Origin of the sequence: Streptacidiphilus sp. MAP12-33 (genome assembly GCF_041261265.1) — a bacterium.
In the GTDB taxonomy this organism is placed as follows: domain Bacteria; phylum Actinomycetota; class Actinomycetes; order Streptomycetales; family Streptomycetaceae; genus Streptacidiphilus.
This window is the reverse complement of record NZ_JBGCCA010000018.1, coordinates 56,691-159,283: the sequence shown is the minus strand read 5'-3', so window position 1 is coordinate 159,283 and position 102,593 is coordinate 56,691. Positions and strand designations below refer to the sequence as shown.

At 70.5% G+C, this 102,593-nt stretch carries 104 protein-coding genes, 4 tRNA genes and 1 pseudogene (1 of these 109 only partly in view); 19 read left to right on the top strand and 90 right to left on the bottom strand.

The features are described 5' to 3' along the window. Positions 1 to 177 precede the first annotated feature (177 nt). The 5 genes from glmS to ABH931_RS19530 form a co-directional block, all read right to left on the bottom strand. Positions 178 to 2,046, bottom strand: a complete 1,869-nt coding sequence (gene glmS, locus ABH931_RS19550) for a glutamine--fructose-6-phosphate transaminase (isomerizing) (protein WP_370114917.1) — start codon at positions 2,044 to 2,046, stop codon at positions 178 to 180. Positions 2,047 to 2,272: 226 nt separating this feature from the next. Continuing rightward, entirely contained in the window at positions 2,273 to 2,911 is a 639-nt protein-coding gene (locus ABH931_RS19545; protein WP_370114916.1) for a response regulator, read from the bottom strand. Positions 2,912 to 2,915: 4 nt separating this feature from the next. Continuing rightward, complete coding sequence (locus ABH931_RS19540; RefSeq protein ID WP_370114914.1) at positions 2,916 to 4,148, bottom strand: sensor histidine kinase; 1,233 nt, start codon at positions 4,146 to 4,148, stop codon at positions 2,916 to 2,918. 34 nt (positions 4,149 to 4,182) lie between these two features. Continuing rightward, positions 4,183 to 4,944 (bottom strand): ABC transporter permease, encoded by a 762-nt coding sequence (locus ABH931_RS19535; protein ID WP_370114912.1) that lies wholly within the window; start codon positions 4,942 to 4,944, stop codon positions 4,183 to 4,185. Between the two features lie 25 nt (positions 4,945 to 4,969). Beyond that, positions 4,970 to 5,878 (bottom strand): ABC transporter ATP-binding protein, encoded by a 909-nt coding sequence (locus ABH931_RS19530; RefSeq protein WP_370114910.1) that lies wholly within the window; start codon positions 5,876 to 5,878, stop codon positions 4,970 to 4,972. Positions 5,879 to 6,034: 156 nt separating this feature from the next. On the opposite strand from ABH931_RS19530, the pseudogene ABH931_RS19525 reads away from it, so the two are divergent. After that, positions 6,035 to 6,685: pseudogene (locus ABH931_RS19525) on the top strand (BTAD domain-containing putative transcriptional regulator); the annotation flags it as partial. 3,054 nt (positions 6,686 to 9,739) lie between these two features. Here the strand turns inward: ABH931_RS19525 and ABH931_RS19520 are convergent. Beyond that, positions 9,740 to 10,291 carry a TetR/AcrR family transcriptional regulator gene (locus tag ABH931_RS19520; RefSeq protein WP_370114923.1) on the bottom strand — a complete coding sequence of 184 codons (552 nt, stop codon included), beginning with the start codon at positions 10,289 to 10,291 and terminating at the stop codon, positions 9,740 to 9,742. A gap of 75 nt (positions 10,292 to 10,366) precedes the next feature. On the opposite strand from ABH931_RS19520, the gene ABH931_RS19515 reads away from it, so the two are divergent. Both ABH931_RS19515 and coaA read left to right on the top strand, forming a co-directional pair. Beyond that, a complete protein-coding gene (locus ABH931_RS19515; protein ID WP_370114908.1) occupies positions 10,367 to 10,867 on the top strand; it encodes an FBP domain-containing protein in 501 nt (166 codons plus the stop codon). Between the two features lie 81 nt (positions 10,868 to 10,948). Beyond that, positions 10,949 to 11,929 (top strand): type I pantothenate kinase, encoded by a 981-nt coding sequence (coaA, locus tag ABH931_RS19510; protein ID WP_370114906.1) that lies wholly within the window; start codon positions 10,949 to 10,951, stop codon positions 11,927 to 11,929. 17 nt (positions 11,930 to 11,946) lie between these two features. On the opposite strand, the gene ABH931_RS19505 is transcribed toward coaA, so the two are convergent. From ABH931_RS19505 to ABH931_RS19480, 6 genes are all read right to left on the bottom strand, one after another. Next, positions 11,947 to 12,384 (bottom strand): hypothetical protein, encoded by a 438-nt coding sequence (locus ABH931_RS19505; RefSeq protein WP_370114904.1) that lies wholly within the window; start codon positions 12,382 to 12,384, stop codon positions 11,947 to 11,949. A 73-nt stretch (positions 12,385 to 12,457) separates the two neighbouring features. After that, a complete protein-coding gene (locus tag ABH931_RS19500; RefSeq protein WP_370114902.1) occupies positions 12,458 to 13,690 on the bottom strand; it encodes an aminotransferase class I/II-fold pyridoxal phosphate-dependent enzyme in 1,233 nt (410 codons plus the stop codon). A 201-nt stretch (positions 13,691 to 13,891) separates the two neighbouring features. Then, the gene (glmM, locus tag ABH931_RS19495; RefSeq protein ID WP_370114900.1) at positions 13,892 to 15,250 is read right to left on the bottom strand and encodes a phosphoglucosamine mutase; all 1,359 of its coding nucleotides are present in this window, start codon (positions 15,248 to 15,250) and stop codon (positions 13,892 to 13,894) included. Positions 15,251 to 15,376: 126 nt separating this feature from the next. Then, positions 15,377 to 15,868 carry a 30S ribosomal protein S9 gene (rpsI, locus tag ABH931_RS19490; protein WP_370114898.1) on the bottom strand — a complete coding sequence of 164 codons (492 nt, stop codon included), beginning with the start codon at positions 15,866 to 15,868 and terminating at the stop codon, positions 15,377 to 15,379. A gap of 44 nt (positions 15,869 to 15,912) precedes the next feature. Then, a complete protein-coding gene (gene rplM, locus ABH931_RS19485) occupies positions 15,913 to 16,356 on the bottom strand; it encodes a 50S ribosomal protein L13 (protein ID WP_042451789.1) in 444 nt (147 codons plus the stop codon). Between the two features lie 269 nt (positions 16,357 to 16,625). Next, on the bottom strand, positions 16,626 to 18,290 hold the full coding sequence (locus ABH931_RS19480) for an ABC-F family ATP-binding cassette domain-containing protein (protein WP_370114895.1): 1,665 nt from the start codon (positions 18,288 to 18,290) through the stop codon (positions 16,626 to 16,628). An 83-nt stretch (positions 18,291 to 18,373) separates the two neighbouring features. On the opposite strand from ABH931_RS19480, the gene ABH931_RS19475 reads away from it, so the two are divergent. Then, positions 18,374 to 19,438 (top strand): hypothetical protein, encoded by a 1,065-nt coding sequence (locus ABH931_RS19475; protein WP_370114893.1) that lies wholly within the window; start codon positions 18,374 to 18,376, stop codon positions 19,436 to 19,438. On the opposite strand, the gene truA is transcribed toward ABH931_RS19475, so the two are convergent. From truA to secY, 10 genes are all read right to left on the bottom strand, one after another. After that, on the bottom strand, positions 19,432 to 20,355 hold the full coding sequence (truA, locus tag ABH931_RS19470) for a tRNA pseudouridine(38-40) synthase TruA (protein WP_370114892.1): 924 nt from the start codon (positions 20,353 to 20,355) through the stop codon (positions 19,432 to 19,434). The genes ABH931_RS19475 and truA overlap by 7 nt on opposite strands. 74 nt (positions 20,356 to 20,429) lie before the next feature. Next, the gene (gene rplQ, locus ABH931_RS19465; protein ID WP_370114890.1) at positions 20,430 to 20,867 is read right to left on the bottom strand and encodes a 50S ribosomal protein L17; all 438 of its coding nucleotides are present in this window, start codon (positions 20,865 to 20,867) and stop codon (positions 20,430 to 20,432) included. 150 nt (positions 20,868 to 21,017) lie between these two features. Then, positions 21,018 to 22,037, bottom strand: coding sequence for a DNA-directed RNA polymerase subunit alpha (locus ABH931_RS19460; protein ID WP_042367633.1), 1,020 nt, complete (start codon positions 22,035 to 22,037; stop codon positions 21,018 to 21,020). A 116-nt stretch (positions 22,038 to 22,153) separates the two neighbouring features. Further along, positions 22,154 to 22,561 carry a 30S ribosomal protein S11 gene (gene rpsK / locus ABH931_RS19455; protein WP_042367634.1) on the bottom strand — a complete coding sequence of 136 codons (408 nt, stop codon included), beginning with the start codon at positions 22,559 to 22,561 and terminating at the stop codon, positions 22,154 to 22,156. Between the two features lie 77 nt (positions 22,562 to 22,638). Continuing rightward, on the bottom strand, positions 22,639 to 23,019 hold the full coding sequence (gene rpsM / locus ABH931_RS19450; protein ID WP_042451778.1) for a 30S ribosomal protein S13: 381 nt from the start codon (positions 23,017 to 23,019) through the stop codon (positions 22,639 to 22,641). 191 nt (positions 23,020 to 23,210) lie between these two features. Further along, positions 23,211 to 23,324 carry a 50S ribosomal protein L36 gene (gene rpmJ, locus ABH931_RS19445; protein WP_009740505.1) on the bottom strand — a complete coding sequence of 38 codons (114 nt, stop codon included), beginning with the start codon at positions 23,322 to 23,324 and terminating at the stop codon, positions 23,211 to 23,213. Between the two features lie 33 nt (positions 23,325 to 23,357). Further along, positions 23,358 to 23,579 carry a translation initiation factor IF-1 gene (gene infA, locus ABH931_RS19440; protein WP_003956442.1) on the bottom strand — a complete coding sequence of 74 codons (222 nt, stop codon included), beginning with the start codon at positions 23,577 to 23,579 and terminating at the stop codon, positions 23,358 to 23,360. 194 nt (positions 23,580 to 23,773) lie between these two features. Continuing rightward, positions 23,774 to 24,607, bottom strand: a complete 834-nt coding sequence (gene map / locus ABH931_RS19435; protein WP_370114888.1) for a type I methionyl aminopeptidase — start codon at positions 24,605 to 24,607, stop codon at positions 23,774 to 23,776. 113 nt (positions 24,608 to 24,720) lie between these two features. Further along, entirely contained in the window at positions 24,721 to 25,380 is a 660-nt protein-coding gene (locus ABH931_RS19430) for an adenylate kinase (protein ID WP_370114886.1), read from the bottom strand. Then, the gene (gene secY / locus ABH931_RS19425; protein ID WP_370114884.1) at positions 25,380 to 26,693 is read right to left on the bottom strand and encodes a preprotein translocase subunit SecY; all 1,314 of its coding nucleotides are present in this window, start codon (positions 26,691 to 26,693) and stop codon (positions 25,380 to 25,382) included. The genes ABH931_RS19430 and secY overlap by 1 nt, the downstream gene beginning before the upstream one ends. 384 nt (positions 26,694 to 27,077) lie before the next feature. Between secY and ABH931_RS19420 the strand changes: the two genes are divergently transcribed. Beyond that, positions 27,078 to 28,508: a glycosyltransferase family 39 protein gene (locus ABH931_RS19420; protein WP_370114882.1), complete on the top strand. Its 1,431-nt coding sequence runs from the start codon at positions 27,078 to 27,080 to the stop codon at positions 28,506 to 28,508. A 157-nt stretch (positions 28,509 to 28,665) separates the two neighbouring features. Here the strand turns inward: ABH931_RS19420 and rplO are convergent, their stop codons facing one another. The 27 genes from rplO to ABH931_RS19285 all read right to left on the bottom strand — a co-directional run bounded on the left by rplO (position 28,666) and on the right by ABH931_RS19285 (position 45,480). Beyond that, positions 28,666 to 29,121 carry a 50S ribosomal protein L15 gene (gene rplO / locus ABH931_RS19415; protein WP_370114880.1) on the bottom strand — a complete coding sequence of 152 codons (456 nt, stop codon included), beginning with the start codon at positions 29,119 to 29,121 and terminating at the stop codon, positions 28,666 to 28,668. Position 29,122: 1 nt separating this feature from the next. Further along, complete coding sequence (gene rpmD / locus ABH931_RS19410; RefSeq protein ID WP_037605696.1) at positions 29,123 to 29,305, bottom strand: 50S ribosomal protein L30; 183 nt, start codon at positions 29,303 to 29,305, stop codon at positions 29,123 to 29,125. After that, positions 29,305 to 29,931 (bottom strand): 30S ribosomal protein S5, encoded by a 627-nt coding sequence (gene rpsE / locus ABH931_RS19405; protein ID WP_037605698.1) that lies wholly within the window; start codon positions 29,929 to 29,931, stop codon positions 29,305 to 29,307. Before rpsE ends, rpmD begins: the two co-directional genes overlap by 1 nt. A gap of 46 nt (positions 29,932 to 29,977) precedes the next feature. Next, on the bottom strand, positions 29,978 to 30,361 hold the full coding sequence (gene rplR / locus ABH931_RS19400) for a 50S ribosomal protein L18 (RefSeq protein ID WP_037605700.1): 384 nt from the start codon (positions 30,359 to 30,361) through the stop codon (positions 29,978 to 29,980). 3 nt (positions 30,362 to 30,364) lie between these two features. Beyond that, positions 30,365 to 30,904, bottom strand: coding sequence for a 50S ribosomal protein L6 (rplF, locus tag ABH931_RS19395; protein ID WP_370114877.1), 540 nt, complete (start codon positions 30,902 to 30,904; stop codon positions 30,365 to 30,367). Positions 30,905 to 30,927: 23 nt separating this feature from the next. Then, positions 30,928 to 31,335 carry a 30S ribosomal protein S8 gene (rpsH, locus tag ABH931_RS19390; RefSeq protein ID WP_042387004.1) on the bottom strand — a complete coding sequence of 136 codons (408 nt, stop codon included), beginning with the start codon at positions 31,333 to 31,335 and terminating at the stop codon, positions 30,928 to 30,930. Positions 31,336 to 31,507: 172 nt separating this feature from the next. Next, positions 31,508 to 31,693 (bottom strand): type Z 30S ribosomal protein S14, encoded by a 186-nt coding sequence (locus ABH931_RS19385; protein WP_037575347.1) that lies wholly within the window; start codon positions 31,691 to 31,693, stop codon positions 31,508 to 31,510. A gap of 3 nt (positions 31,694 to 31,696) precedes the next feature. Next, positions 31,697 to 32,266 (bottom strand): 50S ribosomal protein L5, encoded by a 570-nt coding sequence (gene rplE, locus ABH931_RS19380; RefSeq protein ID WP_370114874.1) that lies wholly within the window; start codon positions 32,264 to 32,266, stop codon positions 31,697 to 31,699. Further along, entirely contained in the window at positions 32,266 to 32,589 is a 324-nt protein-coding gene (gene rplX, locus ABH931_RS19375; protein WP_196193609.1) for a 50S ribosomal protein L24, read from the bottom strand. Before rplX ends, rplE begins: the two co-directional genes overlap by 1 nt. A 15-nt stretch (positions 32,590 to 32,604) precedes the next feature. Beyond that, the gene (rplN, locus tag ABH931_RS19370) at positions 32,605 to 32,976 is read right to left on the bottom strand and encodes a 50S ribosomal protein L14 (RefSeq protein WP_042451761.1); all 372 of its coding nucleotides are present in this window, start codon (positions 32,974 to 32,976) and stop codon (positions 32,605 to 32,607) included. Between the two features lie 118 nt (positions 32,977 to 33,094). Next, the gene (rpsQ, locus tag ABH931_RS19365) at positions 33,095 to 33,367 is read right to left on the bottom strand and encodes a 30S ribosomal protein S17 (protein WP_042451758.1); all 273 of its coding nucleotides are present in this window, start codon (positions 33,365 to 33,367) and stop codon (positions 33,095 to 33,097) included. Then, the gene (gene rpmC / locus ABH931_RS19360) at positions 33,367 to 33,591 is read right to left on the bottom strand and encodes a 50S ribosomal protein L29 (RefSeq protein ID WP_042367671.1); all 225 of its coding nucleotides are present in this window, start codon (positions 33,589 to 33,591) and stop codon (positions 33,367 to 33,369) included. Before rpmC ends, rpsQ begins: the two co-directional genes overlap by 1 nt. Then, positions 33,588 to 34,007: a 50S ribosomal protein L16 gene (rplP, locus tag ABH931_RS19355; RefSeq protein ID WP_042367673.1), complete on the bottom strand. Its 420-nt coding sequence runs from the start codon at positions 34,005 to 34,007 to the stop codon at positions 33,588 to 33,590. Before rplP ends, rpmC begins: the two co-directional genes overlap by 4 nt. 2 nt (positions 34,008 to 34,009) lie before the next feature. Next, a complete protein-coding gene (gene rpsC, locus ABH931_RS19350) occupies positions 34,010 to 34,834 on the bottom strand; it encodes a 30S ribosomal protein S3 (RefSeq protein ID WP_370114871.1) in 825 nt (274 codons plus the stop codon). Further along, positions 34,834 to 35,181, bottom strand: a complete 348-nt coding sequence (rplV, locus tag ABH931_RS19345; protein ID WP_042451909.1) for a 50S ribosomal protein L22 — start codon at positions 35,179 to 35,181, stop codon at positions 34,834 to 34,836. Before rplV ends, rpsC begins: the two co-directional genes overlap by 1 nt. A gap of 46 nt (positions 35,182 to 35,227) precedes the next feature. After that, positions 35,228 to 35,509 (bottom strand): 30S ribosomal protein S19, encoded by a 282-nt coding sequence (gene rpsS, locus ABH931_RS19340; protein WP_042367679.1) that lies wholly within the window; start codon positions 35,507 to 35,509, stop codon positions 35,228 to 35,230. A gap of 11 nt (positions 35,510 to 35,520) precedes the next feature. Then, on the bottom strand, positions 35,521 to 36,357 hold the full coding sequence (gene rplB / locus ABH931_RS19335) for a 50S ribosomal protein L2 (protein WP_370114869.1): 837 nt from the start codon (positions 36,355 to 36,357) through the stop codon (positions 35,521 to 35,523). 42 nt (positions 36,358 to 36,399) lie between these two features. Continuing rightward, a complete protein-coding gene (rplW, locus tag ABH931_RS19330) occupies positions 36,400 to 36,717 on the bottom strand; it encodes a 50S ribosomal protein L23 (RefSeq protein ID WP_042451749.1) in 318 nt (105 codons plus the stop codon). Continuing rightward, a complete protein-coding gene (gene rplD, locus ABH931_RS19325) occupies positions 36,717 to 37,394 on the bottom strand; it encodes a 50S ribosomal protein L4 (RefSeq protein WP_370114867.1) in 678 nt (225 codons plus the stop codon). Before rplD ends, rplW begins: the two co-directional genes overlap by 1 nt. Positions 37,395 to 37,398: 4 nt before the next feature. Further along, entirely contained in the window at positions 37,399 to 38,043 is a 645-nt protein-coding gene (gene rplC, locus ABH931_RS19320) for a 50S ribosomal protein L3 (protein ID WP_370114865.1), read from the bottom strand. 16 nt (positions 38,044 to 38,059) lie between these two features. Further along, a complete protein-coding gene (rpsJ, locus tag ABH931_RS19315) occupies positions 38,060 to 38,368 on the bottom strand; it encodes a 30S ribosomal protein S10 (protein ID WP_020549238.1) in 309 nt (102 codons plus the stop codon). Between the two features lie 461 nt (positions 38,369 to 38,829). Next, positions 38,830 to 40,023: an elongation factor Tu gene (tuf, locus tag ABH931_RS19310; RefSeq protein ID WP_370114863.1), complete on the bottom strand. Its 1,194-nt coding sequence runs from the start codon at positions 40,021 to 40,023 to the stop codon at positions 38,830 to 38,832. Positions 40,024 to 40,190: 167 nt separating this feature from the next. After that, entirely contained in the window at positions 40,191 to 42,296 is a 2,106-nt protein-coding gene (gene fusA / locus ABH931_RS19305; protein WP_370114861.1) for an elongation factor G, read from the bottom strand. 42 nt (positions 42,297 to 42,338) lie between these two features. After that, complete coding sequence (rpsG, locus tag ABH931_RS19300) at positions 42,339 to 42,809, bottom strand: 30S ribosomal protein S7 (RefSeq protein ID WP_042451736.1); 471 nt, start codon at positions 42,807 to 42,809, stop codon at positions 42,339 to 42,341. A gap of 3 nt (positions 42,810 to 42,812) precedes the next feature. Further along, positions 42,813 to 43,184: a 30S ribosomal protein S12 gene (gene rpsL / locus ABH931_RS19295; protein WP_014144289.1), complete on the bottom strand. Its 372-nt coding sequence runs from the start codon at positions 43,182 to 43,184 to the stop codon at positions 42,813 to 42,815. Positions 43,185 to 43,502: 318 nt separating this feature from the next. Next, entirely contained in the window at positions 43,503 to 44,075 is a 573-nt protein-coding gene (locus ABH931_RS19290; protein ID WP_370114920.1) for a DUF1707 and DUF4190 domain-containing protein, read from the bottom strand. A 67-nt stretch (positions 44,076 to 44,142) separates the two neighbouring features. Continuing rightward, positions 44,143 to 45,480 carry a DUF2637 domain-containing protein gene (locus tag ABH931_RS19285; protein ID WP_370114859.1) on the bottom strand — a complete coding sequence of 446 codons (1,338 nt, stop codon included), beginning with the start codon at positions 45,478 to 45,480 and terminating at the stop codon, positions 44,143 to 44,145. Positions 45,481 to 45,651: 171 nt separating this feature from the next. Here ABH931_RS19285 and ABH931_RS19280 point away from each other — a divergent pair, with 171 nt between their 5' ends. Further along, positions 45,652 to 46,878: a DUF2786 domain-containing protein gene (locus ABH931_RS19280; protein WP_370114858.1), complete on the top strand. Its 1,227-nt coding sequence runs from the start codon at positions 45,652 to 45,654 to the stop codon at positions 46,876 to 46,878. Positions 46,879 to 46,982: 104 nt separating this feature from the next. Here ABH931_RS19280 and ABH931_RS19275 read toward each other — a convergent pair whose 3' ends face one another. From ABH931_RS19275 to ABH931_RS19215, 13 genes are all read right to left on the bottom strand, one after another. After that, a complete protein-coding gene (locus ABH931_RS19275) occupies positions 46,983 to 50,882 on the bottom strand; it encodes a DNA-directed RNA polymerase subunit beta' (protein WP_370114856.1) in 3,900 nt (1,299 codons plus the stop codon). Positions 50,883 to 51,000: 118 nt separating this feature from the next. Then, positions 51,001 to 54,474, bottom strand: a complete 3,474-nt coding sequence (gene rpoB, locus ABH931_RS19270; RefSeq protein ID WP_370114854.1) for a DNA-directed RNA polymerase subunit beta — start codon at positions 54,472 to 54,474, stop codon at positions 51,001 to 51,003. 635 nt (positions 54,475 to 55,109) lie between these two features. Further along, positions 55,110 to 55,493 carry a 50S ribosomal protein L7/L12 gene (rplL, locus tag ABH931_RS19265; RefSeq protein ID WP_370114852.1) on the bottom strand — a complete coding sequence of 128 codons (384 nt, stop codon included), beginning with the start codon at positions 55,491 to 55,493 and terminating at the stop codon, positions 55,110 to 55,112. A 78-nt stretch (positions 55,494 to 55,571) separates the two neighbouring features. Next, positions 55,572 to 56,144: a 50S ribosomal protein L10 gene (gene rplJ / locus ABH931_RS19260; RefSeq protein WP_042451724.1), complete on the bottom strand. Its 573-nt coding sequence runs from the start codon at positions 56,142 to 56,144 to the stop codon at positions 55,572 to 55,574. A 321-nt stretch (positions 56,145 to 56,465) separates the two neighbouring features. Continuing rightward, positions 56,466 to 57,401, bottom strand: coding sequence for a hypothetical protein (locus tag ABH931_RS19255; protein WP_370114850.1), 936 nt, complete (start codon positions 57,399 to 57,401; stop codon positions 56,466 to 56,468). An 89-nt stretch (positions 57,402 to 57,490) separates the two neighbouring features. Then, positions 57,491 to 58,390 (bottom strand): hypothetical protein, encoded by a 900-nt coding sequence (locus ABH931_RS19250; protein ID WP_370114848.1) that lies wholly within the window; start codon positions 58,388 to 58,390, stop codon positions 57,491 to 57,493. A gap of 178 nt (positions 58,391 to 58,568) precedes the next feature. Further along, entirely contained in the window at positions 58,569 to 59,435 is an 867-nt protein-coding gene (locus ABH931_RS19245; RefSeq protein ID WP_370114846.1) for a hypothetical protein, read from the bottom strand. Positions 59,436 to 59,596: 161 nt separating this feature from the next. After that, a complete protein-coding gene (rplA, locus tag ABH931_RS19240) occupies positions 59,597 to 60,319 on the bottom strand; it encodes a 50S ribosomal protein L1 (protein ID WP_042451721.1) in 723 nt (240 codons plus the stop codon). 91 nt (positions 60,320 to 60,410) lie between these two features. Then, positions 60,411 to 60,845 (bottom strand): 50S ribosomal protein L11, encoded by a 435-nt coding sequence (rplK, locus tag ABH931_RS19235; RefSeq protein ID WP_370114844.1) that lies wholly within the window; start codon positions 60,843 to 60,845, stop codon positions 60,411 to 60,413. A 152-nt stretch (positions 60,846 to 60,997) separates the two neighbouring features. After that, on the bottom strand, positions 60,998 to 62,266 hold the full coding sequence (locus tag ABH931_RS19230; protein ID WP_370114842.1) for a hypothetical protein: 1,269 nt from the start codon (positions 62,264 to 62,266) through the stop codon (positions 60,998 to 61,000). Between the two features lie 106 nt (positions 62,267 to 62,372). After that, positions 62,373 to 63,230, bottom strand: a complete 858-nt coding sequence (nusG, locus tag ABH931_RS19225) for a transcription termination/antitermination protein NusG (RefSeq protein ID WP_370114840.1) — start codon at positions 63,228 to 63,230, stop codon at positions 62,373 to 62,375. A gap of 154 nt (positions 63,231 to 63,384) precedes the next feature. Beyond that, positions 63,385 to 63,717, bottom strand: coding sequence for a preprotein translocase subunit SecE (gene secE, locus ABH931_RS19220; protein WP_370114838.1), 333 nt, complete (start codon positions 63,715 to 63,717; stop codon positions 63,385 to 63,387). Positions 63,718 to 63,826: 109 nt separating this feature from the next. Further along, positions 63,827 to 63,899: transfer RNA gene (locus tag ABH931_RS19215), tRNA-Trp, on the bottom strand. A gap of 215 nt (positions 63,900 to 64,114) precedes the next feature. On the opposite strand from ABH931_RS19215, the gene ABH931_RS19210 reads away from it, so the two are divergent. The 4 genes from ABH931_RS19210 to ABH931_RS19195 all read left to right on the top strand — a co-directional run bounded on the left by ABH931_RS19210 (position 64,115) and on the right by ABH931_RS19195 (position 69,005). Then, positions 64,115 to 65,359, top strand: coding sequence for a pyridoxal phosphate-dependent aminotransferase (locus ABH931_RS19210; RefSeq protein WP_370114836.1), 1,245 nt, complete (start codon positions 64,115 to 64,117; stop codon positions 65,357 to 65,359). 87 nt (positions 65,360 to 65,446) lie between these two features. Beyond that, on the top strand, positions 65,447 to 66,511 hold the full coding sequence (locus ABH931_RS19205; protein WP_370114834.1) for an adenosine deaminase: 1,065 nt from the start codon (positions 65,447 to 65,449) through the stop codon (positions 66,509 to 66,511). Between the two features lie 125 nt (positions 66,512 to 66,636). Beyond that, entirely contained in the window at positions 66,637 to 68,088 is a 1,452-nt protein-coding gene (locus tag ABH931_RS19200; protein WP_370114832.1) for an ATP-binding cassette domain-containing protein, read from the top strand. Then, positions 68,085 to 69,005 (top strand): ABC transporter permease, encoded by a 921-nt coding sequence (locus ABH931_RS19195; protein WP_370114830.1) that lies wholly within the window; start codon positions 68,085 to 68,087, stop codon positions 69,003 to 69,005. The genes ABH931_RS19200 and ABH931_RS19195 overlap by 4 nt, the downstream gene beginning before the upstream one ends. 33 nt (positions 69,006 to 69,038) lie before the next feature. On the opposite strand, the gene ABH931_RS19190 is transcribed toward ABH931_RS19195, so the two are convergent. From ABH931_RS19190 to ABH931_RS19155, 8 genes are all read right to left on the bottom strand, one after another. Further along, positions 69,039 to 70,097 carry a UDP-N-acetylmuramate dehydrogenase gene (locus ABH931_RS19190; protein ID WP_370114828.1) on the bottom strand — a complete coding sequence of 353 codons (1,059 nt, stop codon included), beginning with the start codon at positions 70,095 to 70,097 and terminating at the stop codon, positions 69,039 to 69,041. Between the two features lie 56 nt (positions 70,098 to 70,153). Continuing rightward, positions 70,154 to 71,617, bottom strand: a complete 1,464-nt coding sequence (locus ABH931_RS19185; protein WP_370114826.1) for a DHA2 family efflux MFS transporter permease subunit — start codon at positions 71,615 to 71,617, stop codon at positions 70,154 to 70,156. A gap of 72 nt (positions 71,618 to 71,689) precedes the next feature. Beyond that, entirely contained in the window at positions 71,690 to 72,262 is a 573-nt protein-coding gene (locus ABH931_RS19180) for a TetR/AcrR family transcriptional regulator (protein WP_370114824.1), read from the bottom strand. Positions 72,263 to 72,317: 55 nt separating this feature from the next. Then, positions 72,318 to 72,746 carry a MaoC family dehydratase gene (locus ABH931_RS19175; protein ID WP_370114822.1) on the bottom strand — a complete coding sequence of 143 codons (429 nt, stop codon included), beginning with the start codon at positions 72,744 to 72,746 and terminating at the stop codon, positions 72,318 to 72,320. 7 nt (positions 72,747 to 72,753) lie between these two features. Beyond that, entirely contained in the window at positions 72,754 to 73,206 is a 453-nt protein-coding gene (locus tag ABH931_RS19170) for a MaoC family dehydratase N-terminal domain-containing protein (RefSeq protein WP_370114820.1), read from the bottom strand. Positions 73,207 to 73,354: 148 nt separating this feature from the next. Then, positions 73,355 to 73,519 carry a 50S ribosomal protein L33 gene (gene rpmG / locus ABH931_RS19165; protein ID WP_004571794.1) on the bottom strand — a complete coding sequence of 55 codons (165 nt, stop codon included), beginning with the start codon at positions 73,517 to 73,519 and terminating at the stop codon, positions 73,355 to 73,357. A gap of 83 nt (positions 73,520 to 73,602) precedes the next feature. Then, positions 73,603 to 73,678 (bottom strand) — tRNA-Met (locus ABH931_RS19160). 46 nt (positions 73,679 to 73,724) lie between these two features. Further along, positions 73,725 to 73,797, bottom strand: a tRNA-Thr gene (locus ABH931_RS19155). 206 nt (positions 73,798 to 74,003) lie between these two features. On the opposite strand from ABH931_RS19155, the gene ABH931_RS19150 reads away from it, so the two are divergent. Beyond that, positions 74,004 to 75,269, top strand: a complete 1,266-nt coding sequence (locus ABH931_RS19150) for a hydrolase (protein WP_370114818.1) — start codon at positions 74,004 to 74,006, stop codon at positions 75,267 to 75,269. 8 nt (positions 75,270 to 75,277) lie between these two features. On the opposite strand, the gene ABH931_RS19145 is transcribed toward ABH931_RS19150, so the two are convergent. Continuing rightward, positions 75,278 to 75,808 (bottom strand): GNAT family N-acetyltransferase, encoded by a 531-nt coding sequence (locus ABH931_RS19145; RefSeq protein WP_370114816.1) that lies wholly within the window; start codon positions 75,806 to 75,808, stop codon positions 75,278 to 75,280. Between the two features lie 152 nt (positions 75,809 to 75,960). Next, a tRNA-Tyr gene (locus tag ABH931_RS19140) sits at positions 75,961 to 76,041 on the bottom strand. A gap of 186 nt (positions 76,042 to 76,227) precedes the next feature. Here ABH931_RS19140 and ABH931_RS19135 point away from each other — a divergent pair. Then, positions 76,228 to 76,716, top strand: coding sequence for a YajQ family cyclic di-GMP-binding protein (locus tag ABH931_RS19135; RefSeq protein WP_370114814.1), 489 nt, complete (start codon positions 76,228 to 76,230; stop codon positions 76,714 to 76,716). Positions 76,717 to 76,807: 91 nt separating this feature from the next. On the opposite strand, the gene ABH931_RS19130 is transcribed toward ABH931_RS19135, so the two are convergent. Then, positions 76,808 to 77,431, bottom strand: a complete 624-nt coding sequence (locus ABH931_RS19130) for a DUF4328 domain-containing protein (protein ID WP_370114812.1) — start codon at positions 77,429 to 77,431, stop codon at positions 76,808 to 76,810. A gap of 94 nt (positions 77,432 to 77,525) precedes the next feature. Then, complete coding sequence (locus tag ABH931_RS19125; protein ID WP_370114810.1) at positions 77,526 to 78,275, bottom strand: DUF4232 domain-containing protein; 750 nt, start codon at positions 78,273 to 78,275, stop codon at positions 77,526 to 77,528. Between the two features lie 173 nt (positions 78,276 to 78,448). On the opposite strand from ABH931_RS19125, the gene ABH931_RS19120 reads away from it, so the two are divergent. Further along, on the top strand, positions 78,449 to 79,813 hold the full coding sequence (locus ABH931_RS19120) for a helix-turn-helix domain-containing protein (RefSeq protein ID WP_370114808.1): 1,365 nt from the start codon (positions 78,449 to 78,451) through the stop codon (positions 79,811 to 79,813). Positions 79,814 to 79,847: 34 nt separating this feature from the next. Next, the gene (gene mug / locus ABH931_RS19115) at positions 79,848 to 80,402 is read left to right on the top strand and encodes a G/U mismatch-specific DNA glycosylase (protein WP_370114806.1); all 555 of its coding nucleotides are present in this window, start codon (positions 79,848 to 79,850) and stop codon (positions 80,400 to 80,402) included. A 39-nt stretch (positions 80,403 to 80,441) separates the two neighbouring features. Here the strand turns inward: mug and ABH931_RS19110 are convergent, their stop codons facing one another. Then, positions 80,442 to 80,843 carry a YccF domain-containing protein gene (locus ABH931_RS19110; protein WP_370114805.1) on the bottom strand — a complete coding sequence of 134 codons (402 nt, stop codon included), beginning with the start codon at positions 80,841 to 80,843 and terminating at the stop codon, positions 80,442 to 80,444. 431 nt (positions 80,844 to 81,274) lie between these two features. Between ABH931_RS19110 and ABH931_RS19105 the strand changes: the two genes are divergently transcribed. Together ABH931_RS19105 and ABH931_RS19100 are read left to right on the top strand one after the other, a co-directional pair. Continuing rightward, positions 81,275 to 82,699: a magnesium transporter MgtE N-terminal domain-containing protein gene (locus ABH931_RS19105; RefSeq protein WP_370114803.1), complete on the top strand. Its 1,425-nt coding sequence runs from the start codon at positions 81,275 to 81,277 to the stop codon at positions 82,697 to 82,699. Further along, positions 82,696 to 84,048: an NRAMP family divalent metal transporter gene (locus ABH931_RS19100; RefSeq protein ID WP_370114801.1), complete on the top strand. Its 1,353-nt coding sequence runs from the start codon at positions 82,696 to 82,698 to the stop codon at positions 84,046 to 84,048. The genes ABH931_RS19105 and ABH931_RS19100 overlap by 4 nt, the downstream gene beginning before the upstream one ends. A 16-nt stretch (positions 84,049 to 84,064) precedes the next feature. On the opposite strand, the gene htpX is transcribed toward ABH931_RS19100, so the two are convergent. The 11 genes from htpX to ABH931_RS19045 form a co-directional block, all read right to left on the bottom strand. Then, positions 84,065 to 84,937: a zinc metalloprotease HtpX gene (gene htpX / locus ABH931_RS19095; RefSeq protein ID WP_370114799.1), complete on the bottom strand. Its 873-nt coding sequence runs from the start codon at positions 84,935 to 84,937 to the stop codon at positions 84,065 to 84,067. A gap of 158 nt (positions 84,938 to 85,095) precedes the next feature. Next, on the bottom strand, positions 85,096 to 86,601 hold the full coding sequence (locus ABH931_RS19090; RefSeq protein ID WP_370114797.1) for an NADH-quinone oxidoreductase subunit N: 1,506 nt from the start codon (positions 86,599 to 86,601) through the stop codon (positions 85,096 to 85,098). A 3-nt stretch (positions 86,602 to 86,604) separates the two neighbouring features. Beyond that, positions 86,605 to 88,155: a NuoM family protein gene (locus ABH931_RS19085; protein WP_370114795.1), complete on the bottom strand. Its 1,551-nt coding sequence runs from the start codon at positions 88,153 to 88,155 to the stop codon at positions 86,605 to 86,607. A gap of 34 nt (positions 88,156 to 88,189) precedes the next feature. Then, positions 88,190 to 90,175, bottom strand: a complete 1,986-nt coding sequence (locus ABH931_RS19080; RefSeq protein ID WP_370114794.1) for an NADH-quinone oxidoreductase subunit L — start codon at positions 90,173 to 90,175, stop codon at positions 88,190 to 88,192. Continuing rightward, positions 90,172 to 90,528 carry an NADH-quinone oxidoreductase subunit NuoK gene (gene nuoK / locus ABH931_RS19075; protein WP_370114792.1) on the bottom strand — a complete coding sequence of 119 codons (357 nt, stop codon included), beginning with the start codon at positions 90,526 to 90,528 and terminating at the stop codon, positions 90,172 to 90,174. Before nuoK ends, ABH931_RS19080 begins: the two co-directional genes overlap by 4 nt. A gap of 5 nt (positions 90,529 to 90,533) precedes the next feature. Then, positions 90,534 to 91,103: an NADH-quinone oxidoreductase subunit J gene (locus ABH931_RS19070; protein WP_370114790.1), complete on the bottom strand. Its 570-nt coding sequence runs from the start codon at positions 91,101 to 91,103 to the stop codon at positions 90,534 to 90,536. Next, positions 91,100 to 91,669 carry an NADH-quinone oxidoreductase subunit I gene (locus ABH931_RS19065; RefSeq protein ID WP_370114788.1) on the bottom strand — a complete coding sequence of 190 codons (570 nt, stop codon included), beginning with the start codon at positions 91,667 to 91,669 and terminating at the stop codon, positions 91,100 to 91,102. Before ABH931_RS19065 ends, ABH931_RS19070 begins: the two co-directional genes overlap by 4 nt. Continuing rightward, positions 91,669 to 92,631 (bottom strand): NADH-quinone oxidoreductase subunit H, encoded by a 963-nt coding sequence (locus ABH931_RS19060; protein ID WP_370114786.1) that lies wholly within the window; start codon positions 92,629 to 92,631, stop codon positions 91,669 to 91,671. Before ABH931_RS19060 ends, ABH931_RS19065 begins: the two co-directional genes overlap by 1 nt. Next, positions 92,628 to 94,145 (bottom strand): NADH-quinone oxidoreductase subunit C, encoded by a 1,518-nt coding sequence (locus ABH931_RS19055; RefSeq protein ID WP_370114784.1) that lies wholly within the window; start codon positions 94,143 to 94,145, stop codon positions 92,628 to 92,630. Before ABH931_RS19055 ends, ABH931_RS19060 begins: the two co-directional genes overlap by 4 nt. Further along, positions 94,142 to 94,750 (bottom strand): NADH-quinone oxidoreductase subunit B, encoded by a 609-nt coding sequence (locus ABH931_RS19050; RefSeq protein WP_370114783.1) that lies wholly within the window; start codon positions 94,748 to 94,750, stop codon positions 94,142 to 94,144. The genes ABH931_RS19055 and ABH931_RS19050 overlap by 4 nt, the downstream gene beginning before the upstream one ends. Continuing rightward, positions 94,741 to 95,142, bottom strand: coding sequence for an NADH-quinone oxidoreductase subunit A (locus ABH931_RS19045; RefSeq protein WP_370114782.1), 402 nt, complete (start codon positions 95,140 to 95,142; stop codon positions 94,741 to 94,743). The genes ABH931_RS19050 and ABH931_RS19045 overlap by 10 nt, the downstream gene beginning before the upstream one ends. Before the next feature lie 223 nt (positions 95,143 to 95,365). Here ABH931_RS19045 and ABH931_RS19040 point away from each other — a divergent pair, with 223 nt between their 5' ends. From ABH931_RS19040 to ABH931_RS19030, 3 genes are all read left to right on the top strand, one after another. Further along, positions 95,366 to 96,520, top strand: coding sequence for a sensor histidine kinase (locus ABH931_RS19040; RefSeq protein ID WP_370114780.1), 1,155 nt, complete (start codon positions 95,366 to 95,368; stop codon positions 96,518 to 96,520). A 174-nt stretch (positions 96,521 to 96,694) separates the two neighbouring features. Next, positions 96,695 to 97,213: a hypothetical protein gene (locus ABH931_RS19035; RefSeq protein ID WP_370114778.1), complete on the top strand. Its 519-nt coding sequence runs from the start codon at positions 96,695 to 96,697 to the stop codon at positions 97,211 to 97,213. A gap of 136 nt (positions 97,214 to 97,349) precedes the next feature. After that, the gene (locus ABH931_RS19030; RefSeq protein ID WP_370114776.1) at positions 97,350 to 97,970 is read left to right on the top strand and encodes a sensor domain-containing protein; all 621 of its coding nucleotides are present in this window, start codon (positions 97,350 to 97,352) and stop codon (positions 97,968 to 97,970) included. A gap of 25 nt (positions 97,971 to 97,995) precedes the next feature. On the opposite strand, the gene ABH931_RS19025 is transcribed toward ABH931_RS19030, so the two are convergent. From ABH931_RS19025 to ABH931_RS19010, 4 genes are all read right to left on the bottom strand, one after another. Next, positions 97,996 to 99,735, bottom strand: coding sequence for an amidohydrolase family protein (locus ABH931_RS19025; RefSeq protein ID WP_370114774.1), 1,740 nt, complete (start codon positions 99,733 to 99,735; stop codon positions 97,996 to 97,998). 12 nt (positions 99,736 to 99,747) lie between these two features. Further along, positions 99,748 to 100,872 carry an LLM class flavin-dependent oxidoreductase gene (locus ABH931_RS19020; RefSeq protein ID WP_370114772.1) on the bottom strand — a complete coding sequence of 375 codons (1,125 nt, stop codon included), beginning with the start codon at positions 100,870 to 100,872 and terminating at the stop codon, positions 99,748 to 99,750. A gap of 122 nt (positions 100,873 to 100,994) precedes the next feature. Further along, positions 100,995 to 101,834, bottom strand: a complete 840-nt coding sequence (locus ABH931_RS19015; protein WP_370114770.1) for an SDR family NAD(P)-dependent oxidoreductase — start codon at positions 101,832 to 101,834, stop codon at positions 100,995 to 100,997. Positions 101,835 to 101,908: 74 nt separating this feature from the next. Next, positions 101,909 to 102,593: the 3' portion of a TIGR03619 family F420-dependent LLM class oxidoreductase gene (locus tag ABH931_RS19010; protein WP_370114768.1), read on the bottom strand. Its footprint extends 230 nt past the window's final position; the window shows 685 of its 915 coding nt (coding positions 231-915); its start codon lies off the right edge, out of view — the gene reads right to left on this strand; it ends in the stop codon at positions 101,909 to 101,911.

Genomic DNA, 102,593 nt, shown 5'->3' with positions numbered 1-102,593 from the left:
GGCCGCGGGTTTCTCCCGCGGTGGGGGGGGGGGCCCGCCCGCCCCCGGCGTGGGCGTTTACCCCCGCGGTCGTGGGGGCCCCCCTGTTTTACCCCCCCGGCCCCCCTAACCACCCGGGGGGGCGGCGGGCCGCCGGCGCCCCCACCCCACTCTGTCAGCTGTCGCCGAAGGGGCGGTCTACTCGACCGTCACCGACTTGGCCAGGTTGCGCGGCTGGTCCACCTCGTGGCCCTTGGCCGTGGCCAGCTCGCAGGCGAAGACCTGAAGCGGGACGGTCGCGACCAGCGGCTGGAGCAGCGTCGGCGTCTGCGGGATGCGGACCAGGTGGTCGGCGTACGGCACGACCGCCTCGTCGCCCTCCTCGGCGATCACGAGCGTGCGGGCGCCGCGCGCGCGGATCTCCTGGATGTTGGAGACGATCTTGTCGTGCAGGACCGAGCGGCCGCGCGGCGACGGGACGACCACGACGACCGGCAGGCCCTCCTCGATCAGCGCGATCGGACCGTGCTTCAGCTCACCGGCGGCGAAGCCCTCGGCGTGCATGTAGGCGAGCTCCTTGAGCTTGAGCGCGCCCTCCAGCGCCACCGGGAAGCCCACGTGGCGGCCGAGGAAGAGGACCGACTTGGCGTCGGCCAGCGAGCGGGCCAGCTCGCGGACCGGCTCCATGGTCTCCAGCACCTGCTCGAGCTGGCGCGGGGCGTCGGCGAGCTGGTGGATGATCTCGAAGATCTCGTCGCCCCACTTGGTGCCGCGGACCTGGCCGAGGTAGAGGGCGACCAGGTAGCAGGCGACCAGCTGGGTCAGGAACGCCTTGGTGGAGGCGACCGCGACCTCGGGGCCGGCGTGCGTGTAGAGCACGGCGTCGGACTCACGCGGGATGGTCGAGCCGTTGGTGTTGCAGATGGCCAGCACCTTGGCGCCCTGCTCGCGCGCGTGACGCAGCGCCATCAGGGTGTCCATGGTCTCGCCGGACTGGGAGATCGCGATGACCAGCGTCTGCGCGTCCAGGATCGGGTCGCGGTAGCGGAACTCCGAGGCGACCTCGACCTCGCAGGGGATGCGGGTCCAGTGCTCGATCGCGTACTTGGCGATCATGCCCGCGTGGAACGCGGTGCCGCAGGCGACGATGACGACCTTGTCGACCTCGCGCAGCACGGAGTCGTCGATGCGCAGCTCGTCGAGGGTGAGCCGGCCGTCGGTGCCGATGCGGCCGAGGAGGGTGTCGGCGACGGCCTTCGGCTGCTCGGCGATCTCCTTGAGCATGAAGTAGTCGTAGCCGCCCTTCTCGGCGGCCGAGGCGTCCCAGTCCACGTGGTACTCGCGGAACTCGCCGGGCTTGCCATAGAAGTCCGTGATCGTCACGCCCTCGCGGCGCAGCTCGACGACCTGGTCCTGGCCCAGCTCGATGGCCTCGCGGGTGTGCGCGATGAAGGCGGCCACGTCGGAGGCGAGGAAGTTCTCGCCCTGGCCGACGCCGACGACCAGCGGCGAGTTGCGGCGCGCGGCGACGACGACGCCGGTGGCGTCGGCGTGGGTGGCGACGAGGGTGAAGGCGCCCTCCAGCTGACGGCAGACGCCGCGCATCGCCTCGGCGAGGTCGAGTTCCGCGCCGCCTGCCCGCTGCGCGTCCACCGCCTCGGCCAGCAGGTGCGCCACGACCTCGGTGTCGGTCTCGGAGAGGAGCACGTGGCCGCGCTCGGTCAGCTCCAGGCGCAGCTGGGCGAAGTTCTCGATGATGCCGTTGTGCACGACGGCGACCTTGCCCGCGCCACCCACGTGGGGGTGGGCGTTGGCGTCGGTCGGACCGCCGTGGGTGGCCCACCGGGTGTGACCTATCCCGACTGTGCCCTCAGCCAGGGGGGTCTCGGTGAGCAGCGCCTCGAGATTGGCGAGCTTTCCGGCCTTCTTCGCGACCGCGAGGTCGCCTTCGGGGGTCTGCACGGCCACACCGGCCGAGTCGTATCCCCGGTATTCGAGACGCCGCAGCCCGGACAGGACGACGTCCAGGGCGGGCTGCTCGCCCACGTAACCAACGATTCCGCACATCGCCCCAGCTTAAGGCCCGCTCGCGGAGCCCTCGCCTCCGCTCCTGGACCGAAAGTGCGACGAGGCTCACAGCTTTATAAGGCGCAAAAGAGACAAGCTATGCAAAAGGGGAGCAGATGTTCGAGGCCACCGTCGACGCCCTGATGGACGGTCTCGCGGACGATCGGCGGCGTGGCGCCGGCCAAGGTCCGCTACGACCCGTACCTGCGGTTCGTCTGGCCGTGAGCTAGGTGAGCAGCCCGCGCTGGTAGCCGGCGGCCACGGCGGCGGCGCGGTCGCGGACGCCGAGCTTGCCGTACAGGTGCAGCAGGTGGGTCTTGACCGTCGCCTCGCTGATGAACAGCCGCTTCGCGGCCTCCTTGTTGCTGGTGCCGGCCGCGACCAGCCGCAGGATCTCCAGCTCGCGGTCGGTCAGCAGCGCCGAGGGCTGCGGCTGGGGCTGCGGGGCGCGGACGGCGCCGATCAGCTTCTGCGCCACCGTCGGCGCGAGGACCGCCTGGCCCTGGTGCGCGGCCCGCACGGCCCGCACCAGCTCCTCGCGCGGGGCGTCCTTGAGCAGGTAGCCCGTGGCGCCCGCCTCGATCGCGGGCAGCACGTCGGCGTCGCTGTCGTAGGTCGTGACCACCAGCACCCGCACCTGCGGCGCGCGTTCGCGCAGCCGCCGGATCGCCTCGACGCCGCCCACGCCCGGCATCCGCAGGTCCAGCAGCACCACGTCGGGGGCCAGCGCGAGGGCCCGTTCGACGGCCTCGGCACCGTCGGCGGCCTCGCCGGCCACCTCGAAGCCCGGGTCCTGGTCGAAGATGCCGCGCAGGCCGTCCCGCACGATCGGATGGTCGTCGACGATGAGCAGACGTATGGTCACGGGATCATTGTCCCCACAACGCGGGCACCTGGACGCTGATCGCCGTGCCCTCCCCCGGCTCGGACTCGATCTCCAGCGCGCCGCCGACCTGCCGCAACCGCTGCCGCATCGCCTCCAGCCCGTAGCTCTGGGTGCCGGCGCTCCCGGCCGGGAAGCCCACGCCGTCGTCCACGACGTCGAGCAGGACCAGCTCGTCGGTATAGGAGAGGGTGAGCCCGGCCCGGGTCGCCGCCGCGTGCTTGGCGATGTTGGCCAGCCCCTCCTGCGCGGCCCGGAAGAGCACCACCTCCACCGCCGGCAGCAGCGGCGCCGGACTGCCGGTGACCTCCACCCGTATCGGCACGCCCGAGGTCTGCGACCAGCGCTCCGCCAACTCCTGCACCGCCTCCGGCAGGTGGGCCTGGGCCAGAGGTCCGGGACGCAGCGCCTGCACGGAGCGCCGGGCCTCCGCGAGGCTCTCCTTGGCCAGCCGGTGGGCGAGGTCGCGGTGCCGGACGCGGCGCTCCGGATCGTTGTCGGCGTGGGCGGCGGCCTCCAGCTGGGTGACGATCCCGGTCAGGCCCTGGGCGATGGTGTCGTGGATCTCGCCCGCCATCCGCTGCCGCTCGTCCAGCACCCCCGCCTCCCGCGCCTGGGCGACGAGCTGGGCGTGCAGGCCCGCGTTCTCCTCCAGCGCCTCCCGCAGCCGCGCGTTGGCCTCCGCCAGCTCCCCGATGAGCACGGCCCTGGCCCGGCTGCGCTGGTCGTCGTCCAGGGCCTGGTAGGTGATGGTCCCCGCGATCAGGACGTTGACGACCAGCAGCCCGAGGTACGGCAGGAGCATCCCGTGCGCCAGCATCGGCACGCCGCCGACCTGGGTCGTCGCCATCAGGGCGGCGGTCAGCACCACCGCGGGCAGCCACAGCCGTCGCGGCAGCAGGCCGACCTGGAGGTAGCAGGTGAACCCGAAGAAGCCGAAGAACGGACTGACCGTCACCAGCAGGCCGGTGAGGACCAGCAGGCCCGCGTAGAAGGCGACGGCCTTGGTGCGGCGCGCCTCCCGCTCGGCCTGCGGGACGTGCATCAGGTACTGCCAGACGGCCGCGAGGGCCGCCGGGCCCAGCACGGCCACCAGGCGCGGCCCGGCCACCGGGCCGGTCACCAGCGCCAGCAGCACGGCCAGGGCGAGCCCGGCGTAGGGAACCAGGTGGAGGATCCGCTCCTGGCGGTTCTGCTGCTCGGCAGCGTCGACGGTCACGCGCCCATCCTCCCCGCTCGCTCGCACCGACCGCCTACTCCCACCGGAAGAACCTGACCGCCGCCAGACCGCCCGCGACCGTCCACCCCGCCAGCACCAGCAGGTGCTGCCAGAGCGGGCCGTGGCCCGACCAGATCGCCGTCACCGCACCGAAGGGCACGAACTCGCAGACGCGCTGGAGGCTCTGCGGCAGCTCGGCGACCGGGACGTAGAGCCCGGCGGCGAAGAAGTTCAGCACCATCAGCGGCACCCCGAGGCCGCTCGCGGCTCCCGCCGTCCGCGCCCGCGCCGCCACCACCAGACCGAGCGCCAGCACCGCCGCACCGCCCAGCACGAACCCCGCGAGCGCCGCGGCCGGGTGCGCGGGGGCCTTGACGTCGAAGACCAGCGCGCCGATCGCCACCACGGCCACCACTCCGGCCGCCGCCATTGCCGCGATCACCGTGACCAGCGCGCCCAGCACCCCGGCCGCGGGCACCGGGCTGACCGAGAGGCGCCGCAGCACCGCCTTCTCCCGGTAGGAGGCGAACGTCGCCGGCAGCGCGGTCAGCGCCAGGAAGAGCGGCACCATCGCCGCGCAGGTGGGGACGTAGACGTCGATCACGCGCTGCCCGCCCAGGGCGGCCTGCGGGGTGCGGAAGCCCGGGATGCTGCCCAGCACCAGCACCACGACGACGGGCACGGCCAGCCAGGCGAGCGCTGCGGGCTCGCGCAACAGCAGCCTGGCCTGGACGGAGGTGAGGGTGGTGAAGCCCTTGCGGGTCATCCGGACGGACGGCAGTGCGGTGGTGGTCATGACGGCTCCTTCGAGGTGGGCGGGATCAGTGGTCGGCGGCGTGGCCGGTGAGGGTGACGAACGCGTCGTCGAGGCTGGCCTGCTCGACCCGCAGGTCGCCCGCGATGATCTGCCGCCTGGCCAGCAGCGAGGTGACCGCGTGGACGAGGTTCCCGGTGCCGGTGACCTCGACCAGCGAGCCGTGCCGGGTCACCGCGGTGACCTCCGGCAGCGCGCGCAGCTCCTCGTCCGTCAACGGCGCCGAGGGACGGAACCGCAGCCGCTGCTGCTGTCCGGCCCGCGCGGCGAGGGCGGCGGGGGTGTCCACGGCCACGACCCGTCCGGCGTCGATCAGGGCGACGCGGTCGCAGAGCCGCTCGGCCTCCTCCATGAAGTGCGTGACCAGCAGGACCGTCACGCCGGTGGCGCGGACCTGCTCGACCAGCTCCCAGGTGGCCCGGCGGGCGTGCGGGTCCAGACCCGTCGTCAGCTCGTCCAGGACGACCACACGCGGGCTGCCGACCATCGCCAGGGCGATGGCGAGGCGCTGCTGCTGGCCGCCGGAGAGCTTCTTGTAGGCGGTGCCGGCCTTCTCCGTCAGCCCCAGCCGGTCCAGCAGCGCGGGGACGTCGGCGGGCTGCCGGTAGAAGGAGGCGTAGAGGTCCAGCGCCTCACGCACCCTCAGCCGGTCGGGCAGGCCGCTGTGCTGGAGCTGCACGCCGAGCACCTGCCGCAGCGCGTCGCGCTCCCGCGTCGGGTCCAGACCGAGGACGCGGACGCGCCCGCCGTCCGGGGTGCGCAGCCCGGCCAGGCACTCGACCGTCGTCGTCTTCCCGGCGCCGTTGGGGCCGAGCACCCCGAAGATCTCGCCCGGCTCGACCTCGAAGGAGACGTCGTCGACCGCGACCTCGTCCCCGTACCGCTTGTGCAGCCGCTCCACCTCGATGACCGCCATGGTCCTTGGCTCCCCTCGTCGCTGTCGGTGGCTCTACGCTCCCGCGCCAGGGGCCCGCCGCGGATCGACCGCCAGGCTCGACCGTCGCGTCGATCGGTCGATGGGCGGCATCAACCGATCGGTTGATGGGCGGCCCCGCGCCACCCGCCCGGCACAATGGACCGCGTGCGGATTCGACTTCTCGGACCAATGTCCGTCACCGGCCCGGACGGCGAGGCCGTGGAGCTCAAGGGCGAGCGTCTCCGCACGCTGCTCGCCGCCCTGGTGCTGAGCGACGGCAGGCCCGTCCCGGTCGGCGTGCTGACGGACACGCTCTGGCCCGACGAGCCACCCGCCAACCCCGCCAACGCGGTCCAGGCACTCGCCTCGCGGCTGCGGTCCGCGCTGGGCCGCGACGCCGTCGAACTCACCCCGGCCGGCTACCGGCTCACGCTCGGCACCGACCTGGCCGCGTTCGCGGAGTCGCTGCGGGCCGAGGAGTACGGCCGGGCCCTGGCCCTGTGGCGGGGCGCGCCCGACCTGCCCGGCCATCCGGAGGAGGTCGCCCGCCTGCTCGCGCAGCGGCAGTCCGCCCGGGACGAGGTGGTCGACACCGAGCTGGCCGCCGGACGCGGCGCGGCACAGATCGCGGCCCTGCGCGCCTCCGTCGCCGCCGACCCGCTGCGCGAACGCTCCCGCGCGCAGTTGCTGCGCGCCCTGCACCAGGCGGGCCGCGACGCGGAGGCCCTCGCCGAGTACGAACGCGCCCGCACGCTCCTCGCCGAGGAACTGGGCACCGGCCCCTCCCCCCTCCTGTGCGCGGCCCACCTGGCGGTCCTGACCTCGCCGGCAGCGCTCCCCGCAGAGTCCACCGACGCAGCGGGCGCGGCGGGACCCGGCACGGCGAGCTCCGGCACGACACCGGCCCACCCAGCGGGCACCAGCGCGGCGGAATCCGGCCCCGCAGACACCGGCACGACACCGGCCCACCCAGCGGGCACCCGTGCGGCGGGACCCGGCACGGCGAGCTCCGGCACGACACCGGCCCACCCAGCGGGCACCAGCGCGGCGGAATCCGGCCCCGCAGGCACCGGCACGACACCGGCCCACCCAGCGGGCACCAGCGCGGCGGAATCCGGCCCCGCAGGCACCGGCACGGCACCGGCCGACACCGCGGGCGCCGCTCCCGGGGACTTCGGCTCGCCGGCGTCCGGCTCCGCCCGCTCCGCCGGGGCGGCCTCCGGTGTGGCGGGCTTCAGCCCGCCCGTGCCGCACGGCCTGCCCGCCGCCCTCACCAGCTTTCTCGGCCGGGAGGCCGAGGTCACCGCGGTGCGGGAGGCGTTGGGCTCCGCACGGCTGGTGACCCTGATCGGGCCCGGCGGGGCCGGCAAGACCCGGCTCGCGATCGAGTCGGCGCGCAGTCACCCGACGCCGCTGCGGCTGGTCGAGCTCGCGCCGGTCGGGGAGGGCGCCGACGTGCCGAGCGCGGTCGCCGCGACGCTGCACCGGCGCGAGGCCGCGCCCACGCGACCGGTGCCGGGCGGAGGCAACCCCGTCGACACGACGGAGCGGCTGATCGACAGCATCGGCACCACGGATCTGCTGCTGCTCCTGGACAACTGCGAGCACCTGATCGACGCGGCCGCCACGCTGGCCGCCCGGCTTCTCGCCGCCTGCCCCCAGCTGCGCGTCCTCGCCACCAGCCGCGAACCGCTGGCCATCACCGGCGAACAGCTGCTGCCCGTGCCGCCGCTGGCGCTGCCCGAACCCGACGCGGCCGACGCGGCCGGCGCGGAGGGCACCTGCGACTACCCGGCTGTCCGGCTCTTCCTGGACCGCGCCGCCGCCGTGAGGCCCGACTGGACGCCGACCGCGGACGAGCTCGCCACCGTGGTCACCGTCTGCCGCGCCCTGGACGGCCAGCCGCTCGCCATCGAGCTCGCGGCCGCGCGGATGCGCTCGCTGGACCCGCAGGGCATCGCCGACCGCCTCGCGCAGCGGTTCCGGCTGCTCACCGGCGGCAGCCGGGCCGCGCTGCCCCGGCACCGGACCCTGCGCGCCGTCGTCGACTGGAGCTGGGACCTGCTGGAGGCCCCCGAGCGCGCGCTGCTCGCCCGGCTGTCCGTCTTCTCCGGTCCGGCAGCGCTCGTCGCCGTCGAGGAGATCTGCGCGACCGCCAGTCCCGAGCTGACCGAGGACCAGATCTTCGACGTGCTGGCCTCGCTGGTCGACAAGTCGCTGGTGGTGCGCACCGACGCGGGCCGCTACCGGCTGCTGGAGACGATCCGCGTCTACGCGGCCGAGCGGCTCGCCGAGGAGGGCGCCACCGCCGCCACCCGGGGCGCGCACGCCGCGCACTTCCTCGCGCTGGCCGAGCGCCACGAGACCGACCTCTACGGGCGGCGCCAGGTCGCCGCGCTCGCGGCCTTCAGCGCCGCCCACGACGACCTGATCGCCGCGCTGCGCTGGTGCGTCGAGCACGACGACCCCGACACCGCGATCCGGCTGGTCGCGGGCATCGGCTGGTACCTGTGGCGTCGCGGCGAGCAGGGCGAGAACCTCCCGCTGGTGCACCAGGCGCTCGCGTTGCCGACCGAGGGCGTCCCGCCGCTCGCGCACGCGGTCGCCGCGGGCATCACCGCGCTCTACGCCGTCGACACCGACTGGCAGCTCGACTCCACCCTGGACCTGCTGCACCGGGCGATCCGGCTGCGCGACGCCCTGGCCGACCCGGTCGCCCACCCGGTGCTGCCGCTGCTCGACATCATGACCGCGCTCTTCGAGCAGCAGGACTGGGACGTCACCGGCCTGGCCGTGCGGCTCCTGGACGTGCCGCACCCGTGGGTGCGCGCGGCAGGGCGGCTCTTCTACGGCTTCTCGCTGCAGAACGAGGGTCGCGCCGAGGAGGCCGAGGCGACGCTGCGGGAGGCCGCGGAGCAGTTCCACGAGGTCGGCGACCTGTGGGGCCAGTCCTTCTGCTGCTCCGGGCTCGCCGACTACGCCCTGTGGCGCGGCGACGTCGACGACGCCGTCGCCCTGTGGGAGCGGGCCGTGGAGTTCGAGCAGCGGATGGGCGTCAACGCGGACGCACCCGACTACCGGGCCCGGATGATCGCCGCCCGCTACGCGGCCGCCGAGAGCGAGGAGGCCGTCACCGAGCTGGAGCAGCTGGTGGTGTCGGTCCGCGCGGGCGGCTCCTGGTCCCCACTGCTGGTCGCGCACAGCGCCCTGGCGGGCGCCTACCGCCGCACCGCCGTGCCCGAGCGCGGACTGATGCTGCTGGAGGAGGCGCTGGGCCTGGTCGACAACCGGCTGCACGGCCTGCCGCAGATGAAGTCGCTGCTGCTGACCGAGCTCGGCCTGTCACTGGGCGCGTGCGGCCGCCTGGACGAGGCCGAACGCGCCCACCTGGACGCGCTGCGCAACGCCGGGCAGTCCTACGACGGCCCGATCGTCGCGGCCGCGCTCCAGGGCTGCGCCGGGGCGACGCGACGAGCGCCGCCTACCTGCTCGGCGCGGCCCACGGCCAGCGTGGCGTCCCGGACCGCGCCAACCCCGAGGTGGCCGCCAACAGCGCGGCGGCCCGGGCCGCCCTCGGCGCGGCAGCCTTCGACGCCGCCTCGACCCGAGGCCGCTCGGCCTCACGCCAGGAGGTCCTGGCGTCCCTCGGCCTGGGCGACGTCCATCCCACCGGCTTCCGCCCCTCCGCCGGGACACCCTGAGCACCCCCGGAACGCGGCCCCCAGGCCGAGGGCCGGAGCCGAAGGGCCAAGGCCCGAACGCCTGGACCTGGAGGGGCCCGAGCCCGAAACGGCCGGAGCCCGAAGGTCAGGGCCCGAAGGTCAGGGCCAGAGGGTCAGGGCCGCCCGGAGGCGGGGCCTGTTACGACTCGGGGGCGGTGGGCATCGCCTTGAGGGCGCCGTCCAGGGCATCGAGCGCCACGCGCCAGGAGGCGTCCATCGGGCGGCCGAGCCGGAAGCGGCCGGCCGCCTCCAGGGTGACCCACCCGTGGAACGTGCCGCACAGGAGCCGGATGGCGTCCACCTCCGCGACAGTGTCCAGCGCGTAGCCGCGCAGCAGCGCGGCGCACGCCGCGACCACGCGGTGGCCGCCCTCGCTGTCCACGGGCAACTGCGTCGCCGCGTAGCGGCCGGGGTGGCCGAGGGCGAAGCCCCGGTACGCGTCCGCGAAGGCGACCAGCGCGTCGCGTCCGCCGCGCCCGGCCACCGCCTCCCCCAGCGCGTCGGCCAGCTCCGCCATGGCCAGCGCCGCGACCCGCTCCCGCAGCTCCGCCAGGTTCCGCAGGTGCGCATACAGGCTCGCGTCCGCGACGCCGAGGCGGCGCGCCACCGCCGCGACCGTCAGCCGGTCGAAGCCGGCCTCGTCGGCGAGGTCCGCCGCCGCGTGGGCGACCCGGTCCGCGGTCAGGCCCATTCGTGCCAAGAGCACTCCAAACTACAGTGAATAATCGTTTGCCTAGGACTCCTAGGAAAGCTTAGCGTCGAAGCCATGGAGAAGCTCACCGAACCCCGGATCCGCGCGTCCTTCGTGAACTGCAGCAAGGGCGAGGCCTCACGCCTGTACATCCCGCGCGACCTGGACGAGCGGCCCTTCGCCGACCTCGACTTCCTCGGCTGGCGCGACCCGGGCGCGCCCGACCGCTGCGCGCTCGTCGCCGAGCGACCCGACGGGGCGCTCGTCGGGATCACCCTGCGCTTCCCGCCGCCGCAGCGCGGGTTCCTCCAGCGCAGCCTCTGCTCGCTCTGCCTGACCACGCACCCGCGCAGCGGCGTCTCCCTGCTGACCGCCCGCCGCGCGGGCAAGGCCGGGCGGGAGGGCAACACCGTCGGGCTCTACATGTGCACCGACCTCGCCTGCCCGCTCTACGTCCGCGGCCTCAAGCAGGCCGAGCCGGGGGCCAGGTTCGAGGAGTCGCTCAGCCAGGAGGAGCAGGTCGACCGGCTGAACACCAAGCTCCACGCGTTCCTGGACGAGGTCCTGAAGTGCTGAACCCGTCAAAAGCCCGGCCTGAGCGGCGCTGAGACATATCTCTCGGCGCGGACCATCCAGGACTCGGCCGACAATAGGACCGTGCCCACCACGCTGGAAGCCCACCGCCGCGCCGACGCGTCTCCCTTCGTCGACCTCGACCGAGCGGAGTGGAGCGCGCTCCACGAGCGCACACCGCTCCCGTTGACCGCCGCCGAACTGGAACGGCTGCGCGGTCTCGGCGACGTCATCGACCTCCAGGAGGTCCAGGACGTCTACCTGCCGCTGTCACGACTGCTGAACCTGTACGTGACCGCGACCGGCGCGCTGCGAGGCGCGCTCAACGACTTCCTGGACAGCAACGAGCACACCCACACCCAGTCCGGCACGCCGTTCGTCATCGGCGTCGCCGGCTCCGTGGCCGTCGGCAAGTCCACGACGGCCCGCCTGCTCCAGGCCATGCTGGCCCGCTGGCCCGAGCACCCGCGCGTCGAGCTGGTGACCACGGACGGCTTCCTGCTGCCCAACGCCGAGCTGCGCCGCCGGGGCCTGATGTCCCGCAAGGGCTTCCCCGAGTCCTACGACCGCCGCGCGCTGACCCGCTTCGTCTCCGACGTGAAGTCCGGCAAGGCGGAGGTCACCGCCCCGGTCTACTCGCACCTGGTCTACGACATCGTCCCGGACGAGCGGCTGACGGTGCACCGGCCCGACATCCTCATCGTCGAGGGCCTGAACGTGCTGCAGCCCGCCCTGCCGGGGCAGGACGGGCGCACGCGGGTCGCGGTGGCGGACTTCTTCGACTTCTCGATCTACGTCGACGCCCGCGCCGACGAGATCGAGAAGTGGTACCTGGAGCGGTTCCGCAAGCTCCGGGAGACGGCGTTCCAGGACCCCGAGTCCTACTTCCGCCGCTACGCGGAGGTCCCCGAGGCCGAGGCGCTCGACTACGCGCGCCACCTGTGGCGCACGATCAACCGCCCCAACCTCGTCGAGAACGTCGCCCCGACCCGCGGCCGCGCGGACCTGGTCCTGCGCAAGGGCCCCGACCACAAGGTCCAGCGGGTCAGCCTCCGCAAGCTCTGAAAGCTCTGACGGCCGGCTCAGCCCTGCGGGGCCTGCGGCGGAGGCGGCGCGGCGTCGTAGGGCTGGTACGGCGCGGCCGCCTGCGGCAGCGACGCGTACGGAGCGGCGGCGTCGTACGGCTGCTGCGGCGCGCCCCCGCCCTGCGGCGGGATGTACATCTGCGGCGCGGCCGCGTCCGTGCTGCGCGACTTGCGCGACCGGAGGAAGTTGACCAGCAGCACCACCGGCAGGATGAATGCCTTGAAAACGATGAAGTACGTGCCGCCGGTGAAAATAAACGCCAGGTAGACGCCGTAACCGAGGAACGCGACACCCACGACGGCGTTGAAGATGCGCCAGCCCACCGTCTGCCCGCTGGAGTTCAGCGCGGCGATGACCAGCATGGCGATGCCGCTGATCAGCAGCAGGATGACATAGGTCGAGAAACCGGGCGAATTACTGAAATCTAGGTTCAAGGCGGGGCCCCCGTAAAAAGGAATCGGATAGCGTCGCGGACGCTATCCGATTCCCTGCCCGCCTGTCACGCCCTTACTGCTGGGCCTTGGCCTCCTCCGCCGCCAGCCGTACGCACAGGGCCACCGCCTCCATCGCCTCGCGCAGCTCCGTCAGCGACGGGTAGCTCGGCGCGATGCGGATGTGGTGGTCGCGCGGGTCGTGCCCGTAGGGGAACGCCGCGCCGGCCGGGGTCAGCGCGACGCCGGCCTCCTTGGCCAGCCGCACGACCTCCGCCGCGCAGCCGTCCGGCACCTCCAGGCTGACGAAGTACCCGCCGTCGGGACGGCTCCAGCGGGCGATCCCGCGCCCGCCGAGCTCCCGCTCCAGCACGTGCTCGACCGTCTCGAAGCGCGGCGCGAGCAGCGCGCGGTGCTTGGCCATGTGCCCGAGCACGCCGTCCGCGTCGCCGAAGAACCGGACGTGGCGCAGCTGGTTGACCTTGTCGGGGCCGATGGTCTGCTTGGCCATCAGCGCCTTCAGCCACTCGACGTTGGCCGTCGAGGAGCCGAAGAAGGCGACCCCGGCCCCGGCCAGCGAGATCTTCGAGGTGGACGCGAAGACGAACGCCCGGTCCGGGTTCCCGGCCAGCGCGCAGGCCGCCAGGATGTCCGCGAGCTCGGCACGCTCCTCGGTCAGGTCGTGGATCGCGTAGGCGTTGTCCCAGAAGATCCGGAAGTCCGGCGCGGCGGTCGTCATCGCCGCGAGGCGGCGCACGGTCTCGGCGCTGTAGACCTCACCGGAGGGGTTGCTGTACGCCGGGACGCACCAGATGCCCTTGACCCGCGGGTCCTCCGCGACGAGCCGCTCGACCTCGTCCATGTCCGGGCCCTCGCCCGTCAGCGCGACCGGCACCATGGTGATGCCGAAGCGCTCGCACAGCCCGAAGTGCCGGTCGTAGCCCGGCACCGGGCACAGGAAGACGACCTCGTCCTCCTCCACCCACCGGCGCGCGGCGCCGGGCACCGGCGAGAGCATCGCGTTCGCGATGACGTCGTGCATGATCTGCAGGCTCGCGTTGCCGAGCGCCAGCAGCTGCGCCTGCGGCACGCCGAGCAGCGGCGCGAAGATCCCGACCAGCTCGGGCAGGCCGGTGGCGCCGCCGTAGTTCCGGGTGTCCGTCCCGTCGGCGGCGAGGTAGTCCCCGGCCCCGGGCAGCTCCAGCATCCGGTTCGACAGGTTCAGCTGCTCCGGCGAGGGCTTGCCTCGCGTCAGATCCAGCTTCAGCCCCTTGGCCTGGAGCTGTGCGTACTCTTCACGAAGCGTCACTTTTTCGCCTTCCCTGTGGATGCACTGTCCAGGAGCGCGGGACTCTGCCCATATGCGGCTCCGCCGCGTGGCGCGACAAGCCACCCACATACGCATGGTCCCCGCTGAACAGGGCCATCCGCACAGGGTGGTTGCTCGCGCCCACGCGGCGGAGCCGCACATCGGCAGAGCCCCGCACCCCTGAGGTAGTGCAACTGAGCCTCAGCCCAAACGGTCACGCACTACGTTAGCGAGCCGCTCACAGACTGCCTGCGCCTGCTCATGGTTGGCCGCCTCGACCATGACGCGGACCAGCGGCTCAGTCCCCGAGGGACGCAGGAGGATGCGGCCGGTCTCGCCGAGCTCCGTCTCCGCCTCGGCGACAGCCGCGAGCAGCGCCTCGTCCTGCGACGCGCGGGACTTGTCCACGCCCTTGACGTTGATCATGACCTGCGGCAGCCGCGTCATCACGCCCGCCAGCTCCGCCAGCGGCTTGCCCGTCGCGGCGACGCGAGCCGCCAGCAGCAGGCCGGTCAGCGTGCCGTCGCCGGTCGTCGCGTGGTCCAGCAGGATCACGTGGCCGGACTGCTCGCCGCCGAGCGTGAAGCCGTGCTCCTTCATCGACTCCAGCACGTAGCGGTCGCCCACCGCGGTCTGGATCAGCTCGATGCCCTCGCGCTGGAGCGCCAGCTTGAAACCCAGGTTGGACATGACCGTCGCCACGACGGTGTCCTTGGCCAGCACGCCGGCCTCGCGCAGGGCCAGCGCCAGCACCGCGAGGATCTGGTCGCCGTCGATCTCGTTGCCCTCGCGGTCCACCGCGAGGCAGCGGTCGGCGTCGCCGTCGTGGGCGATGCCGAGGTCCGCGCCGTGCTCGAGGACGGCCGCGCGCAGCGGCCCCAGGTGCGTGGAGCCGACGCCGTCGTTGATGTTGAGGCCGTCGGGCTCGGCGCCGATGACGGCGAGCACCTCGGCGCCGGCCGCGCGGAACGCCAGCGGGGACGCGTGGGAGGCGGCACCGTGCGCGGCGTCGATGACGACCTTCAGGCCGTCCAGACGGTTCGGCATCGCGGCCAGCAGGTGGTGGACGTACCGGTCCAGGCCCGCCTCGTAGTCGCGGACGCGACCGACCGCGGCGCCGGTGGGGCGGGACCACTCCTCGGTACCGAAGCGCTCGTAGTGCGCCTCGATGGCGTCCTCGATCGCGTCGTCGAGCTTGTGGCCGCCCTTGGCCAGGAACTTCAGGCCGTTGTCGGGCATCGGGTTGTGACTGGCCGACAGCATCACGCCGAAGTCGGCGTTCAGCGCGTCCGTCAGGTAGGCGACGGCCGGGGTCGGCAGCACGCCGAGCCGCAGCACGTCCACGCCGGAGCTGGCGAGGCCGGCGACGACGGCGGCCTCCAGGAACTCGCCGGAGGCCCTCGGGTCCCGACCGACCACGGCCACCGGGCGGTGGCCCTCGAACGCGCCCAGATCGCCGAGCACGTGCGCGGCGGCGACGGACAGGCCCATCGCCATCTCCGCGGTCAGGTCCACGTTCGCGAGACCGCGAACGCCGTCGGTACCAAAGAGTCGTCCCACTGCTGAAGCCTTCCGGGTAATGCCGCGTATGCGCGTATGAACGAAACCACGCCCTGGGAACACAACCGTGCTCCCAGGGCGTGGCGAAAACCAGCTCCCCCAACGAATCGGTGGAGCAGGGTGCGACTAGCGCTTGCTGTACTGCGGCGCCTTGCGGGCCTTCTTGAGACCGGCCTTCTTGCGCTCGACCGCACGCGGGTCACGCGTCAGGAAGCCGGCCTTCTTCAGCGCCGGGCGGTTGGCGTCGATGTCGGCCTCGTTCAGGGCGCGGGCGACACCGAGACGCAGGGCGTAGGCCTGGCCGGAGATGCCGCCACCGTTGATGCGGGCGACGACGTCGTAGCGACCGTCGAGCTCAAGGATCTTGAAGGGCTCGTTCACGGTCTGCTGGTGCACCTTGTTGGGGAAGTACTCCTCCAGGGTGCGACCGTTGATCTTCCACTGGCCGGTGCCGGGGACGATGCGCACGCGGGCGATCGCCTCCTTGCGGCGACCCAGGCCGGCGCCCGGAAGGGCCTCGCCGAAGCGGGAGGGAAGGGACTCGCTGGTGTACTCGGTCTCCTCGACCTCGAAGGTCTCCTCGACCTCGAGGGGGAGCTCAGCAGTGGTCTCGGCCACGGTTGTCCTCTGTTCTTCTCGTCAGATTTGGGGTGTGGCCGGTCTTACTGAGCGACCTGGGTGATCTCGAACGCCACCGGCTGCTGCGCAGCGTGGGGGTGCTGGTCGCCCGAGTACACCTTCAGCTTCGAGAGCATCTGACGACCCAGGGAGTTCTTCGGGAGCATGCCCTTGATGGCCTTCTCGACGGCCTTCTCCGGGTTCTTGTCCATCAGCTCGTCGTAACGCACGGAGCGCAGACCGCCCGGGTAACCCGAGTGGCGGTAGGCCATCTTCTGGGTCTTCTTGTTCCCGGACAGGTGCACCTTGTCCGCGTTGACGATGATGACGAAGTCACCCATGTCAAGGTGCGGCGCGTACACCGGCTTGTGCTTGCCCCGCAGAAGGGAGGCGGCCTGAGAGGCCAGACGGCCGAGGACAACGTCCTGGGCGTCAATGACGAGCCACTGACGCTGGACGTCGCCGGGCTTGGGGCTGTACGTACGCACGGTCGTAGCCTTCGCTTTTCAGTGAGTGTGTGCCTGACAGGACCAACAGGACGATCGGAACAGCCTCTGCCTCGGACCCGGACGCAATCGGGTGATCGAAGCCGCCGCTCATCGGCCTGGCGGACCGGCGTACCGACCTCTCACGTGAGATAGAGCGAGCCAATACGCACAACGAACTCGCAGAATACCGGCACTGCGCCGGGCGGGTCAAAACGCCGCCCACACGCCGTGCGGTTATCCACAAGCTGTGCACCAGTCTACGTCCCGGTTCAGCGTTCGCGTGCCACCCGCTTCTCGTCCCAGACCGGCTCGGGGGCCTCGTAGACCCGGCCGTCCTGGCCGAAGACCAGGAAACGGTCGAAGGAGCGGGCGAACCAGCGGTCGTGCGTGACGGAGAGCACGGTGCCGTCGAAGGCCTCCAGGCCCTCCTGCAGCGCCTCGGCGCTCTCCAGGTCCAGGTTGTCCGTGGGCTCGTCCAGCAGCAACGCCGTCGTGCCCGACAGCTCCAGGCGCAGGATCATCAACCGGGCCTGCTGGCCGCCGGAGAGGTTCTCGAAGCGGACCGCCTCCTGGTGATGGAGCTCATAGCGGCGCAGCACGCTCATCGCCGCCTTGCGGTCCAGCGCGTGCTCGGACTCGAGGATCTCCCGCGCGGTGCGGCCGTGCAGCTCCGGGTGGGCGTGGGTCTGCGCGAAGTGGCCGGGCACGACGCGGGCGCCGAGCTTGAAGGCACCCGTGTGCCTGACCGGCTCGCCCGCGACCAGCCGCAGGAAGTGCGACTTGCCGGAGCCGTTGGAGCCCAGCACCGCGACCCGCTCGCCGTAGTAGACCTCCAGGTCGAACGGCTTCATCAGCCCGGTGAGCTCCAGTTTCTCGAAGGTGAACGCCCGCACGCCGGTGCGCCCGCCCTTGAGCCGCATCGTCACCGCCTGCTTGCGCGGCGGCTCCGGCGGCGGCCCGGCCTCCTCGAACTTGCGCAGCCGGGTCTGCATCGCCGAGTAGCGCGAGGCCATGTCGGGCGAGCGCTTCGCGAACTCGCGCAGCTCCACCACCAGCTTCTTCAGCTGCGTGTGCTTCTCGTCCCAGCGACGGCGCAGCTCCTCGAAGCGGGCGAAGCGCTCCTCGCGGGCCTCGTGGTAGGTGGCGAAACCGGCGCCGTGCACCCAGATCTCGCTGCCGTCGACGCCCACCTCGACGCTGACGATCTTCTTGGCGGCGTTGTTGAGCAGCTCGCGGTCGTGCGAGATGAAGAGCACCGTCTTGCGGGTCTCCTTCAGCTGCTCCTCCAGCCAGCGCTTGCCCGGCACGTCGAGGTAGTTGTCCGGCTCGTCCAGCAGCAGCACCTCGTCCGGGCCGCGCAGCAGCGACTCCAGCACCAGGCGCTTCTGCTCGCCGCCGGAGAGCGTGTTCAGCGCCCGCCACTGCGCCCGCTCGTAGGAGGTCCCCAGAGCGGCCATGGTGCAGACGTCCCAGACGGTCTCGTAGTCGTAGCCGCCCGCGTCCGACCAGTCGGCCAGCGCCTGCGCGTAGGCGAGCTGCGTCTCCTCGTCCTCCTGCGTCATCATCGCCAGCTCGGCCGCGTCCACGGCCCGCGCGGCGTTCTTGACCTCGGTGGGCGCGACGGAGACCAGCAGGTCGCGCACCGAGGCGTCCGGCGCGAGCGGCGCCTCGGCGCCGTCGTCCTGCTGCCTGGCCTCGCGGCCGGTGGTGCCGACGAACTGGCGCATCACGCCGAGCCCGCCGCTGACGGTGACCGAGCCGCCGTGCGGCTTCAGGTCGCCCGCGATCAGGCGCAGCAGCGTGGTCTTGCCGGCGCCGTTGGCGCCCACCAGCGCGACGGCCGCGCCCTCTCCGACCCGGAAGGACGCGTCGCCGAACAGCACCCGTCCGTCCGGCAGGTAGTACTCCAGGTGCGAAATCTCGACGTGTCCCATGAGCAGCGATTCTCGCTCCCGCGCGGGCCCGGTCCAAACCCGTTTTTCTGCACCCGGGCCCGCACCCAGTACGATTCCGCCGCATGACGACAGGGTCTGGGCAGGACCGTCAGAACACACCGCTCCCCCGACGCGACAAGCAGGCGCACGGACGGATACCCACGCAGTACTCGCCCGGTAGCGGCAGGCTCCGTGCGGCAGCGAAGAGCGCGCTGCGCAGCAGCGCCGTCCGCGTCCGCCCGGGAGCGCCGACCCCGCCCACACCCGAGCCGCAGCAGGGCGCGCCGAGCCGCGCCGGTGGCCGCACCGCCACGGCCTTCGCGATCCGCCCCGGCAGCCCCGAGGACGGCACCCAGGCACCCGACCTGGACGAGCTGACCCAGCCCTACGCGGCGAACACCGTGCGGCGCAGACGCTTCCGACGCCGCACCCTCGCCCTGGGCGCGGCCGTCGTCCTCCTCGCCGGTGGCACGGCCACGGCGCTGGCCCTCGACGCCGGCCACGGCAAGCCCCACACCACCGCAGCGGCCCCCGCGACCCGGCCGGCCGCCGCGCCGACGACGCCCTCGGCGGTGCCCTCCGCCGTCCCTTCGGCGCAGCCGACCCCCAGCCCCACGCTGATCGACCCCGTCACGCTGCTCTCCAGCGCCGCGACCGACAAGGCGCCGCTCAGCGCGGCCACGCTCTTCCCCGGCAAGAACATCACCGTCAACGGCCATTCCTACACCCAGGCGCTGACAGCGACCTCGCCCTGCGCGGCGGCCGCCTCACCCGCGCTCGTGGGCGTACTGGCGAAGAACGGCTGCCAGGGCGTCTTCCGCGCCACCTACGGCAACGGCCAGGCGGAGGTGACGGTCGGCATCGCCGTCTTCGACAACGCCGCCCAGGCCGACGCGGTGAAGGCGGCGGCGACGACCGGCAACATCGCCTCCCTCTTCGGCGGCGCGGTGAAGCCCTTCTGCCAGAAGGAGGTCTGCCGGATCTCGGTCAACGCCGTCGGCCGGTACGCCTACTTCACCGTCGCCGGCTACCCCACGGGCAAGCCGGTCCCTGCGAACGACACCGTCGCCCTGACGGCGAGCAACGACCTCGCGTCACTCGCCTTCCAGGACCTGGCCGACCGCGGCCGCTCCGAGCTGCCTCACTGACCACCCGGACTGCTGCTTCCGAGAACCCGCAGACGCCGGGCGGCACGGTTCCGCTCGGCGAGCAGCTCGTCGGCCGGGTAGCCGACCTCTTCGAGCGTGAGCCCGTAGGGACGGACCACGTTGACGGCGGAGTTGCGCTCGCCGCCCGCGAGCACCTCCGCCGGGAAGTCCAGCGGTCGCTGACCGCCGCCGACCAGCAGCATCGAGCCCACCAACGCGCGCACCATGTTGTGGCAGAACGCGTCCGCGCGGACCGTGCCGATCACCAGACCGGGAACGCCGGGGCCGAGCAGCGCGTCGCCCTCGGTGCGCTGCCAGGAGAACTCCAGCAGCTCGCGGATGGTCGTCGCGCCCTCGCGCTTCTTGCAGTACGCGGCGAAGTCGTGCTCCCCGATCAGCCGTCGCGCGGCCTCGTTCATGAGCTCCACGTCCAGCGGGCGGTCGTGCCAGAGCACGTGCCCGCGCCGCAGCGGGTCGACGCCGCCCTGGGTGTCGCAGATGCGGTAGGCGTAGCGCCGCCAGATCGCGCTGAACCGCGCGTCGAAGCCGCCGGGAGCCACGGACAGCCGCCATACCCGGACGTCGCCGGGCAGCCGCCCGGCGAGGCGGCGCAGCAGCTTCTCGCCCTCGGTCGTCCACAGGTCTGTGGGCAGATCCACGTGCGCCACCTGTCCGCGCGCGTGCACGCCCGCGTCGGTGCGCCCGGCCACCGTGAGCGGGAACACCTCCCGCGTCCGCGTGACGACGCCGATGGCCTCCTCCAGCTCCTGCTGGACCGTCCGCCGCCCGTTCTTCTGCCGCGCCCAGCCCGAGAACTCCGCGCCGTCGTACGACAGGTCCAGCCGGATGCGGACCAAGCCGTCGGCGGGACCGTCCTTACGGGGCTCTGTCGATGTCCCAGCTTCTTCGCAGCTCATCACGTTCCTCTGAGTCGAAAAACGGACCCGCCCCCAGAACTGGGAACGGGTCCGTCGTGGATCACGCGGGAGGATTACTCCGCCGCGGTCTCCTCCGTCTTCGCGGCGACCTTGGTCGCGGCCTCGGCCTCGCCGACGGCCTCCTGGGCCACGGTCAGGCCCTCGACCAGCTCGATGACGGCCATGGGCGCGTTGTCGCCACGGCGGTTACCGATCTTGGTGATGCGGGTGTAGCCACCCGGACGGTTCGCGTAACGCGGGCCGATCTCGGTGAAGAGGGTGTGCAGAACCGCGATGTCGGTGATGGTCTTGCGGACCTCACGGCGGTTGTGCAGGTCACCCTTCTTGGCCTTGGTGATCAGCTTCTCCGCGTACGGACGCAGACGGCGGGCCTTGGCCTCCGTCGTGGTGATGCGGCCGTGCTGGAACAGCTCACGGGCCAGACCGGCGAGCAGCAGACGCTCGTGGGACGGGCCGCCGCCGAGGCGGGCACCCTTGGCGGGCTGAGGCATGGTGTCTCCTTCAATATCCGGCGTCGGCCGTGTGAGGAACCGGGCCGGGCGTACGGACAGTGCGCCCGCACGACTTAGACATACAGCTCACAAGAGTACGGGACCGCCGGAGCGGTCCCGTACCCGAGGTGACTCAGCGAGACGTCAGTCTCAGTACTGCTCGGTCTCCGCGAAGCCCGTGTCGTCGTCGTCGGCGCCGAAGGCGTCGGCGGCGGCGGTCGGGTCGAATCCGGGCGGGCTGTCCTTGAGGGCCAGGCCCATGCCGGCCAGCTTCGCCTTGACCTCGTCGATCGACTTCGCACCGAAGTTGCGGATGTCGAGCAGGTCGGCCTCGGAGCGGGCGACGAGCTCACCCACGGTGTGGATGCCCTCGCGCTTGAGGCAGTTGTAGGAGCGGACCGTGAGCTCCAGCTCCTCGATCGGCAGCGCCAGGTCAGCGGCCAGGGCGGCGTCCGTCGGGGACGGGCCCATGTCGATGCCCTCGGCGTCGAGGTTGAGCTCGCGCGCCAGGCCGAAGAGCTCGACCAGGGTCTTACCGGCCGACGCCATGGCGTCACGCGGACGCATGGCCGGCTTGGTCTCGACGTCGACGATCAGCTTGTCGAAGTCGGTGCGCTGCTCGACACGGGTGGCCTCGACCTTGTAGGTGACCTTCAGCACGGGGCTGTAGATCGAGTCGACCGGGATACGGCCGATCTCCTGGCCGGACTGCTTGTTCTGCACGGCGGAGACGTAGCCGCGACCGCGCTCGACGGTCAGCTCCATCTCCAGCTTGCCCTTGCCGTTGAGCGTGGCGAGGACGAGCTCGGGGTTGTGCACCTCGACACCGGCCGGCGGCGCGATGTCGGCGGCGGTGACCAGACCCGGGCCCTGCTTGCGCAGGTACATCACGACCGGCTCGTCGTGCTCCGAGGAGACGACCAGCTGCTTGATGTTGAGGATCAGGTCGGTGACGTCCTCCTTGACGCCCGGCACGGTGGTGAACTCGTGCAGCACGCCGTCGATCCGGATGCTGGTGACAGCGGCGCCCGGGATCGAGGAGAGGAGGGTGCGACGGAGAGAGTTGCCGAGGGTGTAGCCGAAGCCCGGCTCCAGCGGCTCGATGACGAACCGGGAACGGAACTCGTCCACGACCTCTTCGGTCAGCGTGGGACGCTGAGCGATCAGCATGAGGTGAATCCTCCAGATAGATCTTCGGCACCCACTATTTGATGCCGACGAAAGCAAGGATACGGCCTCTGAATGAACCAGAGACCGTATCCCGAGAGCAGACGCACCAAAGCGCGTCAGACGCGACGGCGCTTCGGCGGGCGGCAGCCGTTGTGCGGGACGGGGGTGACGTCCTGGATGGAGCCGACCTCCAGGCCGGTGGCCTGGATGGAGCGGATCGCGGTCTCACGACCGGAGCCCGGGCCCTTGACGAAGACGTCGACCTTGCGCATGCCGTGCTCCTGCGCGCGGCGAGCAGCGGCCTCGGCGGCCATCTGCGCGGCGAACGGGGTCGACTTGCGGGAGCCCTTGAAGCCGACGTGGCCCGAGGACGCCCAGGCGATCACGTTGCCGGACGGGTCCGTGATCGAGACGATCGTGTTGTTGAACGTGCTCTTGATGTGGGCGTGCCCGTGAGCGACGTTCTTCTTCTCCTTGCGGCGGATCTTCTTCGCGCCGGCAGCCTGACGGCCCTTGGGAGGCATAAGCTGATTTCTCCTACTGAGGTGGTCGGTCCGCTAGCCCAGCGGGCCGGATTAAGTCCGGTGTGTGGGGCGGACTACTACTTCTTGCCCGGCTTCTTCTTGCCGGCAATCGCGCGACGCGGGCCCTTGCGGGTACGCGCGTTGGTGTGGGTGCGCTGACCGCGGACCGGAAGGCCACGGCGGTGACGCAGACCCTCGTAGCAGCCGATCTCGACCTTGCGGCGGATGTCGGCGGCGACGGCACGGCGGAGGTCACCCTCGACCTCGAAGTTCGCGTCCACGAACTTCTGCAGCGCGACGAGGTCGTCCTCGGTGATGTCGCGGACACGGATGTCCGGGTTCACACCGGTCTCCGCCAGCGCCTTCTTCGCGAGGGTGCGGCCGATGCCGTAAACGTAGGTGAGGGCGATCTCGATCCGCTTCTCGCGGGGGAGATCAACGCCACTGAGGCGTGCCATGAATCTGGCTCCTGTTGTTTCCTCGGAGGTCTGACGAAACGCCTACCCGTTCAGCTCCCGCTGATCGAGCCCCGGCCTCCGACCGGGGGTGGCAGTCCGCACGTTCTGCAGTGAGAACGAGGGATCGGGCGTCCCGTTTCATGTTGTTTTTCGCGTCGCGCGAAGAGTTACGACCCGTACAGGGGGTGAAATCAGCCCTGGCGCTGCTTGTGGCGCAGGTTCTCGCAGATCACCATGACCCGGCCGTGACGGCGGATCACCTTGCACTTGTCGCAGATCTTCTTGACGCTCGGCTTGACCTTCATCTGACTGTCAATCTCCGGGTCTGGATCTGCTGGTTACTTGTACCGGTAGACGATGCGACCGCGGGTCAGGTCGTACGGGCTGAGCTCGACGACGACCCGGTCGTCCGGAAGGATGCGGATGTAGTGCATGCGCATCTTGCCGCTGATGTGCGCGAGAACCTTGTGACCGTTCTGCAGCTCCACCTTGAACATCGCATTCGGCAGAGACTCGATCACGGTGCCCTCGATCTCGATGGCGCCTTGCTTCTTGGCCATAATCCTGCGGGATTGCCTTCCGGAATCGACTACCGTAGTCGGCACTCACGCAGGGATCCCGAGGATCCATCCTCCGCCTTACCGGGCGAGGACGTGCGAAAGCAAGCTACGAGTGAGCCGACACAGCAGTCTACGCCAGCGGGCAAGTGAACGCGAAATCAGCCCGGCGGCCGTGCTCAGCCCAACGGCTGTGCTCAACCCAACGGATCTGGCGCGATCTCCACACCGAGCTCGGCCAGCTTGGCCTTGCCGCCGTCGAAGGCGGTGAGCACGAAGGGGCCGTCCTCCGTCAGCGCGACGGAGTGCTCCCAGTGCGAGGACCAGGTGCCGTCGTTGCTGACGACCGTCCACTCGTCCGCGAGGGTGTGGGTCTTCGGGGTGCCGAGCGTGATCATCGGCTCGATGGCGATGCAGAAGCCCGGGACCAGCTTCATGCCGCGCCCCCGACGCCGGTCGACGTAGTTCAGCAGGTGCGGGTCCATGTGCATGGCCGAGCCGATGCCGTGGCCGCCGTAGTCCTCGACGATGCCATACTTGCCACGCGGCGGCAGCGGCTGACGGCGGATGTAGCCCTCGATGCCGCGGCTGATGTCGGAGAGACGGTTGTTCTTCTTCACCTGCGCGATGCCGGCCCACATGGAACCCTCGGTGGTCGCGCTCAGTGCGTGCAGCTCCGGGGCGTGGCCGCCGCCGACGAAGACGGTGACGGCGGCGTCGCCGTGCCAGCCGTCGACGATCGCGCCGCAGTCGATGGAGATCATGTCGCCGTCGTTCAGCACCCGCTCGCCGGGGATGCCGTGGACGACCTCCTCGTTGACGGAGGCGCAGATCACACCGGTGAAGCCGTGGTAGCCGAGGAAGTTGGACTTGGCGCCGTGGCCCTCGATGACCTTCTTGGCGATGGCGTCGAGCTCACCCGTGGTGACGCCGGGGACGGCCGCCTCGCTCGCCGCCTTCAGCGCCTCGGCCACGATCAGCCCGGCCTCCCGCATCTTCGCGATCTGCTCGGGCGTCTTGATCTCAACCATGCACTCTTCCCGCTCTCCTCAACCAGAGGCCCCAACGGCTGCATCATCCACAAAACAGCGCCGCGGCCGTGACATCCCTCCAGGGTGTCACGGCCGCGGCCCTGAGGCGAAACTCAGTCGTTCGCGTTCTCCCGCAGCGCGGCGATCGCGCGCTCGGTGACCTCGTCGACCTTGCCGAGGGCCGAGATCGTGGTGACCAGGCCCTGCTTGGCGTAGTACTCGATGATCGGCTCGGTCTCCGTGTGGTAGACCTCCAGCCGGGTGCGGACGGTCTCCTCGGAGTCGTCCGAACGCTGGTAGAGCTCGCCGCCGCAGACGTCGCAGACGCCCTCGGCGGCCGGTGCGTTGTACAGCACGTGGAAGATGTGCCCGCTGTCGTTGCGGCACAGGCGGCGGCCCGCGATGCGGCGGACCACCTCGTCCTCGGGGACCTCCAGGTCCAGCACGCCGTCGAGGGCGATGCCGAACTCCCCCAGGATCTCGTCCAGCGCGACGGCCTGCGCGGTGTTGCGCGGGAAGCCGTCCAGCAGGAAACCGTTCTCCGCGTCGGACTGCTGAAGGCGGTCCTTCACCATCGCGATGGTGACCTCGTCGGGTACCAGCTTGCCCGTGTCCATGATGCTCTTCGCGAGGCGGCCGAGCTCGGTGCCCTGCGAGATGTTGGCGCGGAACAGGTCGCCGGTGGACACGTGCGGGATGGACAGGGTCTTGGCCAGCAGCGCAGCCTGAGTACCCTTCCCGGCCCCCGGGGGTCCGACGAGAACGATACGCATCAGCGGAGGAACCCTTCGTAGTTGCGCTGCTGGAGCTGGCTCTCGATCTGCTTCACAGTTTCAAGGCCGACACCCACAACGATGAGGATGCTCGTGCCGCCGAACGGGAAGTTCGAAGACGCCGAGAACAGCCCGAGTGCGATCAGGGGCACCAGGGCGATGATGCCCAGGTAGAGCGAGCCCGGCCAGGTGATCCTGGTCAGCACATAGTTCAGGTATTCCGCCGTCGGGCGGCCGGCCCGGATGCCCGGGATGAAACCACCATACTTCTTCATGTTGTCGGCGACTTCTTCGGGGTTGAAGGAGATGGCCACGTAGAAGAAGGCAAAGAAGACAATCAGGACGAAGTAGACCGCCATGTAGAGCGCGCTGTCGGTGTTCTTCGCGAGGTTCTGTTCGATCCACTCACCCCAGCCCTTCTGGGTCGCGCCGCTGAGCTGCACGACCAGTGCCGGGATGTAGAGCAGCGAGCTCGCGAAGATGACGGGGATCACACCCGCCTGGTTCACCTTGAGCGGGATGTAGGTCGAGGTGCCACCGTAGGCGCGGCGACCGATCATGCGCTTGGCGTACTGCACCGGGACCCGGCGCTGGGCCTGCTCGACGAAGACCACCAGGCCGACCATGGCCAGACCCATCGCGATGACGATGAAGAAGGTCAGCCAGCCCTTGCTCGCCTTGATGCTCCACAGCTGCGACGGGAACTGCGCCGCGACCGAGGTGAAGATGAGGATCGACATGCCGTTGCCGATGCCGCGGTCGGTGATCAGCTCACCCAGCCACATGATGACGGTGGTACCGGCGGTCATCGTGATGACCATGGTGGCGACGGTGAAGACCGACTGGTTCGGGACGACGGTGTTGCCGGAGCAGGCGTTGCCGAAGAGCGCGCCGTTCTGGGCGGTGGCGGAGATCGCGGTCGCCTGGAGGATCGCGAGCGCGATCGTCAGGTAACGGGTGTACTGCGTGATCTTCGCGGTGCCGGCCTGGCCCTCCTTCTTGAGGGCGTCCAGGCGCGGGATCACCACGGTCAGCAGCTGCAGGATGATGCTCGACGTGATGTACGGCATGATCCCGAGCGCGAAGATCGTGATCTGGAGCAGCGCACCACCCGAGAACAGGTTCACCAGGCCGAGCAGCTGGTTGCCGCCGCCCTTGTTCATGGTGGTCAGACACTGCTGCACGCCCGCGTAGTTCACGCCCGGCACAGGGATGTGCGCGCCCATCCGGAACACGACCATGATGCCCAGCGTGAACAGCAGCTTCTTGCGCAGGTCGGGCGTCTTGAACGCCCGGGCGAACGCGGTGAGCACGGGGCCTCCTGCTGCTCCCGGCCTACTGCGGCGGGAGGGACGGTGGATCAGGGGGGCGCCGCCCGGGTGGTCGCGCTGTCGCGCGCTTGTACCGAGACGGGGGGCCAACCTACAAGTGGACTCCACGGACTCTAACAGCCAGTGGCGTCACGAAAGAAGCACGGAACCCTGGCGGGCTAGGGCCAGTTCCTCTGCTGACGACCTTTGCCCGGGCAGGACGTGCGGTCTTGTCCGATCTGTCCACCATCGGGATCCCGTTAGGGGTAATTGAGCCGTGAATTGCCCATGAACAGCGACTCACGCCGCACACTGGCACATCCCGGACTGGTAGACAGGACGCCGTCCGGGGGACGGCCAATCGAACGACCGAGGCTCTCTTTGCTGTTGCGACGACTCCGGCGCACGCCTGTCTGGCTCCCGCCCGCCCTGCTCGCGCTCCTGCTGGGCTTCTGGCATCTCGGCCGCCCGGTGCTCTGGCGCGACGAGCTGGCCAGCTGGAGCGCGGCGAGCCGCAGCGTCACCCATCTGTGGGGCCTGCTGGGCAACGTCGACGCCGTCTCCGGCACGTACTACCTCTTCCTGCACGCCTGGACCGCGCTCTTCGGCGACTCCGCCGTGTCGTTGCGCACCCCCAGCGTGCTGGCCACCGCACTGGCCGCGGGGCTCACGGCGGCACTGGGCAAGCGCCTGTTCACCGCCCGCGTCGGCCTGTGGGCGGGGCTCCTGTTCACGCTCGTCCCGGCGGTCCTGCGGTACGCGCAGGAGGCGCGCTCCTACGGGATGGTCACCGCGGCGGCCCTGCTGGCCACCTGGCAGCTGGTCCGCGTCCTGGACTGCAAGCCCGAGTGGTCGCCGCGCAGGATGCGCCTGGAGTGGCTCGGCTACGCGGGCGCCATGGTCCTGACGGGCCTGCTGCACCTGGTCGCCCTCGGTGTCCTCACGTCACACCTGTGGCTGGTCTGGACGCGCCGGCGGCGGGCGCTGCGCGGCTTCGTGCCCGCGGCGGTGCTGGCCCTGCTGCTGCTGTCGCCGCTTCTGGTCGCCGGGCAGGACGAGTCCGGCCGGCAGATCAACTGGATCCAGCGCCCGGACCTGGCCGCGTTCTCGGGCATGCTCCACGACCTGACCTTCTCCTGGCCGGTCAGCATCGCGCTGTCGCTGCTGGCCCTCGTGGGCTGCACCCGGCGCGAGGGGCTGCGCTACCTGCCGGTGCCGGTCCTGCCGGTCGTCGCGATCTGGATCGCCTCCCAGGGGAGCAACTCCTACTGGGTCGAGCGCTACCTGCTCTTCACCGTCCCGCTGTGGACGATCCTGGCGGCCGCGGGCGCGGAGCGCCTCCCGTGGTCCCGCTGGACCGCACCGGCGGCGGTCGTCCTGGTCGCCGCGCTGGCCGCCCCCGGTCTTTCGGCCCAGAGCCAGACGTGGTCCCACACCGGCACGGACTGGCGCGGTGCCGCGCACGTCATCGGCGCGCAGTACCACCCGGGCGACGCGGTGGTCCCGCAGCGCGGCGGCGCGGCGGTCTACATGCTCGACCTGGGCCTCGACTACTACCTCCCCGCGGGTGTCCACCCCACGGACCTGTTCGTCGCACGGAGCGCGGTCGCACGGAACGACCTCATGGTCACGGAGTGCCCCCACCCCGCGGCCTGCCTGAACGGCGCCCCGCGCGTCTGGGTCGTCACCTTCGGCCACGCGACCGACCCCCTGAGCGGCCTCCCCAAGGCCCAGCAGAGCGCACTGCGCGCCCACTATGTCGTGGACCGCGTCGCGTACGTGAAGGGCCTGACGCTGGGACTGCTCACGGCGCGCTGAGAGCTCCGCCGCCAGAACGACGCTCGCCAAGAACGCCAAGAACAACGGCCGAGAACGACGGCCGAGAACAACGGCCGAGAACGACGGCCGAGAACGACGAAGGCCCGGTCCCCCTTGCGGGGAACCGGGCCTTCGTACGTGATCGTCAGCGACGAGCTCAGATGAGCTCGGTCACCGTGCCGCCGGCGGCGGTGATCTTCTCGGCGGCGGAGCCGGAGACGGCGTCAACCGCCACCTGCAGCGCCACGGAGATCTCGCCGGTGCCCAGGACCTTGACGAGCGAGTTCTTGCGAACCGCGCCCTTCGCGATCAGGTCCTCGACCGTGACCTCGCCACCCTGCGGGTAGAGCGCGGCCAGCTTGTCGAGGTTCACGACCTGGAACTCGACACGGAACGGGTTCTTGAAGCCCTTCAGCTTCGGCAGACGCATGTGGAGGGGCATCTGCCCACCCTCGAAGCGTGCCGGAACCTGGTAACGGGCCTTCGTACCCTTGGTACCACGACCAGCGGTCTTACCCTTGGACGCCTCACCACGACCCACACGGGTCTTGGCGGTCTTGGCGCCCGGGGCGGGCCGCAGGTTGTGGATCTTCAGCGGGTTCTGCTCCGCCATCTCAGTCCACCTCCTCGACCGTGACGAGGTGGCGGACGGTGTGGGCCATCCCGCGGATCTCGGGACGGTCCTCCTTCACGACCACGTCGTGCATGCGCTTGAGACCAAGCGAACGCAGGGTGTCACGGTGGTTCTGCTTGCTACCGATGTAGGACTTGACCTGGGTGATCTTCAGGCGAGCCATTACGCAGCCCCCTGCCCAGCAGCCCGGGCGCGCAGCAGCGCGGCCGGAGCGACGTCCTCCAGCGGCAGACCACGACGGGCGGCGATCTCCTCGGGGCGCGAAAGGCCCTTCAGCGCGGCCACGGTCGCGTGGACGATGTTGATCGCGTTGTCGGAGCCCAGGGACTTCGACAGGATGTCGTGCACGCCGGCGCACTCGAGCACGGCGCGCACCGGACCACCGGCGATGACGCCGGTACCCGGGGAAGCCGGCTTGAGCAGGACGACGCCCGCGGCCTTCTCGCCCTGGATGGGGTGAGGGATGGTGCCCTGGATACGGGGGACCTTGAAGAAGTGCTTCTTGGCCTCCTCAACACCCTTGGCGATGGCGGCCGGCACCTCCTTGGCCTTGCCGTAACCGACACCCACGGTGCCGTCACCGTCGCCCACCACGACCAGCGCGGTGAAGGAGAAGCGACGACCACCCTTGACAACCTTGGCGACACGGTTGATCGCTACGACGCGCTCGACGTAAGCGGTCTTCTCGACGACGGCGCCGCCGTCACGACCGTCACGCTTACGGTCACGCCGCTCGCCACCGCCGGTGCCGCCGCCGGCGCCGCTACCGCGGCGCTGGGGTCCAGCCATTGGATTTACCTCTCTCGTTTACGTCCGTCAGCCTGTGGCCAGCGGGTCAGAAGTCCAGACCGGCCTCGCGGGCGGCGTCCGCCAGGGCCGCGATGCGGCCGGCGTACTGGTTGCCCGCGCGGTCGAACACGACCTGCTCGATACCGGCAGCCTTGGCGCGCTCGGCGACCAGGGCTCCGACCTTCTTGGCCTGCTCGGTCTTGTCAGCCTCGTTGCCCTTGATGGACACGTCGAGGGTGGACGCCGAAGCCAGGGTGTGGCCCGCGAGGTCGTCGATCACCTGCGCCACGATGTGGCGGTTGGACCGGGAGACCACGAGGCGCGGACGAACCGGAGTACCGGAGACGCGCTTGCGGACGCGGATGGCGCGGCGCTTGCGGGCGGCGGCCTTGTAGCCGTTGCCCTTGCCGATCTTCACACCGACAGTCATGGGTTACTTACCACTCTTTCCGACCTTGCGGCGGATGACCTCGCCCGCGTACTTGACGCCCTTGGCCTTGTACGGGTCGGGCTTGCGCAGCTTGCGGATCTTCGCGGCGACCTCGCCGACCTTCTGCTTGTCGATGCCGTCCACGTGGAACTTGGTCGGCGACTCGACCACGAAGGAGATGCCCTCCGGGGCCGGGACCAGGATCGGGTGGCTGTAGCCGAGCTGGAACTCCATGTCGGAGCCCTTCGCCGCGACACGGTAACCAACACCGCTGATCTCGAGCGACTTGCGGTATCCCGCGGTCACGCCGGTGATCATGTTCGCCACCAGCGTGCGGGTCAGGCCGTGCAGGGCCTTCGACATGCGCTCGTCGTTCGGGCGGGAGACGACAACGGTGCCGTCCTCAGCCTTCTCGATCTCGATCGGCGCGGCGACGGCGTGGGTGAGGGAGCCCTTGGGGCCCTTCACCGAGACCGTGCGGCCATCGATGGTGACGTCCACGCCGGCGGGAACCGGGATGGGCAGCCGTCCAATGCGAGACATTGCTGTACCTCCGTTTCCCTTAGTTACCAGACGTAGGCGAGGACTTCCCCACCCACGCCCTTCTTGGCAGCCTGCTGGCCGGTGAGCAGACCCTGCGACGTGGAGATGATCGCCACGCCCAGGCCGCCGAGCACCTTCGGCATAGCGGTGGACTTGGTGTAGACCCGCAGACCCGGCTTCGAGATCCGCTTGATGCCCGCGATCGAGCGCTCACGGTTCGGGCCGAACTTCAGGTCGATGGTCAGCTTCTTGCCGACCTCGCCCTCGCTCGGGTCCTCGACCTTCCAGGAGGTGATGTAACCCTCCTGCTTGAGGATCTCAGCGATGTGAGTCTTGATCTTCGAGTGGGGCATCACGACGGAGTCGTGGTAGGCCGAGTTCGCGTTTCGCAGACGCGTCAGCATGTCTGCGATCGGGTCGGTCATGGTCATGATGGCCTGTGGCCTCTCTCACCGTGGTTTCCGCGCGCCTCGTTTGCAGAAGGGGCACGGGACCTGCGGTGTAGTAAGAAATTCGGGGCAGCGCGGGCCCCGACCTCCAAAGGTTACAGGAGGCCGGGAGCCCGGCTGTTCCGAGGTTGCTTACCTCAGGGCTTCTGGAGGATTACCAGGAGCTCTTGGTCACGCCCGGCAGCTCGCCGCGGTGCGCCATCTCACGAAGGCAGACACGGCAGAGGCCGAACTTGCGGTACACGGAGTGCGGACGGCCGCAGCGCTGGCACCGGGTGTAACCCCGGACGCCGAACTTCGGCTTACGCTCCGCCTTGGCGATCAGCGCCTTCTTCGCCATGGGTCAGCTCTCCTTGAAGGGGAAGCCGAGAGCCCGCAGCAGCGCCCGGCCCTCGTCGTCGGTCTGGGCGGTGGTCACCACGGTGATGTCCATACCACGCGGACGGTCGACCTTGTCCTGGTCGATCTCGTGGAACATGACCTGCTCGGTCAGACCGAACGTGTAGTTGCCCTTGCCGTCGAACTGCTTCGGCGAGAGACCACGGAAGTCGCGGATACGCGGCAGCGCCAGCGACACCAGGCGGTCCAGGAACTCCCACATGCGGTCACCACGAAGGGTGACGTGGGCGCCGATCGGCTGACCCTCACGCAGCTTGAACTGCGCGATGCTCTTGCGAGCCTTGGTCACGGTCGGCTTCTGGCCGGTGATCGCGGTGAGGTCCTTGACCGCACCGTCGATCAGCTTCGAGTCGCGGGCGGCGTCGCCCACACCCATGTTGACCACGACCTTGACCAGGCCGGGGATCAGCATGACGTTCTCGTAAGCGAACTGCTCGTGCAGCTGACCCTTGATCTCGGAGCGGTAGCGCTCCTTGAGACGGGGGCTGACCTTCTCAATCGAGGTGTCGGTCATCAGATGTCCTCACCGGTGCGCTTGGCAACGCGGATCTTGTTGCCCTGCTCGTCGAATCGGTAGCCGACGCGGGTGACGACCTTCTTGCCGTCCTTCTCCACAACGAGCTGAACGTTGCTCACGTGGATCGGGGCCTCGACGGTCACGATGCCGCCGGCCTGGGAGCCGTTGGCGGTGGGCGTGGCCTTGGTGTGCTTCTTGACCCGGTTGACACCCTCGACCAGGACCTTGGACGTCGTCGGGAAGGCCTGAATGACCTTGCCCTGCTTGCCCTTGTCCTTGCCGGTGATGACCTGGACCAGGTCACCCTTCTTGATCTTCATGCTGTTAGCCATTGGTTAGAGCACCTCCGGCGCGAGCGAGATGATCTTCATGAACTTCTTCTCACGCAGCTCACGGCCCACCGGGCCGAAGATGCGGGTACCACGGGGGTCACCGTCGGTGTTCTTGAGGATGACGGCGGCGTTCTCGTCGAACCGGATGTAGGAACCGTCGGGACGACGGCGCTCCTTCACGGTCCGGACGATGACGGCCTTGACCACGTCGCCCTTCTTCACATTGCCACCGGGGATCGCGTCCTTGACGGTCGCCACGATGACGTCGCCGATGCCCGCGTAGCGCCGGCCGGAGCCACCGAGAACGCGGATGCAAAGGATTTCCTTTGCGCCCGTGTTGTCGGCGACACGCAGTCGCGACTCCTGCTGGATCACGTCTTTCTCCTGATCGTCAACGATCGGGACCGGGTCCGCCGCTGCTCACCCGAGCACTCCCCCGCCTCTTTCGAGGCAGGGAGTCCCGGGCACATACGGCGGCACCCAATCGCGTTCGTTACTTGGCCTTCTCGAGGATCTCGACGACGCGCCAGCGCTTCGTCGCGGAAGTGGGACGCGTCTCCATGAGGAGAACGCGGTCACCGATGCCGCAGGCGTTGGCCTCGTCGTGCGCCTTCAGCTTGTTGGTACGGCGGATGACCTTGCCGTACAGCGCGTGCTTGACGCGGTCCTCGACGGCGACGACGACGGTCTTGTCCATCTTGTCGCTGACGACGAGACCCTCACGGGTCTTGCGGAAACCGCGCGTCTCGTTGGTGTTGTCAGTCATCAGGCGTCCTTCACCGTGTCGATGCCCAGCTCGCGCTCGCGCATCAGGGTGTAGATCCGCGCGATGTCCTTCTTGACGAGCTTGAGCCGCCCGTGGTTGTCGAGCTGCCCGGTCGCCGCCTGGAAGCGGAGGTTGAACAGCTCCTCCTTGCGCTCACGCAGCTGCGCAACGAGACCCTCGTTGTCCAGCTCACGGAGCTCAGCAGCCTTGGTGCCGGCCATCAGCTCTCACCTGCCTCGCGCCGGACGATCCGGCACTTCATCGGGAGCTTGTGAGCCGCACGCGTCAGCGCCTCACGAGCCATCTTCTCGTTCGGGTAGGACAGCTCGAACATGACCCGACCCGGGTGCACGTTGGCGATCCACCACTCCGGCGAACCCTTACCGGAACCCATGCGGGTCTCGGCAGGCTTCTTCGTCAGCGGACGGTCCGGGTAGATGTTGATCCACACCTTGCCGCCACGCTTGATGTGACGCGTGATGGAGATACGAGCGGACTCGATCTGCCGGTTCGTCACATACGCCGGGGTGACGGCCTGCAGGCCCCACTCGCCGAACGTAACCTCGGTACCGCCCTTGGCCGCACCACGACGCTTGGGGTGGTGCTGCTTGCGGTGCTTGACCCTGCGAGGGATCAGCATGGTCAGGCCTCCGTAGTGGTCTCAGCCGCAGCCGGAGCGTCGGTCGCCGCGGGAGCGGCGGCCTCGGCGTTCTGCTGCGGACGGCGGCCACGGCCGCCGGCGGGACGGTCGCCGCCCCGACGGGGGCGCTCGCCCGGGCCACCCGCGCGCGGCGGACGGTTCCCGGCCTTGGCAGCGGCGTTGTCGGCGCGGACCTCGGCGATGTTCTTGACATCACCCTTGTAGATCCAGACCTTGACACCGATGCGACCGAAGGTGGTCTTGGCCTCGAAGAAGCCGTAGTCCACGTTGGCGCGGAGCGTGTGCAGCGGCACACGACCCTCACGGTAGAACTCGCTGCGGGACATCTCAGCGCCGCCCAGACGACCGGAGCACTGGACCTTGATGCCCTTGGCGCCGGACTTCATCGTGCCCTGCATGCTCTTACGCATGGCGCGACGGAAGGAGACGCGGGAGGACAGCTGCTCCGCGACGCCCTGAGCCACGAGCTGGGCGTCCAGCTCGGGGTTCTTGACCTCGAGGATGTTCAGCTGGACCTGCTTGCCGGTCAGCTTCTCGAGGTCGCCGCGGATGCGGTCGGCCTCGGTGCCGCGACGGCCGATGACGATGCCCGGACGGGCGGTGTGGATGTCCACCCGCACGCGGTCACGGGTGCGCTCGATCTCAACCTTCGAGATGCCGGCGCGCTCCATGCCGGACGTCATCATCCGACGGATGGCGACGTCTTCCTTGACGTAGTCCTTGTACAGCTTGTCGGCGTACCACCGGGACTTGAAGTCCGTGGTGATGCCGAGACGGAACCCGTGCGGGTTAACCTTCTGGCCCATTACCGGGTCCCTTCCTTCGACGCGACGACCACGGTGATGTGGCTCGTCCGCTTGCGGATCCGGTACGCGCGGCCCTGGGCCCGCGGACGGAAACGCTTGAGGGTCGGGCCCTCGTCGACGTAGGCCTCGGAGATGTAGAGGCTGTCGACGTCGTTGTGGTTGTAGTTGTGCGCGGCGTTCGCAACGGCGCTGTTGAGCACCTTGAGAACGGGCACAGACGCGGCCTGCGGAGCGAATCGCAGGACCGCCTGGGCCTCCGTGGCACTCATGCCACGGACAAGGTCCACCACGCGGCGGGCCTTCATGGGCGTTACGCGGATGTACCGCGCCGCTGCCCTGGCTTCCATGGTTGTCCCCTTGATGGTGATTGTCATCGTGTCTTCGCTTCGCAGGTCAGCGACGCTTGGACTTGCGGTCGTCCTTGACGTGACCCTTGAACGTGCGGGTCGGCGCGAACTCGCCGAGCTTGTGGCCGACCATCGACTCGGTGACGAACACCGGGATGTGCTTGCGGCCGTCGTGCACCGCGAGGGTGTGCCCCAGCATCGCCGGAACGATCATGGAGCGACGGGACCAGGTCTTGATGACGTTCTGGGTACCGGCCTCGTTCTGACTGTCCACCTTCTTCATGAGGTGGTCGTCGACGAAGGGCCCCTTCTTGAGACTGCGCGGCATCGAGACTGCTCCTAGCGCTTCTTGTTCGTCTTGCGGCGGCGGACGATCATCTTGTCGCTAGCCTTCTTCAGCTTGCGAGTACGACCCTCCTTCTGACCCCACGGCGAAACCGGGTGGCGACCACCGGAGGTCTTACCCTCACCACCACCGTGCGGGTGGTCGATCGGGTTCATGGCGACACCACGCACGGTCGGGCGGACGCCCTTCCAGCGCATACGGCCGGCCTTGCCCCAGTTGATGTTGGACTGCTCGGCGTTGCCGACCTCGCCAACGGTCGCGCGGCAGCGCGCGTCGACGAGGCGGACCTCGCCCGACGGCATGCGCAGGTGGGCGTAGACGCCCTCCTTCGCCAGCAGCTGCACCGAGGAGCCCGCGGAGCGGGCGATCTTCGCACCGCCACCGGGACGGAGCTCGATGGCGTGGATGACCGTACCGACCGGGATGTTCCGGATCGGGAGGTTGTTGCCCGGCTTGATGTCGGCGCCGGGGCCGTTCTCAACCCGGTCGCCCTGGCCGAGCTTGGCCGGAGCGATGATGTAGCGCTTCTCGCCGTCTGCGTAGTGCAGCAGCGCGATGCGCGCGGTGCGGTTCGGGTCGTACTCGATGTGCGCGACCTTGGCCGGGACGCCGTCCTTGTCGTGACGACGGAAGTCGATAACACGGTACGCACGCTTGTGACCGCCACCCTGGTGGCGGGTCGTGATACGACCGGTGTTGTTGCGACCGCCCTTGCTGTGCAGCGGGCGGACCAGCGACTTCTCCGGCTCGGACCGCGTGATCTCGACAAAGTCGGCAACGCTGGAGCCGCGACGGCCCGGCGTTGTCGGCTTGTACTTGCGGATGCCCATGGCTTCTTCTGTCCTTAACCGTTACGGGATTCCCCTGGCGCCTCAGGCGGCCGGGGCGTTCCCGAAGATGTCGATGCTGCCCTCTGCCAGCGTCACGATGGCGCGCTTGGTGTCCTTGCGCTTGCCGAAACCGGTGCGGGAGCGCTTGCGCTTGCCCTTGCGGTTGATCGTGTTGACGTCGGCGACCTTGACCGAGAACACGGCCTCGACGGCCTGCTTGATCTGGGTCTTGTTGGCGTCCGGCGACACGATGAACGTGTACTTGGACTCGTCGAGGAGCGCGTAGCTCTTCTCCGAGATGACCGGCTTGATCAGGACGTCACGGGGGTCCGTGAACGTCTTGCTCGTGATCTCGCTCATCAGGCGGCGCTCCCATCGAGCTCGCCCTCAGCGGCGACAGCCTTGGCGGACGCGACCGGACCGGCCACGAAACGCTCGAAGGCGGCCTGAGTGAAGACCACGTCGTCGGAGACGAGCACGTCGTAGGTGTTCAGCTGACCGGCGTCCAGGACGTGCACGGTCGGCAGGTTGCGGGCGCTCAGGAGCGTCAGCTCGTCATCGCGCTCGACGACCAGCAGGACGTTCTTGCGCTCGCTGATCTTGCCGAACAGCGTGCGCGCCGACTTGGTGGACGGCGCCTCGGTCGCGGTCACGCCGGTGACGACGTGGATGCGGTTGTGGCGGGCCCGGTCGGTGAGGGCGCCACGCAGAGCGGCGGCCTTCATCTTCTTGGGGGTCCGCTGCGAGTAGTCACGCGGCACGGGACCGTGCACGACGCCACCACCGGCGAACTGCGGCGCACGGGTCGAACCCTGACGGGCGCGGCCGGTGCCCTTCTGGCGGTACGGCTTCTTGCCGCCACCACGGACCTCGCCACGACGCTTGGTCTTGTGCGTGCCCTGACGAGCCGCGGCGAGCTGAGCGACGACGACCTGGTGCAGCAGCGGAACGCTGACGCGCGCGTCGAAGATCTCAGCCGGCAGCTCGACGGTGCCGACGGTCTCACCCGCGGGGGAGAGAACGTTGATGGAGCTCATTGCTTCAGGCCCCCTTCGCCGCAGTGCGGACCAGGATGAGGCCGCCGTTCGGACCGGGGATTGCGCCCTTGATGAGCAGCAGACCCTTCTCCGCGTCAACGGCGTGGATGGTGAGGTTCTGCGTGGTGACACGCTCGTGGCCCATGCGACCGGCCATCTTCATACCCTTGAAGACGCGACCGGGGGTGGCGCAGCCACCGATGGAACCGGGCGAGCGGTGCTTGCGCTGCACGCCGTGACCGGCGCCGAGGCCCTTGAAGTTGTGACGCTTCATGACACCGGCGAAGCCCTTGCCCTTGCTGGTACCGGTCACGTCGACCTTGATACCGGCCTCGAACACCTCAGCGGTGATCTCCTGGCCCAGGGTGTACTCGGACGCGTCGCTGGTGCGGAGCTCGACCAGGTGGCGGCGCGGGGTCACGCCGGCCTTGGCGAAGTGACCCGCGAGGGGCTTGTTCACCTTGCGCGGGTCGATGTCGCCGAAGCCGATCTGCACGGCGTCGTAGCCGGTGCCATCAGCGGTGTGGACCTGGGTCACGACGTTCGGGCCGGCCTTGACGACGGTCACCGGGACGATGCGGTTGTTCTCGTCCCAGACCTGCGTCATGCCGAGCTTCTCGCCCAGGATGCCCTTGATCTGCTTAGCCATTCTCAGCTCACGCCCCTCAGAGCTTGATCTCGATGTCGACACCGGCCGGCAGGTCGAGTCGCATCAGAGAGTCAACGGTCTTGGGCGTCGGGTCGAGAATGTCGATCAGGCGCTTGTGCGTGCGCATCTCGAAGTGCTCGCGCGAGTCCTTGTACTTGTGCGGCGAGCGGATGACGCAGTACACGTTCTTCTCAGTGGGCAGCGGCACCGGGCCCGCGACCTGCGCACCAGTACGCGTCACCGTCTCGACGATCTTCTTCGCCGAGGAGTCGATGACCTCGTGGTCGTAGGCCTTGAGCCGGATGCGGATCTTCTGTCCCGCCATGGCTACTCGTAGTCCTTCTTGTCGTCTGTTGCCTCTGCACCGAGCTTCTCCGGATGGAGTCATTCGGGGTGCTCCGCCGACCCACGCGGTCGGGCGTGTCGCCATCTTGCTAAAGGGCGAGCCCTGCGCATATGAAGGCTTGGCGGAAACACCGGATCGACGCCTTTGACTACGCTTCCCGAAAGATTCCCGTACTTTCACGCCGCAGCTGCCGCGTCTCGTCCAGGCGTGCTGGATCACAGACAAACGGCCATCACGGGCACGACGAGTACTGTGGGACTCGCTTTCGGTCCTCCGGCCTTTCGGACGGGAGGCGCGCAACATCGGCGCTCAACCGAGCAACTTGACTAGTGTGCCATACCGGACAGGGTGGACGCCAATCAAGCCCGACGGGGGCAAACAAAAAGCCCCCACCAGCAAGCTGGTGGGGGCTTCCTGACGCTAAGTCAGTGAATCATCAATTACTTGATGATCTTGGTGACCTGGCCGGCGCCGACCGTACGACCACCCTCACGGATGGCGAACTTCAGGCCCTCCTCCATGGCGATCGGCTGGATCAGCGCGACCGTCATGCCGGTGTTGTCGCCCGGCATGACCATCTCGGTGCCCTCGGGGAGGGTCACGACGCCGGTCACGTCCGTGGTACGGAAGTAGAACTGCGGGCGGTAGTTGTTGAAGAACGGGGTGTGACGGCCACCCTCGTCCTTCGACAGGATGTAGGCCTGGGCCTCGAAGTCGGTGTGCGGCGTGACCGTACCCGGCTTGATGATGACCTGGCCGCGCTCGACGTCCTCGCGCTTGATGCCACGGAGCAGCAGACCGACGTTCTCACCGGCCTGGCCCTCGTCGAGCAGCTTGCGGAACATCTCGATGCCCGTGACCGTGGTGGTGGTCTTGGTGGTCTTGATGCCGATGATGTCGACGGTCTCGTTGACCTTGAGGACACCACGCTCGATACGACCGGTGACGACGGTGCCACGACCGGTGATCGTGAAGACGTCCTCGATCGGCATCAGGAACGGCTTGTCGACGTCGCGGTCCGGGGTCGGGATGGCCTCGTCGACGGCGTGCATCAGGCCGAGGAGCTTCTCGCCCCACTCCTTGTCGCCCTCCAGCGCCTTCAGCGCGGAGACGCGGACGACCGGGAGGTCGTCGCCCGGGAACTCGTACTCGGAGAGCAGCTCGCGGACCTCGAGCTCGACGAGCTCCAGGATCTCCTCGTCGTCCACCATGTCGGCCTTGTTCAGGGCGACAACGATGTAGGGGACGCCGACCTGGCGGGCCAGGAGGACGTGCTCCTTGGTCTGCGGCATCGGGCCGTCGGTGGCGGCCACGACCAGGATCGCGCCGTCCATCTGGGCGGCACCGGTGATCATGTTCTTGATGTAGTCCGCGTGACCCGGGCAGTCGACGTGGGCGTAGTGACGCGCCTCGGTCTGGTACTCGACGTGCGCGATGGAGATGGTGATACCGCGCTGACGCTCCTCCGGCGCCTTGTCGATCTGGTCGAACGGCGTGAAGGGGTTGATGTCCGGGTACGCGTCGTGCAGCACCTTGGTGATCGCGGCAGTCAGGGTCGTCTTGCCGTGGTCGATGTGACCGATGGTGCCGATGTTGACGTGCGGCTTGACTCGCTCGAACTTGGCCTTAGCCACTTTGGGGTCCTCCTGAGGACAGTTTCTGTACGCCGTTCGACGTCAGGTGGTCTGTGGGGTGTGGGGCCGGAGGAGCCCGGGGACCACGTGAGTCACGTGGACCCCAGGACCACCTCCGTACAGCCTATGCGAGGTTTCGCACCGGGTTCCCCCGGTATGCGAGGTACTTACTCGCCCTTGGCCTTCGCCACGATCTCTTCCGCCACGTTCTTGGGAACCTCGGCGTACGAGTCGAACTGCATGGAGTAGCTGGCGCGGCCCGAGGTCTTGCTGCGCAGGTCACCGACGTAGCCGAACATCTCGGACAGCGGGACGAGCGCCTTGACGACGCGGGCGCCGGAACGCTCGTCCATGGCCTGGATCTGGCCACGGCGAGAGTTGATGTCGCCGATCACGTCGCCCATGTAGTCCTCGGGCGTGGTGACCTCGACGGCCATCATCGGCTCGAGCAGCACGGGGGACGCCTTGCGAGCACCCTCCTTGAACGCCATCGAACCGGCGATCTTGAACGCGAGCTCGGAGGAGTCGACGTCGTGCGAGGCACCGTCGAGCAGCGTCACGCGGACACCCTGGAGCGGGTAGCCGGCGAGGATGCCGAACTCCATGGCCTCCTGCGCACCGGCGTCGACCGAGGGGATGTACTCACGAGGCACGCGACCACCGGTGACGGCGTTCACGAACTCGTAGCCCTCGCCGGACTCCAGCGGCTCGATCGCGATCTGGACCTTGGCGAACTGACCGGAGCCACCCGTCTGCTTCTTGTGGGTGTAGTCAATGCGCTCGACGGCCTTGCGGATCGTCTCGCGGTAGGCCACCTGCGGCTTGCCGACGTTGGCCTCGACCTTGAACTCACGCTTCATACGGTCGACCAGCACCTCGAGGTGCAGCTCGCCCATACCCGCGATGATGGTCTGGCCGGTCTCCTCGTCCGTGTTGACCTGGAAGGAGGGGTCCTCCTCCGCGAGACGCTGGATGGCGATACCCAGCTTCTCCTGGTCACCCTTGGACTTGGGCTCGATGGCGACGCGGATGACCGGGGCCGGGAAGTCCATGGACTCCAGGATGACCGGGTTCTTGTCGTCGCTCAGCGTCTCACCGGTGGTGGTCTGCTTGAGGCCCATGACGGCGACGATGTCGCCGGCGCCCACCGCGTCGATCTCCTCACGCTTGTTCGCGTGCATGCGGTAGATCTTGCCGATGCGCTCCTTGCGGCCCTTCACCGAGTTGAGGACGGCGGTGCCGGCCTCGAGACGCCCGGAGTACACGCGGACGAAGGTGAGCTTGCCCAGGTGCGGGTCAGACATGATCTTGAACGCCAGAGCCGACAGCGGCTCCTCGTCCGACGCGTGCCGGATGACCTCGACCGACTCGTCGCCCGGCTTGTGGCCGACGATGGACTCGATGTCCAGCGGCGACGGCAGGTACTTCACGACGGCGTCGAGCAGGGGCTGGACGCCCTTGTTCTTGAACGCGGTGCCGCAGAAGACCGGGGTGAAGCTGGAGGCCAGGGTGCCACGACGGATACCCGCGATGAGCTCCTCCTCGGTGGGCTCCTGGCCCTCGAGGAACATCTCCATCAGCTGGTCGTCGCCCTCCGCGGAGGTCTCGAGCAGCTTGGCCCGGTACTCCTCGGCGAGCTCGGTGTGCGAGGCCGGGATGTCGACGGTGTCGTACATCTCGCCCTTGGTCGCCTCGGCGGACCAGACCAGAGCCTTCATCTTCACCAGGTCGACGACACCGGTGAAGTCGGACTCGGCACCGATCGGCAGCTGCATGACCAGCGGGGTGGCGCCCAGGCGGTCGACGATGGAGTCGACACAGCGGAAGAACTCCGCGCCGGTACGGTCCAGCTTGTTCACGAAGCAGATGCGCGGGACGCCGTAACGGTCGGCCTGACGCCACACCGTCTCGGACTGCGGCTCGACACCGGCGACACCGTCGAACACCGTCACGGCGCCGTCGAGCACGCGGAGCGAACGCTCCACCTCGACGGTGAAGTCGACGTGACCCGGGGTGTCGATGATGTTGATGGTGTTGTCGACGCCGTCGACGGTCCAGTGACAGGTCGTCGCGGCCGACGTGATCGTGATGCCGCGCTCCTGCTCCTGCTCCATCCAGTCCATCGTGGCAGCGCCGTCGTGGACCTCACCGATCTTGTAAGACACACCGGTGTAGAACAGGATGCGCTCAGTCGTGGTGGTCTTGCCCGCGTCGATGTGGGCCATGATCCCGATGTTGCGGGTCCTGGCCAGGTCAAGGGAGGTTGCAGCCATGGTGGCCAGTCTCTCTCTTTCTTGGTTCTGACGGGGTTCGGACTACCAGCGGTAGTGCGCGAAGGCCTTGTTGGACTCGGCCATCTTGTGGGTGTCCTCGCGACGCTTCACGGAGGCGCCCAGACCGTTGCTGGCGTCCAGGATCTCGTTGAGCAGACGCTCGGTCATGGTCTTCTCACGACGAGCGCGGGAGTAACCGACCAGCCAGCGCAGGGCCAGCGTGTTGGCGCGACCCGGCTTGACCTCGATCGGGACCTGGTAGGTCGCACCGCCGACGCGGCGGGACTTGACCTCGAGAGTCGGCTTGACGTTCTCCAGGGCGCGCTTGAGCGCGACCACCGGGTCGTTGCCGGTCTTCTCGCGGACGCCCTCGAGGGCGCCGTACACGATGCGCTCAGCCGTGGAGCGCTTGCCGTGCAGGAGGATCTTGTTGACGAGCTGGGTCACCACAGGGGAGCCGTAAACCGGGTCGATGATGACCGGGCGCTTCGGGGCAGGGCCCTTACGAGGCATTTTTTACTTCTCCTTCTTGGCGCCGTAGCGGCTGCGGGCCTGCTTGCGGTTCTTGACACCCTGGGTGTCAAGGGAGCCGCGGATGATCTTGTAACGCACACCCGGCAGGTCCTTCACACGACCGCCACGCACGAGCACGATGGAGTGCTCCTGCAGGTTGTGACCCTCACCCGGAATGTAAGCGGTGACCTCGATCCCGCTGGTGAGGCGCACACGGGCGACCTTACGGAGAGCCGAGTTCGGCTTCTTCGGGGTGGTCGTGTACACACGCGTGCAGACGCCGCGACGCTGGGGCGAACCCTTCAGTGCGGGCGTCTTGTTCTTCTCGACCTTGTCCTGCCGGCCCTTTCGGACCAGCTGCTGGATCGTAGGCACCGTATCTCCGATTCTCTGTGCCAAGGCTGGTGAAACTAACCTGGTGCGTCTCACCGACTCCCGACCCACGCGGTCGGGTGTGTCGGACGTCTTGCACAGATCCCGGGCTGGCGAAGCTCGAGTGTGTGGAAGCGCGGTATCCCGTGGCGCGGCGGCCGATATGCACGCACGCGCGAGAGACCGGGGGACACCCCAGGCACAAGGTCAGAGCGTACCTAGCGCAAGGGCCCCGGTCAAAACAAATGGATGTGGACGCAACCGCCCACTGTCAAGTCGGCGGGCCAGTCACCCGCCCGACACCCGCCCGACAGACAGACCCTAGCCCCGGGTGGCGGCCAGAAGGAAGAAGAATCCCCACAGCAGCGTGCCCAGGCTGCCGAGGATGATGCCGGCGGTGGCCATGCCGTCGCCCTCCTCGTCGCGGACCTTCAACTGGCCCTTGGCGACGATCCCGCAGATCAGCGCCGGCACACCGGTCACCCCGAAGCTGAAGACCTGCCCGAGGCCCAGCAGCAGCGACGCGAGGGCCGGTCCGTTGGTCCGGCGCCGCACCGGCGGCCAGGCCGGAGGCGCGTAGCCGTAGGGCGGGATCGGCGCGCTGGCCATGCCCATCGGCCCGAGCGGCGCGCGCGGCGGCGCGGCGAAGGCCACGGGCGGGGGCGGCAGCATCGGCGTGGGCATCGGGCCCACCGGCAGGTCCTGCACCAGCATCTGGAGCTGCCCGTAGGTCTGCGCGTGCTGCGCGCGCTCACTGCGGTCGTGGTACTCGTCCGTGGTCAGGCGCCCCTCGGCGAAGGCGGCCTTGAGCACGTCCACGGTCCGTTCCCGGTCCGCCTGCGCCGCGCGCATCGCGGACTGCGGCAGGGGCCAAGGGCCCCCCGGCTGCATCATCGACACTGCGACCTCCCCGCTCGCCTGCTCTCCTCATAGTGCAAGACGAACGGGGATCCCGCATGGTTCAGGACGAAGTCTCGACCCGCTCCGCGTAGCGCTTGCGCAGTTCCTCCCAGTGACGGTCCAACAGCGTCGGTGCCACCTGGGTGTCGTACTCGCTCGCCAGGTACGCGCTGAGCTGCTGGGGGTCCGGCTCCTGGCCGTAGGCGTCCATGAAGGAGCTGAGCGCCTCGAAGTACAGGTCCAGCTGCGGCTCCCCGTCGCGCGGCGGCGCGAACCAGGCCTCCGGGCCCGGCGGCGGGTACGGGGGCTGCTGGTTCGGCAGCCAGCCGATCCCGCGGGTGTTCGGGTCGCTCGGGCTCTCCTCCCCCTCCACGGCCTCCGGCTGGGGGGTGAGGTCCGGAACGTTGAGCAGGCGACGGTGACGGTTGCGCACCATCGTCGTGAGGGTGTCGACGACGAGCGGATCGACCGGCGCCGGCTGCTGCTGCGGTTGCGGCTGAACGGGTGATGCGACCGGCTGCGGCACCTCCTGCACCGGTTGCTGCGCGGCTTGCTGTGCTGCTTGCTGCACCGGTTGCTGCGCGGCTTGCTGCGCCGGCTGTCGCGCCGGCTGCTGCACTGCCGGTTGCGCGGTTCGGTGCGTCGGCTGCCGCATCGGCTCCGGATGCGGGAGCGGCGCCTCCAGCGCGGGAGCCGCGAACGGGCCGAGCTCCTCCTGGAAGTCCCGGTGACCGCGGAACACCTCCAGGTCGAGCGGGACGCCGTAGCGGGCCAGCTTCAGCGGCAACAGCAGCTCCAGCGGGGCCCGGTAGCGCCAGGCGCGCCCGTACTGGGCGCGCAGCCGCGCCCGGTAGACCAGGCGGTTCTGCTCCAGCCGGATGGTCTCGTCGTAGGAGCGCAGCTCCCACAGCTTCATCCGGCGCCAGAGCCGGAAGGTCGGGATCGGCGAGAGGATCCAGCGCAGCAGCCGGACCGACTCCATGTAGCGGTCCGCGGTGATGTCCGCGATCCTGCCGACCGCGTGCCGCGCGGCCTCGACCACGACGATGAAGAGCAGCGGGATGATCGCGTGCATGCCCATCGCCAGCGGGTCGCCGACGGAGGAGGCCGCGTTGAAGACGATCGTCCCGACCGTCAGCAGCCAGGCGGCCTGGCGCAGCAGCGGGAACGGGATCCGCAGCCAGGTCAGCACCAGGTCGAGCGCGAGCAGCACCGCGATGCCGACGTCGACGCCGATCGGGAACACGTACGCGAAGAGCCCGAACCCCTTGCGGGTGGCGAGCAGGCGGACGGCGGAGTAGGAGCCTGCGAAACCGATACCGGCGATGATGAACGCGCCGGCGCCCACGATGCCGATGAGTCGGCGGTGGGCCTTGGTTATCACGGGGCGGTCGGCCATGGGGCGTGCTCGCTTCGTGCTTCGGGGGTCGCTGGGGGCCTGGAGCGGGACACAGCTTGCCATACGGCTGTGTCGGACACGTGAGCGAGTTGGGTGCGAACCGCGTGCGGGGCCCCCTGTGCATGAATCGTGATCTTCGAGGACCGTGGTCGGCCTTGAGACACTGGAGGCATGAGCACGGATACGGGCACGCGCGAGCTGGTCGCGAAGGCCCTCCAGGAGACCCGCTACGCACCGCCGCGACAGGCCGAGCGCACCGTCGAGGACTGGGCCTCCCGGCTGGCCGCCGAGGCTCCGCGAGGGGCCCGGATCGACCGTGAACTCCTGCGCCAGGGCGAGGAGTTGCTCGGCGTGCTGTGGACCCGCGGCCACTGGCGTCCGGCCGATCTGGTCAGGCTCACCCGCCGGCAGTTGCGCCCCGCGCACGTCACGCTCGCCGTCGACCTGATCGCCGCCGAGGCCCGCCGCTACTCCCCCGCCGCGCTCGACCACCGCTGGACCGAGCAGTTGCGCGAACTCGACGCGGCGAGCCCGCGCTGGGCCGACGACGACGCCTGGCTCGACCAGGCCTCCGGGCGGCTGCGCCTGGATCGGTTCGCCGCGCTGATCCACCTGCTGGAGCTGCTGCGCCTGTGGGGCACGGCCCCGGCGCTCACACCGGTCGGCCCGGCGCCCGGCGTCGGCGCCGCGCCCCTGACCGCACCGGTCGCGGGCGAGCCCAAGCAGCTGGCGCGCATCCGCGCACTGCTGGCCAAGGCGGAGGCGACGACCTTCGCCGAGGAGGCGGAGGCGTTCACCGCCAAGGCCCAGGAGCTGATGGCCCGCCACAGCATCGATGACGCCCTGCTGGCCGCGCGCAACGGGAACCGCACCCTGCCGGGCGCGGTCCGCATCGGCATCGACAACCCCTACGAGTCGGCGAAGGCACTGCTGCTGGACGCGGTCGCGGCCGCGAACCGCGCCCAGTCGGTCTGGGACAAACAGAACGGCTTCTGCACCGTCGTCGGCTTCGACGCGGACCTGGACGCGGTGGAGCTGCTCTTCACCTCCCTGCTGGTGCAGGGCGTCACCGCGATGAACAGCGGGTCGGTCCAGCAGGGCGGCCGCAGCAAGGCGTTCCGCCAGTCCTTCCTGGTCGCCTACGCCAGCCGCATCCGTGAGCGCCTCACCGCGGCCACGGCGCAGGCGGTGGCGGAGACGACGGGCGCGGCCTCGGCCGGGGACCTCCTCCCCGTCCTGGCGGCCCGCCAGGCGGCCGTGGAGACCCACACCTCGACGCTCTTCCCGAGCCTCAGGAAGGGCCGCGCCATCCGCGTCTCCGACCCCGACGGCTGGGAACAGGGCCGCGCCGCCGCCGACCGGGCCCAGTTGCACGGCCAGGGGCGCCTGCCGCGCTGAACGGAGAAGCCGAACAGAAGCCGAACAGAAGCCGGACAGAAAAGCCGCAGGGCGGCTGCGAACCCCTTTCGGGAACGCAGCCGCCCTGCGGCTTTGGAGCAACCTCAGCCCGTGTACGGGCCGTAGTCGTAGTCGTCCAGCGGGACGGCCTGGCCGGAGCCGGCGCCGAAGGGCGAGTAGTCCATGTCGTCGTAGCCGACGGCGGAGTACATCGCGGCCTTCGCCTCCTCCGTGGGCTCCACCCGGATGTTGCGGTAGCGGGGCAGACCCGTACCGGCCGGGATGAGCTTACCGAGGATGACGTTCTCCTTGAGGCCCAGCAGCGGGTCGGACTTGGCGTGGATCGCCGCGTCCGTCAGGACCCTGGTCGTCTCCTGGAAGGAGGCGGCCGACAGCCAGGACTCGGTGGCCAGCGAGGCCTTGGTGATACCCATCAGCTGCGGACGGCCGGAGGCGGGGTGACCGCCCTCGGAGACCACACGACGGTTCTCGACCTCGAAGCGGCCGCGCTCGACGAGCTCGCCCGGGAGCAGCTCGGCGTCGCCCGACTCGATGATCGTCACGCGGCGCAGCATCTGCCGGATGATGATCTCGATGTGCTTGTCGTGGATCGACACACCCTGGGAGTTGTAGACCTTCTGGACTTCCTCCACCAGGTGCACCTGCACCGCGCGCTGACCCATGATGCGCAGCACGTCGTGCGGGTTCACGGTACCGGCGGTGATCTTCTCGCCGACGCCGATCCAGGAACCCTCCTCGACCAGCAGCTTGACGCGCTTGGAGACCGGGTAGGCGATCTCGTCGCTGCCGTCGTCCGGCGTGATGACGACCTTGCGGGTCTTCTCGGTGTCCTCGATGCGGATGCGGCCGGCCGCCTCCGCGATCGGGGCCACACCACGCGGGTTACGGGCCTCGAAGAGCTCGACGACACGCGGCAGACCCTGGGTGATGTCGTCACCGGCCACACCACCGGTGTGGAAGGTACGCATCGTCAGCTGGGTGCCGGGCTCACCGATGGACTGGGCGGCGATGATGCCGACCGCCTCACCGATGTCGACCAGCTTGCCGGTGGCCAGCGAGCGGCCGTAGCACATGGCGCAGGTGCCGACGGCGGACTCACAGGTCAGGATCGAGCGGATCTTGACCTCGGAGACGCCGTGGCGGACCACCTCGTCGATCATGACGTCGCCCAGGTCCACGCCCGCGGGGGCGATGACCTGACCATCGATCACGATGTCCTCGGACAGCGTGCGGGCGTAGACCGACGTCTCGACGTTGTCGACCTTGCGCAGCGAGCCGTCGGCCGCCACCGTCGCGATCGGCAGCTTGAGACCGCGCTCCGTCTGGCAGTCCTCCTCGCGAATGATGACGTCCTGGGAGACGTCGACCAGACGACGGGTGAGGTAGCCGGAGTCGGCGGTACGCAGGGCGGTGTCGGCCAGACCCTTACGGGCACCGTGGGTGGAGATGAAGTACTCCAGCACGGACAGACCCTCACGGAACGACGCCTTGATGGGGCGGGCGATCGTCTCGTTCTTGGCGTTGGACACCAGACCACGCATACCGGCGATCTGACGCATCTGCATCATGTTTCCACGAGCACCCGAGTCGACCATCATGAAGATGGGGTTCGTCTTCGGGAAGTTCGCGTTCATCGCCTCGGCGACCTCGTTGGTCGCCTTGGTCCAGATCGCGACGAGCTCCTGCTGGCGCTCGTCACGGGTGATCAGACCGCGCTCGTACTGCTTCTGGACCTTCTCGGCCTGAGCCTCGTAGCCCTCGAGGATCTGCGGCTTGCTCGGCGGCACGACGACGTCCGAGATGGACACCGTGACGCCGGAGCGGGTGGCCCAGTGGAAACCGGCCGCCTTGAGGTTGTCCAGGGTCGCCGCGACGGTGACCTTGGGGTAGCGCTCGGCCAGGTCGTTGACGATCGCCGAGAGCTGCTTCTTGCCGACCTCGTAGTCGACGAACGGGTAGTCCTCGGGCAGCAGCTCGTTGAAGAGCGCGCGGCCCAGGGTCGTCCGCAGACGCAGCTGCTCGCCCTCGACCCACGTGGACTTGCCGTCCTCGTCGACCGGCGGGGTCCAGCCGCGCGGCGGAACCGTGCCGGCGGGCAGACGCAGGTCGATCGGGGCCTGCAGGTCCAGCTCCTTGGCGTCGAAGGCCATGACGGCCTCCGGGGTCGCGCCGAAGGCACGGCCGACGCCCTTGAGCGTGTCCAGCTCGCGGTCGCTGGTCAGGAAGAACAGACCCAGGACCATGTCCTGCGTCGGCATCGTGACCGGGCGGCCGTCGGCCGGCTTGAGGATGTTGTTCGAGGACAGCATCAGGATGCGGGCCTCGGCCTGCGCCTCCGCGGAGAGCGGCAGGTGGACGGCCATCTGGTCACCGTCGAAGTCCGCGTTGAACGCGGTGCAGACGAGCGGGTGGATCTGGATGGCCTTGCCCTCGACCAGCTGCGGCTCGAAGGCCTGGATGCCGAGGCGGTGCAGCGTGGGCGCACGGTTCAGCAGAACCGGGTGCTCGGCGATGACCTCTTCGAGCACGTCCCACACGACCGGGCGGGCACGCTCGACCATGCGCTTGGCCGACTTGATGTTCTGCGCGTGGTTCAGGTCCACCAGGCGCTTCATCACGAACGGCTTGAAGAGCTCCAGCGCCATGGCCTTCGGCAGACCGCACTGGTGCAGCTTGAGCTGCGGGCCGACGACGATGACCGAACGGGCCGAGTAGTCGACGCGCTTGCCGAGCAGGTTCTGACGGAAACGACCCTGCTTGCCCTTGAGCATGTCGCTCAGGGACTTCAGCGGGCGGTTGCCCGGACCGGTGACCGGACGGCCACGACGGCCGTTGTCGAACAGCGAGTCCACGGCCTCCTGGAGCATGCGCTTCTCGTTGTTCACGATGATCTCGGGCGCGCCGAGGTCGAGAAGCCGCTTCAGGCGGTTGTTGCGGTTGATGACGCGGCGGTACAGGTCGTTCAGGTCGGAGGTGGCGAAGCGGCCACCGTCCAGCTGCACCATCGGACGCAGGTCCGGCGGGATGACCGGGACGCAGTCCAGGACCATGCCGGCCGGCTTGTTGTTGGTCTGCAGGAACGCGGAGACGACCTTGAGACGCTTCAGGGCGCGGGTCTTCTTCTGGCCCTTGCCCGTCTTGATGATCTCGCGGAGCTTCTCGGCCTCCTCCTCCAGGTCGAAGGACTCCAGGCGACGCTGAAGCGCCTGGGCGCCCATCGAGCCCGAGAAGTAGGTGCCGAAGCGGTCGCGCAGCTCGCGGTAGAGCAGCTCGTCGCCCTCGAGGTCCTGGACCTTGAGGGACTTGAAGCGCGCCCACACCTCGTCGAGGCGGTCCAGCTCACGCTGGTTGCGGTCGCGCAGCTGCTTCATCTCGCGCTCGGCACCCTCGCGCACCTTGCGGCGAACGTCGGCCTTGGCGCCCTCGTTCTCCAGCTCGGCGAGGTCGGCCTCGAGCTTCTTGGCGCGGTTCTCCAGGTCGGAGTCGCGGCGCTGCTCGATCTGCTGGCGCTCGACCGAGACGTGCGCCTCCAGGGAGGGCAGGTCACGGGTGCGGCGCTCGTCGTCCACCCACGTGATCATGTAGGCGGCGAAGTAGATGACCTTCTCGAGGTCCTTGGGGGCAAGGTCCAGGAGGTAGCCGAGGCGCGACGGGACGCCCTTGAAGTACCAGATGTGCGTGACAGGGGCGGCCAGCTCGATGTGGCCCATCCGCTCACGACGCACCTTGGCGCGAGTGACCTCGACGCCGCAGCGCTCGCAGATGATGCCCTTGAAGCGGACACGCTTGTACTTACCGCAGTAGCACTCCCAGTCCCGGGTGGGGCCGAAGATCTTCTCGCAGAAGAGCCCGTCCTTTTCCGGCTTGAGGGTGCGGTAGTTGATGGTCTCGGGCTTCTTGACCTCGCCGTGCGACCACTGACGGATGTCGTCAGCGGTGGCCAGGCCGATTCGCAGCTCATCGAAGAAGTTGACGTCGAGCACTCTCGTCAATCCCTTTCGTCACCCCAGGAACAGGGTGGGGGTCGTTTACGTCTGGTCTGAAAGGGGGCCTGGGGGTGGCGGGCCGGCCTCGCTCACGCGGAGGCCGGCCCTACCCCTGTCAGACCTCTTCGACGCTGCTCGGCTCGCGCCGGGACAGGTCGATACCGAGCTCCTCCGCAGCGCGGAACACGTCCTCGTCGGAGTCACGCATCTCGATGGACATACCGTCGGACGACAGCACCTCCACGTTCAGGCAGAGCGACTGCATCTCCTTGATGAGGACCTTGAAGGACTCGGGGATGCCGGGCTCAGGGATGTTCTCGCCCTTGACGATGGCCTCGTAGACCTTCACGCGGCCGAGCACGTCGTCGGACTTGATGGTGAGGAGCTCCTGCAGGGCGTAGGCGGCGCCGTAGGCCTCAAGGGCCCACACCTCCATCTCACCGAAGCGCTGACCACCGAACTGCGCCTTACCACCCAGCGGCTGCTGGGTGATCATCGAGTACGGACCGGTCGAACGGGCGTGGAGCTTGTCGTCGACCAGGTGGTGCAGCTTGAGGATGTACATGTAGCCGATCGAGACCGGCATCGGGAACGGCTCGCCGGAGCGGCCGTCGAAGAGCCGGGCCTTGCCGGTGGCGTTCACCAGGCGGTCACCGTCACGGGTGAGCGTGGTGTTGTCCAGCATGCCGGTGATCTCGTCCTCGCGGGCGCCGTCGAAGACCGGGGTGGCCAGGTTGGTGCCGGCCTCCGCGGTGTCCGCGCCGATCTTCTGCAGACGGCGGGCCCACTCCTCAGCGATGCCCGAGACGTCCCAGCCGGTCTTGGCGAGCCAGCCGAGGTGGGTCTCCAGCACCTGTCCCGGGTTCATTCGGGACGGGACACCGAGAGGGTTGAGCACGATGTCGACCGGGGTGCCGTCCTCGAGGAACGGCATGTCCTCGACCGGGAGGATCTTGGAGATGACACCCTTGTTGCCGTGACGGCCGGCGAGCTTGTCACCGTTGGTGATCTTGCGCTTCTGCGCGACGTAGACGCGGACCAGCTGGTTCACGCCGGGCGGCAGCTCGTCGCCCTCCTCGCGGTCGAAGACGCGCACGCCGATGACCTTGCCGGACTCACCGTGCGGCACCTTCAGCGAGGTGTCGCGGACCTCACGGGCCTTCTCACCGAAGATGGCGCGCAGCAGGCGCTCCTCCGGGGTCAGCTCGGTCTCGCCCTTGGGCGTGACCTTGCCGACCAGGATGTCACCGGTGGTGACATCGGCGCCGATGCGGATGATGCCGCGCTCGTCGAGGTCCGCCAGGACCTCCTCGGAGACGTTCGGGATGTCCCGGGTGATCTCCTCGGGGCCGAGCTTGGTGTCACGGGCGTCGACCTCGTGCTCCTCGATGTGGATCGAGGAGAGGACGTCGTCCTGCACGAGGCGCTGCGACAGGATGATCGCGTCCTCGTAGTTGTGACCCTCCCACGGCATGAACGCCACGAGCAGGTTCTTGCCGAGGGCCATCTCGCCCTCGTCGGTGCACGGGCCGTCGGCCAGGACCTGGCCGGCGATGATGCGGGCACCCTCGTCCACGATGACCTTCTGGTTGAAGGCCGTGCCCTGGTTGGAGCGCGTGAACTTGGCCACCCGGTAGGTGGTGTAGGTGCCGTCGTCGTTGGCGACGGTGACGTAGTCCGCGGAGACCTCCTGGACCACACCGTCCTTGTCGGCGGTGATGACGTCCGCGGCGTCGACGGCGGCGCGATACTCCATGCCGGTGCCGACGAGCGGGGACTCGCTCTTCAGCAGCGGAACGGCCTGGCGCATCATGTTCGAGCCCATGAGCGCGCGGTTGGCGTCGTCGTGCTCGAGGAACGGGATCATGGCGGTCGCGACCGACACCATCTGGCGCGGCGAGACGTCCATGTAGTCGATCTCGACACCGGGGATGTAGTCAATCTCGCCGCCACGGCGGCGGACCAGGACACGGGCCTCGGCGAAGGTGTTCTCGTCCGTCAGCGGCGCGTTGGCCTGCGCGATGACGAAGCGGTCCTCCTCGTCGGCCGTCAGGTAGTCCAGGTCGTCGGTGACGACACCCTCGACGACGCGGCGGTACGGCGTCTCCACGAAGCCGAACGCGTTGACGCGGCCGTAGGAGGCGAGCGAACCGATCAGACCGATGTTCGGGCCTTCCGGGGTCTCGATCGGGCACATGCGTCCGTAGTGGGACGGGTGCACGTCACGGACCTCGAAGCCGGCGCGCTCACGGGACAGACCACCGGGGCCCAGCGCGGACAGACGACGCTTGTGGGTCAGGCCCGACAGCGGGTTCGTCTGGTCCATGAACTGGGACAGCTGGCTGGTGCCGAAGAACTCCTTGATGGAGGCGACGACCGGCCGGATGTTGATCAGGGTCTGCGGCGTGATCGCCTCGACGTCCTGGGTGGTCATGCGCTCGCGCACGACGCGCTCCATACGAGCCAGACCCGTGCGGACCTGGTTCTGGATGAGCTCGCCGACGTTGCGCAGACGACGGTTGCCGAAGTGGTCGATGTCGTCGTCCTCGATGACGATCGTCGTCCCGTTCGGCGCGACCTGCTCGGTCTCACCGGCGTGGAGCTGCACCAGGTAGCGGATCGTCGCGATGATGTCGTCGACGGTCAGCACCCCGGAGTCGATCCCCTGGGCGACACCGAGCTTCTTGTTGATCTTGTACCGGCCGACCTTGGCCAGGTCGTAACGCTTCGGGTTGAAGTAGAGGTTCTCCAGAAGCGTCTGCGCGGCCTCGCGCGTCGGCGGCTCGCCCGGACGCAGCTTGCGGTAGATGTCGAGCAGCGCGTCGTCCTGGCCCTGGGTGTGGTCCTTCTCCAGGGTGGCGCGCATCGACTCGTACTGGCCGAACTCCTCCAGGATCTGCTCGGAGGTCCAGCCCAGCGCCTTGAGCAGCACCGTGACCGACTGCTTGCGCTTGCGGTCGATGCGGACACCGACCATGTCGCGCTTGTCGATCTCCATCTCCAGCCACGCCCCACGCGAGGGGATGACCTTGGAGGTGTAGATGTCCTTGTCCGAGGTCTTGTCCAGCGTGGTGTCGAAGTAGACACCCGGGGAACGGACCAGCTGGGACACGACGACACGCTCGGTGCCGTTGATGACGAAGGTGCCCTTGTTGGTCATCAGGGGGAAGTCGCCCATGAAGACCGTCTGGGACTTGATCTCACCAGTCTCGTTGTTGGTGAACTCGGCCGTGACGAAGAGCGGGGCCGCGTACGTGAAGTCGCGGTCCTTGCACTCGTCGATCGAGTTCTTCGGGGGCTCGAAACGGTGGTCGCGGAACGTCAGCGACATGGACCCGGAGAAGTCCTCGATCGGGGAGATCTCCTCGAAGATCTCCTCCAGGCCGGACTTGGTCGGGACTGCGTGGCCCTCATCGAGGGCAGCGTCGACTCGCGCCTTCCATGCGGCGTTGCCGAGGAGCCAGTCAAAGCTCTCGGTCTGGAGCGCCAAGAGGTTAGGAACCTCAAGGGGCTCCTTGATCTTCGCGAAGGAAATGCGGAGCGGGGCGGTGGATGCGGAGGTGTTCGAGGCGTTGCGCGAGGCGGCCAAGAGGGGGTCCTTCCGAGGGCTCGGACTCACTACGCGCGTACCGGGCCCGCCCGTCTCACGGGTAGCATCCGCGCTCTCGCACCGGGCCCTGGGCCAGGGGATCTTCCCTGGTCACAGCCGGTGCGCGGGCGGGGTGCCACCCCTGGTCAGGGCAGCGCGAACTCCGGGCGACGAGTCACGGAGCAGCTAAAAGGCAGCGCAAAGGGACAGTGTAGCCATAGGCCGCACTGCTGTCCAGTCCGGATTCGGAGACCGAATCTCAGAACTCCCTACCTCGCGGGACACCCCCTCCCGGGGGCGCCCTGTGGCGATCACTTCGCTGCCTCGGGAATGCTTCCCACTGGGCGGCGATTCCATGCCTGCGCTGAAGACCTCACTCAAGACCTCGCGTCCTGAGAATTGCGCGCTGGTGGCCGTTCGTCAAGGGCACCGGGGCTCTCACCTCGGTTACGGACCGACATCACCCCTGCTGAGCGGCAACGACGATCACCATACTCCGGCCCACCGACAGCAGGTACCCACGCTAGACCAGATGGCCGGAAACGGACCGTTCCGGACATAAACAAACCGGGGCGATCACTCCAAGGAGTGATCGCCCCGGTTCGGGACAGCGCTCGCGCTAGGCGCGAAAGGTCTTACTTGACCTCGACCGAGGCACCGGCGGCCTTGAGGGCGTCGGCGGCCTTGTCAGCGGCCTCCTTGTTGACCTTCTCGAGGAGCGGCTTCGGCGCACCGTCGACCAGGTCCTTGGCCTCCTTGAGGCCCAGGGAGGTCAGCTCACGCACGACCTTGATGACCTGGATCTTCTTGTCGCCGGCGCCGGTGAGGATGACGTCGAACTCGTCCTTCTCCTCCGGAGCCTCGGCGGCAGCGCCACCACCGGCGACGACGACGGCGGCGGCCGGGGCGGCAGCGGTGACGTCGAACTTGTCCTCGAACGCCTTCACGAACTCGGAGAGCTCGATGAGGGTCATCTCCTCGAACTGCGCGAGCAGGTCGTCCTGGCTGAGCTTCGCCATGATTGGCGTCCTTCCACTAAGTCGGCTGGTGCCGGATGTACATAACGGCGGGCTTACACGGCCCGCTGCGAGGACGGATTACTCCGCGGCGGGAGCCTCGTCCTCGACGGCGGGGGCCGGCGTACCGGCACCGCCCTGCTCCTCGACCTTGGCGCGCAGCGCCTCGACCGTACGAACAAGCTTCGACGGCAGAGCCTGGAAGAGCGCGGCAGCCTGCGACTGCTTGCCCTTCATGGCACCGGCGAGCTTGGAGAGCAGCACCTCGCGGGACTCGAGGTCCGCGAGCTTCTTGATCTCGTCACCCGTCAGCGGCTTGCCGTCAAGCACACCGCCCTTGATGACGAGCGCCGGGTTCTCCTTGGCGAAGTCACGCAGAGCCTTGGCCGACTCCACCGGGTCACCGGTGACGAAGGCGACAGCCGTCGGACCAGTGAACAGGTCGTCGAGCTCAGTGATCCCGACCTCGTTGGCCGCGATCTTGGTCAGCGTGTTCTTCACCACGGCGTACTGGGCGTTAGCGGCGAGCGAGCGACGCAGCGTCTTCAGCTGCGCCACGGTCAGACCGCGGTACTCGGTCAGCACGGCCGCGTTCGAGCCGCGGAACTTGTCCGTGATCTCGGCAACGGCGGCAGCCTTGTCGGGCCTTGCCATAGGCTTACGCCTCCTTCCGTGATGTCGATGCGGGGCCGACCAGTGAGTCGACCTACTGGCCCTCGACCGCGGGAAGGAAAGCTTCGGTAGAACTACGAAGAGCCCCGGCGCAGGCGCACGGGGCTCTCACCTTCGCTCGACGAAGTGTGCGGAACACACAACGGAGCGATGGGACAGAAGTCCTCGAATCGACCTGCGCGGGTCGCCCGCAGCTTTCGCTGTGCGGATCCTTCGACTCCCGCTCGCCCTGGGGCAGACGGGAGCAACCAGCGGTCAGTGGCTTGATGTCGAGAGTACGTGAACGGGTGGCGGCGGAGCAAATCAGATGCTTCCGCCCGTCGCTCCCCCGCTGCCGCCGCCGGTGCAGCCGCTGCCGCAGGCCTTGAGCACGGCCGCCAGGTCGAGGGTGTCGGCGGCGTCCGGCGTGGTCAGGTTCACCTGGGTGCCGTAGTCGGAGAAGTGCCGGTCGACGTCGAAGGAGCCGAGGTTCGACGCGGCGTGGTCCTCGGTCCGGATCGGCAGACCGCGCACGTCCAGCCAGACGTCCACGGTCTCGCTGGTGATGCCGGCCTGCTGGTCCTGCTGCACGATCTCGGCGCGCTGCCCGGCCGTCAGGCCCGGCATCGCGTCGAGGAGCTGCTGCGGCGTGAGGGTGCCGCTGAGGTGCGTCGTGCGCACCCCGTCCGTGACCTCCGGCCCGACGGTGGCCAGCCCCGTGCTCCCCGCGAGCGCGCGCAGTTCGACGTCCGGCGACAACTGCTTGAGCAGGCTGCCCATCACGTTGCCGAAGTCCGCGCCACCGCTGCCCGGCGCGAGCGCGGCCAGCTCGGCGAAGTCGAACTTGAGCCAGCTGCGCCCCTGGGACTGCGCGAGCGCCTTGGGGTCGGTCATCCGCACGTACATGACCCCGCCGGTGATCAGGATCGGCACGGTGCCGTCCGACGAGAACCGCGTGAGACCCGGGCTCCCGGTGATCACGCCGTTGAGCTGCCCTTCCCCGGACCAGGACAGGGCCGCCTTGACGACCTGCGGTGTGCCACCGGCCGGCGACTGGCTGGTGGCGTCGATCTTCGCGGACCCGGCGGCCTTGGTCCGCCCGGCCGCCCACCGCAGCGCCGCGGCGGGATCGGTCGGCAGGGCCGTCGGACTGGGCGAAGCCGGCGGCGCGGCCTTCGGCGGTGACGTCGACCCGTGACAGGCGGCCACACCGCCGAGGCCGAGAGTCAGGACAGTGAGAACGGCGAATGTACGACGCATGAGGGCCCCCCGTTTGGCCTACACGTCCAACTACCCTCGGTATACCCGCCACCACTGTCCGAAACAGCTCCGGTCCGGGCTCGGAACCGTCACGACTTCGCCGCGGCCTCGGCCTTCTTGAGCATCGCGGCCAGGTCGAGGGTGTCCGCGGCGCTGGGCACCGTCACCGAGACCGGGACGCCGTAGTCGGAGAAGTGGCGGTCGATGTCCATGGCGCCCTTGCCGGTCGTGGCGTGCTCACGCACCCGCACCGGCAGTGCCTGGTCGTTCAGCCAGATGTCCACGTCCTCGCCCGTCAGACCGATCTTGGTGTCGGCGGCGCCGAGCGTCGCCCGCTGGGAGGCGGTCAGGCCGGGCATGGCCGCGAGGATCTGGTCCAGCGTGAGGTGGCCGGTGTAGTGGGTGGTCTGCTGGCCGTCCATGGTCTCCGCGCCGAGGCTGTGGACGCCCTTGTCGGCCGAGACGGCCCGCACCGTCTGGACCGGCGACATCTGCTTCAGCATGTTGTCCATGCCGGCGCCCAGGCTCGACGCCTGCGCGTTCTTGGACAGCGCGGCTATCTCGGCGAAGTCGAGCTTCATCCACTGCTTGCCGCCCAGCTGGGACACCGTGGTCGGGTTGGTCAGCTTCATGTACATCGCCCCACCGGTCATCAGGAAGGGCACGGTGCCGTCACTGGAGAACTGGGACATGCCCGGCGCGCCCGCCATGGTTCCCGTGAAGCGGGCACCCGAGCCCCAGGCCATGGCCCCGCTCATGTGCTCCGGCGCGGCCTGGCCGGGCTGCTGGACGGTGCCGGTGATCTTGGCGGAGTTCTCCGACTGCAGGTGGGTGTTGGCCAGACCGAGCGCGGCCAGCGCGTCGGCCGGCAGCCCGGCCGCGGCGTGGGCCGCCTCGTTGCCCGCCTTCTGCGCCGTGGAGCAGGCCGTCAGGCCGGTGAGGGCCAGGACGGCCACGGTGGCGGCGGCGACGGTTCGGGTGGTGCGCATGCTGCTGTCCCCTGGGGTGTGTCGTGGTGGTGCGTGGATGGTTCGGTGGCCCGCTCAGTGGCCGCCCGCTCGCTCAGTGGCCCGCTCAGTGGCCGCCCGCTCGCTCAGTGGCCCGCTCAGTGGCCGCCCGCTTGCTCGGTGGCCCGCTCAGTGGCCGCCCGCTCGCTCAGTGGCCCGCTCAGTGGCCCAGCGACGACAGCATCGAGGCCATGTCGAAGGTGTCGGACGCCGGCGGCGGGGTGACGGTCAGCGGGCTGGTGCTGAAGTCGGAGTAGTCGACCGTGGTGGCCATCGGGCCGTCGCTGGTCTGCGCGGTCTCGTGGATCTCGACGGGCAGGTTCCGGCTGTCGACCCACACGTCCATGTGCAGCGGCCCGATGCCGCTGGAGACCGAGGCGTCGATGAACGCCTTGACGGCCGAGTCGCCGCTGTACGCCTTGGCGGTGAGCGCCTTCAGGTCGACCGTGCCCGCGTAGTGAACGGCCTGGACGCCGTTCACCGCACCGGTACCGACGCGCGACATGCCGGGCGCCTGGAGCAGCACCTTGAGCTGGGTGGCGGGGTCGGTGCCCGCGGACTGGCCGAAGAGGCTCTTGAGCGAGGCGTCCCCACCCTTGGCGCCGGCGCTCATGTCCATCTTCATCCAGTGCTTGCCCTGGAACTCGGCGGCCATCTTCGGGCCCATGTCCATGTACATCACGCTGCCCGAGAGCTTCATCCGCACGGAGGCGACGCCCAGCTGGGCCGCCTCCTGCGCGGGCGCCGTCGAGGTGATGTCCTCCGCCAGGGCGCCGCCCCAGCCGACCTGGCCGGAGAGGGTCGTGGTGCCCATCGACCCCTCGGTGGCGGTGAGCTTCATCGTGACGGACCGGTAGTCCCCGACGGCCTTCGTGGTGAGCGCGATCGCGTCGCTCGCGTTGGCGGGCGCGACGGCGGTCGGGCTCGTGGCGGCCCGGCTCGTACCGGACGCGGCGGCGGAACCGCCCGAGCCGCCCCCGCAGGCGGCCAGTCCGGTGACGGCGAGGACGACGGTGGCAGCGGTCATGAACGAACGGGTCCGGAGCATGGGATTCCCCCTGGTGATCAGCTGTGAACGCGCTGACGCTACACCCACCCCACGACAGCGAACGGGCCGGTACCCGCTCCCGCGAGGGAGCTGGTACCGGCCCGTTACAGACCTGAAGGTCCTACGGCGATCCGGTGGGATCAGACCGCAGCCGGGTCCTCCTCGACGAGGAGGTTGCGGGTGCGGTTCGGGTCCACCTGGATGCCCGGGCCCATCGTGGTGCTGATGGCGACCTTCTTGATGTAGCGGCCCTTGGCGGCGGACGGCTTGGCCCGGAGGACCTCCTCGAGCGCCGCGGCGTAGTTCTCGACCAGCTTCTCGATGTCGAAGGAGGTCTTGCCGATGATCAGGTGCAGGTTCGAGTGCTTGTCGACGCGGAACTCGATCTTGCCGCCCTTGATCTCCGTGACAGCCTTCGCCACGTCGACGGTGACGGTGCCGGTCTTCGGGTTCGGCATCAGGCCACGGGGACCGAGCACGCGGCCGAGGCGGCCGACCTTGCCCATGAGGTCCGGGGTGGCGACGACGGCGTCGAAGTCCAGGCGACCCTTGGCGACCTCGTCGATCAGCTCGTCGGCACCGACGATGTCGGCGCCCGCAGCCTCCGCGGCCGCGGCACGGTCACCGGTCGCGAAGACCAGGACCCGGGCGGTCTTGCCGGTGCCGTGCGGGAGGTTCACGGTGCTGCGGACCATCTGGTCGGCCTTGCGCGGGTCGACACCCAGACGCATGGCGACCTCGACGGTCGAGTCGAACTTGGTGGTGGAGGTCTCCTTGGCGAGGCGGATGGCCTCGAGGGGGGCGTACAGACGCTCGCGGTCGACCTTGGCGGCCGCGGCAGTCAGAGCCTTGCTGCGCTTCACTGCTGCTCCTACTGGATTTCTTTGGCGTGGAGTCGTGGTTGCTACGGGCCGCGCAGGCCCTACCACGGAAAAGCTCGGTCGTCGGGGGCTGTCAGCCCTCGACGGTGATGCCCATCGAACGAGCGGTACCGGCGATGATGCGCTCGGCCATCTCGATGTCGTTCGCGTTCAGGTCGGGCATCTTGGTGGTGGCGATCTCGCGGACCTGGGCAGCCGTGATCTTGGCGACCTTGGTCTTGTGCGGCTCGCCGGAGCCCTTCTCCACGCCCGCGGCCTTCAGGATGAGGCGAGCGGCCGGCGGAGTCTTGGTGATGAAGGTGAAGGAACGGTCGTCGTAGACCGTGATCTCCACCGGGATCACCATGCCACGCTGCGACTCGGTGGCCGCGTTGTAGGCCTTGCAGAACTCCATGATGTTGACGCCGTGCTGACCCAGGGCCGGGCCGACGGGCGGCGCGGGGTTGGCCGCGCCGGCGTTGATCTGGAGCTTGATAAGCCCCGTGACCTTCTTCTTCTTGGGAGGCATGCTCTCTCCGGGTCCTTACGAGAGGTGTTCCCGACCGGCGCGCGTCAGCACACCAGCGGGGCCTTGGATGATCGTGCGGCGCCGGGCACACGGCCGACAGCGCACACACATCGAACCAGAATAGCCCGAGACCCCCGCCGCCCCGAAATCGCTCACCTGCCGAGCAGCCGGGCCACCCCCTCGGCCAGCCCCCCGACGACCCGCGCCGCACCCTCCAGCCCGGCCCGCAGGGGCGGCGGCAGCAGCGCGTCCCCGAGCGGGCCGCCGTCCGTCTCCACCACCGGGACGCCCTCCGGCGCCCGGAGCCGGTAGAACTCCGGGTCCGTGGGCGCCGGGCCGAGATCGTGCAGCTCCAGGTACGGATTGGCCAGCACCAGACCGGTCCCGGCGTCCACCACGACAGTGTCGCCGCCGACGGCGAGCCGGACGGCACGCCGCCCCTCCCAGTCCACCAGGTCCAGGACGGCGATCGGCCGTCGCAGCTCACCACGCGGGCGCCGGACCTCGCCGAGCGGGGAGAAGAGCGCCGGCGGAGCCGGGTCGACGACCAGCCGGTCCGGCATCAGGCGGTAGTGCCTCTCGCCGTCGTAGGACTCCGCCTGCGCGGCCGCTGGACCCGCGCTGCGGGTGAAGTCCAGCCGGAAGCGGCCCCCGTCGGCGACGGCGAACCGGCCGTCGGCGAACTCCCCACGCAGGGTGCCCGCGAGGTCCGAGGGCCGGGCCAGGGCCAGCAGCCGGACGACCTCCGGGACGGAGGGCACCGGTCCGTCGAGCGGCTCGGGGTCCGTGCGCCGGAACGGGACCTCCGGCTCGGCCGGCACCTCCCGGCCTCGCAGGAGCCGGCGCATCGACGGGTCGAAAGCCATCCGGCCGAGTGTCAGCACCGTCATCCGGGCGGCCGTGCCGACCTCGGGGGCCCGCATGGACCGGTCCCCGACGGAGAAGGTCTCCCCCTCCCGATCGGGCACGGCCTCCTCCGGGCCGATCCTCCGCACGGTGAGCGTGCGGACCGGGCGCCCGCCGAAGACCTCGACCAGCCGCAGCAGCAGCCCGGTCTCCACGTCGACCAGCAGCTCGGTCCGGTCGACCAGGTGCTCGCGCAGCACCGGCACCACCGTCTCCGGCCACAGGGTGAGTCGGACGACCGCGCGTCCGAGCGCCTGCGCCGGTCCGCCGAGCTCCCAGCGCAGATCGTCGAAGACCCAGCCCGGTCGCCGCAGCAGCTCGTCGGCGTTCCGCTCGGGGACCTCCATCCCCACCGCCAGCCCCCGCGTGACGCGCCGCATCTCCGCCTCGCCGTGCGCGCGCAGCGCGGCCTCCACCGCCTCGTCACGCTCGACGTCCAGCTCGACGCCCGGCCGCCGCGGTGCGTGCGACGCCCGGTACAGCAGCACGGCGAGATCGCCCTCGTCCATCCTCACGGCCCCCTCCGGAGACGACGAAACCCCGCACCCATCATGGGCACGGGGTTCGGCGTTGTCAGCGGATCCGGGGATCAGCCGCTCATGGTCCTGGTCGTTCTTGGTACTAGTCGTTCTTGGTGATCTGATCAAAGGAGAGCTCGACCGGGGTCTCACGGCCGAAGATCTCGACGAGGCCCTTGACCTTCTTCGAGTCCGGGTTGATCTCGTTGATCGTCGCCTGCAGCGTGGCGAACGGGCCGTCGGTGACGGTGACCGAGTCGCCGACCTCGAAGTCCAGGACCTGGACGTCGACGGGACGGACCGGGCTCGGCTTGCCGGCCTCCTTGGCCGCGGCGCGCTCGACGTCCGGCGCCAGCATCTTGACGACCTCGTCCAGCGTCAGCGGGTACGGGTCGTAGGCGTTGCCGACGAAGCCGGTGACGCCGGGGGTGTTGCGGACGACGCCCCAGGACTCGTTCGTCAGGTCCATGCGCACCAGCACGTAGCCGGGGAGCTTGTTCTGGCGGATGGTCTTCCGGTCGCCGTTCTTGATCTGGACGACCTCTTCCTGCGGCACCTCGGCCTGGTAGATGTAGTCCTCGACGTTGAGCGAGACGGCGCGCTGCTCAAGGTTGGCCTTCACGCGGTTCTCGTAACCGGCGTAGGTGTGGATGACGTACCACTCACCCGGGGCGATGCGCAGCTCCTCGCGGAACGCGGCCACGGGGTCGATCTCCACACCGTCGTCCTCGGTGACGGTGGCGGCGGACTCCTCGAAGGCCTCGGTCGCGGCGGACTCGTCGGCGCTGACGACGGTCAGGGCCTCCTCCTCCGCAGAGCGGCCGGCCGCTTCATCGGCAGCCTCGACCTCGTCGACGTCGGAATCGGCGTTGTCGACGATCTCCTCGACGGAGTCGTCGCCCCACGCCTGCTCCTCGGCCTCCAGGGCCTCAGCGGCGTCGTACGAGTGGGACTCAGACACGTTGGCTGCTTCTTCCTGCTTGTTGCGATCGGTGGATTCAACGATACCGACACAACGGTAGCGGAGCGCCCGGACAACGGGACGAAGCTGCCGAACGTGCGTAAAGAGGTGCTGGTGAAGGCCCTGCCGACGGAGAACTGTCCGGCGGGAATCGTCAGCCGAAGACGACCGAGGCGAGCTTCACGAAGCCGGTGTCGAGGCCGTAGACCAGCGCCATGATCACGATCACGAAGGTGATGACCACCGTGGTGTAGGAGGTCAGCTCGTTGCGCGTCGGCCAGACGACCTTGCGCAGCTCGGCGATGATCTGGCGGTAGAAGAGCGCGGTGCGGGCGAAGATGTTCGGGCCCTTGTCGCGCTTGCGACCGCCCTTGCCCTCCGGGTCGCCCGCCTTGCGGGCGCGCTTCCGGTCGCGGCGCGAGAGCTCGTCGCCGTCGGCGGAGTCGCCGCTCTCAGGTGTGGCGGTGGAGCCCACGGTCTCCGTCACTAGTCCCTCACCTGATATCCGGGTACCTGTAGGGGCTCCCGCTTAAGCGAGGCCCCTGCGTGCACTGCTGACGGTACCGCCTGTCCGAGGTTTCCGACAGAGCGGACAGCAGGGCCAGAGGGACTTGAACCCCCAACCGCCGGTTTTGGAGACCGGTGCTCTACCAATTGAGCTATAGCCCTTTGAGTCCGTGGTGCGGACTCGCAGACCCAACCTACAGCATCACGGCCGGTGCAGGTGACTGCCGCCTTGGCGTGCCGTCGGAAGGGCTTCCAACGAGGGTTGAGTGTAGGGGGTGGAAGGCCTACGCGTCGAATGAGTTCCGCAGCTCGGGCCCGTTCGGGTCGCATCCCGGAACACCGCGACCACGCGCGAAGGCTTCTGCGAGCATGCCGACATGAGCGCTGCCTCCCCCACCCCTGACGCAACCATCCGCCCCGCCGACCGTCGCGTCTCGGCGCGTGTCGGCGCCATCGCGGAGTCCGCGACGCTGGCTGTCGACGCCAAGGCGAAGGCCCTCCAGGCCGCCGGCCGCCCGGTGATCGGCTTCGGCGCCGGCGAACCGGACTTCCCCACGCCGGAGTACATCGTCGAGGCGGCCGTGGCCGCCTGCCGCGAGCCGAAGAACCACCGCTACACCCCCGCCGGCGGCCTGCCCGAGCTGAAGGCCGCCATCGCCGCGAAGACGCTGCGCGACTCCGGCTGGGCGGTGGACGCCTCCCAGGTGCTCGTCACCAACGGCGGCAAGCAGGCCATCTACGAGGCCTTCGCCGCGATCCTGGACCCGGGCGACGAGGTGATCGTCCCGGCCCCCTACTGGACCACCTACCCCGAGTCGATCCAGCTCGCGGGCGGCGTCGCGGTGGAGGTCGTGGCCGACGAGACCACCGGCTACAAGGTCTCCGTCGAGCAGTTGGAGGCGGCCCGCACCGAGAACACCAAGGTGCTGCTCTTCGTCTCCCCCTCCAACCCGACGGGCGCGGTCTACACCCGCGCCGAGGTCGAGGCGGTCGGCCGCTGGGCGGCCGAGCACGGCCTGTGGGTGCTGACGGACGAGATCTACGAGCACCTGGTCTACGGGGACGCGGAGTTCGTGTCCCTGCCGGTGGTCGCCCCGGAGCTGGCGGACAAGTGCATCGTGGTCAACGGTGTCGCCAAGACCTACGCGATGACGGGCTGGCGCGTGGGGTGGGTCATCGGCCCGCAGGACGTCATCAAGGCGGCGACCAACCTGCAGTCGCACGCCACCTCCAACGTCTCCAACGTCGCCCAGCGGGCCGCGCTGGCGGCGGTCGCCGGGGACCTGGCCGCGGTCGACGAGATGAAGGTCGCCTTCGACCGGCGCCGGCGCACGATCGTGGCGATGCTCAACGAGATCGACGGCGTCGTCTGCCCCGAGCCGGAGGGCGCGTTCTACGTCTACCCGTCCGTGAAGGGCCTGCTGGGTCGCGAGATCCGCGGCCGGCGCCCGGCCACCTCGGCGGAGCTGGCCTCGCTGATCCTCGACGAGGCCGAGGTCGCCGTCGTCCCGGGCGAGGCCTTCGGCACCCCGGGCTACCTCCGCCTCAGCTACGCGCTGGGCGACGACAACCTGGTCGAGGGCGTCAGCCGCATCCAGAAGCTGCTGGCCGAGGCCCGCTAGGGCTTGTTCGGGGGCGCGAGGGAGCCTCGCGCCCCCGACAAAGTGCAACTTTCCCGTGCGCCCCTTGGGCCCCGGTAGGATCTGTGGATGGAACAGGTCCTTGCCCCGTCCCGTCCGTCGAGCCTGCCTTCCGCGCCCCGCGACGTCCGGCTGCTGCCGAAGGCGCACCTGCACCTGCACTTCACCGGCTCCATGCGTCCCACCACGCTGATAGAGCTCGCCGACAAGCACGGTGTCCGCCTCCCCGAGGCGTTGATCAGCTCCGAGCCCCCCAAGCTCCGCGCCACCGACGAGCGCGGCTGGTTCCGCTTCCAGCGCCTGTACGACGCCGCGCGCAACTGCCTGCAGGACGAGGACGACATCCGCCGTCTCGTCCTGGAGGCCGCCGAGGACGACAAGGCGGACGGCTCGGGCTGGCTGGAGATCCAGGTCGACCCGACCTCCTACGCGCCCCGCCTCGGCGGCCTGATCCCCGCGATGGAACTGATCCTGGACGCCGTGGACGACGCCTCGCGGCGCTCCGGCGTCGGTATCCGCGTACTGGTCGCCGCGAACCGGATGAAGCACCCCCTCGACGCGCGCACTCTCGCCCGCCTCGCCGTGCGCTACGCGGACCAGGGCGTCGTCGGGTTCGGGCTGTCGAACGACGAACGCCGGGGCATGGCAAGGGATTTCGACCGGGCGTTCCGGATCGCCACCGAGGCGGGCCTGCTGGCCGCCCCGCACGGAGGCGAGCTCGCCGGGCCGGAGAGCGTCCGGTCGTGCCTGGACGATCTCGGCGCGCGGCGCATCGGACACGGCGTGCGGGCGGCGGAGAACCCGGAGTTGATGCGGCGGCTCGCCGACGCCCAGGTGGCGTGCGAGGTCTGCCCCGCATCCAACGTCGCCCTCGGCGTCTACGAGCGGCCGGAGGACGTACCGCTGCGACGCCTCTTCGAGGCGGGTGTGCCGATGGCGCTGGGCGCGGACGACCCGCTGCTCTTCGGTTCACGGCTGGCGGCGCAGTACGAGTCGGCACGTCATCACCACGCCTTCACCGACGAGGAGTTGGCAGAGCTGGCCCGGCAGTCGGTGCGTGCCTCGCTGGCCCCCGAACCGGTCCGGGCGAGGCTGCTGGCGGACGTCGACGCGTGGCTCGGGCAGCCGGCCTGAGGCTGGCGCCTGACGCGAACGGACCGGAGCGGTCGGTTCCATGTCAAACCCCTGGTGACGGTGTGACGGGTGGGCGTGATGTGATGTGACGTCCTCTCCGTCCCCGACCCGCAGGAGTCCCGACCATGATCGAGGCGCACGGTCTGACCAAGCGCTACGGCGCCAAAACGGCCGTCGACCGCCTGACGTTCGCGGTCCAACCCGGGATCGTCACCGGATTCCTCGGTCCCAACGGCTCCGGCAAGTCGACGACGATGCGCATGATCCTCGGGCTCGACGCGCCCAGCGACGGTCTGGCCACGGTCGCGGGAGTGCCGTTCCGTCAGCTGACGCACCCGGCCAGGACCGTCGGGGCCCTGCTGGACGCCAAGTCGCTGCACCCGGGGCGCAGCGCGCGGGCCAACCTGCTGAGCCTGGCCCGGATGAGCGGGATCCCGAGCCGCAGGGTCGACGAGGTACTGGGCCTGGTCGGCCTCCAGGACGTGGCCGGACGGCGGACCGGCGGCTTCTCCCTCGGCATGGGCCAGCGCCTGGGCATCGCGGCCGCACTGCTGGGCGACCCACAGGTGCTGATGCTGGACGAGCCGGTCAACGGCCTCGACCCCGAGGGCGTGCTCTGGATCCGCCAGCTCATCCGCGGCTGGGCGGCGGAGGGCCGCACGGTCTTCGTCTCCAGCCACCTGATGAGCGAGATGGCGCTGACCGCCGACCACCTGGTCATCATCGGCCAGGGCAAGCTCCTGGCGGACATGAGCCTGACGGCCTTCGTCAACCAGTACTCGACCGGACACGTGGCCGTCCGCTGCGTGCCCGAGGACACCCCCCGCCTGGTCCCTGCCCTCGCCGCGGCCGGCGGCAGCGCCCAGCAGCAGCCGGACGGCGCCCTGCGGGTCACCGGCCTGGACGCGCAGCGCATCAGCGAACTGGCCCACGCCCAGGGCATCCGCCTGCTTGAACTGGCGCCCCAGCAGGCCTCCTTGGAGGAGGCGTACATGCGGATGACCCAGCACGCGGTGGAGTACCGCGCCGCCGCGCCGATGCCGGGCGCCCCGATGCCAGGCGCCGGCATGACCGCCACCCCGCCGCCGGTCGCGTACGCGCCGCAGCCGCAGGCCCCGGCGGGTCAGCCGGGGTACGGCGCACAGCCTCTGCCGCCGCAGGCCCCCGCGGGCCAGCCGGGCTACGCTCCGCAGCCCCAGGCCCCCGCGGGTCAGCCCGGGTACGGCGCGCAGCCCGTACCACCCCAGCCGCAGGCCCCCGCGGGTCAGCCCGGCTACGGCGCGCTGCCCGGGTACCAGTCCGGCCAGCCGGGGTACGGCGCACAGCCGGCACCGCCGCAGGCCCCCGCGGCCCAGCCCGGGTACGGCACACAGCCAGCACCGCCGCAGGCCCCCGCGGCCCAGCCCGGGTACGGCGCGCAGCCCGTACCGCCGCAGCCGGCCGCCTATCCCCCGCCGCCGCAGGCCGGAGGCGCCTACGGCTACCCGCCGGCGCCGCAGCCCGCGCACCCGCAACCTCAGCCTCCCGCCCCGGCCAACCCGTATGCGCCCTATGCGACCCCGAAGAGCGAGGGATGACCGTGTCGCAGCCGTACTCCTCCTACCCGTCCCCGCAGCCGGGCGTCGGCTACGCGCCGCAGCCCCAGCCGATGCAGGCGCCCCAGGCGCCCCAGCCGCACGCGCCGCAGCAGCCCTTCCGTCCCGCCGGGCCGGGGCAGCCGTCGGGGCCGCGGCCGAACATCCTGAACGTGATCGCGGCCGAGTGGACCAAGCTGTGGACCACCCGCGCGACGATCTGGCTGCTGGCCGGCGCGCTGGTCGCGATGCCGGCCATGGACCTGTTCCTGACCTCGCACTACAGCGGCAACGCCGAGGTCCGGCACGACCAGTTCCTCACCAACTCGGCCATCGGCGCGCTCGTCGCGGTGCTGCTCTTCGTGCCGTTCGGCACGCTCGTGATCACCACGGAGTACACCTCCGGCATGATCCGCAACACCCTGATCACCGCCCCGCGCCGGTTCCAGGTGCTGACCGCCAAGGTGCTCGTGCTCCTGCTGGGTTCGCTCCTCGCCGGCACGGTGCTCTGCGGGATCAGCGTGATGGCCGCGAAGGCCTTGCTGCCCGGCAACTTCGCCGACCCGGTCCCGACCTCCCAGGTGATCCAGGCGATCTTCGGGGCGGGTCTCTTCCTCTCCCTCTGCGCGCTGCTCTCGTTCGCGATCGGCACCCTGCTGCGGCGCTCCGCACCGGCCATCGTGATCCTGATGGCGCTGATCTTCCTGCCGTTCGTCATCGGCATCATGGCGGGCGCCTCGTCGGGCAGCCTGGGCGAGAAACTGATGGACTACTCGCTCTTCTCCGGCCTGTTCGCCCAGTTCGGCAACCAGATGTCCGAGAGCGCCCCGTCCGCGGGCACCATGCTGGAGCTGGTGGGCCTGGCCACGGTGGCGCTGCTGGGCGGCGCGTACGCGGCCTTCGTCCTCCGCGACGCCTGACCCGACGGTTCCCGCGTCCGAGCCGTCCGATCCCTACAGCTCGACGCCCACCATGACGGGCTCGTTCACCAGCGTCACACCGAACGCCGCCGTGACGCCGGCCTGGATCTCGCGGGCAAGGGCGAGCAGGTCGGCGGCGGTGGCGCCGCCTCGGTTGGTGAGCGCGAGGGTGTGCTTGCCGGAGAGGCGGGCCGGTCCGCTGCCGTAGCCCTTGGTGAAGCCGGCCTTGTCGATCAGCCAGGCGGCGGAGGTCTTCACCAGGCCCTCCCCCGCCGGGTAGACGGGCGGCTCGACGTCGGCGCCGAGACGCTCGGCCACCCGCTCCAGGAACGCGGCGTGCTGGGCGGCCGTCAGGATCGGGTTGGTGAAGAAGGAGCCCGCGGACCAGCTGTCGTGATCCTCCGGGTCCAGCACCATGCCCTTGCCGGAGCGCAGCTTCAGCACGGCCTCGCGGGCGGCGCGCAGGTCCGCGCGCTCGCCGGGCGCGACACCCAGCGTCCGGGCGGCCTCGGCGTAGCGGACCGGGGTGGAGGCGCCGTCGGCGTCCTCGAGCGCGAAGACGACGCGCAGGACGACGTAGCGGTCCGGCTCGGCCTTGAAGCGGCTGTGGCGGTAGGCGAAGCCGCACTCCGCGGCGGGAACGGTCACCGTCTCGCCGGTGCGGCGGTCGAAGGCGACGACCTCGGTGATCGTGTCGGCGACCTCCTGGCCGTAGGCGCCGACGTTCTGCACCGGGGTGGCGCCGGCCGAACCGGGGATGCCGGCCAGGAACTCGATGCCGGCCAGTCCGTGGTCGACCACCGTGCGGTCCACCACCTGCGACCAGACCTCGCCCGCCGCCACGGTGAGCCGGGTGCCGTCCAGCTCGAACCCCTGTGTCGCGACACGGAGCACGGTGCCGGGGAAGCCGGCGTCGCCGATGACGAGGTTGCTGCCGCCACCGAGGACCAGCAGCGGCTCGCCCGCCGCGTCGGCGGCACGGACGACGGCGACGACCTCGTCATCGGTCGTCGCCGTCACCAGGCGGGCGGCGGGGCCGCCGATCCGGAGCGTGGTCAGCGGGGCCAGGGGCGCGTCGTGGAGTTCCTGCACGGGTCCAGCCTACGGGCCCGCGTCCGCGCGCCGGTCGGCCGACCGTCGGCCGGCCGTCAGGCGACCGGGGTGGGCGCCTCGTCGGCCACCGCCCCGCCCCCGACAGCCCTGCCGTCGACGGGCAGGCCCGCGGCGACCGGCTGCGAGGCCGCCGCCCGGGACCGGCGCGGCGCCGTCAGGATCGCGACCGTCGCCAGCGCGATGGACGCGGCGCCCACCCACAGCGCCGGGGTCAGGCCGTTCACGTAGCTCTGTCCGCTCGCGTAGCTGCCGTGCGCGGTGAAGACGGACGTCAGCACTGCCACGCCGAGCGCGCCGCCGACCTCACGCAGCGCGTTGTTGGCGCCGGAGGCCACACCCTGCTCCTCCGGCCGGACCGAGCCCATCAGCACCGCCGCGACCGGCGCGAAGAACAGCGCCATGCCGGTGCCGGAGATCACCAGCGCCGGGACCTGCGACGCGTAGCTGACGTGCGGGGAGACGATCAGCGCGAACCAGGCCAGGCCGGTGGCCTGCAGCGCCAGGCCCATCGCGATGATCACCCGTCCGCCGATCCGGTCGACCAGCAGACCGGCCAGCGGGGCGACGATCATCGGCATCGCGGTCCAGGGCAGCATCCGCACGCCCGCGGTCATCGGGCTGTAGCCCTGGACGTTCTGCAGGAACTGACTGAGCAGGAAGATCGAGCCGAACATGCCGAGCGACATCAGCATCGAGGCGGTGTTGACGGCGGAGAAGGTGCGGATCCGGAAGAGCCGCAGCGGCAGCAGCGGCGACGCGGTGCGCGACTCCCAGACCACGAAGGAGACGAGCAGCACAGCTCCGCCGACGAGCCCGGCGAGCACCGGCGCGCTGGTCCAGCCGTCGGCGTTGCCGCGGATCAGACCGTAGACGACACCGAAGAGACCGGCGCTGGCCAGCGCGGTGCCCACCACGTCGAGCCGGCTGTTGGGACCGTGCGACTCGGTCAGCCGCAGGCGGGCCAGCGGCAGCAGCGCCAGGCCGATGGGCACGTTGAGCGCGAAGATCCACTGCCAGGACAGGTGCTCGACGACGGTCCCGCCGATCAGCGGGCCGAGCGCCACGGCCATGCCGTTGACCGCCCCCCAGGCCCCGAAGGCCAGCCCGCGCCGGGCCGCCGGGACGGCGGCGGTGAGCAGGGTCAGGCTGACGGGGGTGAGCAGCGCCGCGCCCACGCCCTGCGCGGCGCGCGCCGCGACCAGGGCCCCGATGTTCGGGGCGAGCGCGGCGGCCAGCGAGGAGAGGGTGAAGAGCGTGAGGCCGATCGTGAACAGCCGCCGCCGGCCGAAGCGGTCGCCGAGCGCGGCGCCGAGCATCAGCAGTACGGCGAAGGTCAGCGTGTAGGCGTTGACGGTCCATTCGAGGTCGGTGATGCCACCGCCGAGGTGGGACCGGATGGAGGGCAGGGCGGTGGTCACCACCAGGTTGTCGAGCGCGGCCATGAAGCCGGCGGTACTGGTGACCACGAAGGCCCAGACGGCTGGACTGATCTTGCGCATGATGTCCCCCAGGCGCGGTTTGGAAGTAATCAATCAATAACTTCTGCGGGCAAAAAAACGCGGTTCGACAGGTCAGACCACCGGACAGCCGAGGAAGTCCTTGCCGAAGCCCTGCCACAGGCGGTGCTCCACCGGAAAGCCCATGGCGACCAGGTTGTTGATCAGCATCCCGTAGGCGAAGAACTCGGTGATCTCCTCCGGCGTCCCACCGGAGGCCGTGGCCACCGTGTCCCACAGATCCGTCCACAGCTCCCGGACGGCCTCGCCCACCTGGTGGTCGCCGGCAGCCTCGGCCGCCGCCGTCGAGACGTACATCTGGAGCTGCATGAGCAGCCGGGACTTGTCCTCGATCAGCTCGAAGTAGACCTCGGCCATCGCATGGCGGGCCTCCTCGCCCTCCTTGCCCTCGGCCGCGCGCAGGAAGCTCTCCTTGATCTCAGCCGTGCAGCGACGCACGGCGGCCTCGAAGAGCGCCCGCTTGTTCTCGAAGAGCCGGAACAGGTACGGCTGCGACACCCCGACCCGGCGGGCGATCGCCGCGGTCGAGGTGCCGTTGTAGCCGTGGGCGGCGAACTCGACCATGGCGGCGCGGATGACGCTCTCGCGTCGCTCCTCCGCGCTCATCCGCATGCTCGTCTTCGCCATGCTTCAAAGTTAGTGGTTGATTACTAACTACGCAAGGGGTGGTGTGAGACGTGTCTCAGACCAGCTGGACCACGGCCCGGGACATGCCCAGCACCTTCTGGCCCTCGCTGGTCGCCACCAGGTCCACCCGGACCCGGCGGTCGTCCAGCTTGGCCGCGACCTTGGCGGTGACCTCGATCACGGCGCCCGTCCCGTCGTTCGCGACGACGACCGGCTTGGTGAAGCGCACCCCGTACTCGACCACCGCGCCCGGGTCGGCGACCCAGTCGGTGACCACGCGAGCCGCCTCGGCCATGGTGAACATGCCGTGGGCGATCACGTCCGGCAGGCCGACGGCCTTGGCGACGGCCTCGTTCCAGTGGATCGGGTTGAAGTCACCCGAAGCACCGGCGTACTGCACCAGCGTGGCCCGGGTCACCGGGAACGACTGCGCCGGCAGCTCGGTGCCGACCTCGACGTCGTCGTAGTTGACGGCAGCGCTCATCGTCGCCTCACTCCCCCTCGGCCGCGCGGGCGACCAGCGTCATGTACGAGGTCACCACGTGCTCACCGGTCTCGTCGTGCACCTCGCCACGGACGGACAGCACGTCGTTGCCGGCCAGCGACTTGATCGAGTCGATGACGCAGGTCACACTCAGCCGGTCCCCGGCGCGGACCGGGCGGGTGTAGACGAACCGCTGGTCACCGTGGACCACACGGGTGAAGTCCAGGCCGAGCTCCGGGTCCTGCACCACCTGCGCGGCCGCGCGGTAGGTGATCAGGAAGGGGAAGGTCGGCGAGGCGATCACATCCGGGTGACCGAGCGCCTTGGCGGCCTCCCGGTCCACGTACGCCGGATTGGCGTCCCCGACGGCCTCGGCGAACTCGCGGATCTTCTCCCGGCCGACCTCGTAGGCCGGGGTGGGCGGGTACGACCGCCCGACGAAGGCGGGGTCCAGCGGCATGCGCTGCTCCTGTCATCCATGAAGTGAGCTGGGCAAAGGTGAGCCTGGCAGAGACGACTGAAGGCCGCCCCCACAAGTGGGAGCGGCCTTCGTCGGAAAACCATCGGTCGAACCTCGAGACCGACCCTGAGCCCTGAGGCCTTCGGTGTCAGCGGGTCTCGCGGTGTGCCGTGTGCGCGTTGCAGCGGGGGCAGTGCTTCTTCATCTCAAGACGGTCCGGGTCGTTACGCCGGTTCTTCTTGGTGATGTAGTTCCGCTCCTTGCACTCCACGCACGCCAGCGTGATCTTCGGACGGACATCAGTGGCGGCCACGGGAGTGCCTTCCTGGGACAGACAACGTTACAGACAGACAAGAGTAGCCGATCGGGTCACAGACCGAAAATCGGCTACAGGCGTGGTAGCGGTGACCGGACTTGAACCGGTGACACAGCGATTATGAGCCGCTTGCTCTACCAACTGAGCTACACCGCCACGACGATCGCGTCTCCCGTCGGGTGACGGAAAACCCTCTCATCCGAGCCCCCATGCGGAATCGAACCGCAGACCTTCTCCTTACCATGGAGACGCTCTACCGACTGAGCTATAGGGGCGAACGGGGAAGACATTACACGGTCCTCCGCCCAACCGTGAAATCCGTTCTGCGCTGCCCCGGTACGACTTTTTCCCCCGCGGCTCGCGCACCCCACGCGCCTCCCCGGCGGCCCGGCCACGGCGCCCTAGGCTCACAGGTCTGCGATCTTGCGGAAGCACGCGGGGATCGCACCAGAGGCAGGACAGGAGGAGGGAGCAGCGGGGCATGGGACAGCTGGGGCCTGAACCGGAACCCGGGGCAGCCGGCCCGGGCGCCCTGCTGCTGACCGGCGCGAGCCTCGCCAACGGCCGCACGGTGGACGTCCGCCTCAGCGGGGACCGGATCGAGGCCGTCGGGACGGCAGGCTCGCTGCGCGCCGCGGAGCGGCTCGACCTCACCGGCTACCTGCTGCTCCCGGCCCCCGCCGAACCCCACGCCCACCTCGACGAGGCCCTGACGGCCCGGAGCGGGACCAGCGCCCCGACCGCTCCGGGCGGCCCGGACGCCCCAGGAACGCCCGACGAGGAGGACCTGCGGCGGCGGATCACCGAGGCGGCCCTGACCCACCTCGGCTACGGCTCGACCGTCGTCCGCACCCACGTCCTGGTCTCACCGGCGACGGGCCTCACCCGGCTGGAGGCGGCCCTCCAGGCGGCCCGCGACCTGCGGGGACTGATGCAGCTTCAGGTCACCGCCATGCCGGACCGGTTGACGGACCTTCGGGGGCGCGAGGAGCGCGCGCTCCTGCGCGAGGCCGCCCGCGCGGGCGCCCACGCCCTCGGCGGCCACCTCGTCCCGTCCCCGTCCCCATCCGTGCCTCCGTCGCCGGAGGAATGCCTCGCAGCGCTGCTGGACCTCTCCGGAAGCTGCGGTCTCCCGCTCGACCTGCACGTGGACGCGGCCGCGCTCCCATCGACACCACCGACCGGCCTGCCACCGCGCTCGGTGCTGACCCTTGCCGGGACCGCCGGGACCGCCGGGACCGGCACCGGCACGCTGCTCGACACGCTCCTGGGCGCGCGCCCCGGCGCGGGCTTCGGTGTCGTCGTCCTGCCACAGGGCGGCTGCTGCGCCGCTCCGGGCGGGTTCGACGCGGACTCGGCGCGGCGGCTCGCCGAGTCCGGCCTGCCCTTCGCCGCGGGCAGCGGCGCGCTGCGGGACGCCACGCGCCCGGTCGGCCGTGCCGACCCGATCGAGGCCGCGTTCCTGCTCGCCGCGTCGACGGGTCTGTCCGCGCACGCCGCCTACGACGCGATCGGGCGCGGCGCCCGCGCGGTCCTCGGCCTGCCGGACTCCGCGGTCGAACCCGGCCGCCCCGCCGACCTGCTGGCCCTGCGCGGCGACACCCTCACCGCCGCCCTGAGCGGCGGCCACAGCCGCGTCGTCCTCCATGCCGGCCGCGTCGTCTCCCGCACCAGCGCGGTCCGCGAGTACGCGGACACCACGACAGCGGCCGTCCCACGCCAGGTCAGACCTCTCGGCCCGGCGTAGACGACCGGCTAGGACTCCTGCGGGATCACGCAGCGGTAGTGCACGAGCAGCTCGCCCCAGTCGTCGATCTTCACCCGACCCGTACGGCGGAAGCCGAGCGCGCGGTAGAGCCGGTTGGCGCGCAGGTTGTCGGCGTGCGTCCACAACTGCGCCTCGGTGTAACCGCGTTCGCGGCCCTCGGCGACGACCCGCTCGATCAGTCGCCGCCCCACCCGCTGGCCCCACCGGTCCGGCGCGACGCTCAGCAGGCTGAGGTGCAGCAACCCGGGCTGCGGCGGCCCGGCTCCGTCGTCCGTGAGCCCCTGCACCCCGAGAACCGTTCCGACGATCCCGGCCCCGCCGTCCTCGCCGCGCCCCTCCTCCCGCGCGAGCAGCAGCATCGCCCCGGGCGCGGCCATCCGCGCGTACGCGGACCTCACGTGCGCCCGCGACAGCGGCCGCCCGTTCCGCCGGATCATGTGCGAGTGCTGCCAGACGGCGATCGCCGCCTCCACCTCCCCGGCCGCGGCCGGCCCGACCACCACCACGCCACCGCCCATGGAGCCCCCTCGCTCGCCGCACCGCCCCGACCGTGCGGTCCTGCTTTCTACCACTCACCCCCGACCCGCACGACCCCCGCGTCGCCACCGGACCCCGGACATGCGGAAGGCCCCGGACCGTTGTGCTGGTCCGGGGCCTTCCGTCTTCCACGTGGCGGGTACAGGGTTCGAACCTGTGTAGCTTGCGCGACAGATTTACAGTCTGCTCCCTTTGGCCGCTCGGGCAACCCGCCAGGGATGGTGTCTTTGCGGTCTCCCGCTCCGACGACGTAAACCATACCTGATGGTGGGGGGTGCTTCGCCACTCGGTTGATCAGTGTGGGGGGCGGGCGGTCGCCCGGGCGGGTGGCTAGGCTGGATCGACCGCCGTGCCCGGGCCGGCGCACGGATCCCGTAGCAATCAAGGAGACTCAAGCATCATGGCCGACTCCAGTTTCGACATCGTTTCGAAGGTCGAGCGGCAGGAGGTCGACAACGCGCTCAACCAGACCGGCCGCGAGATCGCCACCCGCTTCGACTTCAAGAACGTGGGGGCCAGCATCGAGTGGTCCGGCGAGAAGATCGAGATGAAGGCGAACGGCGAGGAGCGGGTCAAGGCCATCCTCGACGTGTTCGAGACCAAGCTGGTGAAGCGCGGGATCTCGCTCAAGTCGCTGGACGCGGGTGAGCCGCAGCTGTCCGGCAAGGAGTACAAGATCTTCGCGACCATCCAGGAGGGCATCACCCAGGAGAACGCGAAGAAGATCGCCAAGATCATCCGCGATGAGGGCCCCAAGGGCGTCAAGGCCCAGGTCCAGGGCGAGGAGCTGCGCGTCACCTCGAAGAGCCGGGACGACCTGCAGGCCGTCCAGGCGCTGCTCAAGGGCAAGGACCTGGACTTCGCGATCCAGTACGTGAACTACCGCTAGCCGCCGCACACGCGAAAGCACGCGACGCGACGCCCGAGGGCGGCGGGGGATGACCGGATTCCCCCGCCGCCCTCGGGCGTCGGTGGCCGCGTCACACCGGGTCGGCGCTCCACGCGTGCCGGATCCGGCCCCCCAGGCGCAGGACGACGGTGATGGTCAGCCCGGCGGCGGCGAGGTAGAGCGCCTCGCTCAGCAGCAGGTGCCGCAGCGCGGCCGGCGCGGTCCTCGTCGTGGCGTTCTTGAGCGCGGAGAATCCGTCGGCCCACTGACCGGCGGCGAGGAGCGAGAGCCACCAGAGCGTGAGCAGCGGGTGGCCTCGCCGACGTGGCCGGGCGGGGTCGGCCGGCTCGGCGGCGGCCCACAGGTCGTTCATGAACATCTTGGGCACGAACAGCTGCGCGAGCGGCACGACCAAGCCGAAGAACGCCCAGGCACGGTGGCGGCGCTGCCCCTCGGGCCAGAGGCCCTCCGCGTACCCGCGCATGTCGTCGAGCCAGAACGCGAACAGGACCAGGGACGCCACGAGCGCCGCCCGCCACCAGCCGGTCAGGTTCCCGAACCACATGTCGGCGCGGCTCAGGGCCGCCCCGAGGTCCGAGGGGTCGGGAGGGGCCGTCAGCACCTCGTACAGGTGCCAGCCCGCCACTCCCGCGAGGAGCGTCGCCGAGGCGAACGCCACCAGCGTGCCGCACATCCATCGACCGAGACCGTTCACGACGCCGCCACCCGGTTCGTCCCCGGCCCTCGCGGGCCCCACCTGACCGGACTCTCCGCAGGTCGGCGAGGATCGTAGCCTGCCCGGCGAGCCGTCAGAGCTGGGTGTTCGCGGACTGCATCGAGCTGACCGCGTCGGCCACGCTGGACTCATACAGGCCCAGCTTCGGCTTCAGCACGAGAGCGCCGGAACCGAGCGGGAAGTTGAGCGTGTCGGCGTTCGGCATGTGGTCCCCGTCGGCCAGGACGTTCAGCTCGTTGATGCCGGCCACCGTGCCGGAGGTCGCGCCGCTCGGGTCGAGGTCGATCACCGCGTAGGCGGTCCGGCCCGCGTAGACCGGGAAGGCCGGCGGGCCGCCGAGGCCGCCCGGGACGAGCGGCTTGACCGCCGTGGCGCCGTCGGGGGCCTGGGACTTGTCCAGGGAGACCAGCGGGTAGTAGCTGAGGCCGCAGGAGCGCGCCCCGCTGTTGCGGACCGCGATCACGCGCTGGGACGGCGCCCCGGCGCGGGTGGTGACGTGGATGGACAGCTGCTGCGGCGAGCAGGGGTGCTTGTAGGCGTAGCTGTCGCTGGTGGCGTCGCCGCCGCCGGAACCGCCGGAGCCGCCGGTGGTGCCACCGGTGCCGCCACCGCCGTGGTTCGCCGAGGGCGAGCTGGGCGCCGAGACGGGCGTCACGCCGGACCCGCCCGAGGCCGGTGCCGAGGCGGGCGCCGAGGCCGCGGTGGAGGGCGAGGTGCCGGCGGCCGCCCCGTTCGTACCCGGCTGGCAGGCGGTCAGGGCGAGCGCGCCGAGGGCGAGGACGGCGGCGGACGAGAGGGCGGACTTGAGGGACTTCACGGTCATGGTGACTGGCCTTCGCTGTGTGGCGTGGTGGTCGAACGTCACCACCGTGGTCCGGGTCCCGTCCCGGATGCCACAGTCTCGCGACAGTTGGGGACGCTGGAACGATTCCACGTCCCTGAGCTGCGATGATGTCTCTGCCTGGAACGCCGGTCCGGGACGAGGGGGAGGGCGGAATGGCCACACACATCGAGGACTTCGCGGCGCTGCTGCGAGAGCTGAAGGAACGGTCGGGGCGCAGCTACGGCCAGCTCGCCGCCCGGCTGCACGTGAGCACCTCCACACTCCACCGCTACTGCAACGGCGCGGCGGTCCCCACCGACTACGCGCCCGTCGAACGTCTGGCCCGGGTGTGCGGCGCGACGCCGGACGAGCTGGTGACGCTGCACCGCCGCTGGCTCCTGGCGGACGCCAGCCGCCGCGAACCGGAGCGCGCGCCGGAGCGGGAAGCCGGGCAGGAAACGCGGCAGGAAACGCGGCAGGAGCCGGAACGGGAGCAGGCGGCGGAGCAGGCATCCGAGCCGGTGGCGGCTGCGACGCCCCCGGCCCAGCCGCCTGCCGAGCTGCCGCCCGCGTCCGATGCGTCCGATGCGTCCGACGCGCAGGACACGCCGTGGCGGCCCGGGCGGAGGCGGGGTGTGCTGGTCCTCGGCGCAGCCGCGGCCGTCGCCGCGGTGGCCGCTGCCGCCGCTCTCCCGACGCTGCTGCACGGCGGAGCCAGGACGCAGAACCTGGGCGACTCCTCCCCCGCTCCCGGGCACTCGGTCGCCGGGGTCGGCCGCAGTACGTCGGCGAGCCCGCTCGGCTCCCTCTCCGCGTCCGCATCCGCCTCCGCGTCCCCGAGCACCAGCACCTCCCCCAGCCCCTCGGGTACGGCCGGAAGCGCCTCCGCGGTGGCGTCGACGTCCGGTGGGCGGCCGCCGTTCCGGGTGAGCGTCCTGGCGGACAACTGGGACCAGCAGTGCGGACAGTGGTTCCTGATCAACCAGCAGCCCGCCAAGGTGCCGCCGCCGCCCTCACTGGAGCAGACCGGCGCGTGGGCCTCGGCGCTGGGCGGGATACCGGCTGGGCACCTGCGACTGCAACTGACCGCGCAGGGGCTGTCCAGCCGGTCGGTGGTGCTGAACAGCGTCTCCGTCCACGTGGTCAGCCGCGCGCCCGCGCCGAAGGGAACCGTCTACACGCCCGGTTCCGGCTGCGGCGGCGGCCTCGACCCGGCGTCGTTCGCGGTGAACCTGGACCAGACGGTGCCGTTCGCCACGCCCGTCCCCGGGACCGTGGGGAACGGGGTGACCTCCCAGCTGCTGAACTTCCCGTTCCAGGTCTCCGCCACCGACCCGCAGGTCATCGACGTGGACGCGAGCACGGCGGGGCAGGACGTCAGCTGGTACCTGGTGCTGACCTGGAGCAGCCCCGACGGCGGGGGCCGGTTCGTCGTGAAGGACGACGACGGGCGGCCGTTCCGCACCGTCGGGCTCAAGGGCGACCCGGCGTACGTCGACAACGGCAACGGCTGGGTCCCGGCCCAGGCGGACCCGTGAGGGCCGGACCGCTCCGGCAGTGCAGACTGTGCCCGTGAAGCCCACCGCCCAGCAGCTCGCCGCCGCGCAGGACTCGACGATCGCCGACGTGATCGGCCCGGATCTGCGGGTGCTGTTCTGCGGCATCAACCCCGGGCTCTGGTCGGGCGCGACGGGGCACCACTTCGCCCGGCCGGGCAACCGCTTCTGGCCCGCGCTGCACCGCTCCGGTTTCACGCCGCGTCAGCTGGGTCCGGACGAGCAGGGCGAGCTGCTCGGGCTCGGGCTGGGCGTCACCAACGTCGTGGCGCGCACGACCGCGAAGGCGGACGAGCTGACCGCCGAGGAGTACCGCTTGGGCGGCGAGGCCCTGGTCCAGCGGGTGGAGCGGTGGCGCCCCCGCGTGCTGGCGATCCTGGGCATCGGCGCGTACCGGGCCGCGTTCGGTCGCCCCAAGGCCGTGGTCGGTCCGCAGGAGCTCGGCCTCGGCGGCGACACCGCGGGCACCCGGGTCTGGGTGCTGCCGAACCCGAGCGGCCTCAACGCCCACTACACCCTGGACGGCATCGCGGCGGAGTTCCGCCGCCTGCGCGAGTCCGTCTCGGAGTGACCCGCCCGTCGCGGGCCGGCAGGACGGGACGGCTGCGCCTCACCAGCCGGCGAAGCGGTCGTCCGTCGAGACGATCTCCCGGCCGAGCGGCATCAGCGAGACCGGGATCATCTTGAGGTTCGCCCAGGCGAACGGGATGCCGATGATGGTGCAGGCCAGGGCGATGCTCGTGGCCAGGTGGCCGAGCGCGAGCCACCACCCGGCGAAGACCAGCCACACCACGTTGCCGACACACGAGGGCGCGCCCGCGTCGGACCGCACCCGGGTGGTGCGGCCAAAGGGCCACAGCACGTAGAGGGCGATCCGGAACGAGGCGATGCCCCACGGGATGGTGATGATCAGGATCGTGCAGACGATCCCCGCGAGCACGTAGAGGATGGACATCCACAGCCCGGCGAAGAACAGCCAGATGACGTTGAGGACGAAGTTGATCAGCTTCACGTCTCTCCTCGGTGTCGACGCGTCCACCCGGGTACACGCCCCTCCGAGCCAGTCTGGTTCCCCTCCGGGCGGACCGCCACTCGGCCCGCCATGGGGCCCGCCATGGGGCCCGGAGCTGGACTGATGGCGTGCCCGTGCTCCACCTGGGTAGAATCCGGCCGGTTGTCACCCTGTCGACCTGTCATTGTGTCAACGGCACCCTGGATGGCTGAGTACCGACCGGAAGGAGGCGAACCATGGACAGTAGTCCGGGCCATAGTCGGCCCCGCCCCGCGACCGATCCGTCCTCCGCCTTCTCCCGCCGCACGAGGTCGACCGCCCTCCACCGGTAGGCGTGCTCCCCACGAACCGCGCCCGCCCCTGTGCCCGAGGCCGTCCGGCTGCGTGCTGCCCTGCTCCGCGCTCGCGCGGATTACTGGGGGTGTCTCGCCATGGCTTCCACCATCTCACGCTCGTCCACGCACGCGCCCGGCCCGCGCACGTCCGGCGCCGGTACGTCGGCGCTGCTGATGAGCACCACCGCCAAGCTGCGTGGCCGCCGCGTCCAGCTCGTCCGGCAGGCGACCGCGTCGAAGTCGGTGCGGGACGTGCTCGTCTCGCTCGCCGGCCTGACCGGCCGCCCGGTGCTCAACCCCGTGGGCGACGAGGTCGGCCGCGTCGTCGACGTCGTCGCGCGGCTGTACGGCAACGAGCCCTACCCGCCCGTCACCGGTCTGGTCGTCCGCGTGGGACGCCGCCGCTCGTTCCTGGCCGCCACCGCGATCGGCCAGATCCACGCCGACCGGGTGCAGCTCAAGAGCGCCCGGATGGATCTCAGTGAATTCGTCCGCCGCCCCGGCGAGGTGCTGCTCGGGCGGGATGTGCTGGACCATCAACTCGTCGACGTGGACGGGGTGCAGGTGAACCGTGCCGCCGACCTCTACCTGGCTCCCGTGGGCGGCCGGGTGCTGCTCGTCGGTGTCGACGTCAGCTTGCCCACCCTACTGCGCCGGCTCGGCCCGAAGCGCTGGCAGACGCGAGCGACACCCGATCGAGTGGTCGACTGGCAGACCGTCGCCCCCTTCGCGGAGAACGCCACCGACGGCCCGGCCGAGGTGAAGCTGAACGCCTCCCGCTCCGCGCTGCACCGGCTGCGTCCCGCGGAGCTGGCCGACCTGCTGGAGGACCTCGGCCGCGCCGAGCGCCAGCAACTGCTGGCCATGCTCGACCCGGCCCACGCCGCGGACGCGCTGGAGGAGATGGAGCCCGCCGAGCTGGAGAACCTGCTGCGCGAGGCCCCGCCGGAGAGCGCCGCCCGGATCATCGAGGAGATGGAGCCGGACGAGGCCGCCGAGGCCCTGCGCGACCTCCAGTACGACGAGCGCGAGCAGCTGCTGACCCACATCGGCGACGACGAGGCGGCGCAGCTGCGCGAGCTGCTCGCCTACCCCGAGGACACCGCGGGTGGCTCGATGACGACCACGCTGGTGACCGCGCGCCGGGAGCAGACCGTCGGCGAGGTCCGCGCGGAGCTGGCGACCTCCGCGGAGCACCGGACCGAGATCGACGCGGTGGCGCTGGTGACCGAGGACGGCCTGCTGCTGGCGGACATCCCGCTGTTCGACCTGGCGGTCGCCGAGGACCGCACCACCATGGGCGAGGTCGCGGACTGGCTGAGCCAGTTCACCCGCGACGAGGCCGTGGCCGCCACGGCGCGGCTGGGCGAGGTGGCGGAGCGGCTGGTCTCCTCCCGCGCCTCCTCGCTGCTGGTCGTGGACGAGGAGCGGCGCCCCGTGGGCCGCATCCTGGCCGACGACGTCCTGGACTACCTGCTGCCCGCTCGGGGCCGCCTGCACTTCCGGAGGTTCCTGCAGTGACCGTCGAGACCGACAGCGCCACGGCCGGGACCGTTGCAGCCGCGGCAGCCGAGCCGGGTGCGGCGCCCACCAGCCGGCTGGCGCGGGTGCCCGTGCTGGGCCGGATCACCCGGTGGAACCGCTGGGCCCGGCTGGTCGCCCTGGTCGGGGTGGCCGGCCCCGGCCTGGTCGCGGCCAACGCGGGCAACGACGCGGCCGGGATCGCCACCTACGCGAGCGCCGGTTCGCAGTTCGTCTACGGGACGCTCTTCTTCATGGTGCTGGTCACCTTCGCCCTGGTGCTGGTGCAGGAGATGGCGGTCCGGCTGGGCGCCTTCACCGGCAAGGGCCTGGGCGCCCTGATCCGCGAGCAGTTCTCGCTGCGCGCCACCGGTCTCGCGCTGGGCTGCCTGCTGCTGGCCAACACCGGCCTGGTGGTCTCCGAGTTCGCGGGGATCGGCGCGGGCTTCGAACTGCTGGGCGTGCCGAAGTGGGCGATCATCCCGCCCGCCGCGCTGCTGCTGTGGGGGCTGGTGCTGTTCGGCTCCTACCGCTACGCGGAGCGGATCTTCCTGGTGATGTCGCTGGTCTTCTTCGCCTACCCGATCGCGATGATCATGGGCAAGCCGCACTGGGGCGATGTCGGCAAGAACCTGGTGGTCCCGCACCTGTCCGGCGACAAGGACTTCATCCTGCTGGCGGTGGCCCTGATCGGCACCACGGTCAGCCCCTACATGCAGTTCTACGCCGCCGCCGGGGTCGTCGACCGCGGCACCCGGACCATCGACTACCCGCTGATCCGCGCCGACGCGGTCATCGGCGCGGTCTTCGCCTGCACCATCAGCCTGACGATCATCATCGCCACCGCCGCGACGATCGGCGGCACCGGGCCGCTGAACTCGGCCGCGGACGCCGCCAAGGCGCTGCAGCCCGTCGCCGGGGCCAACGCCGAGCTGCTCTTCGCCTTCGGTCTGATCGGCGCCTCCGCCCTGGCGGGGGCGGTGGTGCCGCTCTCGGCGAGCTACGCGATCGGCGAGGCGGCCGGCGTGGAGCGCTCGGTCTCCCGTTCGTTCCGCGACGCGCCGTTCTTCCTGAGCCTGTTCACCGCGCAGATCCTGCTGGGCGCCATCGTCGCGATGACGCCGATCGACGTGATCCAGCTGCTGATCGGCACCCAGGTGCTGCAGGGCCTGATCACCCCGGTGGTGCTGGTCTACCTGCTGATCCTGACCAACCGCCGCAGCCTGCTCGGCGCGCACGCCAACAGCCCGCGCTACCGGATCGTGGCGACGGTCGTGGTGGTCGGCGTCGCGCTGATGTCCACGATCCTGCTGGTGGAGACGGTGCTGGGCTGGTTCGGCATCGGCTAGCCGACGCCGCTGGGGCTCAGCGGCGGTGGCCGGCCATCTGCTCCAGCCGGGCGATCCGCTCGGGCATCGGCGGGTGGGTGGAGAAGAGCCTGGTGGCCGGACCGCCGCCGGAACCGGCCCGGAACGGGTTCGCGATCATCATGTGGCTGGCCGTCTCCAGCTCCGGCCGGGCGGGCAGCGGCAGCATCTGCGTGCCGCGTTCCAGCTTGCGCAGGGCGCTCGCCAGTGCCAGCGGGTCGCCCGTCAGCTGGGCGCCGGAGGCGTCGGCCTGGTACTCGCGGGACCGGCTGACGGCCAGCTGGATGATGCTCGCCGCCAGCGGCCCGAGGATCATGATCAGCAGCAGCCCGATCAGACCGGGCCCCTCGTCGTCGTCGCTGCGGCCGATCGGGATCAGCCAGGCGAAGTTGACCAGGAACATCACCACCGAGGCGAGCGCCCCGGCCACCGAGGAGATGAGGATGTCCCGGTTGTAGACGTGGGACAGCTCGTGCCCGAGGACCCCGCGCAGCTCCCGCTCGTCGAGGATGTTGAGGATGCCCTGGGTGCAGCAGACCGCGGCGTTGCGCGGGTTGCGGCCGGTCGCGAACGCGTTGGGCGCGTCGGTGGGCGAGATGTAGAGCCGCGGCATGGGCTGCCGCGCGGAGGTGGAGAGCTCGCGCACGATCCGGTGCATCACCGGCGCCTCGATCTCGCTGACGGGCCGGGCCCGCATCGAACGCAACGCCAGTTTGTCACTGTTCCAGTAGGCGAAGCCGTTCGTCGCCAGCGCGACGAGCAACCCGACGACCAGGCCGGTCCGGCCCCAGAAGCTGCCGATCACGATGATCAGCGCGGACATCGCGCCGAGGAGTACGGCCGTCTTCAGACCGTTGTGCTGGCGGTGCACGGAAGCCCTCCGAGACGTGCGTGGGGGGTGTCTTTCACAGCCCGTTCGTGATTTTCAACGGGTGAGACGGATTCGCTAGTTCCCTTCTCACCCGTGGGGGCCTCCCGCGCAAGTCGAGGTCGCGACGCCCCGCCCCGCCCCGCCCCGACGAGGCACTCCTAGCCGAACAGTGAGCCCGAGGCCAGTTGCAGCACCAGCTGCGGGTCCAGCGACAGCACCACGCCCAGCGCCGCGGCCAGCGCCACCGCGGCCACCAGCGCCGCTGGGACGGCGCGCCGCGTCGCGACCGCGTCCGGCGCGGGCTGGAACAGCTTGGCCGTCCACACCAGGTAGTAGTACAGGGCGACGACGACGTTGACGGCCATGATCACGGCCAGCCAGCCCATCCCGGCGTCGACGACCGCGCGGAAGACCACGACCTTGCCGAACAGGCCCACCACACCCGGCGGCAGGCCGGCGAGGTTGAGCAGGAAGAAGGCCATGGCCAGCGCCGCGGCGGGACGGCGGGAGAAGAGGCCGCGGTAGTCGTCCAGGCGGCTGCCGGCCGAGGTCACCACCGCGAACGCGCCGAGGTTGACCGCGCCGTAGATCAGGGCGAAGGCGACCGTCGCGCCGACGGCGGACGCCTTGGCGCCGTAGCCGGCGGCGGCGACGGGGGCCAGCAGGTACCCGGCTTGGGCGACCGAGGACCAGGCCAGCAGCCGCACCGCGCTGTGCGGGGCGTCCCCGCGCTGCCGCAGCGCGCCGACGTTGCCGACGGTCATGGTGAGCGCCGCGAGCACGGCCAGGGCCAGGCCCCAGTCTCGCCCGTAGGAGTGAAATCCGAGCACGGCGATTGCGGAAAGGCCGGAGAGTCCGGCAGCCTTTCCGACCACGGAGAGGTATCCGGCGACGGGCACGGGGGCGCCCGCGTAGGTGTCGGGCACCCAGAAGTGGAACGGCACGGCCGCCGTCTTGAAGGCGAAGCCGACCAGGGTGAGCACGGTCCCCACGGCGGTCAGCGGCCGCAGCTGGTCGGGGACGCCCGGCAGGGCCGCGGCGATCCGGTCGAGGTAGAGGCTGCCGGTGGCGGCGTAGACGAAGCTGACGCCCAGCAGGGTGACGGCGGTGGCGGTCACCGAGGACAGGAAGAACTTGAGCGCGGCCTCACCGCCGCGGCCGTCGCGGCGCAGGGCGACGAGCGCGAACGCGGGCAGCGAGGCGACTTCGAGCGCGACCACGAGCGAGGCGAGGTCCCGGCAGGCGGGCAGCAGAGCCGCGCCACAGGTCGAGGCGAGCAGCAGGAACCAGTACTCGCCGGCCGGGAGACGGTCTTCCTCCACCGAGACGAGCGAGAGCAGCGCGACGATCAGCGCGCCGCCGAGCACCAGCAGCTGGAAGCCCAGCGCGAAGTGGTCGGCCACGTAGGAGCAGGACGTCGGCACGGCGGCGCTGCCCGGGAGGCAGAAGGTCGTCCGGGGGCGGCCGCCGGTCAGCGGCAGCAGCAGGGCGAGCGAGGCGACCAGCCCGGCGACCGAGAGCCAGCCGAGCAGCGCCTTGCGCCCCGGCGGCAGGAACAGGTCGGCGACGAGGACGACGAGCGCCAGTGCCGCGGGCACCAGCGGCGGCGCGATCGCGACCCAGTCGACGGACTGGATCAGGGAGGGAGCGGCGACGGTCAGCATGGCTCAGCTGCCTCCGAGCAGGGCCTTGACGGCGGGGGTGGTCAGCCCGAGCAGCAGCGCGGGCCAGAGCCCGGCGACGACGGTCAGGACGACCAGCGGGGTCCAGGCGGCGGCCTCGTAGCCACGGACGTCGGCCAGGGCCGGGGCCTTGGCGGTGGCGGGGCTCTCCGCCGACGGGTCGCCCATGCAGACGCGGCGCACGACGGAGAGGAGGTAGGCGGCGGTCAGCAGGGTGCCGAGTCCGGCCAGTGCCATCAGGGTGAGGAACGTGGGCCGGGAGAGCCCGGCGGCCGGCTGGAAGGAGCCGAGCATCGCCAGCAGTTCGCCCCAGAACCCGGCCAGGCCGGGCAGTCCGAGGCTGGCCACGGCGGCGAAGGCCAGCAGGCCGCCGAGGCGCGGCAGCCGCCCGTACAGCGCGGCGCCGCTGTCGGCGCCCGCCCCGGCCAGCGCGTCGAGGTCCGCGGTGCCGTAGCGGTCCTTGACCGCGCCGACGAGGAAGAAGAGCAGGCCGGTGATCAGGCCGTGGCCGATGTTGGCGAAGAGCGCGCCGTTGACCCCGGTGGCGGTCAGCGTGGCGATGCCGAGCAGCACGAAGCCCATGTGCCCGACGGACGAGTAGGCGATCAGGCGCTTCAGGTCACCCTTGGCGCCGGGCCGCACCAGCGCGAGGCAGGCGAGCGAGCCGTAGAGGATGCCGACGACGGCGAACGCGCCCAGGTACGGGGCGAGGGTGTGCATCCCCATCGGCGTGCTCGGGATCAGCACCCGGACGAAGCCGTAGGTGCCCATCTTGAGCAGCACACCGGCCAACAGCACCGAGCCGGCCGTGGGCGCGGCGGTGTGGGCGTCGGGCAGCCAGCTGTGGAACGGCCACATCGGCGACTTGACGGCCAGTCCGAGGCCGACGGCGAGGACGATGATCACCTGCGTGCCGTGGGAGAGGCCGAGACCGTGGTTGGCGGCCAGCGCGGTCATGTCGAAGGTGCCGGCCTTGAGGCCGAGCACCAGCAGGCCCAGCAGCATCACGGCGGAGCCGAGCAGCGTGTACAGGATGAAGCGGAAGGAGGCCGGGCCCCGGTTCTCCCCGCCCCAACGGGCGATCAGGAAGTACATGGGCACCAGCACGATCTCGAACGCCAGGAAGAAGAGCAGCAGGTCGAGCACGGCGAAGGTGGCCAGCATGCCGGTGGCCAGGAGCAGCAGCAGCCCCGTCCAACCCCGCTCGCTGCCGCCGCTCGGCAGCTTCTTCAGCGAGTAGAGCGCGCACAGGAAGGTCAGCAGCGCGGTCAGCCCCAGCAGCGGCAGGGAGATGCCGTCGACGCCCAGGTGGAAGCGGACGTTCAGCGCGGGGATCCAGGCGACGTCGGTGACGCCCTGCATCCTGGCGGGTCGGTGCAGGTCGAATCCGGCGGCGAGGGCGACAGCCAGCGCCAGGTCCGCGCCGGTGACGGCGACGCCGAGCCAGAGCGCGCGGCGTCCGCCGAACGCCGGTACCAGGGTGGCGGCGGCGCCGGCCAGCGGCAAGGCGAGCAGGGCGAGGAGCAGGGCGGTCATCGGGCGGTCGCCTCCGTGCAGCTGAAGGTCCGGATCACTGCGCCACCGCCACGATGACGGCCAGCAGCACGACGCCCGCGGCGAGGGCGCTCAGGTAGCCCTGGGTGTTGCCGTTCTGGGCGCGGCGGACGGCCCGGCCGAGCAGGCCGGGGGTTCCGGCGGCGCCCTTGACGTAGGTCTCCACGACCTCGCGGTCCAGGAAGGAGACCAGGCGGGCGGCGGCGAGGAAGGGACGGACGAAGACGCGGTCGTAGAACACGTCCACGCCGAACCCGACACGGGCGGGCGCCAGCAGCGGGCCGAGCAGCAGCGGCGCCGGATCGGCGGCGGCCCCGACGTCGGTCTCCGCCTCGGCCAGGACGCGGGCGGCGGCGCGGCGCCAGGCCAGCCAGGCCAGCCCGGCGCCGAGCAGCGCGACGGCGGTCGCGATCGGCCAGGTGACGGGGGACGGGGTGAGCGAGACGCCGTCCAGCCAGGCCGGCAGCGCCTTCGGCCACAGACCGACGAGGCCCAGGGCGAGGGTGGGCACGGCCAGCAGCCACAGCGGGGCGCGCATCGCGGGCGGCTCGACGGGCCCGGCGGGCTCGTCCGAGACGAGCGCGGCCGCGGCGGCGGCGGTCGGCGCGACGGGCGCGGCCGCCTGCTCGGGACGCCGCACCGGGAAGAAGGCCAGCAGCCACAGCCGGGTGGCGTAGGCGGCGGTGAGCAGCGCCGTGAGCAGGCCGCCGATCAGCACGGTCCAGCCGAGCCAGCACGGCACGTTCCCGGCCGGGCCGAGGCCGCCGGTCAGCGCCTCGCCGTTCGCGGCGTGCTCGGCGGCGGTGAGGATCGCGTCCTTGCTGAAGAAGCCGGAGAAGGGCGGGAGCCCCGCGAGCGCGGCCAGGCCCAGGCCCATCGTCGCGTAGGCGTCCGGGACCCGGCGGCGCAGGCCGTCCATCCGGGACATCGCCGTGAGCGAGTTGGTGTGCGCGGCGTGGATGACGACGCCGGCGCACAGGAAGAGCAGCGCCTTGAACGCGCCGTGGGTGATCAGGTGGAACAGGGCCGCGTCGCGGTCGCCGACGGCCAGCGCCCCGGCCATGTAGCCGAGCTGTCCCACCGTCGAGTAGGCCAGCACGCGCTTGAGGTCGTCCTGGGCCAGCGCGCACAGGGCCGAGCCGATCATGGTGATCACGGCCATGATCCCGAGCACCACCAGCGCGGCGGTGGACCGCAGGAAGACCGGCTCCAGCCGGGCCACCAGGTACACGCCGGCGGCGACCATCGTCGCCGCGTGGATCAGCGCGGAGACCGGTGTCGGACCGGCCATCGCGTCCGGGAGCCAGGTGTGCAGCGGGAACTGCGCGGACTTTCCGGCGACGCCGCACAGCAGCAGGATCGCGGCGAGCGTCGCGTGCGGCAGCTGCCCGGTCTGGGCAGCCGCGACGACGCCGTCGATGCGGAACGTCCCGGCGTCGGAGGCCAGCACGAAGATGCCGAAGAGGAAGGGGACGTCGCCGAGCTTGGTGACCAGGAACGCCTTGATCGACGCGGACCTGGCGTCCGGGCGCTCCCAGTGGTGGCCCACCAGGAAGTACGAGCAGACACCCATGACCTCCCAGCCGACCAGCAGCACGATCAGGTCGCCGGAGTAGACGACCAGCAGCATGGCCGCGGTGAACAGCGAGACCAGCGCCGCGTAGGAGGGGTAGCGCGGGTCCTCGCGCAGGTAGGACGTCGAGTAGACCTGCACACAGGTGGCCACGACCGTGACGAGCACGGCCAGCAGCACCGCGATGCCGTCCAGGTGGAACGAGAGGGTGATCGGCAGGCCGCCGGTCGGGGTCAGCTGCGTCGCGGCGTCCAGGTGGTGCCCGGGGCCGAGGCCGACCATGACGAGCACCGCGAGCACGGCCGCGGCCAGCGTCGGCAGCACGGCCAGCGGCCGGACCAGCCCTGGAGCGCGTCGTCCGGCCGCGAGACCGGCGAGCGCACCGAGGAACGGCAGCAGCGGGACGAGGATCGCGAGGGTGAGTGTCATCCGACGGTGGCCCCGCTCTCTTTCTCGATGTCGCCGGTCGTCTCGTCGCCGTCGGCCAGGCGGCCGACGCGGTCGATGTCGGCGGTGCCGCGGTTGCGGAAGATCAGCAGCACGATGGCGAGGCCCAGCCCGATCTCCGCGGCGGCCACGGTGATGGTGAACAGCGTCAGCGCCTGCCCCGCGTGCAGGATGTCGCGCAGCCAGACGTCGAAGGCGACGAGGTTGAGGTTGACGGCGTTGAGCATCAGCTCGACGGACATCAGCATCAGCACGGCGTTGCGGCGCGCGAGGACGCCGTAGAGGCCGACGCAGAAGAGCAGGGCCGCCAGGACGGCCGGGTAGACCAGGTGCATCCCGCTCAGCGCTCCTTCTCGTCACGTGCGGTGCGCCGGGACAGGACGATCGCGCCGACCAGCGCGGCCAGCAGCAGCACCGACAGCGCTTCGAACGGCAGCACCCAGTAGCGGAACAGGGTGACGCCGTTGGCCGTGGTGCTCCCGGCCACGGTGCCGAGGTCGATCCAGGTGCTGCGGAACGCGTCCACCACCAGGGTCACCAGCGTCGCGGCGGCGGCCACGGCGACCCCGAGGGCGACCCAGCGGTTGCCGGAGTCGGCGTCGGGTGAGACGCCGATCGGCGCGCGCGTCAGCATCAGCCCGAACAGGACGAGCACGACGACGGCGCCGACGTAGATCAGCACCTGCACCCAGGCGACGAACTCGGCGGTCAGCAGCAGGTACTCGATCGCGAGCCCGCCGAGGGCGACGACCAGCCAGAGGGCTGCGTGGACCAGTTGCTTGGTGGTGACGGTCAGCAGCGCGGCGCCGAGGACGGCGAGGCCGACCAGGACGAAGACGATCTCGACGCCGGAGGGCGAGAGGAAGCCGTGGGTGGAGTCGAGCGCGGGCGCGGTGGCGAGCTTCGTCACGCCTCGTCCTCCTTGGGCGCGTCGGCCTCGGCCTGCAGGGCTGCCGCGTGCGTCTTCTCGGCGGCCTTGCGCGAGGCGGCGATCTCCTTCGGCTCCTCGGCGGCCGGGTCGAGCGCGGGCGGGGCGGGCACGGTCCACATCCACTCGCGCAGACGCTCGCGCTCGTGGGTGAGGTCGTGGATGTCCTCCTCCGCGTACTCGAACTCCGGCGACCAGAACAGCGCGTCGAAGGGGCAGACCTCGATGCAGATGCCGCAGTACATGCAGAGCGAGAAGTCGATCGCGAACCGGTCCAGCACGTTGCGGGTCCGGGCGCGGGCGTTGGGCTCGGCGGCGGGCAGCGTCTCCTTGTGGGAGTCGATGTAGATGCACCAGTCCGGGCACTCGCGCGCGCAGAGCATGCACACGGTGCAGTTCTCCTCCAGCAGCGCGATGACGCCGCGCGAACGCGGCGGCAGCTCGGGCTGCACGTCGGGGTACTGCGCGGTGACGGTCTTCTTCGTCATCGTGCGCAGGGTGACCGCGAGGCCCTTGGCCAGGCCGCGGCCGGGGATCTTCGGAGCCACTAGGAGATCACCACCTTGACGATGCCGGTCAGCGCGAGCTGCGCGAGCGAGAGCGGGATGAGCACGATCCAGGCGAAGCGCATCAGCTGGTCCTCGCGCAGGCGCGGGTAGGTGACGCGGATCCAGATCACCAGGAAGGCGAGGGCGAAGGTCTTCAGCAGCATCCACAGCCAGCCGAGGCTGCCGGACATCGGTCCGTGCCAGCCGCCGAGGAAGAGGACCGCGGTCAGCGCGGAGATCACCAGGATGCCCGCGTACTCGGAGAGCAGGAACAGCGCGAAGCGCAGGCCCGTGTACTCGGTGTAGGCGCCGAAGATGATCTCGGAGTCGGCGACCGGCATGTCGAACGGCGGGCGCTGGAGCTCGGCGAGACCGGAGACGAAGAAGACGAACCCGCCGACGATCTGCCAGGGCACCCACCACCAGTGGAACGCCCCGAGGATCCCGGTCAGCGAGACCGTCCCCGCCGCCATCGCGACGGACGCGGCGGCCAGCAGCATCGGCAGCTCGTACGCCATCAGCTGGGCGGCGGTCCGGATCCCGCCCAGGAGGGAGAACTTGTTCGCCGACGCCCACCCCGCCATCAGCGAGCCGAGCACACCGACGCCCATCACGGCGAGCACGAAGAACAGCCCCGCGTCGAGGTCCTGCCCGAGCAGGTCGCCCGGCCCGAGCGGGATCGCGACGAGGACGAGCAGGTACGGCAGCAGCGCGACGGCGGGCGCGAGCTGGAAGATCCTGCGGTCCGCCCCGGCCGGGACGACGTCCTCCTTCTGCGCGAACTTCACGCCGTCGGCGACGAGCTGCGCCCAGCCGTGGAACCCACCCGCGTACATGGGGCCGAGGCGGCCCTGCATGTGGGCCATGACCTTGTGCTCGGTCTGCCCGATCACGAGAGGGAACACGAGGAACACGAGCAGCACGGCGATGCACCGCACCAACGCGTCGAGCGTGGCGGTCACGCGCCCTCCTCGGGAGTCTCGCCGCTTGCGCCACTGCCGGCGCCGGGTTCGGTATCAGCGGGGCCCTCCCCCACGGGCGGCGCAGCCGGGTTCGGCGAGGCCGCTCCGGGCGCGGGCTCAGCCGGGTTCGGCGAGGCCGTTCCGGGCGCGGGCTCAGCCGGGTTCGGCGAGGCCGTTCCGGGCGGCGCGGCCGGGGCCGGGGAGGCCGTTCCGGGCGCGGGCGCAGCCGGGGTCGGCGAGCCCGTTCCGGGCGCGGGCTCAGCCGGGTTCGGCGAGGCCGTTCCGGGCGGCGTGGCCGGGGCCGGGGAGGCCGTTCCGGGCGGCGTGGCCGGGGCCGGGGAGGCCGTTCCGGGCGCGGGCGCAGCCGGGGTCGGCGAGCCCGTTCCGGGCGCGGGCTCAGCCGGGAGCTCGCCGTCAGCGGGCGCGGGCTCGGCCGGGGCCGGCGAGGCCGCTCCGGCACCAGACCCGGGGCCGGACGCCTGCGGCTCGGCAGGCGCAACCGCCGGGCTCGGGCCCTGCGCGTCGGCGGCGAGCGCGGGCTCCTCCGGCGCCGCAGGCGCGGCCGGGGCCTCGGCCTCCGCCGCGAGCGACGCGGCAGGGGCCGGCGAGGCCGTGTCCGACTCGGGCTCGGCGCCGGACGCCTGCGGCTCGGCAGGCGCCGACGCTGCGGCGGGCGGTTCGGATGCCTGGCTGACGCTGCCGGAGGTGACCGAGCGGGCGCGGCGGGGGCGGGTGGTGCCCGCGTCAGGGGTGGCCCAGGGCATGTCCGGGGACGCCGCAGGCGTGGCAGCAGCCTCGGCCGCGGGCGCGGTGTCGGGCGCCTGGCTCGCGCTGCCCGCCGCGACGGAGCGGGTGCGGCGCGGGCGGTCGGCGGCGGGGCCGCCCGCCGCCGCGCGGGCACCACGGGCCGGGCGTTCGGGGGCCGGGGGGAGTGTGCCCTTGAGGGGGCCCCACTCGTTGGGGTCCGGGACACCCGGAGGCAGCATGCGGCGGCGGGCCGTGCCCTCCGCCGGGCCGTGGTCGGACTCGCCCGGCTCCTTCGCGCCCGGCCAGGCCTTGGCCACGCGCGCGGCCAGGACGAACTCCTTGCGCAGCGGGTGCCCCTCGAAGCCGTCGGGCAGCAGCAGCGGCACCAGGTGCGGGTGGCCCGCGAAGTCGACGCCGAACATCTCGTGCGTCTCACGCTCGTGCCAGGCCGCGCCCGCGTAGACGGGGATCGCCGTCGGCAGCGTGGCGGCGTCGCGCGGGACGCGCGTGCGCAGCAGCAGGTGCGTCACGGAGCCCGCCTCGCCCGCGTGGGCGAGGTGCGCGGAGACGGAGAAGCCCTCGGCCAGCTCGTCCACCGCGGAGAGCCAGTCGAGGTAGGCGAGGCCGAGGCCGTCGCGGCACGCGGTCAGCGCCTCGATCCAGTGCTCGGCGGGCACGTCGACGGTGACCAGCGCGTACGCCTCGCTCGCCGTGGCCCATGGGCCGACGGAGGAGGCGAGCTCCTCGGGGGACAGCTCACGGCTCACGAGGCGTCACCCGGGCCCCGGACGAGCGGACGGGAGAGCACGGCGGCGGAAGGTGCGGCCGGAACCGCCGGGTACTGCTCCGGCAGCGACTCCCGCGCGATCTTCTCCTGCAGCTTGAGGATGCCCTGGAGCAGCGCCTCGGGCCGCGGCGGGCAGCCGGGGACGTAGACGTCGACGGGGATGATCTGGTCGACGCCCTTGGTGACCGAGTAGGAGTCCCAGTACGGGCCGCCCGAGTTCGAGCAGGCACCGAAGGAGATGACGTACTTCGGCTCCGGCATCTGCTCGTACAGGCGCTTGACGGCGGGGGCCATCTTGTCCGTCACCGTGCCGGACACGATCATCAGGTCCGCCTGGCGCGGGCCGGGCGCGAAGGGGATCACGCCGAGCCGGATGAAGTCGTGCTTGGCCATCGACGCGGCGATGAACTCGATCGCGCAGCAGGCCAGGCCGAAGTTGAAGCACCACAGGCTGTACCGGCGGCCCCAGTTCAGCACGACCTTGATCGGGTCGGGTGCCATCCGGGCCAGCGGCCCGAGCTTTCGGACCTCCAGGGCGCCACCGCCCGGACGTGAGGGGTCCGGGGTTCCGAGGTTCACGACCATTCCAGGACACCCTTCTTCCAGGCGTAGAGCAGGCCGACCGCGAGGAAGCCGATGAAGACGCCCATCTCCACCAGCGTTCCGGCCCCGAAGCCGGGCGCGGAGAAGACCGTCGCCCACGGGAAGAGGTAGATCGCGTCGACCGCGAAGATCACGTAGAGGAAGGAGTAGACGTAGTACCGGATCTGGGTCTGCGCCCAGCCCTCACCCACCGGGTCGACGCCGCACTCGTAGGCGAGCAGCTTCTCCGGCGTGGGCGCGAAGGGCCGCAGCAGCCGGTTGGCGGTGAACGCCGTCCCGACGAAGAGGACCCCGATCAGCGCCATCAGGCCGACGACGGAATAGGCGTGGAAGTACCCCGTGCGGGATGCCGCCAGTGCCTGCACGGCCAGCATGGTCACTCGCCTCCGATGGGTCGCGTGGGGCTGATGGGTCTCTTAACGCAATCCTTGCCTTTACGGGGCAGGAGTCTAGGTCCCAGCGGCTTCGACCTGTGAACCGCGCCCACCCGTTGGGCGGTCCCGATCCGGGGGGCGGGACGGGGTAGGGCTGTCCCCACCCCCGGTCGTCCGCCCTGCCCCATGGCGCTACGCACCCCGCACCGGCCAGTCTTGGATCATGACTGAGCCGACCCGCGCCGCACGGCGCCCCCACTTCGATGCCCGGATGGCGCGGCAGGCCGTCCACCTGCTCACCGACCTGCCGGTCGGCATCACCGCCTTCGCGCTGGCGGTGCCCCTGCTCGCATTGGGCGTCAGCCTGCTCATCACCGTCGTCGGCTTCTGGCTGCTCTTCGCCACCCTGCTGCTGCTCCGGGCGGGCTCCTCGCTGGAGCGGGCGCGGGCCCGCGTGCTGCTGGGCGAGGACATCCCGGAGCCGCCGCCGGTGCAGGCCCGCCGGCCCGGCTTCCTGCAACTGGTCTTCGCGACCCTCAGCGACGGCCTGGCATGGCGCACCGCGCTGTACTGCCTGGTGATGCTGCCGTGGGGCATCATCGCGTTCACCGTGACCGTGGTCGCCACGGTGGTGCTCTTCCCGCTGCTGCCCTGGATCGTCCACGGGCTCTCCGCGGTGGACCGGGCGCTGGTCGGCTCGCTGCTCTCCCCCGGACGCCTGACGGAGCGGGTCCGCGAGCTGGAGGACGACCGCGGCGCGGTGGTGGACACCGCCGCGGCGGACCTGCGCCGGATCGAACGCGACCTGCACGACGGCGCGCAGGCCCGGCTGGTGACGCTGGCCATGGACCTGGGCCTGGCCAAGGAGAAGCTGACGGAGGATCCGGAGGCGGCGGCCCGAATGGTGTCGGACGCCCACAACGAGGTGAAGCTGGCCCTGCGGGAGCTGCGCGACCTGGCCCGGGGCATCCACCCCGCCGTGCTGACCGACCGCGGCCTGGACGCGGCGCTCTCCTCGATCGCGGCCCGCAGCCCGCTGCCCGGCGGCGTCCGGGTGGAGGTGGAGCTGTCCGAGCGGCCCGACTCGGCGATCGAGGGCATCGCCTACTTCACCGTCAGCGAGCTGCTGACCAACGCGGCCAAGCACTCGCGCGCGTCGAGCGCGGGCGTGGAGATCTGGCGCTCGGGCGAGCGCCTGATGCTGCAGGTGCGCGACGACGGCACGGGCGGCGCCCAGGAGCTGCCCGGCGGCGGCCTGGCGGGGCTCGCCGAGCGGATCCGCGCGGTCGACGGCGTCTTCGTCGTCGACAGTCCGGTCGGCGGTCCGACGAACATCACTGCGGAGCTGCCATGGCGGACGCGAGCGGGAGCACGGTAGGACCGGTCGTCACCGGGCAAGGGATATGACGGTTTTGACCGGATGTTCATTACGGTTAAGGAGCTGTACAGCCTCGGTTGGGTTTCTCTCAGGCATGAACCACCTGTGAGCCGCTATGGTCCGGCGTTCGACTCATCGTCACACGTTCGCACGACCTTAACGAGGGAACCAGCCGTGACCACGCCCCAGAACCCCTACCAGACCCCGCCGCAGGACGGCCAGGCCGCGCCGCAGAACCCCTACGCGACCCCGAACGCCACCGTCCCGCCGCAGCAGGGTTACGCGGCGCCCCCGGCCGCCGGTTTCCAGGCGCCCCCGGCCACCGGCTTCCCGGCCCCGCCGGCCCCGGCGAAGGCCTCCGGCGGCAAGCGCCTGGGTCGCGCGGGCAAGCGGATCCTGATCTACATCGTGGTCTTCATCGTCATCGGCGTGGGCTACACCATCTACGACCAGGTCACGGGTGGCGCTGACACCGCCAAGGTCGGCGACTGCGTCTCCGTCACGGGCTCGGACACCAACCCGGACCTGCACGTCGTCTCCTGCTCCGACTCCAGCGCCAACTACAAGGTCGTCGATGTCAAGGACGGCTCGGACGAGAACGAGTGCCAGGGTGTCCCCGGCGCCGTCGCCGGCTACTCGCAGACCGGTGGCCGCTACACCAGCGCCGTCGTCCTCTGCCTGGGCAACAAGTAATCCACGCCCCACGTCCGCCTCGCCGCGCTCGCGGCGGGGCGGACGTCGTGCTGTGTGCCGGGTAGGGCTGTCCCCACCCCCAGGACACCGAGCCGCCCCAGTGCCCGCGCGGGGCGCACCAGGCAGGCTGGACCGTATGACGACACCTGCGATCATCTCGGCCCGGACCTGGCGCGCGACCCTCCACCTGATCCTCGATCTACCGCTGGGGGTCGTCTCGTTCAGCTATGTCGTCTCGCTGTTCTGCTTCGGCGTCGGTTCGGTGATGACGTTCGTGGGTCTCCCGATACTCGTCGCCTGCGTAGCCGGTGCCCGCGCCTTCGGCACGATGGAACGCGCGCGGACGCGCGCCCTGCTGGGCGAGGAGATCCCCGCGCCGGCGCCGGTGACGCAGTCCCGCCCCGGCCTCGTCGGCTGGATCCGCGGCATGCTCTCCGACGGCGCGAGCTGGCGCGCGGCGCTGTACGCGTTCCTGCTGCTGCCGATGGGCGTGCTGGGCTTCACGCTGGCGGTGACGCTCTGGAGCGTGGGCATCTCGGCGACGCTGTACCCGCTGTACCACTGGGTGTTCCCACGGTACGTCGGCTGGCCCGGCTACAAGCTGTGGGAGAACAACGGGCACAGCCACTACATCTCGACCCTCCCGGAGATCGCCGCGACCTGCGTCGCGGGCATCGTGCTGGTGCTGGTCGCGACGCAGGTCGTGAAGAGCCTGGCGGCCGTGCGGAGGGCGATGGCACGCGGGCTGCTCGCGTAGGGGCGCGAGACAGGGCCTCGCACCCCTAACGGGTCGCCACGGTCCGCGTGTCCTTACCCGACCGCAGGACCGTGCCCGGGATCGCGCCGGAGAGCTTGCCCTCGCGGACCGTCTCCACGCCGTTGACGCGGACGGCGACGATGCCCTCCGGGCGGGAGTCCAGCCGCGGGCTCTCGCCCGGGAGGTCGTGGACGAGGGTCGCCGGGCCGGCGTCGATCGTCTCCGGGTCGAAGAGGACCAGGTCCGCGTGGTTCCCCACGGCGACCGTGCCACGGCCGCGCAGGCCGAACAGCTCGGCCGGGTCGGACGTCAGCATCCGGACCGCCTGCTCCAGCGGCAGCAACCGCCGCCGCCGCAGGCAGTCCGCGAGGAAGCGGGTGGTGTACGGGGCGCCGCACATGCGGTCCAGGTGCGCCCCCGCGTCCGAGCCGCCGAGCATGACGTCCTCGTGCTGCCAGGTCTCCCGCCGCAGCTCCCAGCTCGCCGGATCGTTGTCCGTGGGCATCGGCCAGAGCACGGTCCGCAGCTCGTCGTTGACGCAGATCTCGACCAGTGCGGCGAACGGGTCCTGGCCGCGCTCGGCGGCGATCTCCCGGACGACGCGGCCGGAGAGGCCGTCGTTCGCGGCCGAGTAGGTGTCCCCGATGACGTAGCGGCCGAAGTCCGCGAGGCGGCGGAAGACGCCCGCCTCGGGGCTGTTGGCGCGGCGCAGCAGCTCCTCGCGGACCTCCGGGCGCCGCAGCTCGGCTATGCGCTCCGGGACCGGCAGGCCGAGGACCGGGCCCCAGCCGGGGATGAGGTTGAGCGCGCAGAAGGTGCCGAGGCTCATGTTCATCGGCGTCAGGATCGGCATGGTGAGCGCGACGATCCGGCCGCCCGCCTCCCGGGCCCGCTGCGAGGCGAGGAGCTGGCGCGGGACGCGGTCGGGCACGGCCGCGTCGACGGTCAGCACGTTCCAGTTGAGCGGGCGTCCGGCGACGGCGCTCATCTGCACGAGCAGGTCGATCTCCGCGTCGGCGAACGTGTCGAGGCAGCCCGCCACGATCGCCTCGATCTGTGTGCCCGGGGCCTCGCCGACCGCGCGGCAGAGGGCGAGCAGTTCCTCGGGCCGCGCGTGGCGGGAGGCGACCGGCTGCCCGTCGCCGTCGGAGTGGGTGCCGGACTGCGTCGTGGACAGGCCCCAGGCGCCCTCCGCCATGGCCTGCTTGAGCAGGGCGACCATCTGCGCCAGCTGCTCGGCCGTCGGCTGCCCGCCGACCGCGTCCGGGCCCATGACGTGCCGCCGCAGCGCGCAGTGGCCGACCATGAAGCCGGCGTTGACGGCGATCTTCCCGTCCAGCGCGGCGAGGTACTCGCCGAAGCCGGACCAGCCCCAGGGCACGCCCTCCTCCAGCGCGGCGAGCGACATGCCCTCGACGCGGGCCATCATCCGGCGCGTGTAGTCGGCGTCCTCCGGCCGGGCCGGGTTGAGCGGCGCGAGGGTGAAGCCGCAGTTGCCCCCGGCGACGGTGGTGACGCCGTGGCCGAGGGAGGGGGTCGCGAAGGGGTCCCAGAAGAGCTGGGCGTCGTAGTGGGTGTGCGGGTCGACGAAGCCGGGGGTGAGCACGAGGCCGGTGGCGTCCTCGGTGGTCACCGCGAGCTCCCGGCAGGCGCCGGCCGCGGTGACGACGGCGACCCGGCCGTCCTTGATCCCGAGGTCCGCGCTGCGCGCGGGGGCGCCGGTGCCGTCGACGAGGGTGGCTCCGCGGATGAGGTGGTCGAGCATCTCCTGCGCCCCTTAGCTCGCGGCCTGCCGGAACCGGGTGGTCCGGTGGACCGGGTCGGTGTCGATCTTGGGGATGACGTGCTCGCCGATCAGGCGGATGGTCTGCGCGGTCTGCTCCGGCGGGAGGCCGACCGGCAGGCCGAAGACCAGCTGGTCCGCGCCCGCGGACTCCCAGCGCTTGCACTGGCGCAGCACGTCGTCCGGGTCGCCGCAGATCATCAGCTCCTCGGCGACGAGGAGGTCGATCAGCTCCTCGCTGTACTCCGGCAGCAGCTCGGGCCACTCGGGGATGCCCTCGGGCCGCGGGAAGGTGTCGTGGTAGCGGAAGAGCAGCGACTGGAGGTAGTTGAGGCCGCCCCGAGCGGCCAGGCGCCGGGCCTCCTCGCGGGTCTCGGCGCAGATGGCCGTCGAGGTCACCATCACGTTGTCGTTGACGAACGCCCCGACGGGCTCGGCCTCCCGCACCGCGTGCTTGTAGCTCTCGACGACCCACTCCATGTCGGAGACCTTCTGCACGCTGAAGCCGAGCACGCCGAGACCCTTGCGCGCGGCCATCTCGTAGGAGGCGGGGCTGCCCGCGGCGTACCACATGGCCGGGTGGGCCTTGCCGTACGGCTTCGGCAGCACCTTCCTCGGCGGCAGCGACCAGTGCTTGCCACTGAAGCCCTGGTACTCGTCCTGGAGCCACATCTTGGGGAACTCCCCGATGGTCTCCTCCCACATCTCCTTGGTGGCGTTCATGTCCGTCACGTCCGGGAGGAAGCCGAGGATCTCGTGGCTGCCGGCGCCGCGGCCGGTGCCGAACTCGAAGCGTCCGCCGGAGAGGTGGTCCAGCATGGCGACGCGTTCGGCGACCTTGACCGGGTGGTTGACCCGGGGCAGCGGGTTGAAGATGCCGGAGCCGACGTGGATGCGCTCGGTGGCGTGGGTGAGGTAGCCGATGGCCACATCGTTGGCGGAGAGGTGCGAGTACTCCTCCAGGAAGTGGTGCTCGGTGAGCCAGGCGTACTTGAAGCCCGCCTTGTCGGCCTGGACGACGTAGTCCATCTCCTCCATCAGGGCGTGGTGTTCGGCCTGCGGGTCGGCCAGGGATCGACTTCTGGGCACGTAGCCCTGGATGAAGACACCGAACTCCATGAGCGGTCACCATCTCCATATCTGACGAACCATCAGATTGCGATCCGACTCTCGCACCCGTGCCCGGACCGGTCAAGACTTGACGGACGACGGCGCCACGCGCACGGCGGTCCCGGCGGCGGTCAGCCGATGCTGACGCCGCTCATCCAGCCGCCATCGGCCACGAACGGCTGGCCGGTGACGTAGGACGAGTCCGCCGAGGTGAGGAAGAGCGCCAGGCGGGCCATCTCCTCCGGGCGGCCGATCCGGCCGAGCGGGACCGCCTTGCCGTAGAGCTCCGCCGTGGCCGAGGCCAGCGCCGCCGCGTCCTCCGGACTCAGCGCGGGCGCGCCGTCCGCGCCCGCGAAGGCGTTGGCCGGGTCGGACATCGGGGTGTCCACCGCGCCGGGGCAGAGGGCGTTGACGCGGATGCCCTTGGGTGCCAGCTCCAGCGCGGCCACGCGCGTCATGGCGACGATCGCGCCCTTGGTCGCGGCATAGGAGGTCAGCAGCGCCATGCCGGTCAGTGCCGTGTAGGAGGCGGTGTTGACGATCGTCCCCCCGCCCGCGGCCTCGATCGCGGGCGCGGCGGCGCGCATGCCCAGGAAGCAGCCGACCTGGTTGACCCTGACCACCGCCAGGTACTCCTCCAGCGGCGTGCTCACCAGCTCGTTGAAGCGCAGGATGCCGGCGTTGTTCAGCAGGCCGTCCAGCTTGCCGAAGGACGCGACGGCGGTCTCCACGGCCGCCGCCCAGTCCTCCTCGCTGCCGACGTCGAGGTGCTGGTAGCGGACCCGGTCGGCGCCGAGCTCCAGTTGGAGCTCCTTGGCCAGCGCCTCGCCGCGGTCGTCCAGCACGTCGCCGAGCAGCACCTGGGCGCCCTCGGCGGCGAAGAGGCGGGCCTCCGCCTCGCCCTGGCCGCGTGCGGCGCCGGTGATCAGGACGGTGCGGCCGGACAGCCGTCCGGTGGTGGCCTCGGTCATGGTGCGGGCTCCCCTCACAGAACTGGATCTGACTATCCGTCAGTTTCCTTGGGGAGCCCGCACAAGGGAAGACCTCACACGAGCGGCAGCACGTCCTGGGCGATCAGCTCCAGCTGTGCCAGGTACTCCCCCATGTCCCGGCTGCGCGGCCGCAGCTGCACGTGGGTGACGCCGACGGCGACGTAACCGCGCAGCATCTCCGCCAGCTGCTCCGGCTTGCCGGAGACGGACCGGCGACCGATCTCCCACCCCGGCTCGCCGACGTACAGCGGCGGCACGATCGCGTTCACCACGAACGCGCCCTCGCGCCCCTCCCGCTCGCGCACCGACTCGATCAGTCGCAGCTGCGCGGGCAGGGTGTCCAGGGTGTCGCCCTGGGAGAGCCAGCCCTCGGCGTGCGCGGCCGCGCGCCGGACCGCCGCCGGGGAGGAGCCGCCGACCCAGATCGGCGGCGGCGCCTGCACCGGACGCGGGCTGACGGCGAGCTCCCGGAACGGGAAGCGCGGCCCCGGGTGCTCCGGGTACTCGTCCGTCAGTGCCACCCGCAGCGCCGCGATGGTCTCCGTCAGGATCTCGCCGCGCCGGTGGAAGTCCACACCGAGCGTCTCGAACTCCTCCTGCACATGACCCGCGCCCACGCCGAGGATCAACCGGCCACCGCTCAGCAGGTCGAGCGTCCCGTACTGCTTGGCGCTGAGCAGCGGGTGCCGCAGCGGCGCGACCGCGACGTGCGAGAGCAGCCGGGTCCGGGTCGTCAAC

What these genes read in the sequence shown, in the direction of transcription:
- glmS (WP_370114917.1), bottom strand. Translation starts at nt 2,046, where the DNA reads ATGTGCGGAATCGTTGGTTACGTGGGCGAGCAGCCCGCCCTGGACGTC.
- ABH931_RS19535 (WP_370114912.1), bottom strand. Translation starts at nt 4,944, where the DNA reads ATGACCACCACCGCACTGCCGTCCGTCCGGATGACCCGCAAGGGCTTC.
- ABH931_RS19530 (WP_370114910.1), bottom strand. Translation starts at nt 5,878, where the DNA reads ATGGCGGTCATCGAGGTGGAGCGGCTGCACAAGCGGTACGGGGACGAG.
- ABH931_RS19520 (WP_370114923.1), bottom strand. Translation starts at nt 10,291, where the DNA reads ATGGGCCTGACCGCGGACCGGGTCGCCCACGCGGCGGCGGACCTCGCC.
- ABH931_RS19515 (WP_370114908.1), top strand. Translation starts at nt 10,367, where the DNA reads ATGGAGAAGCTCACCGAACCCCGGATCCGCGCGTCCTTCGTGAACTGC.
- ABH931_RS19480 (WP_370114895.1), bottom strand. Translation starts at nt 18,290, where the DNA reads ATGGGACACGTCGAGATTTCGCACCTGGAGTACTACCTGCCGGACGGA.
- ABH931_RS19475 (WP_370114893.1), top strand. Translation starts at nt 18,374, where the DNA reads ATGACGACAGGGTCTGGGCAGGACCGTCAGAACACACCGCTCCCCCGA.
- truA (WP_370114892.1), bottom strand. Translation starts at nt 20,355, where the DNA reads ATGAGCTGCGAAGAAGCTGGGACATCGACAGAGCCCCGTAAGGACGGT.
- rplQ (WP_370114890.1), bottom strand. Translation starts at nt 20,867, where the DNA reads ATGCCTCAGCCCGCCAAGGGTGCCCGCCTCGGCGGCGGCCCGTCCCAC.
- ABH931_RS19460 (WP_042367633.1), bottom strand. Translation starts at nt 22,037, where the DNA reads ATGCTGATCGCTCAGCGTCCCACGCTGACCGAAGAGGTCGTGGACGAG.
- rpsK (WP_042367634.1), bottom strand. Translation starts at nt 22,561, where the DNA reads ATGCCTCCCAAGGGCCGTCAGGCTGCCGGCGCGAAGAAGATCCGCCGC.
- rpsM (WP_042451778.1), bottom strand. Translation starts at nt 23,019, where the DNA reads ATGGCACGCCTCAGTGGCGTTGATCTCCCCCGCGAGAAGCGGATCGAG.
- rpmJ (WP_009740505.1), bottom strand. Translation starts at nt 23,324, where the DNA reads ATGAAGGTCAAGCCGAGCGTCAAGAAGATCTGCGACAAGTGCAAGGTG.
- infA (WP_003956442.1), bottom strand. Translation starts at nt 23,579, where the DNA reads ATGGCCAAGAAGCAAGGCGCCATCGAGATCGAGGGCACCGTGATCGAG.
- map (WP_370114888.1), bottom strand. Translation starts at nt 24,607, where the DNA reads ATGGTTGAGATCAAGACGCCCGAGCAGATCGCGAAGATGCGGGAGGCC.
- ABH931_RS19430 (WP_370114886.1), bottom strand. Translation starts at nt 25,380, where the DNA reads ATGCGTATCGTTCTCGTCGGACCCCCGGGGGCCGGGAAGGGTACTCAG.
- rplO (WP_370114880.1), bottom strand. Translation starts at nt 29,121, where the DNA reads ATGGCGGAGCAGAACCCGCTGAAGATCCACAACCTGCGGCCCGCCCCG.
- rpmD (WP_037605696.1), bottom strand. Translation starts at nt 29,305, where the DNA reads ATGGCTCGCCTGAAGATCACCCAGGTCAAGTCCTACATCGGTAGCAAG.
- rpsE (WP_037605698.1), bottom strand. Translation starts at nt 29,931, where the DNA reads ATGGCTGGACCCCAGCGCCGCGGTAGCGGCGCCGGCGGCGGCACCGGC.
- rplR (WP_037605700.1), bottom strand. Translation starts at nt 30,361, where the DNA reads ATGACTGTCGGTGTGAAGATCGGCAAGGGCAACGGCTACAAGGCCGCC.
- rplF (WP_370114877.1), bottom strand. Translation starts at nt 30,904, where the DNA reads ATGTCTCGCATTGGACGGCTGCCCATCCCGGTTCCCGCCGGCGTGGAC.
- rpsH (WP_042387004.1), bottom strand. Translation starts at nt 31,335, where the DNA reads ATGACCATGACCGACCCGATCGCAGACATGCTGACGCGTCTGCGAAAC.
- ABH931_RS19385 (WP_037575347.1), bottom strand. Translation starts at nt 31,693, where the DNA reads ATGGCGAAGAAGGCGCTGATCGCCAAGGCGGAGCGTAAGCCGAAGTTC.
- rplE (WP_370114874.1), bottom strand. Translation starts at nt 32,266, where the DNA reads ATGACCGACACCTCGATTGAGAAGGTCAGCCCCCGTCTCAAGGAGCGC.
- rplX (WP_196193609.1), bottom strand. Translation starts at nt 32,589, where the DNA reads ATGAAGATCAAGAAGGGTGACCTGGTCCAGGTCATCACCGGCAAGGAC.
- rpsQ (WP_042451758.1), bottom strand. Translation starts at nt 33,367, where the DNA reads ATGACTGACAACACCAACGAGACGCGCGGTTTCCGCAAGACCCGTGAG.
- rplP (WP_042367673.1), bottom strand. Translation starts at nt 34,007, where the DNA reads ATGCTGATCCCTCGCAGGGTCAAGCACCGCAAGCAGCACCACCCCAAG.
- rpsC (WP_370114871.1), bottom strand. Translation starts at nt 34,834, where the DNA reads ATGGGCCAGAAGGTTAACCCGCACGGGTTCCGTCTCGGCATCACCACG.
- rplV (WP_042451909.1), bottom strand. Translation starts at nt 35,181, where the DNA reads ATGGAAGCCAGGGCAGCGGCGCGGTACATCCGCGTAACGCCCATGAAG.
- rpsS (WP_042367679.1), bottom strand. Translation starts at nt 35,509, where the DNA reads ATGCCGCGCAGTCTCAAGAAGGGGCCCTTCGTCGACGACCACCTCATG.
- rplB (WP_370114869.1), bottom strand. Translation starts at nt 36,357, where the DNA reads ATGGGCATCCGCAAGTACAAGCCGACAACGCCGGGCCGTCGCGGCTCC.
- rplW (WP_042451749.1), bottom strand. Translation starts at nt 36,717, where the DNA reads ATGAGCGAGATCACGAGCAAGACGTTCACGGACCCCCGTGACGTCCTG.
- rplD (WP_370114867.1), bottom strand. Translation starts at nt 37,394, where the DNA reads ATGAGCTCCATCAACGTTCTCTCCCCCGCGGGTGAGACCGTCGGCACC.
- rplC (WP_370114865.1), bottom strand. Translation starts at nt 38,043, where the DNA reads ATGGCTAAGCAGATCAAGGGCATCCTGGGCGAGAAGCTCGGCATGACG.
- rpsJ (WP_020549238.1), bottom strand. Translation starts at nt 38,368, where the DNA reads ATGGCGGGACAGAAGATCCGCATCCGGCTCAAGGCCTACGACCACGAG.
- fusA (WP_370114861.1), bottom strand. Translation starts at nt 42,296, where the DNA reads ATGGCTGCAACCTCCCTTGACCTGGCCAGGACCCGCAACATCGGGATC.
- rpsG (WP_042451736.1), bottom strand. Translation starts at nt 42,809, where the DNA reads ATGCCTCGTAAGGGCCCTGCCCCGAAGCGCCCGGTCATCATCGACCCG.
- ABH931_RS19290 (WP_370114920.1), bottom strand. Translation starts at nt 44,075, where the DNA reads ATGATGCAGCCGGGGGGCCCTTGGCCCCTGCCGCAGTCCGCGATGCGC.
- ABH931_RS19285 (WP_370114859.1), bottom strand. Translation starts at nt 45,480, where the DNA reads ATGGCCGACCGCCCCGTGATAACCAAGGCCCACCGCCGACTCATCGGC.
- ABH931_RS19280 (WP_370114858.1), top strand. Translation starts at nt 45,652, where the DNA reads ATGAGCACGGATACGGGCACGCGCGAGCTGGTCGCGAAGGCCCTCCAG.
- rplL (WP_370114852.1), bottom strand. Translation starts at nt 55,493, where the DNA reads ATGGCGAAGCTCAGCCAGGACGACCTGCTCGCGCAGTTCGAGGAGATG.
- rplJ (WP_042451724.1), bottom strand. Translation starts at nt 56,144, where the DNA reads ATGGCAAGGCCCGACAAGGCTGCCGCCGTTGCCGAGATCACGGACAAG.
- ABH931_RS19255 (WP_370114850.1), bottom strand. Translation starts at nt 57,401, where the DNA reads ATGCGTCGTACATTCGCCGTTCTCACTGTCCTGACTCTCGGCCTCGGC.
- ABH931_RS19250 (WP_370114848.1), bottom strand. Translation starts at nt 58,390, where the DNA reads ATGCGCACCACCCGAACCGTCGCCGCCGCCACCGTGGCCGTCCTGGCC.
- ABH931_RS19245 (WP_370114846.1), bottom strand. Translation starts at nt 59,435, where the DNA reads ATGACCGCTGCCACCGTCGTCCTCGCCGTCACCGGACTGGCCGCCTGC.
- rplK (WP_370114844.1), bottom strand. Translation starts at nt 60,845, where the DNA reads ATGCCTCCCAAGAAGAAGAAGGTCACGGGGCTTATCAAGCTCCAGATC.
- ABH931_RS19210 (WP_370114836.1), top strand. Translation starts at nt 64,115, where the DNA reads ATGAGCGCTGCCTCCCCCACCCCTGACGCAACCATCCGCCCCGCCGAC.
- ABH931_RS19205 (WP_370114834.1), top strand. Translation starts at nt 65,447, where the DNA reads ATGGAACAGGTCCTTGCCCCGTCCCGTCCGTCGAGCCTGCCTTCCGCG.
- ABH931_RS19200 (WP_370114832.1), top strand. Translation starts at nt 66,637, where the DNA reads ATGATCGAGGCGCACGGTCTGACCAAGCGCTACGGCGCCAAAACGGCC.
- ABH931_RS19195 (WP_370114830.1), top strand. Translation starts at nt 68,085, where the DNA reads ATGACCGTGTCGCAGCCGTACTCCTCCTACCCGTCCCCGCAGCCGGGC.
- ABH931_RS19185 (WP_370114826.1), bottom strand. Translation starts at nt 71,617, where the DNA reads ATGCGCAAGATCAGTCCAGCCGTCTGGGCCTTCGTGGTCACCAGTACC.
- ABH931_RS19180 (WP_370114824.1), bottom strand. Translation starts at nt 72,262, where the DNA reads ATGGCGAAGACGAGCATGCGGATGAGCGCGGAGGAGCGACGCGAGAGC.
- ABH931_RS19175 (WP_370114822.1), bottom strand. Translation starts at nt 72,746, where the DNA reads ATGAGCGCTGCCGTCAACTACGACGACGTCGAGGTCGGCACCGAGCTG.
- ABH931_RS19170 (WP_370114820.1), bottom strand. Translation starts at nt 73,206, where the DNA reads ATGCCGCTGGACCCCGCCTTCGTCGGGCGGTCGTACCCGCCCACCCCG.
- ABH931_RS19150 (WP_370114818.1), top strand. Translation starts at nt 74,004, where the DNA reads ATGGGACAGCTGGGGCCTGAACCGGAACCCGGGGCAGCCGGCCCGGGC.
- ABH931_RS19145 (WP_370114816.1), bottom strand. Translation starts at nt 75,808, where the DNA reads ATGGGCGGTGGCGTGGTGGTGGTCGGGCCGGCCGCGGCCGGGGAGGTG.
- ABH931_RS19135 (WP_370114814.1), top strand. Translation starts at nt 76,228, where the DNA reads ATGGCCGACTCCAGTTTCGACATCGTTTCGAAGGTCGAGCGGCAGGAG.
- ABH931_RS19125 (WP_370114810.1), bottom strand. Translation starts at nt 78,275, where the DNA reads ATGACCGTGAAGTCCCTCAAGTCCGCCCTCTCGTCCGCCGCCGTCCTC.
- ABH931_RS19120 (WP_370114808.1), top strand. Translation starts at nt 78,449, where the DNA reads ATGGCCACACACATCGAGGACTTCGCGGCGCTGCTGCGAGAGCTGAAG.
- ABH931_RS19105 (WP_370114803.1), top strand. Translation starts at nt 81,275, where the DNA reads ATGGCTTCCACCATCTCACGCTCGTCCACGCACGCGCCCGGCCCGCGC.
- ABH931_RS19090 (WP_370114797.1), bottom strand. Translation starts at nt 86,601, where the DNA reads ATGCTGACCGTCGCCGCTCCCTCCCTGATCCAGTCCGTCGACTGGGTC.
- ABH931_RS19085 (WP_370114795.1), bottom strand. Translation starts at nt 88,155, where the DNA reads ATGACCGCCCTGCTCCTCGCCCTGCTCGCCTTGCCGCTGGCCGGCGCC.
- ABH931_RS19080 (WP_370114794.1), bottom strand. Translation starts at nt 90,175, where the DNA reads ATGACACTCACCCTCGCGATCCTCGTCCCGCTGCTGCCGTTCCTCGGT.
- nuoK (WP_370114792.1), bottom strand. Translation starts at nt 90,528, where the DNA reads ATGCACCTGGTCTACCCGGCCGTCCTGGCGGCCCTGCTCTTCTGCGTC.
- ABH931_RS19050 (WP_370114783.1), bottom strand. Translation starts at nt 94,750, where the DNA reads ATGGTCGTGAACCTCGGAACCCCGGACCCCTCACGTCCGGGCGGTGGC.
- ABH931_RS19045 (WP_370114782.1), bottom strand. Translation starts at nt 95,142, where the DNA reads ATGCTGGCCGTGCAGGCACTGGCGGCATCCCGCACGGGGTACTTCCAC.
- ABH931_RS19040 (WP_370114780.1), top strand. Translation starts at nt 95,366, where the DNA reads ATGACTGAGCCGACCCGCGCCGCACGGCGCCCCCACTTCGATGCCCGG.
- ABH931_RS19030 (WP_370114776.1), top strand. Translation starts at nt 97,350, where the DNA reads ATGACGACACCTGCGATCATCTCGGCCCGGACCTGGCGCGCGACCCTC.
- ABH931_RS19025 (WP_370114774.1), bottom strand. Translation starts at nt 99,735, where the DNA reads ATGCTCGACCACCTCATCCGCGGAGCCACCCTCGTCGACGGCACCGGC.
- ABH931_RS19020 (WP_370114772.1), bottom strand. Translation starts at nt 100,872, where the DNA reads ATGGAGTTCGGTGTCTTCATCCAGGGCTACGTGCCCAGAAGTCGATCC.
- ABH931_RS19015 (WP_370114770.1), bottom strand. Translation starts at nt 101,834, where the DNA reads ATGACCGAGGCCACCACCGGACGGCTGTCCGGCCGCACCGTCCTGATC.